The sequence below is a fragment of the Shinella sp. genome (assembly GCF_052438155.1).
Classification (GTDB): domain Bacteria; phylum Pseudomonadota; class Alphaproteobacteria; order Rhizobiales; family Rhizobiaceae; genus Shinella.
The window spans coordinates 1-81125 of the sequence record NZ_JBQVPI010000017.1; the positions used below are offsets into that span (position 1 = coordinate 1).

Below are 81125 nucleotides of genomic sequence, written 5' to 3' on the forward strand. Positions count from 1 at the left end.
TGTCCGACAATCCGGTGGCGCTGCCGACCGCATCGAATGAAGGTGCAGCGGCAACGACCGAAGGCGGCGCGACTGCTACCGAGGGTGCGGCTCCGGCTGACGGCGGCGCGGCCGCGACGACGACCGAAGGTGCAACGACCCCGGCAGAGGGTGGCGCTGCGGCCACCACGACCGAGGGCTCCACCCCGGCCGAAGGCGGCACGACGCACGGCACCACGACCGAACAGCCGGCTGCTCAGTAAAAAAGCCAACGGCAAGACAGACAAACAAAACCCGGCCTTCGCGCCGGGTTTTTTGTTGCTACCACCCTCATCCGCCTGCCGGCACCTTCTCCCCGCTGGGGAGAAGGGGAAGATCACCAGCGCCTCGTTTCCCTTCTCCCCTCGGGGAGAAGGTGGCCCGAAGGGCCGGATGAGGGGGTATCCACGATCGCCGTTCGTCAGCCGTAGAGATCTGGCTTTCGCACTATATTCATGCCTCCACAGAAAAACCGTTTCAGCCGAGCAACCAGGCCCAGAAGGATACGGTGAAGACGCCGAGCGCCGTCGTCATGGTGATCGTCGAGGAGGCGAGCGCGTGGCCGACGCCGAAATGGTTGGCGAGCAGCCAGGCATTGACGCCCGTCGGCACAGAGGATGTCAGCACCATGGCTGCCGTCCATTCCGGGCTGAGGCCGAGCAGGCGGCAGGCGACATAGACGCAGCCGGGCAGCACGACGAGCTTGAGGCTGGTCATTGCCAGCGCGATGCCGGCATTGCCGCCGACCTTGTACTTATTGAGCGCCATGCCGATGGAAACGAGCGCCGCCGGTGCCGCCATCGCCGCCAGTTGATCGACCACCACCTTCACCGGGCCTGTGAGCGGCACGCCACCCGCGTGGAACAGCGCACCGGCGGCGAGGCCGATTACCAGTGGGTTGCGCACGAGGCTCTTGCCGATGCCGAGCAGAAGTGCTGCGAAACTCTGCGGCGCGCGCGTGCCCTCCTTCCGCTCCGCCCGTTCCATAAGGATAGTCCCGGCAATCATCATGACCGGCAGATGTACGGAAAGCAGCACCGAGATCGCCACCAGGCCCTCATCGCCGACGATGCGCGCAACGAGCGGCAGCCCGATGAAGACGGTGTTGGCAAACGCCGATGAGACGCCGGCGAGAACCCCGATCCGCCGATCGCGCTTGAAGCCGAGTGTCGCCACCAGATGGGCGATCGTCCACGTTACGGCAACGGCTGCGAAATAGGCGACCCAGATGCGCAGCGGCGATTCGCCGGCAAAATCCGCTTCCGCGATGGTGCGGAACAGCAGCAGCGGAACCGCGACCCGGAAGACGAATTCACCAAGCCCTTCCCCCAGTTCCCCCCGGAGATAGCCGGTGCGTACGAGCAACCAGCCGATCAGGATCAGCGCGAAGACAGGCAAAACGTTGAGAGCGACATCCGACATGAAACCGTCCCGGAGGAGAATGGAGGGACGGCTGGCGAACCGTCTCGAGGGCGGATTTCATCGGTAGAGCAATCGCCGGGAGGGGTCCAGCACGAGATGCTTGGCGAATGCCAGAAATGAAAAAAGCGAGGGCCGAACCCCCGCTTCCTCATCCCGGCTTGGCCAGGGAAGTGTTTCGCTCAGTGCCAGTACATCCGTGGTCACTGCGTTTGCCGAAACACGACTTTCGTGTCTGACGAGGTTTCTAGCGAGCCGCTGTTACAGCGGTATGACAGGAGAACGCTCGTTGATGGAGTGAAGTCTGCGCGCATATGGTTAACAAAAAGTTAACACATGGACTCGTGAAAATTTTCCGCATTTCCGGCGATTGAACGGCGAGGCTGAAACGTCTTCACCCTGGTTCCATGCGCCACCCCCTTTCCGGTCTCCCCGACAACGGCGTCTTTCGATTGACAAGCCGATCCGGGGTCTGGACAGTGGCGGCGGCAAAGAGACGGGCAGCGTTAGGAGGACTTGATGTCTATGCGCGCAATCTTCGGTTTCTCGGCACTTCTTCTGGCGGCCGTCGCCTCTCCTCCCCTCCCCGCCCATGCAGAAGAGACGCGCACCGTCGTGACGACGGAAAACAGCGACTATTTCGGCTTCGACCTGCGCACCGTGCAGGACGTGACGCTCGACCAGTGCAAGACGGATTGCGTCGACGACCTGTCCTGCCGCGCCTTCACCTATAATCCAAAGGTGAAGTGGTGCTTCCTGAAGAGCGACTTCAACCAGCTCAACCATTTCCAGGGCGCGGTCGCCGGCAAGATCATAAAGGCTGACAACGCCGCCGACATTGGCGCGCCGCCGGCCATGCCCTTCATCAGCGAATACATGACGAGCGATGCCCGCTCCTTCCGCGACGGCCTTTCGCTTGCGGCCGAACATACCGGCCAGGGCGCCGAAAGTCTCGCCTCGCTCGGCCGCATCGAATCCGCCTCCAGCCGCTTCGATCAGGCGCTCGTCGCCTATAAGGGTGCGCTTTCGCTTGGCCCGGACGACTACTATCTGTGGATCGAGACAGCCGAATCCATGGGCCGCGCCGTCGGCAACAGCTATCTCGCCGGCCAGGGGGCGCTTGCAGCGATCAACGCCTACCAGCTGTCGCGTTCGACGGAAACGCGGGCGCGGGCACTTGCCGTGCTCGCCGATACGCTCGACAAGTCGGGTAACTACCGCGCCGGCATCAATGCCTACAAGGCAAGCCTTGAGCTGAAGGACGATGTCGCGGTCCGTTCGGCCTATCTTGGCCTTCGCGCCCGCCAGGGTTTTCGCATCGTCAATCACACGATCGACTCGGATAGCGCGACGCCGCGCGCCTGCGTCGAGTTTTCCGAGCCGCTCGTCAAGTCTGGTGCCGACTACGCTTCCTTCGTCACGCTGGATGGCGCGGCTCCCAAAGCAGTGGAAGCCAAGGACCGGCAGATCTGCGTCGAGGGCCTGAACCACGGCCAGCGCTACAAGATCGCCTTCCGCCCCGGCCTGCCGTCGGCGGTCGATGAGCCGCTGGAATCCATGGTCGATCTCGACATCTACGTGCAGGACCGCGCCGCCACGGTGCGCTTCACCGGTGACGGCTTCGTGCTGCCCGGCAGCGTGCGCCGCGGCATTCCGATCGTCTCGGTCAACACCGACAGCGCCGACCTGAAGCTCTACCGCGTCGGCGACCGCGCGATCGCCGGGCTTCTCGCCGACAGCCGGTTCCTGACCCAGCTCGACGGCTATTCCGCCGAGCGCATCGAAAGCCAGAACGGCCAGCTCGTCTGGCAGGGCAAGATCGACATTTCGCCGGAACTCAACAAGGACGTCGTCACCAGCTTCCCGGTCGACGAGGCCCTGCCGGAGCGCAAGCCCGGCGTCTATGTTCTGACCGCCGCCGCCTCAAACGGCCGCAGCAACGAATGGGACGCGAAGGCCACGCAGTGGTTCGTCGTCTCGGATGTCGGTCTCACCACCTATGCCGGCACCGACGGCCTCAACGTCTTCGCCCGCTCGCTCGATAGCGCAGCACCGCTGGAAGGCGTCGATCTCCAGCTGATCGCCACCAACAACGAAGTGCTCGGCACAGCGACGACCGATGCGGAGGGCCGCGCGACCTTCACCGCCGGCCTGATGCGCGGCACCGCAGCGATGACGCCCGCCGTCATCCTTGCGAAGAAGGGTGAATCCGACTTCGTCTTCCTCGACATGACGCGCGCCGGCTTCGACCTTTCCGACCGCGGCGTCACCGGCCGCCCGGCCCCGGGCGCAATCGACGTGCTCGCCTGGACCGAGCGCGGCATCTACCGCGCCGGAGAAACGGTGCATGCTTCGGCGCTGGCCCGCGATATCGAAGCCAATGCCGTCGAAAAACTGCCGCTCACCTTCGTCTTCAACCGGCCGGACGGCGTGGAAGACCGACGCCTCGTCTCTGATGGCGCAGCCCTCGGCGGCCATACCATCGATCTGGCCCTGCAGACCAACAGCATGCGCGGCACCTGGACGATGCAGATCTACACCGACCCGAAGGGCACGGCGATTGCCGAAAAGACCTTCCTCGTCGACGATTTCGTGCCGGATCGCATCGAATTCGACATGACGAGCACCGCGAAGGACATCGAAACCGGCGTGCCGGCCCCCGTTTCCGTTGAAGGCCGCTATCTCTACGGCGCGCCGGGCGCAGGCCTTGAGATCGAGGGCGACGTCGCACTGAAGCCGACACGCGCCGACCCGGCCTATCCCGATTACGTCTTCGGCCTCACGGACGAAGAGGCGATCGAGGAAAGCACGACGCCGCTTGAAGGCCTCGACGTGCTCGACGACGAGGGCAAGGCGACCTTTGACGTCACCGTCACCGATCTTCCCTCAACCACGCAGCGCCTCGAAGCACTGGTTACGCTGCGCATGACGGAGGCCGGCGGCCGTGCCGTCGAACGCTCGCTCACGCTGCCGGTCAAGGCGACCGGCCCGATGATCGGCGTGAAGCCGGAATTCAAGGGCGAACTTTCGGAAAACAGCGTCGCCAACTTCCACGTTGTCGCTGTCGGCCCGGATGGCGCCAAGCTGGCAATGCAGGGCATGCCCTGGAAGCTGCTCGCTGTCGAACGGAACTACCAATGGTACCGCGATGGCAGCTCCTGGCGCTATGAGCCGGTGCTCTCGACGAAACAGCTCGCCAACGGCACGCTCGACGTCGCATCCGATGGCGGCAAGATTTCCGTTCCCGTCACCTGGGGACGCTACCGCCTGGAAGTCGAAAGCCCCGAGCCGGACGGCCCGGCGACCAGCATCGAATTCGACGCCGGCTGGTATGTCGCGGCGACCTCGACGGAAACGCCCGACGCGCTGGAAATCTCGCTCGACAGGGAAAACTATGCGGTCGGCGATACGGCCAAGCTGAAGATCTCGCCGCGCCACGCCGGCCAGGTGCTGGTCACCATCGGCGCCGAAAGCCTGATCGCCACCCAGACCGCCGCCATCGGCGCCGAGGGCGGCGAGGTGGAAATCCCGATCACCAAGGAATGGGGACCGGGTTCCTACGTCACCGCGACGCTCTTCCGCCCCGGCTCCGACCAGGAAAGCCGCATGCCGATGCGCGCCATCGGCGTCACCTGGCTGAAGGTGGACCCGGCGGCACGCAAGCTTAACCTCACCCTCGACGTGCCGGAAAAGACGCTGCCGCGCCAGCCGCTCGACATTTCGCTGCAGGTCGCCGGTGCCGGTGTCAACGAGGAGGCCTATATCACGGTCGCCGCCGTCGACGTCGGCATTCTCAACCTCACCAAGTATGAAGCGCCCGATCCGGCCGGCTGGTACTTTGGTCAGCGCCGCCTCGGCATGGAAATCCGCGACCTCTACGGCCGCCTGATCGACGGCTCGCTCGGCGCCACCGGGCGGCTGCGCACCGGCGGCGACGGCGGTGAAGGCGCGCTGCAAGGCAACCCGCCGACCGAAAAGCTCGTCGCCTTCTTCTCCGGCCCCGTGAAGCTCGATGCCGAGGGCAAGGCGAAGGTCAGTTTCGACATCCCGCAGTTCAACGGCACCGCCCGCCTCATGGCCGTTGCGTGGACGAAGACCGGTGTCGGCAGTGCCTCGAAAGACGTCATCATCCGCGATCCGGTCGTGGTGACGGCGAGCCTGCCGAAGTTCCTGGCGCCCGGAGACCGCGCGGATCTCAGGCTCGACATCGCCAATACGGATGCGCCGGCCGGCGACTACACGGTCGAGATCACGCACAATGCGTCGGTCATGGTCGAACAGACCGGCGCCGGCCAGACAATCAAGCTGGAGCCCGGCGGCAAGACGGCACTCACCTTGCCGCTGATCGGCGGCGAGGCGGGCGACGGCGTCGTGACGGTCAAACTGTCGAACGGTTCTGGAATGTCGCTTGAACAGGCGCTCAATGTGCCGGTGCGCCCGGCCGCCATGCCGATCACCACGCGCCGGCCGATCGAGATTGCCGCCAATGGCAGCCTGACGATCGACGACCAATTGCTCGCCGACAGCCGGCTTGCTGGCGCTTCGGTCAGCCTCAGCGTCTCGCGCGCCGCGGCCTTCGACATTCCCGCACTCCTGATGGCGCTCGACCGCTACCCCTATGGCTGCGCCGAGCAGACGACGAGCCGCGCGCTGCCGCTGCTCTATCTCAGCGAACTCTCCAAGCAGTCCGGCCTGCCGGAAGACACGGAGACGCAGAAGCGGGTGCAGGACGCGATCTATCGCGTGCTCGCCTACCAGTCCTCCTCGGGCAGCTTCGGCCTCTGGGGTCCGGGCTACGGCGATCTCTGGCTCGATGCCTTCGTCACCGACTTCCTGACGCGGGCCCGCGAACAGAAGTTCGACGTGCCGGAGCAGGCCATGCTGCAGGCCCTCTCCAACCTGCAGAATGCGATCTCCTATGACATCAATGTCAGCACACAGGGCAACGAGATCGCCTACGCGCTCTATGTGCTCGCCCGCAACCGCAAGGCCGCGATCAGCGACCTGCGCTACTATGCGGACACGAAGCTCTCGGAGTTCTCCTCGCCGTTGTCGCGCGCGCATCTGGCGGCGGCACTCGGCCTCTATGGCGATGCCCAGCGTTCGATGACGATTTTTTCGAATGCGCTCGGCCTGTCGCGTGACAGCATCCTGAATGCCAGCCTTTCGCGCAACGACTATGGTTCGTCGTTGCGTGACGGCGCTGCCGTTCTTGCCCTTGCTGCCGAGGCCCGGCCGGTTCCGGATATCATTCCGCAGCTGACGAAGATCGTCGCCAAGCAGTGGGAAGAGAAGCGCTGGACCAGCACGCAGGAACAAACCTGGATGCTGCTCGCCGCCCGATCCGTGAAGGATGCCGACAAGGACCTGAAGCTCGAAATCAACGGTGCCGAGCGCGCCGGCGGTTATGCCGCGCAGATGACGGGCAAGTCCCTCATGGAAAACCCGCTGACCATCGTCAACCGCACCGGCGAACCGGTCTCGGCCGTGCTGACCACGGTCGCGGCCCCCGCCGATCCGCTGCCGGCCGGCGGCGACGGCTTTGCCATCGAGCGCACCTATTACACGCTCGACGGCGAGGAGGCGAACATCACGGAGGCGACGCAGAACGAGCGTTACGTCGTGGTGCTGAAGGTGACGGAACAGAACGACTGGCCGTCGCGCATCATCATTACGGACCTCCTGCCCGCCGGCTTCGAGATCGACAATCCGAGCCTCGTCGACAGCGCCAAGCTTTCGAATTTCGATTGGCTCGGCGAGACCGAGGCGGCACATACGGAGTTCCGCTACGACCGCTTCGTCGCGGCCTTCAATCGCAGCCAGGGCGACAACCGCGAAGTCAGCCTCGCCTATGTCGTGCGCGCCGTAACCCCCGGCACCTATGACCTGCCGGCCGCGCAGGTGGAGGACATGTATCGTCCGCAATACTCCGCCCGCACGGCGACCGGCCGCATGCAGGTCGCCAAGGCCGAATAGGAAAGGTCCGGTCGATGGCGCTCTGGCGCAAGTTCCTCATAGGCTCCCTCGGCGGGGCGGCAATTATCGCCGCCCTCGCCTTCGGGCTCGACTATGCGGACAAGGCCTATCCGCCGCCGATCGCGGTGGCGACAACCGTCTCCAAAGAAGTGCTCGACCGCGACGGTCGCCTGCTGCGTGCCTTCGCGACACCGGATGGCCTCTGGCGGCTGAAGACCACCGCGACCGATGTCGATCCGCAGTTCCTGCGCATGCTGGTTGCGTATGAGGATCGTCGCTTCCAAGAGCATGCCGGCATCGACCCGCTGGCGCTGTTGCGCGCCGCCGGCCAGTTCGTCACCAATGGCCGCATCGTCTCCGGCGCCTCCACGCTTTCCATGCAGGTCGCCCGCCTGATCGAGCCGCGCGAAAACCGTTCGATGCTGGCGAAGCTGCGCCAGATGGCACGCGCCATCCAGCTCGAACGCCGGCTCTCGAAAGCGGAAATCCTCGATCTCTACCTGACGCTCGCCCCCTATGGCGGCAACCTCGAGGGCGTGCGCGCCGCAAGCCTCGCCTGGTTCGGCAAGGAACCGAAGCGGCTCACCGTCGCCGAGGCCGCCCTGCTTGTCGCCCTGCCGCAGCTTCCTGAAAAACGCCGGCCGGATCGGCACCGCGCCGTTGCGGAAAAGGCCCGCGAGCGCGTGCTGAACCGCATGGCCGTCTCCGAGATCATCGGCGAGGGCGAGGCCGAACGCGCGTCCGCCGAAGCCGTGCCGGATCGCCGCCGCCAACTCCCCTCCTACGCCGCCCATCTTTCCGAGCTGGCGCTGCGCAAGGACCCAAAGGCGATCAAGCACGAGACCTCGCTCGACCGCACGGTACAGGCCGGCCTCGAAACCGTCGCGCGGGAGGCGGCCGAACGGCTCGGCCCGAAAATCTCCATCGCCATGGTGATGGCCGATGCCCGCACCGGCGAAATCCTCGGCGAGGTCGGCTCGGCGGATTATTTCGACGGCAGCCGCGCCGGCTGGATCGACATGACCCGTATCCGCCGCTCGCCCGGCTCGGCGCTGAAACCGTTCATCTACGGCCTCGCCTTCGAGGAGGGCCTGGTCGCACAGGAAACCATCGTCGAGGATCGACCTTCCGATTTTTCCGGCTATCGCCCGCGCAATTTCGATATGACCTACCAAGGCGATGTCAGCGTACGTAAGGCGCTGCAACTGTCGCTGAACGTACCCGCCGTGCGCCTGCTCGAAGCCGTCGGCCCGACCCGCCTTATGGTGCGTTTCCGCCGCGCCGAGGTACAGGCCGTGCTGCCGCCGGGCGAGACACCGGGTCTCGCTATCGGGCTTGGCGGCCTCGGCATCACGCTGCGTGATCTTACCCAGCTCTATGCGGCACTCGCCAATCGCGGCATGCCCGTCCGGCTCGGCGACGGCATTTCCCGCGCGGCCGCGCAGATCGAGGGCGAACCGCTGCTCGACCCCGTCGCCGTCTGGCAGGTCTCCGACGTGCTCTCCGCCGTCACGCCACCGACCGGCAGCCGCCGCCTCGGCATCGCCTACAAGACCGGCACCAGCTACGGCTACCGCGATGCCTGGTCCGTCGGTTATGACGGCCGACACGTGCTCGGCGTCTGGGTCGGCCGTGCCGACAATGGCGCGGTGCCCGGCCTGACCGGCTACGGCGCCGCAGCCCCCATCCTGTTCGAGGCCTTCGCCCGCTCCGGCGTCGCCATCACCGCGCTGCCCCGCGCGCCGGCCGGCGCCGTGCGTATTGCGCAATCGGAGCTGCCCGCCAGCCTGCGCCGCTTCGCGATCACCGCCAATGGCCTCGTCGTCACCGCGGCACGCGAACCGGCACCGGAAATCATCTATCCGCCGGAAGGCGCCCATGTCGAACTCGGCGCCACGACGGGCGCGGACATCTCGCCGCTCGTGCTGAAACTGCAAGGCGGCCGCGCACCCTTCCGCTGGCTCGCCAATGGCAGGGTCCTGCCCGACGCCTCGCGCCGGCGCACGACGCAATGGATGCCGGAAGGTGCGGGTTTTTCGACGCTGACGGTGATCGATGCCGCCGGAAGGGCGGCGAGTGTGCGGGTGTTCATCGAGTAGCGCAGCCTGCCGCTTTAACCATAGCGATGGGATGACCACATGCCATGTTCCCTTCTCCCCCGCGGGGAGAAGGTGGCCCGAAGGGTCAGGTGAGGGGGTGTCCGAATGGCACGCTTGGCCTTTGTGCCTTCGGCATCCCCCTCATCCCGCTGCCGCGACCTTCTCCCCGCTGGAGAGAAGGGGCTCAATGACAACAGTTTCGTTCCACAGGCAATTTTCTTCCCTCGGGGACAGAAGGTTTGTCGAGGGGTAGAATTCCAAACGATGTCCGTCGGCCGCGATTACTTGCCGGAATCGCCCGGCACCCAGACAGGCTTGCGCTTCTCCAAAAACGCCGCAATCCCTTCCGCCGCCGCAGGCGTTTCCCAGGTATCCGCCAGCCGTGTCAGCGTCATCTCGATCAGCTTGTCGTCGATCGGTAAGGCGAGTGCATGGGCGAGCGCCTTGGCCGCGGCAACGGCCTCTGGCGACGCCGTGAAATAGGGCGCAATCTCCGCCTCGATCGCCGTATCCAGCCCATCCGCCGCAACGATGCCGCTCACCAGGCCGATGTCGCGGGCCGTCGGCGCATCGAACAGGCGGGCGGAGGTGGCGAAGCGCAGGAAGGCGGCAGGACCGATGCGCGCGGCGACATAGGGGCTGATCGTTGCCGGGATGAGGCCGAGACGGGTCTCGGTCAGGCCGAAGCGGGCGCCCTCCACGGCGATCGCCGCATCGCAGACGCTAATGAGGCCGACGCCACCGCCATAGGCCTGGCCGTTGACGCGGGCGACCAGCGGCTTTTTCAGATCGCGCAGCGCCTTCAGCATCAGGGCCAGCCGGCGCGCTTCCGCGATACGCTCCTCACGGGTGGCAGTGATCTGTTCCTTCATCCAGTTGAGGTCGCCGCCTGCGCAAAAACTCTCGCCCTCGCCGGTCAGCACGACCACGCGCACCGCCTTGTCGTCACCGAGCAGGCCAGCAATGGTGGTCAGTTCGCGGATCATCAGGCCTGAGAGCGCATTGTGTTGCGCGTGGCGGCGGAGCGTGAGGGCTGCTACGCCGCGCCTGTCGACGGATATGGAAATGGTCTCGAAATGCATGACTACCTCCTCCTCTAAAACATGCCGCGCAAAAATGTGCAGCGGCTTTGCGACAACGACATGCGAAAAATCAGGGACCTAAAGCGCGTTGCGAATCGCTAGCCACTTTTCCTGGAATCGCTTTTGCCGGTGACCTGCCGCGCAAAAGCAGCCGCCATTGCCAGCTTGTCCCGGTCTAGCCCCGTCTCGTAGCCTTCCGCCGCCAGCATATCGGCGACGGCGAGCGTATCCACATTGCCGCGCGCACCGGGCGCATAGGGGCAGCCGCCGAGCCCGCCGACCGAGGCATCGAAGACGGACAGCCCATGATCCAGCGCAACGCGGATATTGTCGAGCGCCAATCCGCTCGTATCGTGGAAATGGCCGGCAAGACTTTCCGGGGCGGCGACGGCGAGCACCCCATCCAGCATGGCCGCGACCTCGTTTGGACGCGCGCGACCGATCGTGTCGCCAAGGCTTACCTCATGGCAGCCGAGGCGCAGCAATTGTTCCGTCACCGCTGCCACCGCACGGGGCTCGACCGGGCCGTCATAGGGGCATTGCACGACGCAGCTGACATAGCCGCGCAGTGGAATGCCATCCGCTTTCGCGGCCTCCGCGACCGGTCGGGCGCGCTCGATGCTTTCGGCAATCGAGCAGTTGAGATTGGCGCGCGAAAAGCCTTCGGAGGCCGAGAGGAAGACAGCGACCTCATTGACGCCGGCGACCTTCGCCGCTTCGTAGCCCTTCATGTTGGGCACCAGCGCCGCGTAGGAAATGCCGGGCCGGCGCTCGATGCCCGCCATGACCTGCGCCCCGTCGGCAAGCTGCGGCACCCATTTGGGGCTGACGAAACTCGTTGCCTCGATGCGCGCGAAACCGCAGTCCGACAGGAGGTTGATCAATGCGATCTTGTCGGCGGACGGGATGATCGCCTTCTCGTTCTGCAAGCCGTCGCGGGCCGCCATCTCGACGATTTCGATGCGCCGGTTCATGCCGCCTCCTCGGGCTCCAGCGAGAGCAGAAGCGCACCCTCCGCCACCTGATCGCCCACCGCCACCGGCACCGCGGCCACCACACCGTCACGGGGTGCCGCCAGCACCAGTTCCATCTTCATCGCCTCCATGGTGACGAGCGCATCGCCCTTCGCCACACGTGCACCCGGCCCCACCGAGACGATGCGCACCAGGCCCGGCATCGGCGCCGAGAGCCGGTCGCCACCGGTCACCGTCTCGCCATGGTGGCTGGCCTCTTCGGCACGTACGAAGGCTTGGCTGTGACCGGCGAAAAAGACGACGATGTCGGCACGGTCGCTATGCACCATTGCCGGCAGGACGCGGCCATCGAGGTCCACCTGCAAGGAACAGCCGTTCGACGATCGAAGACGGATATCCGTTGCCAGGCCGTTGCGTTCGATGCGGAAGCGATCCTGGCCGAGGGTCGTGACGCGCAGGGCATGTTCCGCTCCGCCATGATCCAGAAAGACCGTCTGTGCGGCCTCGCCCCACAAGCGGAAGCCGCGGATATCGCCCCATGGGTCCGGGTCGGCCGGGGCGGCGAGGAAACCGAGCGCCGAAAGGGCAGCCAGTGCAAAAGCCTCCTCGGGGGCATCGGGTTCGGCCAGCAGCTCTTCGCCCGCCCGGCCGATCAGGCCCGTATCGACATCACCCGCGGCAAAGGCCGGCAGCAGGCACAGGCGGGCGAGGAAGCCGGCATTGGTCGTCACGCCGCCGACGCGGCATTGTTGCAGCGCCGTTTCCAGCTTCGCCAGAGCTTCCGCGCGGCTGCGGCCATGGGTGATGACTTTGGCGATCATCGGGTCGTAGAAGGGCGTGATGAGATCACCGGCCCGCACGCCGGAATCGATGCGGGCGCCGTCGGGCAGGTCGAAAACCGAGAGGCGGCCGGTCGCGGGCAGGAAGTCGCGCGCCGGGTTTTCCGCATAGAGCCGCGCCTCGAAGGCCCAGCCATCGATGGCAAGCTCCTCCTGCCGCTTCGGCAAGGGCTCACCGGCGGCGACGCGCAACTGCCATTCGACGAGGTCGAGACCGGTAATCGCCTCCGTCACCGGATGCTCGACTTGCAGGCGCGTGTTCATTTCCATGAAATGGAAGCGGTCCTGCCGCAAGCCTTCCGAAACGTCGGCAATGAACTCGACAGTACCAGCGCCGCTATAGTCGATCGCTGCCGCCGCGCGCACCGCCGCCGCTCCCATCGCCGCGCGCATTTCTGCCGTCATGCCGGGCGCCGGAGCCTCTTCGATGACCTTCTGGTGCCGGCGCTGGAGGGAGCAGTCACGCTCGAAGAGATGCACGACATTGCCGTGATTATCGCCAAAAACCTGCACCTCGATATGGCGGGGTTTCGCCATGTATTTTTCGACGAGCACGCGGCCATCGCCGAAGGCGCTTTCAGCCTCGCGGCGAGCGCTTTCCAGCGCCGCGCCAAAATCGGCAGGCCGCTCCACCCGCCGCATGCCCTTGCCACCGCCGCCGGCGCGCGCCTTGATCAGCACAGGATAGCCGATGGCCTCGGCCTCGACGGCGAGAAAGGCGGCGTCTTGCTTGTCGCCGTGATAGCCGGGCACCACGGGCACGCCCGCCTTTTCCATCAGCGTCTTTGCGGCATCCTTCAGGCCCATGGCCCGGATGGCGCTTGCCGAGGGGCCGATGAAGACGAGACCGGCCGCTTCCACCGCCTCCACGAAACCTGGATTTTCCGACAGGAAACCGTAGCCGGGATGCACCGCCTCCGCTCCGCTCGCCTTCGCCGCGTCGAGGATTGCCGTGATGTTCAGGTAGCTCTTCGCCGCTTCCGCAGGGCCGATGCGGATGGCCTCATCGGCCATTTCGACATGCAACGCCTCGCGGTCGGCGTCGGAATAGACGGCGACCGTTGCGACGCCCAGACGCCGGGCCGTGCGGATGACGCGGCAGGCGATTTCGCCGCGGTTGGCGATGAGGATTTTCCTGAACATCCTGACTTCCTATTGCGCTGCGATGGCTTCGACTTCGAGCAGCCACTTGCCGTCGAAGATCGATGCGATGACGACGCTCATCGCCGGAGCGTTCGCGCCGAGATACTCGCTTCGGATTTCACGATTGGCGGTCGCATGGTGCCGGTCGGAGAGAAAGGTGGTAACCTTGACGAGATCGGCCTTTGACATCCCGGCAGCCTTCAGCTGGGCGTCGATGTTGCGCCAGACGAGCCGCGCCTGGTCCTCGAAGCTCTCGGGCACCTTGTCGTCGTCCGAGACGGGGATCTGGCCGCTGATGAACAGCAGCGTCTTGAAATCCTCGATCTTCACGGCCTGCGAATAGCCGCCCCGCGGGGCGGGGGCGTTCTTGGCATTGACTGTTTCGCGCTTCATGGACTTGCCTCCTCTACATTCGGAAAATGCCGAAACGGGTGGGCTCGATCGGCGCGTTAAGCGCCGCCGAGAGCGAGAGCGCCAGCACATCGCGTGTCTTGCGCGGGTCGACGATGCCGTCGTCCCACAATCGGGCCGAGGCATAGAGCGGGTGGCTCTGGCGGGCGAACATGTCGATGGTCGGCTGCTTGAAGGCGGCCTCCTGCTCGGCACTCCAGTTGCCGCCGGTGCGCTCGATGCCCTCGCGCTTGACGGTTGCCAGCACGCCGGCCGCCTGCTCGCCGCCCATCACGGCGATGCGGCTGTTTGGCCAGGTCCAGAGGAAGCGCGGCGAATAGGCCCGGCCGCACATGCCGTAATTGCCGGCACCGTAGGAGCCGCCGATCAGCATGGTGAACTTCGGCACATTTGCCGTCGCCACAGCCGTGACGAGCTTGGCGCCGTTCTTGGCAATGCCTTCAGCCTCGTATTTGCGGCCGACCATGAATCCCGTGATGTTTTGCAGGAAGACGAGCGGAATACCGCGCTGGGCGCAGAGTTCGATGAAATGCGCGCCCTTCAGGGCGGCCTCTGAGAACAATACGCCATTGTTGGCGATGATGCCGACTTGGAGCCCGTGCAGGGCGGCAAAGCCGCAGACCAGCGTGGTGCCGAAGCGCGCCTTGAACTCGTCGAAGCGGGAACCATCGACCACGCGGGCAATCACCTCGCGCACATCATAGGGCGTGCGCGTATCGGCCGGCACGATGCCGAGCAGCTCTTCCGGGTCGTAGAGCGGGGCATCGCCCTCGCCGGATTTTGTAATCTCCGGCTTACGCGTATTGAGATTGGCCGCGATCTGCCGTGCAATCGACAAGGCGTGGCGATCATCGCGCGCCAAATGGTCGGCGACGCCGGAAAGGCGCGTGTGAACGTCGCCACCACCCAGATCCTCGGCTGTCACCACCTCGCCCGTCGCGGCCTTCACCAGCGGCGGGCCGGCGAGGAAGATCGTGCCCTGGTTCTCGACGATCACCGTCTCGTCGCTCATCGCCGGAACATAGGCGCCACCCGCCGTGCAACTGCCCATCACGACGGCGACCTGCGGAATGCCGGCGGCGGACATCTGGGCCTGATTGTAGAAGATGCGGCCGAAATGATCGCGATCGGGAAAGACCTCGTCCTGGTTCGGCAGGTTCGCGCCGCCGGAATCGACGAGGTAGATGCAGGGCAACCGGTTTTCCGCGGCAATTTCCTGCGCGCGCAGATGTTTCTTCACGGTGATCGGATAGTAGGTGCCGCCTTTCACCGTGGCGTCGTTGCAGACGATCATGCATTCGCGGCCGGAGACGCGGCCGATGCCGGCGATCATGCCGCCGGAGGGCGAGGCACCGTCATAGAGGCCGTGCGCGGCGGTGAGGCCGATTTCGAGGAACGGGGAACCGGGATCCAGCAACTGCGCCACGCGGTCGCGCGGCAACAGCTTTCCGCGCGCGACATGGCGCTCCCGCGCTTTCGCCCCGCCGCCGTCCATGGCAAGGCTGGCCGCCTCCTCGACAAGCCTCAGCGCATCAAGCATGGCCTTGCGGTTCGTCTCGAACGTTTCGCTGCGGGTGTTCACGGCCGAGGGGATGACCGGCATTACAGCGTCTCCTGAAAGATTTCGCGGCCGATCAGCATGCGGCGGATCTCGGATGTGCCGGCGCCGATCTCGTAGAGCTTGGCGTCGCGCAGCAGGCGACCGGTCGGATAGTCGTTGATATAGCCGTTGCCACCCAGCGCCTGGATGGCCTCCAGCGCGAGCTTCGTCGCCATTTCGGCGGAATAGAGGATGCAACCGGCGGCATCCTTGCGGGTCGTCTCGCCGCGGTCACAGGCGGCCGCGACGGCATAGACATAGGCGCGGCAGGCGTTGAGCGCGACATACATGTCGGCCACCTTGCCCTGCATCAGCTGGAACTCGCCGATCGACTGGCCGAACTGCTTCCGCTCGTGGATGTAGGGCACGACCACGTCGAGACAGGCAGCCATGATGCCGAGCGGACCGCCGGACAGCACGACGCGCTCATAGTCGAGACCGGACATCAGCACGTTGACGCCGCGCCCGACCGTGCCCATCACGTTCTCCTCCGGCACCTCGCAATCAACAAAGACCAGTTCACAGGTGTTGGAGCCGCGCATGCCGAGCTTGTCGAGTTTCTGGGCGGTCGAGAAGCCGGCAAAACCCTTTTCGATCAGGAAGGCGGTGATGCCGCGCGAACCCGCCTCGGGATCGGTCTTGGCATAGACCACCAGCACGTCGGCATCTGGCCCGTTGGTGATCCACATCTTGTTGCCGTTCAGCACGTAGCGCTGCCCACGCTTTTCGGCACGCAGCTTCATCGAGACGACATCGGAGCCGGCGCCCGGCTCGGACATGGCGAGCGCGCCGACATGTTCGCCGGAGATCAGTTTGGGAAGGTATTTCTGGCGCTGCTCGGGCGTGGCGTTGCGGATGATCTGGTTGACGCAGAGGTTGGAATGGGCGCCGTAGCTCAAGCCCACCGAGGCGGAGGCCCGGCTGATTTCCTCCATCGCAATGCAATGGGCGAGATACCCCATGCCGGAACCGCCATAGGATTCCGGCGCGGTAATGCCGAGCAAGCCGAGGTCGCCCATTTCCCGCCAGAGCGGCATGGGAAAATTGTTCGTGCGGTCGATCTCGGCCGCCTGCGGCGCGATACGATCCGTCGCGAAACGCCGCACGCTTTCGCGCAACGCCTCGATATCCTCCCCAAGCCCAAAACTCATGCCGGCGTCATACATGTCCGTCCTCCCCTTGCAGTCCTATGCGACTGCCTTTTCCCGTCCTGCCATATCAAAGGCCACACGCATTTCCGCTTCGCGCGCCTTCACCCGCTTCGCCGCGTCCTCCTTCACCGGCCCGTAGCCGCGAATCTCGCCGTAAAGCGCGGCAAGCGCAACGGCCGCGTCGAGGTTTTCACGACAGAGGTTTTTCAGCACATGCTCGACCAGCGCCGCGTAGTCGGTGATGAGCTGGCGCTCCATGCGGCGCTCGATGGTGCGGCCGAACGGGTCGAAGGCCGTGCCGCGCAGGCCCTTGAGGCTTGCGAGCACGCCGAAGGCCGGCACCATCCAGCGGCCGAAACGGCGTTTGCGCGGCCGGCCGTTCGCGTCCTCGCCCTGGAGGAACGGCGGCGCGAGGTTGAAGACGATGCGGTAGTTACCCTCGAACTGCTCCGAAAGCCCCGCCTTGAAGGCCGGATCGCTGAAGAGCCGCGCCACCTCGTACTCGTCCTTGTAGGCGAGAAGCTGGGCGTAGACATGCGCAACCCCGCGCGTCAGCCGGTCGTCCGGGCCAATCGCCTTTTCGGCATCCCGTACGCGATCCACAAGCGCCTTGTAGCGGTTGGCGAGGGCGGAATTCTGGTAGGCCGTCAGGTGTATCATGCGATGGGTGATGAGGTCTGCCGTCGCCATGGTCTCCAGTGTCGCGGTCCGCTTGTCCGGCTCCAGCAGGCGCTCGGCGCGGGCGGGATCGGCGGCAATCAGCCGGCCCCAGCCGAAGGCGGAGAGCGTGGCGTCGACCGCCACCCCGTTCAGCACGATGGCCTGTTCGATCGCCTGGCGGGTGAGCGGGATCAGTCCCTTCTGCCAGGCAAAACCGGTCATCAGGATATTCGTCGCCATCGCGTTGCCGGCAACCTTTTCGGCGACCGTGGTGAAATCGAGCAGGTGAGAAGGCTCCCGCAATGCGGCACGTACCGTGCCCTCGACGTCTCGTCGGCGGAAGTCGAAGTCCCGCTTGCGCACGAAATCGGCGACCGGCGTCAGCCTGGTGTTGACCACGCCCGTCGTGCGGTGATGATCGCAGAGCGTCACGGCATCCTTGGAGGAGGCCACCACGTCGTCGGCGGCGATCAGGAGGTCCGCGCCGCCCGTGATGATGCGGGGCGACGACACGTCCTGGTCGGAAAGGCCGATGCGCAGGTGGCTCATCACCGCGCCACCCTTCTGGGCAAGGCCTGCCATGTCGAGGATCATCGGCGACTTGCCGTCGAGATGAGCGGCCATGCCGAGGATGGCGCTGATCGTGAGGATGCCCGTGCCGCCGATGCCGGCGATGGCGATGTTGTAGGAGCGGTCGCCGATCTGGGCGATCTCCGGTTCGTGGATGCCTGTGAGGTCCGGGTTCGAGCGTGCCGTCTTGCGCAGCCGCCCGCCCTCCACCGTCACGAAGGAGGGGCAAAAACCCTTGAGGCAGGAATAGTCCTTGTTGCAGGTCGACTGGTTGATCTTGCGCTTGCGGCCGAGTTCCGTATCGAGCGGCTCGACGGAGACGCAGTTCGACTGGGTCGAACAGTCGCCGCAGCCTTCGCAAACGGCGGGGTTGATCATCAGGCGGACCGGCGGATCCTCCATCAGGCCACGCGAGCGGCGGCGACGCTTTTCGGCAGCGCAGGTCTGCACATAGACGATGGCCGAGCAGCCAGTCACGTCCCGGATGTCACGCATCACCCGGTCCATCTCGTCACGGTGGCGAATGATGACACCCGGCGCGAGCATGGAGGGCGAATAGGCTTCAGGATGGTCGGAGACGAGATAGATCGGTGCGACGCCCTCGTCATGCAATTGGCGCGTCACCGCCTCGGGGCTAAGTGGCCCATCGACAGCCTGCCCACCGGTCATTGCGACCGCGTCGTTATAGAGCAGCTTGTACGTAATATTGACACGAGCGGCGACCGACTGGCGCAAGGCAAGAATGCCGGAATGGTAATAGGTGCCGTCGCCGAGATTGACGAACATGTGTTTTTCGTCGGTGAAGGGCGCGATGCCGGACCACGGCACGCCCTCGGCACCCATATGCGTGAAGGTTGTCGTCTCACGGTCCATCCACTGCACCATGTAGTGGCAGCCGATGCCCGCCGCCGCACGGCTTCCCTCCGGCACTTTGGTGGAGGTGTTGTGCGGACAGCCGGAGCAGAAATAGGGCACGCGCTCGATGGGCGCGGCATGCGCCTTGCGGATCTTTTCGCGCTCCAGCAGGTAAGCGAGCTCGTCGGCGATCACCGTCTTCAGGCCGGCATCGAACTCCAGGTGCAGCAGGCGGGCGGCGATGGCGCGGGCGACCACGCCGACCGTCAGCGCCTGCGACAGGGGCAGAAAGGGATGGTCCTCATGGTCAAACTTGCCGATGATGCGGGGCCGTTCGCCGTGATGCCAGTTGAAGAGCTGCTGCTTGATCTGGTTTTCGATGATCTCGCGGCGCTCCTCCACCACGAGTACCTCTTCCAGCCCTTGCGAAAACTCGCGGACGCCTTCCGGCTCCAGTGGCCAGGGCATGCGGACCTTGTAGATGCGCATGCCGATCTCGGCCATTTCCGCCGGGCCGAGGGAAAGCTCCTTCAGCGCCTGAAGCACGTCCTCATAGGCTTTCCCCGAGGCGATGATGCCGAAGCGCGCCTTCGGTACATCGTGCGTCACCTCGTCGACCCGGTTGGCGCGAGCAAACGCGATGGCCGCATAACCCTTGTAGGTTTGTAGCCGCTCGTCCTGCGGCAGCGGCGGATCCGGCCAGCGCAGGCTGAGGCCACCCGGCGGCAACTCGAAATTCTCGGGCAGGACGAACTGCCGGCGCTCGCCGGCAAGATCGATGGAGGCGGTCGTCTCGACCGTATCGGAGATGAACTTCATGCCGACCCAGCAACCGGAATAGCGCGACATGGCAGTGCCAAGCAGACCGTATTCGACGAATTCGTGGATCGATGACGGATAAAGCACCGGCATCAGCGCCGACATGAAGGCATGGTCGGACTGGTGCGGGATGGACGACGACTTTGCCGAGTGATCGTCGCCCGCAAAACAGAGCACGCCGCCCTGTTTCGAGGTACCGGCGGCATTGGCGTGTTTGAAGACGTCGCCACAGCGATCGACACCCGGCCCCTTGCCGTACCAATAGCCGGCGACGCCGTCTTTGCGGGCACCGGGTGACAGATGAAGCTGCTGCGTGCCCCAGACGGCGGCGGCCGCCAGATCCTCGTTCACCCCCGGCCGGAACACGATGTCGTGCGCCGCCAGATGTTTGCCGGCTTTCGCCAGTTGCTGGTCGTAATTGCCGAGCGGCGACCCACGATAACCCGAGATGAATGCAGCAGTGTTCAGCCCCGCGGCACGGTCGCGCCGCATCTGAACGATGGGCAGGCGCACGAGTGCCTGGATGCCGGAAAGGAAGACCCTTCCCTCCTCCGCCGTATACTTGTCCTCGAGAGAAAAGCTCTGCTTCAGCATGACTTCCTCCTCGATGGCCATCCTCCACGAAAGCCATCCTCCATATCTAGGAGCCTACGCCGGGATTGGGAGGAGTGGGTCCTTATTTTCCCCTTGCAGCATCACGATTTAGGGATGGCGTCCGCAAAGCGGGCCTGTGGACGCAAAGCCATCCTACTGAGCCTTAGATCGGCACGCGGTGGGTGTTCTTCAGCTCATCGAGCGCGAAGCTCGAATTGACGAAACCGACGCCCGGCAAGCGCAGCAGGGCCTTCTTCAAAATCTCTTCGTACTGGCGCACGCTGCTGGTCAGCACGCGCAGCACATAGTCGTGCTCGCCGGTCATCGAGTAGCACTGCACGACTTCCGGCATGTTCTTCACCGCCTTCTCGAATTCGAGCAGCGTCACTTCGTCATGCTGCTTTAGCCGCACGAAGCAGAAGACCGAGACCTCGAAGCCGACGAGCTTCGGGTCGACCGCGACGATGCGGCCACGGATGATGCCGAGCCGCTCCATCTCCTTGATGCGCCGCCAGCACGGCGTATGGCTGAGGCCCACGCGCTCGCCGATCTGGGCGACCGTCAGCTCCGGTTCGCTCTGCAAAAGCCGCAGGATCTTGCGGCTCGTCTCGTCCATACCGCTCTCGCCCATCGCCTAGAAAAGCCCGCGGGAAGAAAGATTGCGCATCAGCGCGGCGATACCGAAGGTCCAGGGCGGGCATTCGGTAGAGAGACGTACCGTGTTGACCAGCGCCCCCAGCTCGGTATTCGAGATGGTGACCCGGTCGCCGGTCTTGTGGGTAAAGCCCTGTCCCGGCGCATCGCGGTCCTCGACTGGTGCAAAGAGCGTGCCCATGAACAGCATGAAGCCGTCGGGATACTGATGATGTTTGCCGATCGTCTGGGAGACGAGATCGAGCGGGTCGCGGCTGATTTCACGCATCGTGCTGCGGCCCTTCAGCAGGAAGCCGTCCTCCCCTTCGATCGAGAGGTCGAGATCGGCCTTGCGCACGTCATCGATCGAATAGGTCTCGTCGAACAGGCGAATGAACGGACCGATGGCGGAGGAGGCATTGTTGTCCTTCGCCTTGCCGAGCAGGAGCGCCGAGCGGCCCTCGACATCGCGCAGGTTAACGTCATTGCCGAGTGTCGCGCCCTTGACGCGGCCCTTGCTGTCGACGGCCAGCACGATTTCCGGCTCCGGGTTGTTCCACTTCGAAATCGGATGCAGGCCGACCGACGCACCCCATCCGACCGAGGCGAGCACCGGCGCCTTGGTAAACACCTCGGCATCCGGCCCGATGCCGACTTCCAGATATTGGGACCAGACGCCTTCCTCGATCAGCGCCGCCTTGACCTTGGCCGCCGCTTCCGAGCCCGCCTTGAGGTCGCGCAGGCTGTCGCCGATGATAGCCGTGACACGGCCACGCACCTTCTCCGCCACAGCCGGATTGCCCGCCGCCTTCTCCTCGATCACCCGCTCGATCATCGACCGCGCAAAGGTGACGCCACAAGCCTTCACAGCCTGGAGATCGCAGGGGGCCAGAAGATGAAGCCGCGAAAAGTCGCCCGCGCCTTCGACGGAAGCTTCGAGCGCGGCATCCAAAGTATCCAGGGGTTCGCAAGACGCAGAGCGCGCGACCGCCGCGGGATCATCGTTCTCCAGAAGATCGCGGATGGTGGGTATGGTCTTTGAGGTGATGTCGCAGAGCTTGCCGTCGCGCAAAACCACGACCGCCGGCCCCTGTACATCCGGCCGCCAGACGCGCCCGACAAACGTTCCTTGCGAAAAATTGCCTGCCGTCACCGCGCGTCCTCCTTGCCGGCTTTCGTCCTATCTACATGTCTTCGTGGTCGTCTAGGCACACTCTGCCGGACAGCAGGGCGTCTTCACCCACCCACAAACAGGTTTCGTACCTTTCTCAGGAAAAACCGGACACGCCTCTTTATGTTGTAGCCGCTCCAGTATTTTTCGGCAAAGCACGCATTCAAGATCGGCCTGCGCTTATAGGCAGCGGCGTTGACGAAAATTTCGAACAGATCGTCAAGTGCGGCTTCGGGCTTGTTGATGTTCGCGTCCAGCCACTCCGGATCCGGGCCGGTCGGCAGGACATCGTTGCGTATGCCGTCAAATGTCGCCTCCAATCCGCTGCCCTGAAACAGGAGGTTGCCAAACGAGGCCTTCCAACCGAAATCAGCGATGATCGCCGTCGGGATCTTTCGGCTGACGGCGTTTATCAAAAGCGTGCTCGCAAAGCCCAGGCACAGATCGCATCTGCCCAAAGCCTCCTGCGGCGCGTCGTATTTCACCACCAAGTTCCTGGGCAGCACTCCGCCGGGGCTTGAGGACAGAAGAAGTTTCGGCAGTTGGTATTTCGGGGGATGCGCAGAATTATGCCCGCTGTGGTCCCGGCACTGCACGATGAGCTCCCTGTCAGGCCAGGCGAGTGCATAGTCAACCAAAAATCGGGACAGGGCCGTCCTGTCCCCCTTGCTGTAAGGCACAACGTTCTGGTCGATGAAGAGAATCGTGCGCAGCGAAGGGCTTACCTCTGCACGCGGCTGAACGCCCATCAGAGACGGAAACCCGAGAAGGAAAGCGTTTTCGTCGCTCGCCCCGTGCTTTTTGCAAAACTTCTTGTAGTCCCTCACGTTGTTCTTCGAATTGAACAAGACAATGTCGCTTGCAACCCGATGGGAAAACCCGACATCCTGCCGGTAGAGCGTAACGCCGGCAAAACAGCTGACGAAGAGCGGCCTATCGCCACCTGACTGTTCGAATTCCCGCGTCACATTCCAGATTCGGCGTCCGGAACAGCAAAAAAACACCACATCACAAGCGGCGGCCCTTACGGATGCCGCAAGATTGCCGTCAGACGCATAGGAGAACCCTCCGGTCTTGCGCAGCGCTTTTGTGAGAGTGCCATTGACGACAATGTCTCGCCCCGAATCCCTTTCCAGGAACAGATACTGGACGCTGGCCCCCTTTGATAAAAATACGGGAGCGAGCCTGGCGGCGATATCCGCATAGGCGTCATAAGAGATAACGAATAGGATTTTCGGTTTTCTGGACATTTTCAAAGGTAGACGTTTGCGCCGTCGGACGGCGGATTCTGGTGACTGATCGCATTTCGCCCTCCGAAGTCAATCCCCCAGCACAAGCATACAACTGCCGCGAGCCGGTCTTGCAGCAAACGACTGCAAACAAGGACATCGAGCGGCTCGAGCCGCCTTTATCAATCTGCGCTTGCCTTGATCGAACGGCTTGCCTAAAAGAGAAGCCGACAAATGGCGATAAAAAGGCGCTAATCCATTGAAGAAAATGGGATTTCTTATTCCATCCGCGGTTAAGAAGTACGTTCGGCGCTGGCGCAAGACGAGTGGAAAGGGAGCGGACACTCCTCCTGATATCGTTGCGTTGCGTCAGCAACTGCTCAACTTCCCTCTCCAGTTCCCCGTAAACCAAATCCTCTATCGTGGGGAAAAAATCTGGCCGGTTTTCCGATTCGAGCTCTGGCGCACCCTGCGGGCAGTCTATGAGGAGCGGGACAGCAAGATCAATCCGCAGAAGCCCATGCTGCCGCCGGGATGGGAAAAGGAATACCGCGAGCGGTGCGGCGCCATCTCCATCGAGGAACTGGCGATCGATAGCCCACTCGACTTCCTGTTTTTCGTCAACCAGCGAGGCGTTGAGCAATTTTCGGGACCGGAAGGCATTTACAACCGTATCACGGACCCCGTTTTCGAAGCGGCGTGCACGGTTGGAACGGCACAGAAGATCGAGCTGCTCAAGAGCCGTGGCCCGTTGGAAACCAATCGTGTCCACCCCCCGATCTACCTGCTGCCGCCCCAACTGCGCAGCATCGGGCACATGCAATTGCTCGATGCGCCGTCAAACTTCGTCGGAATGCTGCAAGCCACGTTTCCGGCAATCCGGTTTCGCGACAACGATGTGCGCGAGATCGTGGAATGGTATTTCCATCAATACGACATCTACCACCAGATTCTCACGCGGATGCGCCCAAAATGCGTTTTCTTCATGGGGTTTGAGTTCCACCTTGCCCTGAGCCATGCGGCTGCCGATCTCGGAATCAAGAGCGTCGACCTGCAGCACGGCACGCAGACGGGCTGGGGCCCGCTCTACAAGTGGTGGGATGAAATGCCTCCGGAAGGGTACAAAATGCTCCCGGACTATTTCTGCGTCTGGGGAAAACGCGACTTCGACCATCTGTCGAAAACGATACCCGGTGCGAAACATCAGCCGATCATCGGCGGCTTTCCCTGGATGGACAGGCAAAAGGATCTCGGCACGCCCGTCAGCGACGCACTCAAGGCCAAGTTCGCAGACTACAAGAAAGTGATTCTGGTGACACTCCAGCACCAGAATGCCGTGCCGGAAATTCTGTCGGCCACAATCGCCCAAAGCCCTTCAGACTATCTCTGGCTGCTGCGCAAACACCCGAAGGGCCGTTCGCCCAAGGCAAGCGGGGCGCTTGCGGGCAACAATGTGGTCATCTCGCCGGAAGTCGACAATGTCGTGCTCAGCCACCTGCTTCCGCTCGTAGACGTCCATATGACGGCCGGGTCGACCGTCGTGCTGGAGGCGGACTATTTCGGTGTCCCCAGTATCGTGTGGGATGTTACCGGTGTGGAAAACTATGAAGAGATGATCGAAGAAGGTCTCGTGCACAGCGCTTACACAAGCGTAGAATGCGCCGCGATCCTGGCGACGCTCGAACGCCGTCCCTCCGCGGGCAGCGAAGCAATTTGCGTAACGGATACAGCAGCGGTGCTGCGCTCATTGGTGAAACTATGACAGAAAAAACTGCAGTCGACTTGCTGGTATACGGCCCGTGCTCCAATGCCGGCGACGTTCTCATTCATCAGACCTTCAATGCCCTGTTCAAGGATAGCCTGGACACGAAGTACCGCCACATCCGCGCGGACAAGCTGGGTTGCCCGACCGGCAACGTCGTGATCGGCCCCGGCGGCCTTCTCTCCGGCGCCTACCGGTCCGAGACAGCACCGGACGAATTGGTTATCCGGCACTTGAATGCAAAGACCCTGAATGCTTGGCAGAAAGCTGGCAAGAAGATCTTCTGCTTCGGCACGGGCACCAACACGCCCTTCGACGCGCACAAGAATGCAAAGCCGTTCTCAAGCGTCAGCGAACAGAACATCGCAAAGCTGGCCCACCTTGCCAAGCGCCTCTACCTGCGCGGCTCGCGCGATATTCTGCGCCTTTCGTCGCTTTGCGCCAGCGAGGACAGCGACAAGTTCGTCTTCCAGCCCTGTCCGTCGGTCTTCCTCGACCGTCTCTTCGACATCAAGCCGGAAACCAGCGATCGCATCGCCATAAACTTTCCGCTAAACACGGCGCTGACGAAAGAGACCGTCGCCAATCATCCGCTCAAGCGCTTCAAGGAATATGCGAACGCCCAAGGCCTCAAGGTCCACTTCCTCGACAACCACCCGATGGACATCAATCCCTATGTCCTGGAACTGTGCGACGGCACCACGCATGACGAAAGCGTCCTGAAGATCGTTGCCGCTGAAGGTTTTGGCGCATCGTCCGAACACAACAAGAAGTTCCAGGACGTGTGGATGGACTATGAAAGCCTGCCGGCGCGCTTCAACGGCTATCGCTTTGCGTTCGGAACGCGCCTGCACTCCTTCCTACCCTTCATGGCCTTCAATACCCCCACCGTTTTTCTGTCGCCGAACGAAATCCGCCGGCCGATGGGGATCGAGTACTTCCAGCATGCGGCCTTCAGCGCGGCGGTGCCGTGGTCGAACGCGCAGGGACAGGAAACCGTTGCCAGCATGATCGATCGGCTGAATTATTTCATGGCCCACGAAGACCGGTTGCGCGCCCATATTCAGGAACAAAGAGAACGCTTGTGGGCCATTACGCAGGCGAACAAGGCGGACATGCTCGAGCGTCTGAGCTGATTCATGCAGGCTAAGCCGGATGTTCTGCACTTCGAGGCCAACCCCGAAAGTGATCGCCTTCTGATCTATTTTGGCGACGCGGGCACACCGAAAGCAGATGCCGGCTTGTTCGCGCACAGCACGATGAACAAGCTGGTCCTGAGAGATCCCAAGCGTTCCTGGTACAACGGCCCGATCGCCGGGTTATCGGGAAATGCCGATCAGCTGGCAGACGTCCTGCGACGCTATGCAAGCCCCTTCGCGCCGGAAAATATCGTGATGGCCGGTGGCTTCATGGGGGCCTATGCTGCCCTGCTGTTCGGCTGCCGGCTGAGCGTGGGGAAAATCCTGGCCTTCGCGCCGCAGTTCCGCTTGCACCCAAAGCTGCCCTACGCCCCGAAAATGCCGGTAAAGTATGCGGATCTCTATGAAACCGTCGCCACGCGGCATGCTCGGACCGAGGTGGAAATCTGGTACGGAGCCGAGGAGATCGTGGATCTCTACCAGGCGCTTCCTGCGCTGGATATCGAGGGCGTTTCCCATCGGCCCCTGAAGGGCTGCATGCACGATGTGCTTGCCCCTATGAAGAATGAGGGGCGCCTCGATCGTTTCTACGAACACATTTCGGGCGCATCCTCCTTTCAATGGGAGCCCTATGACTTGTCCTTTCTGGACAAATCCATCATCAACTCCGCAGTTGAAAACTACTACATCCACAAGAAAGACGACGCCGTCATCGCCGCGCTGGCTCCCGTGGCGGGCACCTACAAGCTGTCGGCCGTTCATCATGCCCTCGGCCTGGCCTACTACCGAATGGGCAGGAAGGCCGAAGCGGAAACATGCTTCGACGACGCCGTTCTTGCCTGCGAAAACAATCACGCCGCCCACTATTACCGGGGCCTCAGCCTGCTCGACCGCAAAGCCTATGCGCAGGCGGAGGATTGTTTTGCCTCTGCCGCCGCTCACTCTCCTTCGCCCAACGCCCTTCGCTACGAGAAATTGGGCACGGCTCAGCGTCTGCAAGGCAAGCTCGACGTGGCCATGTCTACGCACCTGCACGCGCTTTCGTTAGACGACCGCCATGCAGCTTCGCATTTCCAATTGGGTATCATCTATCGGGACCAGAGCCTTTGGCAGGAGGCCTTGGCGCGCTTTGAAGAACATAAGCGCCTGCGACCGGATTCGGATGCATCCCAAAAGCAAATCGACCAGCTGCGCAAACAAATGGCCAAAAGCACGCGCAAGCCTGTCGAGCCGACGAAATTCGAGTCCCCGCCGGAAATCCTCTTCAACCGGATCAATGACGCGCCCGAAGTGACCCTCCTCCTGGGGTTTGCCAAATATATGTTTCGCGGCTTCCAGCGAAACAACATACAAATGAAGGGGGATTGGTATCTCGATCACGTCAAGGAAAATACGGAATATCTGAACCGGCATATCCGAAAGCACGACCTCACTGTCGTAAACATGATCGGAACGAGCAAATCCTGCACCGGCGCGTTTATATTCTCAGATGAACTCGCCAAGCGCTTTCCGAAGGTAAAATTCAACGTCTTTGCATTCTCTGCCTATACCACTCTGGATAAGGCGTTTTACGATGAGCACCAACTCAACAGGTTTCTTCCCGGTTCTCTTCTGAATATTTGGGAAAACCCCGGTAGGTACGCCTCTGCGCTTGCGCGCTATGGCGATAGTTCCCGGTTGGCGCAATCCGACAATGTTTCTCTGACATTGCTCTATCCAGAGTACAGCAGAGGGGGCGAAGCGGCTTTGGCGCAGCGTATGAAAGGCCGTGTCAACGCCCGTCTCCTGCCCCTGCCAGTGCGGACGCATTCCATTATCGCGCCGTTCTGGCATAAGCTCCTGGAAGGCCAGGAAATTGAGGTGTTCGAAGGGGTTGTGCGTCCGTTACCGCCACGGGACTACGCCTATTTTTCAGGTTTGCAGAACCATCCCGACTATACGTTCGACCTGTATCACATGCTGGACGATACGGATCGCTTTCTTGCGAAACTTGAAGATGCGAGCAAAGAATACGTTCTCACGCTCGGCAAGGCACCTTACTAAAGCAATTCCGGTGAAATCTGGTTCACCGGAATTGCTTTAGATTCTTGTTTTTCCCGCATTATCCGACGCCGAAGCGATGCCGCTTCGGCTGGAAATGCTCTAGACGAGCCGACACATATAACCCTTCTTCTCAAAGAGGGTGCTGGCGTTACCCGGTTGATTTCTTGGATGCCTCTAGCATCTCCTCACAACGGTGCAGATCCTCGATGGTATCGACGTCCACGGACGCGGCAGCACTCATCACATATGGAACACAGCCAGCGACATAAAAGCTCTTCTCGCGCAAAAGCGTCTCGGTGCGGATGATATAGATCGCACCGTTCTGGCGATAGATTTTCGGCAGTTCCTGGCGCGGCTTCGAGAGGGAGGCGGCGTCGAAGAGCGGTTCGAGCCTGCCGCTGCCGTCCACGCGAAAATTCTTGTAAGGATGGTGCTCTTCCTCGCACACGCTGATCAGCGCCGGCGCGTCTGCCGCCTCGTAGGCGGCGATGGCTTCTGCCAGATGGCGGGCGTCGCGCAAGGGCGATGTTGGCTGCAGCAGCACGATATGCGCCGGCTTTTGTCCTTGTTCGGCCAAGACGGCAATTGCGTGTTCGATCGCCACGAAGGTCGAGGCGCTGTCGGTCGCCAGAGCGGCGGGGCGGGCGATATGCTGCGCGCCGTGCTGGACCGAGACGGAGGCGATTTCAGCGTCATCGGTGGTCACGTAGACGCCGCCTACCGCCGCGCAACCGAGTGCTGCCTCAATGCTGTAGGCAATCAACGGCTTTCCGGCCAGATCGATGATGTTCTTGCGCGGCAGGCCTTTGCTGCCACCACGCGCCGGAATGAGTGCCGCATAGTTCATCGATCGTTCCTAAATCGCCGGCGCTCACCCGGCCGCGCCAGATATCAGAAGTTCGGGCTCATCCCAGGCTGGCTGTGCCGTGCTCGAACATGTTGCAATCGTACCGCGGCAGCCGATATTTTTCGTTGAGATCGGCCGCGTCAATGGATCGGGGCTCGACGCTGAACGCACATGACACACCAAGATCTCTCAGAATGTCCACCGTGTCACGGTTGAAGGCCTGGTCCCCGCCATAGGGATAGCAGAAGCTGTTTTCCGTCGCCTCGCCGCAGAGCGAGCGAAGAAAGCCGAAAGATTCGGTGATCTCTTCCCGCTGGGCGGCGGCATCGAGATGGCTGAGCAGGGTGTGGCTCTGCCCATGGCTTCCGATACCCATCCCGCCATCTGCCATCTCGCGGATGTGCTCGCGTGTGAGGTAGAATCGGGCGGCGAGATCGGGTTCGCTGCCGAAGACGCTCTCCATAAGATCCGCCAGAAGCGCCTCTTTGAAGGACGGCCTCACGTAATAATTGATGAGCTGCTTGGCGTGGGTCGTCGCCTGGTCGTTCTGCTGGCTCAAATAGGTCGTCGAGCCGAATTTTTCGCTTCCCTCGATGAGCATGCCGGGTTCGATCCGCTCGTGCAGCTTTTCGAGAAGAGCATCCCCGCCGAGATGACCGAGCAGCATGTGCACACGGTGTACGTCAAGCAGTGCGCCGCGGCGGTAGGGTCCGGAAGGCACATAGAACAGCCCCCAAAGGCCGCGTTCCTTCAGGATGGGATAGACATAGTTGTAGTGATCCAGCAGCCCATCATCGAAGGTCAGGATAACGCCCTTGGCCGGCTCGCCCGTCCGAACCGCGCGGTGGAAGGCTTCACGGTCGACGAAGCCGTAGCGCTCCTGGAAAAAGTCGAGCTGCCGGGCGAAATCGTCCGCATGAAGATAGCGGAAGGACGGAAGGTCGGGTTCGCTCTTGCGAACGTAGTGATACATGACGCCTAGCATGCTTGTATCCTGTTCGGGCGTTCCTGGTCGGCATCTCCACGAAGGAGGAGGAACGGTGCATCGCTCTTGAGAGCATAGCCGACATCAACATTGCGGGCTTCGAACGGCTCGAAGTAGCCGGGTATGATCGTTTCCCCGTCGCGCTTTTGCCAGCCAGCGGCAAGCAGATCCGCCTGGTCCCCGCCGGCGACGGTGAGATCGATATATTCGCACCCCTCCCGAACGACCAGGTCCTGCAAGGCGCCGGTGATCTCGGGCAGGAGCGAGACATCTCCCACCAGATCGACGATGCGCATCACCCGCGTGCCGTTGGCTTCCACCATCCGCATCACGACGCAGAGATCGTCGCCGGCCATAAACAGGCGGTACGTGTAGAACGGGTGTTCGCCGAAACGGCGGCGCAGATAGGCGCCCGACTTCACAGCAAGAGGACGTGGCGGCATCCAGTCGTCCGCAGGGCTCTTCTCCGTCAGCAGACGCTGCACGGGCAGGCGCGCTGCGACCTGTGGCTTAACGGCGATGGCGAAGTGCGAAAGGTCCGGATTGCACAGATAATAGTGGCTGAGCGTGCCGGTCCGCCAGCCGAGCATGCGATAGATCTTCTCGGCGACCTCGGTCACACCGAGCGTTCCGACAGCCTGCCAGTTCCCCTGTGCTTCAAGCGCCCGCAACAGAAGAAGGCCGACGATCGGGCTTTGCGCATCGTCGACCACCTTCCAGAGGGAAAGCCAGGCCACAGCGTTCGACGCAAGCGCGCCGTCATAGCGGGTCGTCGGAATGAAACCGAGCACGCCTTCGATCCGGCCCGAACTGTTGCGGGCCAGAAGGAAATTGTAGTCGTCGGTTTCCGGGCAGTAGTGCTGCCAGTCGAGAAGCGACTTGTGGGTCGCGAGGACGTGACCCTTACGCCAATGCGTATCGATGAACGCCATCAGGGCAGCGGCGTCTTCCGCTTTGGCGCGCGCGATGTTCAAAACGGTCCGCTCCTACGCATCCATGGAAATGGTGAGGAAATCCGGCTGCGGGTAGGCGCTCTCCAGGTTCCACCGGTAGAGGTTTTCCTCGTCTTCGGAAAGACCGCTTCGCTTGAGGAATTCCAGCATGGGCTGGTTGCGTTTGGTGGGCTGGAAGCGGGCAAAGCCGAGCTTGGCGCCCCGCTCAGTGGCCTTGGCGAAGGCGACGCCGAGCATCGCCTCCTCGACCTTCCGGCCCATGACGCGGCAGCTCATGATGAAATCCACCACTTCCGCTTCTTCGCCGCGCACGTCCAGCGTGACGATGCCCGTCAGGCCCGTATCGCCGAAGCGGTCGCTGACGCGGAAGCCCCAGAGGTAACGATCACCGTCGGCCACCCAGGCCGCAAGCTCGTTTTCGTTGGCACGGCGCGTTGCCAGGTTGAACTGGTTCGTCTTGTTGAAAAGCTGGACGATGCGCGCCTGATTGGCGCTGTTCAACGGCGCGATCTGCACCTTCATGTCGATGGAGCGGAGCCAGTCCTCTTCCGACCCGGCGTTCTGCTGGAGTTCCTGCCGGGCGCGCTCTTCCACGAACATGACCGCGCGCTTCTTGTCTTCCTCGCTCAGCGCAGGAAGATCGAAGCAGGTCAGGGCATGCAGCGCCCTGGTATAGTCGGTCGGATCCTCGGGCCATTCGGGCACCAAGACATCCGGCAGCGCTTCGCGCACACGCGCGCGCTCAGCCGGGTTGTCGTCGAGGAAGACCACCGAAGCGAGGCCGAGGTTCACGGCCTTGGTGATCTCGATGATGTTTTGCGCCTTGTCCTGCCAGTTGATGCGCCAGCAGGCGAAATCATCCTTGCGCAGCACCATTTCGGGATGCTTCTCGATGGCTTCGAGTGCATTGCTTTCGTAATTCTTGCTGGCGAGGGCGAGAATGATGCCCCTGCGGGTCAGCGCCTTGAGGGCGCGCTGAAAATCGACATGGGCCTCGCCGACATGGTCGTGTCCGCCGAGCTTGAGGCCTTCCCAGCCGACATCGCCGAGAATGCCGCCCCATAGCGTATTGTCGAGGTCGACCACGATCAGGCGCCGCGAGGTTCCGCTGAGGCCATGGATGGCGGCGGCGATCTCGCGGGCGCAGACTTCAAAGAACGGCAGGGTGAAGGGCACCTTCCCGGCATACCAGAAGCGCGCATTCGTCTTCGGCGCATCGAAGTTGATCAATACACGTTCAATATCGAGCAGGAAAACATTGTTTACATCCGCCAGCTGATCCGCAAGGCGGTTGTTGGCGCGGTTCACCGCGTAGCGCAGTCCCTGGCCCGGACGATAGTCGGCCATACCGTGCCCACGCATGCCGAGCGGGATGCTCCAGGAAAAGACCAGGACCGTTTCCTGGTGGCGGGCGGCCTCGCGCAGTTCGGATGCGAAGTAATCGACATCCCGATCAAGCGCCGCCTTATCGACGGGATCGAACTGCGAAAGCGCCTGGAACGACGGCAGCGTGTTTTCGATGCGGCTGAAAACCACCAGCGTTTCTGTTGCCGCCGGATGCTCTTTCAGGCCCTGGAAGACCTGGCCGTAGGGGGCGACGGTCACTTCGGAACCGGGAAGATGCTTCAGAAGGAGCGGCTTGAGGAGGTCAGCCGTGAAATCCGCCAGAATGCGATATTTGCGAGCCATGGATGTCACCTGGGGGCTTCGTCAGACGCGCGCTGCGATATAGGCAGCAACACCACTGAATTTCTGGAACTGCTCTTTGTTTTTCTCATCGGCGAGGGCCGACAAGAGATCGATGCGGCCGCCCGCATCCTTGACGAACTGTTCGAGATTGATCGTCAGGGTCAGCACGTTCACGGAGTCGAGCGGGCTTTCCTCAGCGATGAACCATTCGTCGAGAGAGCGCTGCAGCAGCTCTTCGCCATGCATGGCGTTGATCGAATCGATGGCTTGGAGAATAGCGTTCTCAATTGCGGGAGCTGTCGTCATGGATTGTAAAGATCACACGTTTCCTAGAGAGGAGGCACCTGTTAGCACCCTTTTTCGGCGATGTCGACGCGCCGGCCGGCAAACAACAGGCGACTGGCGAACAGACCGGAATTGCCAGTTTTGCGGGGACTGACGGCCGAAAGCGTTTTCGCTCTTTAGATTTGCGAGAACGCTTTCTGCCGCAATTTTTCAGCCCGCCGTCGAAGATAGGGCAGCGCCGGCTTTTCCGGCAATTGCCTTAGTCGTTGAAGTTCTTCTGCATGGGGGCTGCCCAGAACTCCCGGGTATCCAGGATGTCAGCAAACAAGAGTGCCGCATTTCCGCTGCCGAAGGCGTTGTCCCGCTCATAGCGACGACCCCACTCTTCCTGCAGGAACTTTTCGATCCCGGCGACATCCAATGCAGACGTATGGGTGATCGACCCGGCCACCGACCTGTTACTCTGGCGCGTTCCCAAATCCAGGCTGGGAACACCGAGGAACGGCGCCTCGCGCACACCCGCGCTGCTGTTGCCCACGATGGCCTTTGAATTCCTCATGAGCTCGGAGAAATACGCGAAGCGCATGTTGGGAAGACGCCGAAATCGAGCATCGTCCAACCGTTCAATCTCGGCAAAAATCGCTTCGCTGCCGGGATCGTTGTTGGGCGAGATAACAACGAAGTTCCTGCCACTGGCGTCGAGTGCGTCAAACAGGGCCTTGGCCTGCGCACCCATCGTATCACGCTCGGACGTCACGGGATGGAAGGTGACGATTCCATATTCCTCGAAGGGAATTTCGTAGTGACGATGCACGTCCTCGAGCGTCACGCCGGACGGTCGACGATGAAAATCCAGCTCAGGCGAGCCGATATTGTAGATACAGTCCGGATTCTCGCCGAGCGCCATGACGCGCACCTTCGCTGCTTCCGAGCTGACGAAATGGTAGGTGCAGAGCTTGGAGTTGCAGTGCCGGTAAATCTCGTCGATCGTACCGGAAACCTCACCGCCCTCGATATGGGCGGAGCGGATGTAGTTCGTCGCGCAGACCAAGGAAACCGCCAGCGCCTCGATCCGATCGCCGTGAACGATGACGAGATCCGGCCTGTGCTCGTAAACCCAGTCGGAAAAGCCCAGCACCGTCTTGGAGAGGATCAGATCCTGCGGATCACCGAGCCGCTGGTTGATGAACTCATGAACCTGAATGCCCGGAAGCCGCTTTACCTCTTTCTTGGTCGCACCGTATTTTTCCAGCATATGCATGCCGGTGACGAAAAAAGAGACGTTGTGGCCTACCGCCTGCGCTGCCAGCGCAAGCGGCTCGAGCTTGCCGAAATCGGCCCGCGTCCCCGTCACGAAGAGAAGGCTCTTCGCCATTTTCGCGTCGGATGTCATTGACCGAAATCGCTCCAGCGAAGCTGCTCGTTCCGGCTCCGGTCGACCTTGATCGTCTTGCCGATCAGTTCATCCAGTTTGTAGCCCGGAATGTCACCGTTGCCGGGGCGGCGTGCCCATATGTCGTCTTCGGTAATCACGTGGCCGGCCTTCAGGGCGCGCTCCGCGACGACCGAACTTCTTGCGAAGCGGTAGACGGACTCTTCCGGGCCGGAGCGACGCTTCTCGTTGTGCAGGGCGATGTGAATTTCGCGCGAGCGATCGATGAGGAAACGCAGTTCCGCGGGGTCCATCGAGCAGGAGATGTCCGGACCCACACGATAACGCGTATCTGTGAAATGACGTTCCAGAATGCAGGCGCCAAGGGCGACAGAGGCCAGCGCCATTTCCGGCCCGATGCTGTGGTCGGAAAAGCCGACGATCGCATTAGGGAAGGCTTCCTGCAGGTCGCGTACGCCGCGCAGCGACACGATTTCCGGCGGGGACGGATAGAGATTGGTGCACTCGAGGAGGGCATATTCGATGCCAGCACGGTCGAGCACCTCGACGGAGGCGCGGATCGTCTCGATCGTCTGCATGCCGGTGCTCATGATGACCGGCTTGCCGAACGAAGCGATGTGCCGCAGCAGAGGGATGTTGTCACACTCGCCGCTGCCGATCTTGAAGGCGGGCACGTCGATGCTGTTGAGGAAATTCGCGGCCTGGCGGGAGAATGGCGTCGATATGTAGATCAGGCCCAGGTTCTCGGCATACGTCTTCAGCTCGGCCTCGTCCTCCAGGGACAGGGCGCAGGACTGCATCACATCCCAGATCGAAATATCCGCGTTCGGCGGGAAGATGTTTTTGGCTTCCTCAGTCATTTCGTCTTCGACGATATGCGTCTGGTGCTTGACCATTTCGCAGCCGCTGTGCGCCGCGGCAAGCACCATCGACTTCGCAACCTCAAGGCTGCCGCCGTGGTTGATGCCAATCTCCGCAATTACGAGCGGCGGAAAAGACGGACCGATTTCGCGCGTCCCGATTTTCATACTTCTATCCCTTCGATCACTGTTCTTTCGCACTGACGGAATTTGCCGGGGGAGTCAATATTGGGTGACTCAGGGCTTATGAACGTTTCAGTGCGCGTGTTTCATGCTTGCATCGCCAGTGCCATCCGTTGCGACAACGGAAGGTCGAAGGCGGGCGCTGCCACGGCCAGAAAAGGGAGACCAAATAATAGGGCAGAAGAATGGTGCTGCTAGAGAGATTTGAACTCTCGGCCTCTCCCTTACCAAGGGAGTGCTCTACCCCTGAGCTATAGCAGCGTCCGGCGAAACAAGGTTGCTCCGCGTAAGCGAGGGCCTATTGCCATAGCTCACCCGGCAGTGCAAGCGGCGATTTCGCGATTGGTGCAACAAATGTGATGCGTACCCACTTTTATACGGGGTCGGATTCATTCAGAGAGTATGCATGACCGACAAGGAAGAGACAAAAACCAGGAAGATCAGGACCGAGGCGGAGATCCGTGCGGAGCGGCTGGCAAAGACGCTGCGCGACAATCTCCAGCGCCGAAAGCAGCAGGCACGCGCCCGGCGCTCCGGCGCGGCGGATGAAACGACAGGACTGCCTGCCGCAAAAAAAGACGAATCGGACGGTTAGTCAGGCTTGTCTTCGCCATGAAGGCCAAGGGGGTGGTTTGCGAACCGGGCGCGCGAAAAAAACGGGCGGCGGGCACGCTCTTCATTTTTCGCTCGCGATGTTCTAAAGAGCCGCCATCTCCGAAAGCCGATATTCTTTGAGAAAGGCGGGCCCGGCCCGTAATCGCACATGGATCGTATCCGAATTGTAGGCGGCAACGAACTGAGGGGCACGATCCCGATTTCCGGCGCCAAGAACGCCGCGCTGCCGCTGATGATCGCGTCGCTTCTGACGGACGACACGCTGACGCTGGAAAACGTACCGCATCTCGCCGATGTCGAGCAGCTCATCCGCATCCTCGGCAACCACGGCGCCGACATTTCCGTAAACGGTCGTCGTGAGCGCCAGGGCGAAGGTTATTCTCGCACTGTCAATTTCACCTCGCGCAACATTGTCGACACCACGGCGCCCTACGAGTTGGTCTCGAAGATGCGCGCCTCGTTCTGGGTCATCGGCCCGCTGCTCGCCCGTGAAGGCAAGGCTCGTGTCTCGCTGCCGGGCGGCTGCGCCATCGGCACGCGACCGGTCGACCTGTTCATCGAGGCGCTTGCAGCCCTTGGCGCGAACATCGAGATCGACGGCGGCTATATCGAGGCGACGGCGCCGAAGGGCGGCCTGATCGGCGCGCGTTACACATTCCCGAAGGTTTCCGTCGGCGCCACGCATGTTCTCATGATGGCGGCAACGCTTGCCCGCGGCACGACGGTGATCGGCAACGCCGCGCGCGAGCCGGAAGTGCAGGACCTTGCCAAGTGCCTGAACGCCATGGGCGCCAAGATCACTGGCGCCGGCACCGCGACGATCACCATCGAAGGCGTCGACCAGCTTTCCGGCGCGCGCCACCGCGTCCTGCCCGACCGCATCGAGACCGGCACCTATGCCATGGCGGTCGCCATGACCGGTGGCGACGTCGTGCTGGAGGGCACCGACGCCTCCCTGCTCGACACCGCGCTTGAGGCGATCCGTCGCTCCGGTGCCGAGGTCACCTCCACGGAGAGCGGCCTGCGCGTTGTGCGCAATGGCGGCGGCATCAAGCCGGTCGACGTGGTGACGGATCCCTTCCCCGGCTTCCCGACAGATCTCCAGGCGCAGTTCATGGGCCTGATGACCAAGTCGAGCGGCATTTCGCACATTACCGAGACGATCTTCGAAAACCGCTTCATGCACGTGCAGGAGCTGGCCCGCCTTGGCGCGAAAATCTCGTTGTCCGGCCAGACGGCCAAGATCGAGGGGGTCGAGCGACTGCGCGGCGCCCCGGTCATGGCGACGGATCTGCGCGCCTCGGTCTCCCTCGTCATCGCCGGCCTTGCCGCCGAAGGCGAGACGATGGTGTCGCGCGTCTACCATCTCGACCGTGGCTTCGAGCGGCTGGAAGAAAAACTCACGCGCTGCGGCGCCATCGTCGAGCGCGTCAGCGATTGATCTTCGAACGCGGCGGAGTTGCAGTCCGCCGCACTCCGTCCTATCTCGTGGAATAGATCGGGATGCCGCAGATCCGCGGCGTCCCCGGGAAGGACTACCCTATGGACAGCCTGAAATTGCTTGCTCTCGACGCGGAAGACCTTTCCGTCGTCTCCGCCCACCTGCAGGATGCGGTCTTCAAGACCGACGGCCTCTCCTATGACGCCCGCCACCACGTCTTTTCGGTCGTCGTCAACCGCTTCGTCTGGGAAACGGCCGCCGGCCGCCGCAAGGCCTTCGAACGGCGCCGCGCCGTTGTCGCCTTCAAACGCGTCAATGCGGTGCGCTCGCTCGGCATCGACCGCAAGGATGCCGGCGCCGTGCTCTCCCTGCTCGCCGTGAACTTCGCCCAGAAGGACGATGGGCCGGACGGCACACTGGAACTCGTCCTGTCGGGCAACGCCTCCATCATGCTCGATGTGGAATGCGTCGAAGTTCAGCTTGCAGATACCGGCGGAGCGTGGGAAACCAGTCTGAAACCCCGCCATCCGGCGGTTTGAGGCATGGATCCGGCGCTTTTCGCCGGGAGACGACAGGACGGACGACTTGGCGATCAGACTTGACTACCAGAGCAGCGATTTCGAAAACCGGTTCGCTGCCTTCCTGACGACCAAGCGCGAGGTCTCCGAAGACGTCAATGCGATCGTCCGCACGATCATCGACGATGTTCGCGCCCGTGGTGACAGGGCACTCGCCGAGTACTCCAAAAAATTCGACGGCCTGGACTTTGCCGTCACCTCCATGCGCGTGTCGCTCGAGGAGATCGACGCCGCCTTCGATGCCGTCGATGCCAAGATCATCGCAGCGCTCGAACTTGCCGCCCAGCGCATCGAAAAGCATCACGCCCGCCAGAAGCCGAAGGATGACATCTACGAGGACGATATCGGCGTCGGCCTCGGCTCGCGCTGGACGGCAATCGATGCCGTCGGCCTCTATGTGCCGGGCGGCACGGCAAGCTATCCGAGCTCCGTGCTGATGAACGCCGTGCCGGCCAGGGTCGCCGGCGTGCCGCGTATCGTCATGGTCGTGCCGGCGAAGGAAGGCGCGATCAATCCCGCCGTGCTCGCTGCCGCCCGTATTGCCGGCATCGACGAAATCTACCGCATCGGCGGCGCGCAGGCCGTCGCGGCCCTCGCCTACGGCACCGAAACGATCGCACCCGTCGCCAAGATCACCGGCCCCGGCAATGCCTTCGTCGCAGCTGCCAAGCGTCATGTCTTCGGCACGGTCGGCATCGACATGATCGCCGGCCCCTCCGAAGTGCTCATCATTGCCGATGCCGACAACGATCCGGACTGGCTCGCCGCCGACCTGCTCGCCCAGGCTGAACACGATGTCGGCGCCCAGTCGATCCTCGTCACCGACAGCGTAGACCTTGCCAATGCCGTCGAGGCCGCCGTCGAACGGCAGCTGAAGACGCTGGAGCGCTCGGAGACGGCCGCCGCCAGCTGGCGGGATTTCGGCGCCGTCATCCTCGTGCCGGACCTCAAAAAATCGGTACCGCTGGCAAACCGCATCGCCGCCGAGCACCTGGAGATCGCCACAGCCGATCCGGATGTGCTGCTGCCGCAGATCCGCAATGCCGGCGCCATCTTTGTCGGTCGCCACACGCCGGAAGTCATCGGCGATTATGTCGGTGGGTCGAACCATGTGCTGCCGACCGCACGCTCGGCCCGTTTCTCTTCCGGCCTTTCCGTGCTCGACTACATGAAGCGCACGTCCATCCTGCGCCTCGGCCCCGATCAGTTGCGGGCGCTTGGTCCCGCCGCCATCACGCTGGCCGAAGCCGAAGGGCTCGGCGCCCATGCCCGCTCCGTCGCCATCCGGCTCAACCTGGAGACATGAGGCCATGGGCACGACGGGCAGCTTCCGCCTCTGCGACGTGGTGCTGGACGACACGATCGGCCGCGCCACGCCGGATGTGGAGCACGAGCGTGCCGTTGCCATCTTCGATCTCATCGAGGAAAACACCTTCGAGCCGATCGGCCATGCCGGCGGCCCTTATCGCCTGAACATTTCGCTTCTCGATTCCAAGCTGGTCTTCACCGTCCGCACCGAAGCCGGCGAGAATGTCGCCACCCACATCCTTTCGCTGACACCGTTCCGGCGCATCGTGAAGGACTATTTCCTGATCTGCGAGAGCTATTACCAGGCGATCCGCTCGGCGACACCCAGCCAGATCGAGGCGATCGATATGGGTCGGCGCGGTATCCACAACGAGGGCTCGCAGACGCTGGTGGACCGGCTCTCGGGCAAGATCAAATTCGACTTCGACACCGCCCGCCGCCTCTTTACGCTCGTCTGCGTTCTCTATTGGCGCGGGTGAGCGGATGGAGGGCGTTTCCCCGGCACTGCAGGAAACCCGGTCGCGAACACCCCGCTCGCTTCTCTTCATGTGCCGTATGAATGCCGTGCGCTCCCCGATGGCCGAGACGATCGCCCGCAGCCTGCTGCCCGGCACCTATGTCGCCTCTGCCGGCGTGCGCCCCGGCGAGCGTGATCCCTTCGTCGATGCGGTGCTCGACGAGGTCGGCCTCTCGCTCGGCCGCCATGCGCCACGGTCGCTCGATGAACTGGAAGACGACTATTTCGACCTCATCGTCACGCTGGCGCCCGAAGCCCACCATGCAGCCCTCGAACTCACCCGCTCGATGGCGGTCGACGTCATGTACTGGCCGACGCCTGACCCGACGGTTGCGACCGGCACGCGCGAGCAGATTCTGAGTTCGTACCGCGAGGTTCGCGAATTCCTGAAAACTCTGATAGAGAAGCGCCTGAAAGACCCGGGCTGAGCCTCCAGGGGCCCGATTTTCGGCAAATGCAGAAACCCGGCGCTTCGGTGTTCACAAAGCACCGGGGATTGTGTAGTTTCCGGCAAATTTTTCGAGGCGGGCATACGGCTCGCCCTCATCCACCCTACAGGAATATCATCACAAGATGGCAAAAGAAGAAGTCCTCGAATTCCCCGGCACCGTGACGGAACTGCTCCCGAACGCAACGTTCCGCGTCAAGCTCGAAAACGAGCACGAGATCATCGCGCATACCGCAGGCCGCATGCGCAAGAACCGAATCCGCGTTCTCGCCGGCGACAAGGTTCTGGTCGAGATGACCCCGTACGACCTCACCAAGGGTCGCATCACCTACCGTTTCAAGTAAGCCAAAAGGGGCCGCGCCCTCTCCCGGTCTTTTGGCCGGCGTGCAAGAAGCGGCGCCCCCCGGAGCTTTCCCGGAGACCCCATGGCGCAGACCGATACGCTCATTCTTGCCTCCGGCTCGCCTCGCCGCGTCGAACTGCTCGCGCAGGCCGGCATCGAGCCCACGCGCCTGATGCCGATGGACATCGACGAGACGCCGAAACGCGCCGAGCATCCCCGCTCGCTGGCGCGGCGTCTCTCGACCGGCAAGGCTCAGGCGGCGCTCGCTGCCATCAAGGGCGATCCCGCCTTTGCCGGCAGCTACATCCTTGCCGCCGACACGGTCGTCTCGGTCGGCCGCCGCATCCTGCCGAAGACCGAGATGATCGACGAGGCGTCGAGCGCACTCCATCTTCTCTCCGGCCGCAGCCACCGCGTCTTCACCGGCGTGTGCCTGATCACGCCGGACCGCACCGTGCGCCAGAAGGTCATCGACACCAAGGTGCGCTTCAAGCGCCTCTCGACCACGGACATCGAACGCTACCTCGCCTCCGGCCAGTGGCGCGGCAAGGCGGGTGGCTACGCCATCCAGGGCATTGCCGGCAGCTTCGTCGTCAAATTGGCGGGTTCCTACAGCAACGTCGTCGGCCTCCCCCTCTACGAAACGCTCGCCTTGCTTTCCGGCGAAGGTTTTGACGTGCACGCCGGCTGGGCGGACGCCTGACATGACGGACGAAAGCAAAAATCCGGCCGCGACGGTCGCCCCCCTGCGCAAGGCCATCCCCTGCCCGATCTGCAAGCGGCCATCGGCCCGCGAGCACTATCCCTTCTGCTCGCCGCGCTGCCGCGATGTCGATCTCAACCGCTGGCTCTCCGGTTCCTACGCCATTCCCGTTGCCGATGACGAAACGAAGGCCGACGAGGATGACATGTGACGCCTTTGTCACACGGCAAAAACACAATCTTTTCCACAACTTGCAAGATCCGTCATTTTTCCCGCAAAAAACAGCCCACAGGGCTGGACACATTTTTGCAAGATGCTATAACCCCGCTCGCTCCCGGGGCGAAACCAAGCGCCCCACGGATTTCCAAGCGAAATCCACATAGATGCCCGGATAGCTCAGTTGGTAGAGCAGCGGATTGAAAATCCGCGTGTCGGTGGTTCAAATCCGCCTCCGGGCACCATTTCTCCCTTTTATAGCTGGAAGCTGGACTGACTCGGTGAGTTTGGGTTTTCCACTCTGACGCGCCCTCCCATCACAGAATTCGATAGACCTGTCAGCGAAACTCGCGTGAACGGGCTCGCGAAACCGGATAGACCTTGGCCGTCTCGCCTCTCCTGGCGACGGCCGGAATCCAGTTGCGGAGTTTTCATGAGCATCGTCGAAAGCCTTAGCCCCCGTTCGCTGCGGGCGCCGGAGAGCGGGATCGTCGAAGTCGTCAATTATGCGCGCGGGCGTGAGGGGCTGATCCCGCTTTGGGTCGGCGAAGGGGATCTGCCGACGCCGCAGTTCATTGCGCGCGCGGCGTCCGAGGCGCTGCTTGGGGGTGAGACATTCTATACGTGGCAGCGCGGCATTCCCGAGCACCGGGCGGCGCTATCGCGTTATTACGCCAGGCGCTTCGGCAAGGTACTGCCGGCCGAGCATTTTTATGTCGTCGGCTCCGGCATGCAGGCGATCAAGCTTGCTATCGAGGCGCTCGTCTCACCCGGCGACGACATGGTGTATCTGACGCCGGCCTGGCCGAATTTCGCGGCGGCAGCGGAGCTTTCCGGGGCCAATCCGATTGCCGTGCAACTCGATTTTACCGGCGGGCGCTGGCAAGTCGATCTCGATCGCGTCGAGGCGGCAATCACGCCAAAGACCCGCGTGCTCTTCGTCAACACGCCGTCCAACCCGACCGGCTGGACGGCGACGCGCGAGGACCTGGAAAACCTTCTCGCCATCGCACGGCGCCATGACCTGTGGATCATGGCCGACGAGATCTATGCGCTCTATCACTATGCCGGTGGACGCGCTCCCTCCTTCCTCGATGTGATGGAGGATGGCGACCGGGTCATCTTCGTCAACTCCTTCTCGAAGAACTGGTCCATGACGGGCTGGCGCGTCGGCTGGATCGTCGCGCCGCCGGAAATGGGCCAGGTGCTGGAAAACCTCGTGCAGTATTCCACCTCCGGCGTGCCGCAATTCCTGCAGCAGGGTGCGATTGCCGCGCTGGACGAGGGCGATGCCTTCGTGCAGGCGAATATCGACAAGGCGGCCAGGAATCGTGATGTCTTCTGCGATGCGCTGATCGCCACAAACCGGGTGGAGACGCTGAAGCCGGACGGCGCGCTCTATGCCTTCCTCAAGATCGACGGCGTGACGGATTCGCGCCTGACGGCGCTCGATATCGTCGACCGCACCAATGTCGGCCTTGCGCCCGGCACGGCCTTCGGCCCTGGCGGCGAACTTTTCATGCGCGCCTGTTTCCTGCGGGACCCCAAACAGGTCGAGGAAGCGGCCGACAGGCTGGCGCGCTACATCGCGGCGCGCTGAGATGGGTCACAGATGGTCGAGCACGAAGTCGGCGCGCTCGACCACCGACACCTTGGGCAAGATGACCGTCTCGTATCCGAGGGTGGGATAGAGCTTTTCGAGCCGGTCATATTCTTCCAGGGCGGCATCGAGGCCATGGCGGCGCTCCGCGTCGCCGGCATAGATGTCCGGCCAGGGCGGAGTGAGGAAAACACCCCTGTTGTAGCGATGCCCGGCCGCCGGCCCGGCCAGGACCGGCTCCCCGCCTGACGCCTCAAGCGCCGATGCGGCATCGACCAGGCCACGATCGAAAAAGACGAGCCCCGGGTGATCGCGCATCGCTTCGCGGTCAGCGAGCGCCATGGCAATGGCGCGACGGGCGAAGGCAGTGAGATCAAGCCACGGCAGGGCCTCGCCACCACTTGCCAGTTCCTCCTGCACGATGCGGCGTCCCGGTTCCTCGACGACGGCATGGCCGCGCCGGCGAAGTTCTTCCAGCAGGGTCGACTTTCCACCGCCCGAGCAACCGGAAAGCACGATGAAGCGGTCGGACATGATGTTGCCTTTCTGGAACGGGAAAACGGCGGGGCGTGATTGCGGTTGCGTCCTGCCGGTCGGCAAGGTGATATGCCTGAAATTCGGGCGATTCGGAGGGTTATATGGCGGTTCTTGTCACGGGCGGCGCGGGTTATATCGGCAGCCACATGGTCTGGGCGCTCATCGACGCCGGCGAAGAGGTGGTGGTGCTGGACCGGCTTTCCACCGGCTTCCGCTGGGCCGTGGCGCCGGAAGCGCGGTTCTACGAGGGCGACATCGCCGATGCCGCGCTGCTGGCACAAATCTTCGCCGAAAACGCCATCGATGCGATCATTCATTTTGCCGGTTCGATCATCGTGCCGGAATCGGTCGCCGACCCCCTCTCCTATTACGAGAACAATACGGTCAAGTCACGGGCGCTGATCGCCGCCGCCGTCGCGGCGAAGGTGCCGTATTTCGTGTTCTCCTCCACCGCCGCCGTCTATGGCACGCCTGATGGCACCGAACCGGTGCTGGAAACGGCCGCGCTGCGACCGGAATCGCCCTACGGCTCCTCCAAGCTGATGACCGAGATCATGCTGCGCGATACCGCCGCGGCGCATGACTTCACCTATACGGCGCTGCGTTATTTCAACGTTGCCGGCGCCGATCCGCGCGGCCGTACCGGCCAATCAAGCGCCGGCGCCACCCATCTCATCAAGGTCGCCAGCCAGGCAGCCCTTGGCAAACGCGATGGCATGGATGTTTATGGCACCGATTACCCGACGCCGGACGGCACCTGTATCCGCGACTATATTCACGTCAGCGACCTTGCCAATGCGCATCTCAAAGCGCTGCAGCGCATGCGTGCAGGCGGTGGCTCGATCGTCGCCAATTGCGGCTACGGACGGGGCTTCTCGGTTTTGGAGGTTCTGGAGCAGGTGAAGGCGGTATCCGGCACGGATTTCCCGGTGCGGGTCGCCGGCCGCCGGCCAGGCGATGCAGTTCTGATCGTCGCCAATCCCTCGGTCGCGATGAAGGAACTCGACTGGAAGCCGGAGCACGACGACCTCACCTTCATCGTGCGCACCGCGCTCGACTGGGAAGATCACCTCGGCAAGCGCAACCAGCGCTGACCCTCAGGCCTCGCCGAGCTGCGCCTTCTCGTAAGCGATGGCGTGCTCTATGAGCTGCGCCCAGATCTCTTCGTAGAAACCGCCGTCGAGAGCGTGGGTCTCGGCGTTGTGGCGGGCGTTGTCGCGCACTTCACGAACGCGCTCGGGAACGTCGGCGGGAATGCCGAGGCCGGCCTTGATCTCGGCAGCGCGGCGAATGAAACTCCAGCGTTCGGCAAAGAGCGCCATCAGCGCATGGTCAACCCGGTCGATGTTTTCCCGGATTTCCGCCATCGTCGTGCAGTCTGCCGCAATCTTCGCCATTCCGGTCTCCTTCATGGGCATCCGGATAGCAGAGGAATGTTTGGGGGGAAAGGCATCTCTCCGTCGCGAGACAGAAGGTCACGGGCGGGGCCACATGCAGGCCCGGGGGTAAAGCGAAAGGAGGGTGCGGTCCTGTCTTTCGCTTGCGGGCCTGCATGCTGGCCGAGGCGGAACCTAGGCATGTAAGCTGGCGCGAAGCTGGATGATATCACGTTACGTGAAGTCACGTTCCGATCACCAGTTTGATGGCGAAACCGACGACGGTGACCACCAGCACGCCGCCCGCCCACAGGCCCACGAACCACAGCAATTTCCGCCCTGTCGAGTTCTCCACCATCAATGATAGCCCTCCTCCGGATCGACCTTGCCGCGGAAAACCCAATAGGCATACGCCGTGTAGCCGAGGATCATCGGTACGAGCACCAAGGCGCCAACCAGCAGGAAGGAAAGGCTTTCCTCGGGTGCGGCCGCCTCCCAGATCGTCAGCGAGGCCGGCACGATATAGGGATAGAAGCTGATGCCGATGCCGGCAAAGCCGAGCACGAAGAGGCCGAGCGCGGCGATGAACGGCCGCGAATCATGTTCGGTGCGCAGCCCGTGGATCAGCAGGGCAAAGCAGCCAAGCACAAGCAGCGGCACCAAGACGCTGAAGGCAACGGTCGGCCAGCCGAACCAGCGGTCGAAGTAGAGCGGCTCCATGAACGGCGTCCACAGGCTGAAGATGCCCATGGCGGCGAGCGTGCCGATGCCGGCCTTGAGCGCGTAGCCGCGGGCACGGGCAGCGAGATCGCCGCTCGTCTTCATCACCAGCCAGGTCGCACCAAGCAGGGCATAGCCGATGAGGAGGGCAAAACCCGTTGCGATGGAGAACGGTGTCAGCCAATCCCACCAGCCGCCGACATAGGCCCGGTTTTCCACCGGAATGCCCTGCACAAGCGCACCGAGCGCCACGCCCTGGGTGAAGGCCGCGACCATCGAGCCGCCGGCAAAGGCGATGTCCCAGAGAAACTCGCCGCGCCGCGTGCGCCAGCGATATTCAAAGGCGACACCACGGAAGATCAGGCCGAGCAGCATCAGGATGAGCGGCATGTAAAGCGCCGGAAGGATCGTCGCATAGGCGAGCGGGAAGACGGCCATCAACCCGCCACCGCCCAGCACCAGCCAGGTCTCGTTGCCGTCCCAGACGGGCGCGACGGAGTTCATCATCACGTCGCGGTCGTGTTTTTCCTTAAAGAAGGGAAAGAGGATGCCGACGCCGAGATCGAAGCCATCGAGGATGACATAGGCAAGCACCGCAAAGGCGATGATCGCAGCCCAGATGAAGGGAAGGTCAAACGCCATGGTGGTGGCTCCCGGATTTGCTGGCAAGGGCGGCGGCCGGCGTGATGCCGGCTGTGCGGAGGGGGCCGTCCTGAAGATCCGGCATCGGATCGCGCGGCAGACGACCCATCAGGCGCAGGATGTAGAAGGTGCCAGCGCCGAAGACGAGGAAGTAGACGACGATGAAGGCGATCAGCGAGGTCGCGACGGCCGGCGCGTCGATGGGGGCGACGGAATTGGCCGTCAGCAGGTGACCGTAGACCGTATAGGGCTGGCGGCCCACCTCCGTCGTCACCCAGCCGGCCAGTACGGCGACGAAACCGGCGGGACCCATCAGGACAGCGGCGCGGTGCAGCCAGCGGTTCTCACTGAGCGTGCCCCGCCACCGACACCACAGCGACCAGAGCCCGATGGAGAGCATGGCAAAGCCGATGGCGACCATGATGCGGAAGGACCAGAAGACGATGCCGACCGGCGGGTGCAATTCCTTCGGCACGGAATCCAGCCCGGCAAGCGGGGCGTTGAGGTCATGCTTCAGGATAAGGCTCGAAAGCTTCGGGATCTCGATGGCATAATCGACACGCTGCTCGGCGGAGTTAGGAATGCCGAACAGAATGAGCGGCGCCCCGTCCGGATGGCTCTGATAGTGCCCTTCCATCGCCATGACCTTGACGGGCTGATGCTCCAGCGTGTTCAGCCCGTGCATGTCGCCGGCGAAGATCTGGATGGGTGCGACGATCGCCGCCATCCACATCGCCATGGAGAACATCTTTCTGGCACGCTTCGGCGCATCGCCGCGCAGCAGGTGGTAGGCGCCGACACCGCCGACGACGAAGGCGGTCGTGAGATAGGCGGCGAGCACCATGTGCACGAGCCTGTAGGGGAAGGAGGGATTGAAGATCACCGCCCACCAGTCGACCGGCACGAACTGGCCGACATCGTTGATGGCAAAACCGGCCGGCGTCTGCATCCAGGAATTGGCGGCAAGGATCCAGGTGGCCGAAATCAGCGTGCCGACGGCGACCATGAGGGTCGCGAAGAAATGCAGCTTCGGGCCGACGCGGTTGAGGCCGAACAGCATGACGCCGAGGAAACCCGCCTCAAGGAAGAAGGCCGTCAGCACCTCGTAGCCCATCAGCGGCCCGATGACCGGCCCGGCCTTGTCGGAAAAGACACTCCAGTTCGTGCCGAACTGATAGGACATGACGATGCCGGAAACCACGCCCATGCCGAAGGCGAGCGCAAAGATCGTCTTCCAGAAATTGAAGAGCGAAAAATAGACCTCGTCCTTCGTCCAGAGCCACAGGCCTTCCAGCACCGCGAGATAGCTCGCCAGCCCGATCGAGAAGGCCGGGAAGACGATATGGAAGGAGACGGTGAAGGCGAACTGGAAGCGGGCAAGCAGTGTTGCGTCCAGCGATTCGAACATTGGCCACGACCTTTCTGAAGCCGCCGCAATCCCAATCAGGCTGCGGTCGCCTCAAAGAATGTGGCCCAAAACAGGCAAAGGTCAATTCCGTCCGTACACCCACGTTGCCGCAGCGCGACAATCGCCCGCGTGCGGCATTTCCGCCCCGGCCTTGGCAGGGCCTAAACGAGCGAAGCTCCCGGCGGGGGCACCGGGAGCTTCGGGAAGGCGTCGAACGTGGCACTATGCCTTAGCGGGCATTGGGGTTCGCGCCCTGATAATAGTCACCGTTGGCCGGGCCGACCTTCACGCTCTGTCGGTAGCCACCATCGGCGGCATAACCACTGCCGATGCTGTTGGTGCGGACGCGATCGATTCTCTGGCTATCGATTTTCTGGTTCTGCTCCGATTCCGGATAGGCACCCTTGTAGTAGTCCCCGCCGGCGAGAGCGGCCGAGCCACCGAAAACGGAAGCGGCAAAAAGAGCGGTTGCGAGAGCTGCGTTAATGGTCTTGGTCATTGTCTTGGTCCTTTTCATATGTGCTTTGCATCAAAGCTTGAAGGGAGTTTCAGCCAGGCTTTTCGGCATCGGTTACGACATCGCCATTCCCTTCGCTTATCTCCGGAAGCAGGTATTGCCGCTTTCGTCCAATAAAGATGGTCCCTCATTTTGTGGGCCGCAAGGGTCTCAAATTGGAAACAGTCGTCAACGTTTTTCGAACAATGAAAATGGTCACTCTTGCGCACAACCGAAGGCGCTAAAAACCAGGAAACCGTCCATCAGGACGGTTTCTGTCAAAAGGAAAATGATATCTCAAGATATTGATTTTGCAGGAGTTTTAAATATGCGGATCCACGCAAGCACGACGAGGATGCAGCGAACGGCAGGAGCGTTAAGGATTGAGGCAGTAAACGGCTCGGCACCGATTTCAAGAGTTTCACGAATGTGTGACACTCAAAAAATCAGAGCCGAAAGCCGCCAAAACACGGAATGAATCGTGGCAAAATTGTGGTGAAACCGCCCTGTGGACCGGGTCCCGCTCGCGTAGGCGAAACCGCTGCGCGGGCGTCACGCCGCCCGCAGGTAATGCTCCGTCAGCTCCGTCCAGAAGGCCGCGCCGACGGGCAGCAGGTCGTCGTTGAAATTGTAGGCGGGGTGGTGGAGCGAGTGGTCGTTTTCACCGCTCTTGCCGCCGAGGAAGAAATAGGTGCCCGGCCGCTCCTTCAGCATATAGGCGAAATCCTCGCTGCCCATGAAGGGGCGTTCGAGGTCGACCACCTTGTCGGCACCGGCAAAGCGCGTGGCGAGCTCACGCACCAGATCGGTCTCGGCCTTATGGTTGATCGTCGCGTCATAGAAGCGCTGGTAGTTCACCGTCGCACTCATGCCGTAGCTTTCCGCCTGGCGCTCGGCAATGAGGCGGACGCGACGCTCCAGCTCGTCGCGCACCTTCGGATCGAATGAGCGGATGCCGACAACGATTTCCGCTCGGCTCGGGATGATATTACTCGCCGAGCCCGAATGGAACGAACCGACCGTCACCACCGTCGGATCGATCGGGTGGATGTTGCGCGAGACGATGGTCTGGAGCGCCATGACGATCGAGGCGCCGCATACGATCGGATCCAGCGTTTCCTGGGGTTCCGCACCGTGGCCGCCGACACCGTTCACGGTGATGCGCGCCTCGTCGACAGCCGCCATGATCGGGCCCTCACGGAGCGCAAACTGGCCGAAGGGCAGACCGGGCTCGTTGTGGAGGGCGAAGACGGCGTCACAGGGGAATTTATCGAACAGCCCCTCCTCCACCATGATTTTTGCGCCGCCGAAATTCTCTTCCGCCGGCTGGAAGATCAGGTGCACTGTACCGTCGAAATTGCGGCGTTCGGCGATCGCCTTGGCAGCCCCCAGCAGCATGGTCGTGTGCCCGTCATGGCCGCAGGCATGCATCTTGCCGGGCGTCTTGCTGGCATAGGGAAGGCCGGTTTCCTCGAAGATCGGCAGGGCATCGATATCGGCGCGGATACCGATCGATTTGCGGCTGGTGCCGTTCGTCAGCGTCGCGACGAGGCCGGTCTTGGCGAGGCCGCGCGTGACCTTGTAGCCATAACTTTCCAGATGGCGCGCGATGACATCAGAGGTGCGCACCTCTTCCAGACCCAGTTCCGGGTGCTCGTGCAGGTCGCGGCGGATCGCCACCATTTCAGGCATGGAGTTCTTGAGAGTCGTATGGATTGTCATGTCATTGTCCGTTTTCAGGCACCGCGTGTGGGAATTCTGCTTTCGAAATAGCGAAAGGCGACCACCAGGATGGCGGTCAGGCAGAGGTAGATGAGGGCAAGCAACAACAGCGGCTCATAGGTGATGTACGTTTCCTGCCGCACCTTGGAGATGACGGCATAGAGGTCGATGACGGTAATCGTCGCCACCAGCGGCGTCGCCTTCAACTGCAGCACGGTTTCGCCGTTCAGCGTCGGCAGAGCACGGTGCACGGCACGCGGCAGCCAGATGCGGCGAAAGACGGTGAAAGGGCTCATGCCATAGGCGCGGGCGGCTTCCAGCTCGCCGGGCGGCACACCGGCGAAGGCGCCGCGCATCACCTCGCCCTCATAGGCGGCGAAGGAGAGGGTCAGAGCAGCCACGCCATAGGGCCAGGCCTCGCGCAGATAGGGCCAGAGGAAGGAACTGCGGATTCCCGGAAACTGCGGAAAGAGCGAGCCAAGGCCGTAATAGAGCAGCCAAAGCTGGAGCAGCAGCGGCGTGCCGCGGATGATCGTGCAGAAGATACGTGCCAGCGCCTTCAGCGGCCAAGGGCCGGTCACCTGCACCAGCCCGATCGGCACGGCGAGGAAGAAGCCGAGGATCGAGGTGCTGAAAAGCATCAGCAAGGTCACACCGACGCCATGGGCAAGGCGGCCGGAATATTTCGGCACCCAATCCCAGCGCATGAACCAGATCATGCAGAAGACGAGAAGTGCCGCGATCGCCATCAGCACGATGCGATGCGGTTTGAACATGCTCGCTTTCGTCGGCAGTTCGGTCAGCGCGAGGGCGGAAATGGTCGGATCGCTCATCAGACGGCCCTCGCCATGCCACGCCGGTAGTGGCGCTCGATAAGGCCGATCAGCACGTTGGAGACCAGGGTGATCGTGAGGTAGAGCACGCCGGCCGCGCAGAAGAACAGCAGATAGGCCTTCGTGCTGCCCGCCGCCTGACGCGTCACCAGCGTCAGTTCGCTGAAGCCGACGACGGCAAGAAGCGCCGTATCCTTGGTGGCGATCAGCCAGAGGTTGGAGAGGCCCGGAATGGCGTGCGGCAGCATGGCCGGCAGCGTGATACGGCGCATGATCTGCACCGGCGACATGCCATAGGCGCGCGCCGCCTCCATCTGCCCCGCCGGCACCGCCTTGATCGCGCCGCGCAGAACCTCCGTCGAATAGGCGCCCTGCACGACGCCGATGACGAAGATGCCGGCCGCAAGGCCGCTGATATCGACCGGGCCGAAGCCGACAAGTGCGGAAAGCTGGTTCAGCACATCCGTGCCGGCATAATAGAGAATGAGGATCAGCACGAGTTCCGGCACCGCGCGCACCAGGGTCGTGTAGACCTCGAGCAAATCCTTGGTGACCGGGCCGCCATAGAGCTTGCCCATGGCGCCGCCGGTGCCGAGGATCAGGCCGAGCGTATAACCGCCGACAGCAATCTGGAGCGATTGCCAGAGCCCCGCCAGCATCACCCCGCCCCAGCCGGGCGGGTTAAAGGCAAGAAGGCTCCAGTTGATCAGCGATCCGGCATCGGCCATTGGGTCTCGTGTCCGTTCGAGGAGATTAGCCGGCGACGTGCGCCGCCGGCATCAGGCACAAGGCAGGCGATCAGCCGCCGTAGACGTCGAAGTCGAAATACTTCTTCGAGAAGGTGTCATAGGTGCCGTTGGCGCGGATCGCCTTGATCGCGGCGTTGATCTTGTCCTTCAGCTCCGTCTCGCCCTTGCGCAGGCCGACGCCGACGCCGAGACCGAGGATTTCCGGATCGTCCTTCACGGTGCCCTTGAGGTCGCAGCAGGCGCCCTGCTCCGTCTTGGTGAAGTCGGTGAGCGCGATGGAATCTGCCTGCACGGCATCGATACGGCCGGCGGCGAGGTCGTTGTTGGCCTCGTCCTGCGTCTGGTATTCCTTCACCGTCACGCCGGCGGGCGCGAAATACTTGTTGGCATAGACCTGGTGGATGGTCGCCACCTGCACGCCGAGCGTCTTGCCGGCAAGGCCCTCCGGCGTCGCGTCGAACTTCGTGTCCTTGGCGCCGATGATGCCAGGAGGCGAGTTGTAGTATTTGTCGGAGAAGTCAATCGTCTGGAGGCGTTCCGCCGTGATCGACATGGAGCCGATGATCATGTCGATCTTGTTGGTGGTGAGCGCCGGGATGATGCCGTCCCAGGCGACCGGTGTCACGACGCAATCGAGCTTCGCTTCGGCGCAGATCGCCTTCATGAAGTCCACTTCCCAGCCTTGCCAGTTGCCCGAGGCGTCCGGCGAGGTGAAGGGAGGATAGGGCTCGGCGGCAAAACCGACGCGAACCTGCTGGGCCGCCGCACCGGAGACGGCGGCAAGGCCGATCGCGGCGGCAAGGGCGATTGTCTTCAAGGCACTCTTCATGATTTTCCCTCTGTTGGTTTTTTTGGGTCTCAGTGAATGGAGCTGATGAATTTCTTCAGCCGCTCCGATTTCGGTGCTCCGAACAGTTCGTCCGGCGGCCCCTGTTCCTCGATGACGCCCCCCGCGAGAAAGACGACGTGGCTCGCGACATTGCGAGCGAACTTCATCTCGTGGGTGACGAGGATCATCGTGCGCTTTTCCTTGGCGAGGTCGCCGATGACGGAGAGCACCTCGCCGACCAGTTCCGGGTCGAGCGCGGAGGTCGGTTCGTCGAAAAGCATGACATGGGGCTGGATGGCGAGTGCGCGGGCGATCGCCGCGCGTTGCTGCTGGCCGCCGGAGAGGAAAGCGGGATAGGCATCGCGCTTCTCATGGAGCCCGACGCGGCGCAGCAGCGTCTCGGCGCGGGCGATTGCCTCGTCCTTCTTGATGCCGAGCACATGCACCGGCGCCTCGATGACGTTTTCGAGGATGGTCATGTGCTGCCAGAGATTGAAGCTTTGGAACACCATGCCGAGGCGCGAGCGCAGGCGCTGCACCTGCTTGCGGTCCGATGGCATCATGCCGCCATGGCCGTCCGCCTTCATGGCGATCGTCTCGCCATGGATGGTCACCGAGCCGGCGCTCGGCAGTTCCAGCATGTTGATACAGCGCAGGAAGGTGGACTTGCCGGAACCCGAACCGCCGATAATGGCGATGACGTCGCCTTCATGCGCGGTGAGCGAAACCCCCTTGAGAACTTCAAGCGGCCCGAAGCGCTTGTGCAGGTCCCGGACCGCGATTGCCTCGGCGCGTTCCGTCATCGTGGAGAGGTCTCCAGCGCACGGAAAATCGATGCATGCATCATGCCAAACTTCCCCTGTTTTTCAGCGTTCCCGCAGGCATCTTCGGCCCGTCGTATCGTCTTGTTGAAAGCATCGTGGCACTTGTTAAGAAATTATTCAAGCGTATAATAGGCCAATCGCTGACTTTTCCGGCAGCGCCCACCCATGACCCATTGTCCAGCAGGAGCATTGAATGACCGCCTACGGTTCGCAGGAAATGTCGGCCCCTCTGATGCGCGTTCTCATGCGCCGTCCCGGCAACAGCCTGAAGGCTGCCGATCCCGCCAAGTGGCACTACGGCCCGACCTTCGATGGGGCGCGCGCCGTGCACCAGTACAAGGCCTTCGCCGAGCTGGTCGAAAAGTCCGGCACCGAGATTATCTGGCTGGAAGACGAGGGCGATGGCCTTGCCGACGCCATGTTCACCCATGATCCGTCGCTGATGTCGGACTATGGCGCGATCCTCTTGCGCATGGGCAAGCCGTTGCGCATGGCGGAGACCGCCCTGCACGAAAAGGCCTATGCCGAGCGCCAGATCCCGATCCTCGGCCGCATCGAGGGTGAAGGCACTGTGGAAGGCGGCGATTGCATCTGGCTCGATGCCAAGACACTGGTCATCGGCCGCGGCGTGCGCACCAACCAGGAGGGCATCGACCAGATCTCGAAGATCCTCGCGCCGCATGGCGTCTCCGTGCTCGCCTATGACCTGCCGCTCTGGCACGGCGAAGAAGCATGCTTGCATCTGATGAGCGTGATGAGCCCGCTTGCCGACGATCTTGCGCTGGTCTTCGCGCCGCTTCTACCGGCGGCCTTCTACCAACTGCTCAAGAAGCGTGGCATCCGCCTCATCGAGGCGCCGGCCGACGAGTTTCATGCCAGCAACGGCCTGTCGCTGAACGTGTTGCCGACCCGGCCTTACGAGGTCATCATGGTGGAAGGTTTCCCGGCCACCAAGGCGGCGATGGAAGCAGCCGGCTGCACGGTCCAGACGTTTGAAGCCGACGCGCTCTGCATCGCCTGCGAGGGTGGCCCGACCTGCCTGACGCGGCCGGTGCTGCGCCGCGCCGCCTGAACGAGGAAAACATGGCCCGCCGGACCTTCCATCGCGCCCCAGAAGCCGAACGCCGCCACGATCTGATCGAGGCGACGCTCGACTGCATCGCCGAATACGGCTTGCAGGGCGCGACGGTCCGGCAGATCGCCATCAAGGCGGGTGTCACGGCGGGGCTCATCCGGCACTATTTCCAGTCCAAGGAGCATATCCTCCAGGAGGCCTATCGCCTCGTCATCGCGCGGCTGACCGAAAAGGCCGAGCGGATGACGGGCGATCCGGAAACGCGGCTGCGCGACTTCATCGTCATCAACCTGACGGAGCCGGTCGCCAACAGCCGCAGCCTCTCGCTCTGGGCCTCGTTCATCAGCCGGGTCAGCGTCGATCCCGAACTCGCCGCGATCCACCGCGAAGGTTATCTGAGCTTTCGCGAAACGCTGGAAAGCCTGCTTGCCGATTTCCTCGCCGCCCGTGGTGAAGACGCCTCGCCGGAGCGCTGCCGAACGCTCGCCATCGCGGTTAACGGGCTGCTCGATGGCCTCTGGCTGGAAGGCTGTCTCGCCGGCGAACTTTTCGGCGAGAGCGAACTTGTCGAAATCGCCCTGACATCCATCGAGGCGATTGTCGGAATACGCCTCAAGCCGGTCGACGCCGCGGGCGCCGATCGCTAAACCACACCCAAAATGAAATGCAGAGGACGGCCATGCGCTACGCATCCATCACAGACCGGCTTGCCAATCTCGGCTCAGAAAAATGGGCCATCCATGCCGAAGCACGGCGGATGAAAAAGCAAGGCAAGGCTATCATCGAGCTCACCATCGGCGAGCCGGACGTGGCCCCGGACCCGATGCTGCTCAGCGAGGCCGTGCGCGCCATGCATGCCGGCCGCCACCGTTATTCCAACGGCCGGGGAGAGCCCTCCGTCGTGGACGCCCTCGTGCGGAAATACCGGAAGCGCCGCAGCGACGTGACGGCCGAAAACGTGCTGTGCTTCCCGGGCACGCAGACCGCCCTCTTCGCCGTCATGCTCGGCCTGGTCGAGGCAGGCGATGCCGTGCTCGTCGGCGATCCGCTCTATGCGACCTACGAAGGCGTCATCCGCTCCACCGGTGCCGAGCGCATTGCCGTGCCGCTGCGCCCGGAAAACGGTTTTCACATGAAGGCCGCCGACCTTGAAGCCGCGATCACGCCGGAATGCCGCGTGCTGCTGCTCAACACGCCGCACAACCCGACCGGCGCTGTGCTGACCGCGCAAGAAATTGCCGAGATCGGTGTCGTCTGCCGCAAGCATGATCTCTGGATCGTCTGCGACGAGGTCTATGAACAACTCGTCTTCAACGCCAGCTTCGCCTCACCCTTCGACAATCCGGATCTCGCCGAGCGCACCATCGTCGTCTCCTCGATCTCGAAGTCCCATGCCGCCCCCGGCTTCCGCAGCGGCTGGGCGATAGGGCCTTCGGAATTCTGCACGCGGCTGCTCTCGGTGTCCGAAACCATGCTGTTCGGCGGCCAGCCCTTCATCGCCGACATGACGGCCTATGCGCTCGACAATCCGATCGAGACCGCCGCCACGATGCGCCGCACCTATCAGGCGCGCGCCACCCGTTTCGCCACGGCGCTTGCGGCGGCTCCAGGTCTTTTGCCGCTGCCTCCGGAAGCCGGCATGTTCATCGTGGTCGATGTCGCCGGAACCGGCTTGAGTGGCGAGGAATTCGCCTGGGCGCTGCTGCGCGAAGAACTGGTCGCCGTCATGCCAGGGTCGTCCTTCGGCGATGAGGCGGAAAATTATATCCGCCTGAGCCTAACCGTACCCGACGATCATATCGACGAGGCCTGCCGGCGCATCGCAGCGCTCGCCGCCCGATCCGCAAGCCCCAAGGAGCGCCGCGCATGACCACAAAAACCGTAGGCGAAGTTCTCGTCGACCTGCTCGAAGCCAATGGCGTCGAGGTGGTGTTTGGCATTCCGGGCGTGCACACGGTCGAGCTCTATCGCGGGCTCGCCGCCTCGAAAATCCGCCACATCACGCCGCGCCACGAACAGGGCGCCGGCTTCATGGCGGATGGCTATGCCCGCGTCTCCGGCAAGCCAGGCGTCGCGCTGGTCATCACCGGCCCCGGCCTTACCAACACCATCACCGCCATGGCGCAGGCGCGGCAGGATTCCGTGCCTATGCTGGTGATCTCCGGCGTCAACCGGCGCGATTCGCTCGGCCACGGCCGCGGCCTGCTGCATGAGCTGCCGGACCAGCAGGGCATGATGAAGACGCTGGCGCTCTATTCGCACACGCTTCTCAATCCGGCCGACCTGCCGCTCGTCGTGGAACGCGCCTTCGCGGTGCTGCTTTCCGGTCGCCCAGGCCCCGTGCATATCGAAATCCCGACCGACGTGATGGCAAAACCCATCGAGACCGGCAGCTTCCCGGCTACCGTCGCGACCCGCCCGCGCGCCGATGCGGAAACCCTGCAACGCGCCGCGATCCTTTGCGCCAATGCGTCCCGCCCCGTCATTCTTGCGGGCGGCGGCGCGATCACGGCGGAGGAAGAAATCCGCGAACTCGCCGAACGGATCGGCGCACCGGTGGTCACCACGGTCAATGGCCGCGGCCTGCTCGGCGGCCATCCGCTGCGCATTCCGGCAAGCCCCAGCCTGAAGGCCGTGCGGCGGCTGCTCGCCGATGCCGATCTCGTCGTCGCCTTCGGCACCGAATTTGGCCCAACGGACTACGACATCAATGTCGATGGCGGATTCCCTCGCCTCAAGACGCTGATTCGCATCGACATCGACGCGGCACAGCTCGCCCGCACGCCGCAATCCGGCCTGTCGATCTTCTCCAGCGCCAAGACGGCAGCAGCCGGCATGCTGGGCTTCCTGGAAGGCCACAAGCCGATCAGCAACGGTGCGGCGCGTGCCGAGACGGTGCGTAAAAATGCCTGGAACGAGCTGACGCCGAAGATGCAGGCCGAAGTCCGCATTATCGATGCGATCTGGAAAACGCTGCCGAAGGCGATCATCGTCGGCGATTCCACGCAGGCCGTTTATGCCGGCAACTACTATTGCGACGCGCCGCGCGTACGCAGCTGGTTCAATGCCGCGACCGGTTACGGCGCGCTCGGCTATGCGCCGCCGGCGGCCGTCGGTGCGGCGCTCGCCGAACCCGATGCGCCGATCATCTGCCTCGTCGGCGATGGCGGCCTGCAATTCTCCCTGTCGGAAATCGGCTCGGCGGCGGATGCGAATGCCCGCGTCGTTTTCCTTGTCTGGAACAATGACGGCTACCAGGAGATCGAGAACTTCATGATCGATGCCGGCATCACGCCGGAGGGGGTAAAACCCTCGGCACCCGATTTCGTCGCCATCGGCAGCGCCTACGGCCTACCCTCCGAACGCCTCGCCGATGTGCGCGATCTCCCGGCGTCACTGGAGCGGGCCGCAGCCCGGACGGGTCCAAGCCTCGTCGAAATCCACCAGACGAAAACAATCGGAGCGACGGCGTAATCTGCCCCCTCCATGGACGGCAGCAGTGGGCAGCCGCCGTCCATGCGAGAGGACATGAACTCCTCAGGAGTGATCCGTGAAGGCGGTAAACCCTGTTGGCGACTTCACCTGCGCCTTTGCAAACAGTGTTTTATTTGTCATGGATGCGGCACTGTCTGCCGCCCAACCGCGCGCGCGGTGATCGAAAGCAAGTCGGATACAGGGTTGGCCAACCAGTACACGTTTCCAGGACCCGTCTACCAACGGCTGCCGCCCGACATGCGGCCGCCAGCGCCGTCGCTTGCCCGGCGTTTTCTCGACTGGATCCCGGTGCAAGATTTTCTGGCGGCCCAGTTCGGTTTTACCAGCCGGTTCAATCGCACCGTCGCGCACTTTGCCACGGAGGGCGGATCGGGACTGTCTGCCGCGCAGAGCCACTTCCATTTCGGCGATGCCCTGTTCCTGACGATCGATCCGAAAATCGTGCGTACACGGCTGCGCGACAACATTCTGGACGGCAAGCGTCCACGATGGATCGGCCGGCATTTTCTCGATGGTGGCGACTGGAGACCGATCCTACAGCCGATCGACAGATCCTTCTCCCATGGCGAGATCGTGGAAATCTGCCGGCTGCGGCGGAATTTTCGCGAAGGCCTCTGCTACCGCCGCTATGCCGACAGCATCAACAGCGGTGTGGCGGTGCAGCGAAATCGCGTGGCTATCGACACGATAGACAAGCTGGACAGCTACTTCGAGTATTATCTCGCCCTTATCGAGAACATCGAGGAGAACGGGATCGTGCCACGTGGCGATCTCGGCCTGAAGGGCCAGACCGGGCAATGGCACCGCTGGACACGTTCGCTGTGGCAGGACCTGGCCGAACGCGATATCGGCGTTGCGATCAATGCCAGCGGGCGTCTTGTGCGCCACACGAGCGGCAAGCACCGCATGGCGGCAGCACTTGCCCTCGGCATCGACAGTGTTCCCGTCGAAATCCGCCTCGTTCATGCCGGTTGGTTGCTGCGGCGCTCCGAGCGCCTGGGGCTTTCTCCGAAAGAAGCCCTGCTTGCAACCATCGAGCGCGCCCGCCTGAAGGGTTGGGCCATAAAATAAAAGGCCCGGCAAGCCGGGCCTTTCGTTCAAAAACAGGAGAGCAGCGCCTCAGATGGCTGGGCGGCTCTTCAGCAAATCGCGAATTTCGGTGAGAAGCAGAACGTCTTCCGACGGCGGCGCGGGTTCGGCGGCACCGGCAGCTTTTTCCTTCTCCAGCGACGCGCGCATGCGGTTCACACCCTTGATCATCAGGAAGATGATCCAGGCGAGGATCAGGAAGTTGATCAGGACAGTGATGAAGCTGCCATAGGCAAAGACCGCACCCTGTTCGCGGGCCGCCGCAAGCGACGTCGCCGTCACATTGCCCGACAGCGCAATGAAGTAGTTGGAAAAGTCGAAACCGCCGCCCGTCAGGGCACCGACAATCGGCATGACGAGGTCGTTGACGATGGATTCGACGATCTTGCTGAAGGCTGCACCAATGATGACACCCACGGCGAGGTCCATGACATTGCCGCGGGCGATGAACGCCTTGAACTCATTGAACATGAGGGTCTCCTTTTGCTGCGCTGCAGAGGCAACCTAGTTTAGTTTTTCCTGAGAGGGAACTGCGATCTGTCAATGTCGAGGAGGTTACGCACGACACATTTCCACCCCAGACCTTAGACGCAATTTCCTTCCCGCCCGCTTTGGCCTATTCTGCCGAAAAGGCCGAAGGACTGCGGGAGGAAGCATGCCGGGCTCGCTGATATTCGCCTTGGCGCTTGCCTATCTGCTCCTGCTCTTCGCGGTAGCAAGTTACGGTGACCGGAAGGCCAAACGCTCCGGGCACACCTCGAAGGGCCGGCCGCTCGTCTATGCCTTGAGCCTCGCGATCTACTGCACCTCCTGGACCTATTTCGGCGGGGTCGGTCTCGCCACCACCCATGGCCTCGAATTCCTGGGCATCTATATCGGCCCGATCGTGATGTTCACGCTCGGCATGCCGCTTCTTCGCCGCATCGTGACGCTCGCCAAATCCGAACGCCTCACCTCGATTGCCGACTTCGTCGCCGCACGCTACGGCAAGAATCCGGGCGTCGCCGCCGTCGTCGCCCTCATTTCGCTGATCGGCTACATTCCCTATATCGCGCTGCAATTGAAGGCCGTTTCCAACTCCGTGGCGGCCATGGTCGATACGACGGGCTTCGGTATCGCCGCCTCCGGCGGGCTCGTCGACCTGCCGCTCGTCGTGACGCTGTTCCTCGCCTGCTTCGCCATCGTCTTCGGCACGCGCCACACCGATGCGACCGAACACCAGGACGGCCTCATCCTCGCCATCTCGATGGAATCGCTGGTCAAGCTCATCGCCATCGCCTCGGTCGGCCTCTACGTCATCTATGTGATGTTCGACGGGCCGGGCGACCTGTGGCAGCGTGCGTCGGAAAACGAGCGCATGATGCAGGCGCTGACCTATGAGACGCCGATCGCGCGGTGGATCCTGTTAATCACGCTCTCCGCCTTCGCCATCATCATGCTGCCGCGCCAGTTCCATGTCACGGTGGTGGAAAACCGCACGGCCGGCGAACTGCGCACAGCGGGCATTCTCTTCCCGCTCTATCTCATCGCCATCAATCTCTTCGTGCTGCCCGTCGCCATCGGCGGCGTGCTGACCTTCAACGGCACGGGCGATCCCGATCTCTACGTGCTGACCCTGCCCTTCGCGCTCGACCAGCCCGTGCTGACGCTGGTCGCCTTCATTGGCGGCTTTTCCGCCGCCACCGCCATGGTCATCGTCGCGTCGGTGGCGCTTTCCATCATGGTGTCGAACGACATCGTCATTCCGGTGGTGCTGCGCCGCAACCTCATCGGCGGGGTCGCGCAGCAGGACGATCTTTCGCGCATGCTGCTGCGCATCCGGCGCCTTGCCATCTTCTTCGTGCTGTTGCTCGGCTATGCCTATTATCGTGCGGCGACGGCGAATGCCGGCCTCGCCTCGATGGGCCTGCTGGCCTTTGCCGCCGTGGCGCAGGTGGCACCGGCACTGCTGGGCGGCCTGTTCTGGCGCAATGCCAATGCGCGCGGCGCCATGGCCGGCATGATCTGCGGCCTCGTCGTCTGGGCGTATCTGCTCTTCCTGCCGAGCATCGGCGTCGCAGACAATGCCTATGTCGCTGAAACCGTGCTCGGCTTCCTGTTCCCTGGTTCCACCATCTTTACCGGTGAGGCAGCCGATCCGCTGGTCAACGCGACGCTGCTTTCCATGATGGTCAATATCGGCGCCTATGTGATCGGTTCGCTGACGCGCAACCCGACCTCGCTGGAGCGCCTCCAGGCCGGCACCTTCATTCGCTCGAAACCGCGCCTCGAACGCGCCTTCCGTGGTCGCCGCACGAAAGTGACCGTGCGCGACCTCAAGAGCACCATCGCCAAATACCTCGGGGAGGAGCGTATGCAGCGCTCCTTCCACACCTATGAGCGACAGGTCGGCCGCTGGCTGGAGGACAATGCGCCGGCCGACGCCGCCATCGTGCATTTCTCCGAACAGCTGCTCGGCAGCGCCATCGGCTCCTCCTCCGCCCGCCTCGTGCTCTCGCTCGTGCTCCAGCGCATCGACGACACGCCGACGGATACGGACTGGCTGCTCGACCAGGCCAGCGAAGCCCTGCAATACAACCAGGACATGCTGCAGACCGCACTTGGCCAGATGGACCAGGGCATCGCCGTCTTCGACAGCGCCGGCAACCTCACCGTCTGGAACCGCCGCTTTCGCCATCTGCTCGATTTGCCGGAATATGTCGGCCAGGTCGGCTTTCCGCTCTCCGATATCGTCGAAATCCTCGTCGAACGCGGCGACATTGCGGAGACCGATCGCGAGGCGGCGATCACCCGCACCATGACCTTTGACGAGCCTTTTGCGCTGGTGCTTGGTGGCGGCGAGCGCATCGTCGAAATCCGCACCAATGCCATGCCGGAAAAGGGTTTTGTTTCCACCTATACCGATATCACCGATCGGGTGGCTGCCGACCGGGCGCTCAAGCAGGTCAACGAAACGCTGGAGCAGCGCGTCGCGCAGCGCACCGTCGAACTCACCCGCGTCAACACCGAGCTTGCCGAAGCACGCGCGGCGGCAGAAGAGGCGAATATCGGCAAGACGCGTTTCTTCGCCGCTGCCGGCCACGATATTCTCCAGCCGCTCAATGCGGCACGCCTCTATTCGTCCACTCTCGTGGAGCGGCTCGGCGAGACGGAGAACCGTGAGATGATCCACAACATCGATTCTTCGCTCGAATCGGTGGAAGCCATCCTCGGCGCGGTGCTCGATATTTCCCGTCTCGACACCGGGGCGATGAAGCCGCGTGTGCAGACGGTGCCGCTCAAGGATCTCCTGAAACGCATCGAGACCGACTTCGCGCCGATGGCGCGCGCAAAGAACCTCAAGTTCACCGTGCTGTCCTCGTCGCTTGCCATCCGCACGGACCCGAACCTGCTGCGCCGTGTCGTGCAGAACCTGGTCTCCAACGCCATCAAGTACACCAATTCCGGCAAGGTGCTGGTCGGCGTGCGGCGCAAGGGCGGCCATGCCATCATCCAGGTGCTCGATTCCGGCATCGGCATCCCCGCCTCGAAATTCCGCACCGTCTTCAAGGAGTTCGCCCGTCTCGACGAGGGCGCGCGCACCGCCCCCGGACTCGGGCTCGGCCTTTCGATCGTCGACCGCATCTCGCGCGTGCTCTCCCACCCGGTCGAACTGCAATCGACGCCCGGCCGCGGCACCAGTTTCAAGGTGCGTGCGCCGATCGACGCCGCCGCCAGCCGGCACGTCGCCGACAAACCCGCGGAGGTGCCGGCGAGTGACGAGCCGCTGAAGGGCCTGCGCGTGCTGTGCATCGACAACGAACCAAAAATCCTCGACGGCATGCGGCTGTTGCTCTCCGGCTGGGGCTGCACGGTCACGCTCGCCGAATCGATGGCGGCGGTCGAGGCGATGGTTGCGGGGGGCGCACCCCCAGTCGATGCCGTCATTGCCGATTACCATCTCGGCGACGGCACCGGCATTGCGGCGATCGGGAAATTGCGCGCGGCGCGCGGCCGCGAGGTGCCGGCCCTGCTCGTCACCGCCGACCGCACGCCGGATGTGCGCGCCGAGGCGGAGCGCGACAATATCATCGTGCAGAACAAGCCTGTCCGTCCCGCCTCCATGCGGGCCTGGCTGACACAGCTTTCAACGATGCAGCGCGAGGCCGCGGAATAGTAGGATCAGGCGGCCGCCTGTGCGGCGCCGATCTTGCCGAGCTGGATGACCGCCTGGGTGCGGCTGTCGACATTGAGTTTCAGGAGAATTGCCGAGACATGCGCCTTGATGGTCGCCTCGGAGACGCCGAGTTCATAGGCGATCTGCTTGTTGAGCAGGCCTTCGGCGAGCATGGCAAGCACGCGGGACTGCTGCGGGGTGAGCGTGCGCAGCCGCGCGATGAGGTCTGCCACCTCGCTGTCCTGCTCGGGTCCGCGCACATAGCCGCCGGGCGTATAGATATTGCCCTCCAGCACCCGGCTGATACCCTCGCGGATGTCCTCGATGGAGGCCGATTTGGAGATGAAGCCGGAGGCGCCGAGATCGAGCGCGCGGCGGATGGTGGCCGGATCGTCGCTTGCCGAAACGATGACGACCGGCAGGCTCTGGAATTCGGCTCTCAGCGAGATGAGGCCGGAGAGGCCGCTGACGCCCGGCATGGCGAGGTCAAGCAGCAGCAGATCGGCATTGGCATTGGCCTCGGCCGCCTTGCGCGCCGCCTCGAAATCCCCCGCCTCGACGATATCGGGATTGCCGTCCATTCCGGTCAGCGCCTGTTTCAACGCGCCGCGGAACAGCGGATGGTCATCCGCGATGATGATCGTGAGTGCCGATGCCATGCGCTCCCTCCCAAGAGTATATGGACCTCGTGACGGAGGCAGCACGGTCTCAGCCGGCGCGGAATACTCCGTCAGGTCTTCTGCGGGATCGTGTCTTTCCCGGGGACGGTTTCCTCCTCGCCGTCCTCCAGGTTTTTCACGATGCCCATGAACCTTTGCATCATCTTTTCCATGATGCTCATCGTCCGGTCAATCTCTTCATCCGTCGGTAGTGCGGGTTTTGCATCGGTCAGTGCGGTTGCACCGCCTTTTTCCAAAGCTTCGACACGCTTGGTGAGCAGATCGAGTTCCTTCTCGAAGGCGGCACGCTCGTCTGCGGCCATCCGGCAGACGATCTGGCCATCCCGCTCGCGACACAGCGAAACCTCGCCCGTCGCGGTGTCGAGACGGACAAAGCCGCCCTCGGTCTTGTCCATGCGGTAGCGCCCCTCGCCCTCGGCCTGGGCAGAGCCCGCCAGGAAGGTAGCAATGACGATCAGGGGCAGAGCGTGAATTCGCATGCAAAATCCTCCAAGAGCCGGTTTCCGGGCCTGTCGCCGGTGGACATTCGCCGTTCTTTGCGGCAAGCGCTACCGTTGAATGCGGTAGCCATGGGAGAAACGGGCGAGATGGCCAAAACAATCTACAAGATCGTTCCGGCAAGTCTGTGGCAAAAAGCCAGGGAGGCCGGGTTTTTCGAGGGCGCCGCAATCGACCTGACCGATGGTTTCATCCATTTCTCCACCGCCCCCCAGGCGAAGGAAACCGCCGCCCGCCATTTCGCCGGCCAGAACGATCTCCTCCTCGTCGCCGTCGACGGAGAATCCCTCGGCGAAAAACTCGTCTACGAGACGTCGCGGGGCGGTGATCTCTTCCCCCATCTTTATGGCGCCCTGCCGCTGTCCGCCGTACTCTGGGAAAAGCCCCTGCCGCTTGGCTCCGACGGCACCCACCAGTTTCCGGAGATGTCCCTCTGATGTCGCTGCTTTCGACGCTTGGCCGCAAGGGCCTTTTCCTGTTCGACCCGGAAACCGCGCACGGCATGTCGATCGCCGCGCTGAAGACCGGCATCGTACCGGCCTGCCCGGCAAAGCCCGATCCGCGCCTTGCACAGACCATTGCCGGCCTCACCTTTCCCAACCCGCTCGGCCTGGCCGCGGGATACGACAAAAATGCCGAGGTGCCGGAAGCCCTGCTGCGTCTCGGCTTCGGCTTCACGGAAATCGGCACGGTGACGCCGCGCGCCCAGGAGGGCAATCCGAAGCCGCGCATCTTCCGCCTGGTGGAGGACGATGCCGTCATCAACCGCCTCGGCTTCAACAATGCCGGCCATGCGGCAGCGCTCGAGCGGCTGAAGGCCTGCCGGCGCGATGCGCTGATCGGCGTCAATATCGGCGCCAACAAGGACAGCACCGACCGCATCGCGGACTATGTTGCGGGCATCCGCACCTTCTACGACGTCGCCCGCTATTTCACCGCCAACATCTCCTCGCCCAACACACCGGGCCTGCGCGACCTTCAGGCAAAAGACAGTCTCCACGCGCTGCTGTCCTCGGTACTGGCTGCCCGTGCTGAAGAAGCGGCCCGCAGCGGGCGCCAGGTGCCGATCTTCCTGAAGATCGCACCGGATTTGACGGAAGAAGGCCTCGACGACATCGCCGAGGTGGCGCTTGCCCATCCGCTCGACGGCCTCATCGTCTCCAACACGACGCTGTCGCATGCCGGCCTTCGCAATACGAGCCATGCCGGCGAGGCGGGCGGCCTTTCCGGCAAGCCGCTGTTTGAAAAATCGACGATCGTGCTTGCGAAGATGCGCAAGCGCGTCGGCGAAAGCCTGCCGATCATCGGTGTCGGCGGCGTTTCCTCAGCCGAGACGGCAGCGGAAAAGATCCGCGCCGGTGCGAACCTCGTGCAGCTCTATTCCTGCATGATCTATGCAGGTCCGACCCTGCCGGGCGAGATCGTGAACGGCTTATCGCGCCTTTGTGATCGCGAGCAGATCGCCTCGATTTCCGCGCTTCGCAGCACGCGCACCGCCCATTGGGCGGACCGTCCCCTCTGATCACAAGGGAACCAAAGCTCTCCATCCGGGTTATTTTTCTGCGGGTGGAGTGTCCGGCAAAAGCCGATTCGCATCGACGGTAGCCTGCACCGATCCCGCCGAAACGGCCGAAAAGGCCGGGAAGGGACGATACGATGGATGATCACGACGAACGGATCCGGCAAAAAGCCCATGACATCTGGGAGGAAGAAGGCCGTCCGGAGGGCCGGGAATATTCGCATTGGCTGCGCGCCCGTGCGGAAATTCAAGAAGAAGACGGCAAGGTCAGCGGTCTTGTCCAGCGCCGGGACCAATCTTCGGGCGAGGCCATCGAGCGGACCAGCAAAGCCGATATCGCCCTCAACGCGCTTCCACCGGGCACCGTGCCGGAAAATCCGACGGCGGAAAATCCCGACCGCATCGTCCGGCTGAAGCCGAAACAGGTGAAAAAGCCGTTGGATGCTCGCGACATCGACGCCCAGCTTGACGAGCCGTTCTGAATGGCATGGGTCGGAGCCTAGCTCCGGCCCACCCCGGAGAACTGCCGCGCCGTCAGCACCGGCAGGCGCAGGGCAAGAAAAATCCCCCGAAACGCCAGAAACAGATTGAGCGCCAGCCAGAGCCCATGATTGCCGAACAGCGGCACGAAGACTGCAAGCGCGATCAGATAGCCGGCGAAGGCTGCGAGCATCATGTTGCGCATCGCCGACGACCAGGTCGCGCCGATGAACACGCCGTCCATCTGGAAGGCAAGTGCCCCAGTGATCGCCGTCAGCGCCGCCCAGGGCAGGTATTTTGCGGCCTCCGCCCTGACACTTTCCGTCGTCGTCAACAAGCCGATCACATCCGTACCGAAGGCGAGGAAGAGCGCCGTCGTGATCGCGCCGAGCCCGAACGACCAGAGCATGGTGAGCTTCACCGCGCGGTCGAAAGCCGGGCGGAAATTCGCGCCGAAGGCCCGGCCGACCAGTTGTTCGGCCGCGTTGGCGATGCCATCAAGATAATAGCCGGCGACGAGAAAAATGTTCATCAGCACCGCATTGGCGGCAAGCACCAGCGGCCCCATCGACGAGCCAATGCGCGTCATGATGGCGAAGGCGCCGATCAGCACGAAGGTGCGGATCATGATATCCCGGTTGAGCGAGAACAGCGCCCGCAGCCGTTCGCGCGCGAAAATTTCGGCCCGCGCGGGACGATGAGCCCGGTCGAAGCGCGACACGACGATGAGGAGACCCGCCAGCATGCCGATCGTCTCGCCGGCAAAGGTGCCCCAGGCGATGCCGGCAATGCCCCAGCCGAGCCCGAGGCCAAGCGTAATCGACAGCACGATATTGATGCCGTTGATGATCGCCTGCAGCAGCAGCCCCGTCATGCCCTGTCCGCGGCCCAGCACGAAACCGAGCAGCGCATAGTTGGCAAGTGCCATGGGGGCGGCCAGCACGCGGATCGTGAAATAGGTGGATGTAACCTCCGCGACACCCGGCGACGGCGCCATCAGGAAGAGCCCGGCAGACAGCAGCAACGGCGAGAGTAATGCGATTCCAAGCCCGCAACAGAGCGCGATGATCAGCGAGCGCCAGTAGACCGCCTGTTCTTCGCGCCGGTCGCCGCGGCCGAAGGCCTGCGCCACGAGGCCTGTGGTGGAGGCGCGCAGAAAATTGAAACTGCCGAGCAGAAGATCGAAGATCACCGCGCCGATGGCCATGCCGGCGAGCGCATCCGCCGAGCCTAGTCGGCCGGCAACCGCCGTGTCAGTCAGCCCGATCAGCGGCGTCGTCAGGAAACCGAGCGTCATGGGAATGGCGATCGCCAGCACCAGCCGATGCGTCACCTCGAAGGGACCGGCGCCCTCGTTTTCGCTTGCTGCCGTCGCGCTCATGCCCTGCCCTCTACTTGGCACTCATCAGGATCGGCGTCACCGGCACGAGGCGGAGCGCGCGAACCATGGAGGCCGTGAGCATCTTGTACTTCTGAAAATGCGGCGTGGCGAGGTGGACCTGATACGCGCTTTCATCGGCATAGACTTCCAGCAGCCGGATCTTCTCCGGCGCTTCGACAAGGGAAACCGCATGCAGCATCAGGACGCCCGGTTCGAGCCGAACGGATGCTTCGATTTCTTCCGCAAGCAAGGCTTTGTACGCGTCCAGCTGCGCGGGGTCGATTTCGAGCTCGGCAATCCGGACGATCTGCTGATCTCGATTTCGGTCCACGCGCCGCTCCAATGGCTACGAATATGGAAACTCAGCCAGACAGCACCATCGCCCAGTAAGGCCGGTTGCCGGACGAGGGATTGGACACCACCGCGACGCCGAGGCCCTGAAAGCTCTTCCCCAACATGTTTTCCAGATGTTTTGGCGAACGATACCAGGCATCGAAGGCTTCTGTCGCACTATCCTGCCCCGTGGCGATGTTCTCCGCCGCCGGCAGCGCCACCTCCATGCCCTTCATGCGCTTGGCGAAATTGGCACCGAAGCCGATATTGTGCTCCATCTTGCCGGCAGAGGCCATGCGGCTTGCCTGGTCCATCGCCGCACGCTGCGCCGCCTTGTCGATGGAAAGCGCCGGCAGGCCGCGGTCGGCCCTGAGCTTGTTGACGAGGGCAAGCGAGGCCGGCGTCTGGTCGCTGCCGGTGCCGGCCGACGGGCTCAAAACACTGGTGGTGGAGCAGCCCGCGGCAAGCGCTGCGACGGCCGCCGCGGAGGCGGTGAGAAGAGAACGGCGGGACAGCATGATCAGCGGCGATAGCTCACGAGGCGGATGAGGATGAAGACCGGTATGACGATGACGGCACCGAGCAGCAGGTAATCGCCTAGGCGCCCGAGCGTCTTGAAGCCGGTATTCCACAGGTCGAGGAAGAAATCGCGCACCGCAAACAGAATATCGTCCGGGTAAAGTCCGAAGATCGACATCAGGAAGCCCACCGCCACCGACAGGATCAGGAGCTTGATGAGCACGCGCAGGGGGCTGTCGCCAAGAAACCCGTTCACGCCATTCGACATCCGCTGATTCTCCAAAAATTCGTGTCCTTCAGATAAGCGCTCAACCCTTGCGCCGCAAGCAACGGTCGCCGGTCCGAGAATTCGCTTGCCTTTTGCCGCGGCCCTGCCATGTAGCGTCGCAGTTCCCCGTTTCCGAGCCCACATGACGAGCCCGCATTTCTCCTCCGGCGACCTCATCGCCGACCGTCGTGCCGACTATGCCCGCATGTTTGCGGAATCGGGCGAGTTCGCGGAGGCATACGAGGTCATGGAACAGGCGCTCGAACAGGTACCGACCTGGGCCGCCGGCTGGTTCCGGCTTGCCGAATATGCCGAGAAATCGGGCCGCAAGGAGGCGGCGACCGCCGCACTCGAAAAAGTCGTGGCCCTCGACCCGACCGATATTTTCGGCGCCGGCCTGAAACTTGCCGTGCTGGGCGCCGCAGAAGCCCCCGCTACGCCCCCGAGCTCCTATGTCGAACGCCTCTTCGACGACTATGCCAACCGTTTCGACACGGCTCTCGTCGAGCGGCTGGACTACACCGTACCGCAGACGCTCGCTCGCCTCGTGCTCCAGCATGTCGGCGACGATGCACGGTTCGGCCTCGTTTCGGATATCGGCTGCGGCACCGGCCTGTTCGGCGTGGAAATCCGTGCCCATGCCGGCCGCCTCGAAGGTTTCGACCTGTCCGCAGGCATGCTGGCGAAAGCAGGGGAAAAGGCGGTCTACGATCATCTGGCGCGGGCCGACCTGTCGCTGCCGGCGCAAACAAGCGGCCTCTTTGCCGCGGCAGGGGAAGCCCGCGCCGACCTCGTCAGCGCCGCCGACGTGCTGATGTATCTCGGCGATCTGGCAGAGGTTTTCCCGAGCGCTGCCCGGCTTGTCAAACCCGGCGGCCTCTTCGCCTTTTCGGTCGAGGATGGCGGCGAGGGCGATGCGCCCCTGCTGCGCCCGTCGCTGCGCTATGCCCATCCGGAAGCCTTCATCCGCCGACGGATGGTGGAAAACGGCTTCGACCTCGTCGCGCTGGAAAAGAGCGTGATCCGGCGGGATGCCGGCCAGCCGGTGCATGGCCTGCTCTTCTTCGCGCGGCGGCAGGGATAAGCTTGCACGGGCGGCGGCGCCCTATACAACACAAAGATCATCGGAGATCAGGCATGGACGTTGACAAGCGGCGTTACGGCTTCTGGAACCCCACCCCGACCCGCCATACCCCGCTGGAAGATGCGCAGGGCCTGTTTGCGAGCAGCATGATCGCCGCACTCGGCCTCGCCTTGATGAGCAGCGCCGGGCTGGTGGCAAGCGGCACGGCCGGCGTCGCCTTCATCCTGCACTATCTCACCGGCTACAGCTTCGGCCTCTTCTACACCGTCGTGAACATCCCCTTCTACGTGCTGGCGCTAAAACGCCTCGGCTGGGCCTTCACGATCAAGACGATCATCGCCGTCTCGCTCACCTCCGTCATCACCGAGTTGCAGCCGCATTTCGTGCGCATCGAGAGCATCGATCCGATGTGGACGGCGGTGCTGGCCGGCATCCTGCTCGGCTTCGGCCTGCTCGGCCTCTACCGCCACCGTGCCAGCCTCGGCGGCGTCGGAGTGCTCGCGGTCTACCTGCAGGAGCGTTTCGATATCCGCGCCGGTCTCGTCCAGCTTGCCTTCGATCTTTTCGTGCTGGCCGCCGCCTTTCTGGTCGCCCCGCCCTTCATCGTGCTCTGCTCGGTCGTCGGCGCCGTGGTGCTGAACCTCTTCCTCACCGTAAACCACCGCGCCGACCGCTATATCGCCATGTGAAATCTTTGAGGACCGTTGCTTCTGACGCCGTTGTCAAAGACCCATTGCGCTCATCCACTCGTGAACGGCTTCCTTCTGGACATCGCAACTTCCGCCTGCTCTGCCTCCATACTTGCGAAACAGGTCGCCGCAGCAGCTTGTCGGCTTGACGCAGACATGTGGGATGACATTGGCTTTCGGGATTTCATACTCCTGCATGAGCCAGCGTATCAGTTTTGCTGATACCTTTTCCTGCTCGGGTGTGATCTCGTCTCCCGGCGCTGCAACATGCTCGATCCCGATAGACCGGGCATTCATGGCAGATGATCCTGCATGCCATGCGCGTTCGCTGTCATTGACCATTTGCACGAGGGCTCCGTCACGGCCGACGATGTAATGTGCCGACGTGCGCGGATTACCGTGCTTGAACCATTGGATCGATCCCTCAATGTTGCGGGATGTCGTATAGTGAACCACGATATGGTCGATATCGGTGTTGTTTCTGCTCGACTGATGCGATGTTGGCTCCCAGCGATTGACGGGAGGCTTTTGATCCTCCGCCCCATCGCCCGAGCCACAGGCCTCACAGGCAAAATTGCCGGAGGAATGCATTTCCCCATGCTGCGTCGCGCCGGACTGCCCAAGCTGGGTCTCGGCCTCCTCCAGCAGGTTGATGACTTTCTCGGCATAGCTCGAATTTTCAGCCCATATCGGGCCGATAAACGCAATGAAGAGCTCCGGGTCGCTGACCCGACTGCGCCAGCCTTCATACGGTGCGCGGTCGAGAAAGGCCCAGAAGCCGCGAATGAAGTTCTCCTGGTTGGCAAACTTGCAATATTTCGCCGTTCCGTCATGTGCTTCATAATCCACGGGCGTGGCGAACGGCTCCATTTGAGCCCGCCATTTCATCCCGGCGTAATTTTTGTGTTTTTTCGCAAGCTCGGACGTTCCCCGGCCAGATTCCAGTATCCACATTGCAAGGGTCACTGGTTTAAGCTTTGGGAATTCGATGGCCTGGTTTGCGTACAAGGTGACAAGCTTGGAGAATTCGACATTCAACGGCATCTGCCTCTCCCTCAGTGGTCCCTAATGAATCCTAGGGTTTACTAATATTGCATAAAATTACCCAAGGTGGAAATCATGTTTTGTTTGCGACACGCCAGCTTCCGCCTGCCCCAGTGGACATGAGATGAGGGCAAGCCCGGCAGTGGATGCGCATCTCCTTCCCGCCCCCTTCACCGCCTGGTTTTCGGCCAAGGGTTGGCAGCCGCGTGCGCATCAACTGGAGCTGCTCGCGCGCGCCACGGCCGGCGAAAGCCTGCTCCTGATCGCCCCCACGGGCGCCGGCAAGACACTGGCAGGCTTCCTCCCTGCCCTGACCGACCTCACGCGCCGCGGAAAAACCCCGCCAGGCAGCCCTTTCACCGGCATCCACACGCTCTACATCTCGCCCCTGAAGGCTCTTGCCGTCGATATCGAGCGCAACCTGATGAAGCCTGTTTCCGAGATGGGCCTACCAATCTCGGTCGAGACCCGCACCGGCGACACGCCGCAGGCCAAACGCCAGCGCCAGCGGCTCAGCCCGCCGGACATCCTGCTGACGACACCGGAACAGGTGGCGCTGCTGATCGCCAACGGCGAGGCGGAGCGGTTCTTCAAGGACCTGAAATATGTGATCTTCGACGAGCTGCATTCGCTCGTCACCTCCAAGCGCGGCCATCTGCTCTCGCTTGGCCTCGCCCGGCTGCGCCGTCTTGCACCGGGCCTGCGCACCATCGGGCTTTCCGCGACGGTCGCCGAGCCGATGGATTTGCGCCGCTGGCTGGTCGCGCAGCAGCCGGGCGGGGAAACCCATGCCGGCCTCGTCATCGCCCCCTCTGGCGCGAAGCCGATCATCACCATCCTCAAGAGCGAGGATCGCGTACCGTGGTCCGGCCATTCGGCGAAGTACGCCATGCCGGAGGTCTACGAGGCGATCAAGGCGTACAGGACGTCGCTGCTCTTCGTCAACACGCGCAGCCAGGCGGAAATTCTCTTCCAGGCGCTCTGGAGCATCAACGAGGACACACTGCCGATCGCGCTGCACCACGGCTCGCTGGATGTCGGTCAGCGCCGCAGGGTGGAGGCGGCCATGGCGGAAAATAAGCTGCGCGCCGTCGTCGCCACCTCGACGCTCGACCTCGGCATCGACTGGGGCGACGTCGATCTTGTCATCCATGTCGGCGCGCCAAAGGGCGCTTCGCGGCTGGCGCAGCGCATCGGCCGCGCCAACCACCGCATGGACGAGCCGAGCCGCGCGATCCTGGTTCCCGCCAATCGTTTCGAGGTGATGGAATGCCAGGCCGCCCTCGACGCCAACTATCTCGGCGCGCAGGACACACCGCCGGTCGGCCAGGGCACGCTCGACGTGCTCGCCCAGCACGTGCTCGGCATGGCCTGCGCCGCGCCCTTCGACGAAGACGTGCTGTTTGCCGAAATCACCTCCGCCTCGCCCTATAGCGATCTGCCCCGCGAAAAATTCGGCCGGATCGTGCAGTTCGTCGCGACCGGCGGCTACGCGCTAAAAACCTACGAGCGCTATGCCCGCATCCGCAAGACGGTGGACGGGCTCTGGCGTGTTTCCAATCCGGGCGTTGCCCAGCAATACCGCCTGAACCTCGGCACGATCGTTGAAATGCCGATGTTGAACGTGCGCATGGTCAAACGCGGTGCACGCGGTGCCATCGGCCGCGGCGGCGCCTCGCTCGGCAAGGTGGAAGAGTATTTTCTCGAAATGCTGGCGCCCGGCGACACCTTCCTGTTTTCCGGCAAGGTGCTGCGCTTCGAAGGCATCCGCGAGAACGAATGTCTCGTTTCCCAGGCCTTCTCGCTCGACCCGAAGGTTCCGGCCTATGCCGGCGGCAAATTCCCGCTCTCCACCTACCTCGCCGATCAGGTGCGCAGCATGCTGGACGACCCGCAGCGCTGGGGCGCACTGCCCGAGCAGGTGCGCGACTGGCTCGCCCTGCAACGGGATGTTTCAGCCCTGCCGAAGCGCGACGAACTGCTCATCGAAACCTTCCCGCGCGGCAGCCGCCACTACATGGTCGCCTATCCTTTCGAAGGACGGCTGGCACACCAGACGCTGGGCATGCTCTTGACCCGCCGGCTGGAGCGCGCCGGCCGGCGGCCGCTCGGCTTCGTCGCGACCGACTATTCGCTCGCCATCTGGGCGCTCGACGATCTCGGCTACACATTCGCCGTCGAACGCCCGTCGCTCGAAAACCTCTTCGATGAGGACATGCTGGGCGATGACCTGGAGGCCTGGCTCGACGAGAGTTTCATGCTCAAGCGCACCTTCCGCAATTGCGCCGTCATTGCCGGCTTGATCGAGCAACGCCATCCGGGCAAGGAAAAGACCGGGCGGCAGGTCACCGTTTCCGCCGACCTGATCTACGACGTGTTGCGCAGTCATGAGCCGGACCACATCCTGCTTGAAGCTACGCGCAGCGATGCAGCGGCGGGGCTTTTGGATATTCAGCGATTGGGCGATATGCTGATGCGAATCAAGGGCCACATCACGCACCGTCGGCTCGACCGTATTTCGCCGCTCGCCGTGCCGATCATGCTGGAAATCGGCAAGGAACCGGTGGCAGGCGAGGCGCAGGATTCACTGCTGGCAGAAGCAGCCGAAGACCTGATCGCCGAGGCGATGGGCGAGACACAGATTTAGGAATAGGACGCGCATGCAGAGGTTGGCTCTGGCATCGATGGACATGCAGGATTTCGGCGCCGTCTCGGCGCGCACCGTCGTTGCCGGCGTCGAGGCCGTGTGCGATCCGCTCGGCGCGCTCTATCTGCCGGAAACCCGGCTGCTGGTCGTCTCCGACCTGCACCTGGAAAAGGGTGCCGCCTTCGCGCGCCGCGGCATGATGCTGCCGCCCTACGATACGCTCGCCACGCTGACGGTTCTCGAAGCCGTCATCGCCCGGCACGATCCGGCAATCGTCGTCAGCCTCGGTGATAATTTCCATGACCGTGTCGGCTCCGCCCATCTTCCGGAGATTTTCCGCAGCAAGATCACCGACCTTGCGCGCGGGCGCGACTGGATCTGGATCAACGGCAACCATGATCCGGACGGCACTGTGGACCTGCCCGGCCAATCCGCCGACGAACTGCACTATGCCGGCCTCGCCTTCCGCCACGAGCCGTCGCTGATTTCCCCCGCCGGCGAGATCGCCGGGCACCTGCATCCGGCCGCCACCGTCGTCCGCCGCGAGAAGGCGGTGCGCCGCCCCTGCTTTGCAACCGATGGGAAGCGGATGCTGATGCCCGCCTTCGGTCTGATGACCGGCGGCCTCGATCTGCGCCACAAGGCGATGATCGGCCTCTTCGACCGGCCAAACCTCATCGCCCACATGCTCGGTCGCGACCGCATCTATTCGGTGCGCTTCGCGAACCTGCGCGGTTGATTGCTTCCCGGCGCTAACTTGCCTTCACCAGCCTGAGGATCGTCGATTCCCCGCCGCCTCGCCCTTCCGTCACCGCAAAGACGGTGCCGTCCGGCGCGACCTTCACGTCGCGGATGCGGGCGTCGAGCGGCACGCGTTCCTCGCGGGCCACCTTGTCGCCCTCCATGTGCAAGACGACGAGGCCCTGGCTGACGAGGCCGCCGATCAGGAAGGCGCCCTTCCATTCCGGAATGGCGTCGCCGTTATAAAAGGCCATGCCGGAGGGGCCGATTACCGGGTCCCAGTAATAAACCGGCTGTTCCGTGCCCTGCAGCGTGGTGATGCCCTCGCCGACCGGGCTGCCGCTATATTCGATGCCATAGGTCACCTTCGGCCAGCCGTAGTTCTTGCCCGCCTCCGGGCGGTTCAGCTCGTCGCCACCCTTCGGCCCATGCTCGACGGTCCACAGGCGGCCCTGGCCATCCAGCGTGGCGGCCTGCAGGTTACGGTGGCCATAGCTCCAGATTTCCGGCAACGCGCCGTCCTGCTTGGCAAAGGGATTGTCGGAAAGCGCCTTGCCCTCCGCGTCGATACGGAAAACCTTGCCGAAGCCGCTGCCGAGATCCTGTGCTCCGACACGCGTCTCGCGGTCCGAGCGCTCGCCGACGGTCACGTAGAGCTGCCCTTCCGGGCCGAAAACCAGCCGTGAGCCAAAGTGCTTGTCGCCGTCATAGGTCGGCATCTGCTGGAAGATCACCTTCACGTCCTGGAGTGCCAGCTTGCCATCCTCTTCTGTCAGCCGCGCTGAGGCGACCGACGTGCCGTTGCCGCCCTCGCGCGGTTCGGAGAAGGAGACGTAGATGCGGTTGGAGCTTTCGAAATCGGGGGCCAGCGCCACGTCGAGCAGGCCGCCCTGCCCTTCGGACATGACCGCTGGAACGCCCTCGATCGGCGGACTTGCCTCGCCGTTTTCCTGCGAGACGACATGCATGGCGCCTTCCTTCGTCGTCACGAGGATGCGGCCGTCGGGCAGGAATTCCATGGCCCAAAGATGCGGCAGGCCTTCCGCCACGACATCGACGCTGATCTCAGGCACCGCATCGGGAAGAGCCGCGCGGGTCTGGTTTTCGAAGGCCGGCTTCTGGTCAGGCGCGTTGGCATTTTCGGTTTCGGCCGTCTTTGCCGTCTGGGCGAAAGCCGGAGCAGCCAGAAGTGTGGCGGCGAGCATGGTTCCTGCGAGACGTATGTTCGTGCGCATGGTGGTTTCCCTTGTTCGATCGCAAACGAGACGACGGGCCGCGTCCGCAACCCGCCTTAGCGCCGCAAGGGGTCAACACCGTGGTTTGTTTCAACACATCTCTTCAAGAAATGTTTATCAGGCCGCAGCCGGCGCATAGCGTGCGAGAATTGCACCATTCGAAAGCGGCTTGGCCTCGACCAGATCGAAATCCCGCCGCGCGCCCTCCTTGAAGAAGGGCGTGCCCTTGCCGAGCTGCACCGGCACGATCGCCAGCATCACCTCGTCGACGAGCCCGGCCTTCAGGAGCGAATCCGTCAGGTCGGCGCTGCCAAAGACGTAGATCGTCTTGTCGAGCGCCTGCTTGCGCCTCGTGATCTCGCCGACAATGTCGGCCGTCATTTCGGTGTTGTTCCAATCGGACGACACGATCGTGCGCGAGGCAACAAGTTTCGGCAGGGCATTCATGTAGGCCTTCACCTCACCCTCGTCCTCCGCCGTCGTCCAGTAGGCCTTCATGCCCTCATAGGTGACACGGCCGAAGACGAGCAGGCTGGCGGAAGCGCCGAAGTCGCTGCTGAGCTTTTCCAGCTCCGGTCCCCAGGCCCGGTTATGAAAGTCGAGGTCCCATTTCTTCTCGCCCTCGAAGAAGCCGTCGAGCGTCACGAGGTTCCAGACGATTACCTTTGCCATCTCCATTTCCTCCGTGGTGGTGCCGCTTTTCTAACCAGTTGCGATTTGCAACTGGTTGATAGATAGCAAAACCGATTGTACTCTGCAAGCAGTTTTGGAGATCCTGATGAAAGACGCCCACCGTTCCGGCTGCCCGATCAACCTGACACTTGAAATCCTCGGCGACCGCTGGAGCCTGATCATTCTGCGCGACATGATGTTCGGCAACCGCCGCCATTTTCGCGAACTGCTGACGAAATCGGAAGAAGGTATTGCTTCGAACATTCTCGCGGACCGGCTGCGCCGTCTTGTCGACGAAGGCCTGATCAGCAAGGCAGACGATCCGAGCCACAAGCAGAAGGCGCTCTACAGCCTCACCGAAATGGGCATCGCGCTGGTGCCGGTCTTCGCCATGATGGGCGCCTGGGGCCGGCGCTTCCTGCCGGTGACGGAGGACCTGTCGATCCGCGCGGAACTGCTGGAGGATGGCGGCCCGGAGATGTGGGACGCCTTCATGGAGGAGCTGCGTGCCATCCATATGGGCAGCCCGCCGCCGGCCCGCTCGGTCTTCGGAGAATTGCAGGCCGCCTACGCGGCGACCGTCGCGCGCGGCGTCAAATCGACGGCGCCGGCTTGACGGATGCCCGCCTGTTGATTTCCATCAAGGCCACAGCCGGTTCGCACCCTAGATTGGGCAAAAAGGAGATCGTGTCATGTACAAGCATATTCTCGTTCCGACGGACGGTTCGGAACTGTCCTCGGCCGCCGTCGAGCAGGCGCTTCAGCTTGCCAAAGCGCTTGGTGCGAAAGTGTCGGTCATGACGGTGGCCGAGCCGCTGCACATCCTGCCGATCACGCCGGACAAGGTGATCAACGTGCGGGCGGAATACGAGGAACAGGTGCGCCAGGAGGGCCTGCGCATTCTTGGCTCGGCGGAAGACAGGGCCGTCACGGCGGGCGTTTCGGCGGCGACGGTGCAGGTGACGGCGGGTGATGCCTGGCAGGCGATCATCGATACGGCCACGGAGCGCGGCTGCGACCTCATCGCCATGGCCTCGCACGGCCGGCGGGGCATCGGCGCCTTCCTGATGGGCAGCGTCACCACCAAGGTGCTCAGCCACTCGACCATCCCGGTGCTCGTCTACCGTTCCTGACCTCAATCCTTGCGGTAGACGACGCTGGCGAGCCAGCCTGTAAGAAGGGCGAGAAAGACGGAAAAGGCGCCATAGGCGAGCGAATTGTTGTAGGCGGCATTGGAGATCATCTGCTCGATGCCGGTCTTCATCACGCGCAGGGGCAGCGCCTTCTCGGCGATGAACACGCCATCACGGAAGAGATGCGCACGCACGACATGCGTGCCGTTCGGCACGCTCGCCGGCAGCCGCACCGTCGCCTTGAACAGGCTGGCGCTGATGAACTGCACGCCGCCCGGATCCTTCTGGTAGAACCCGCCGCTCTCCTTCAGCCGCCGGAACGCGTCGCGGAATTCGGTGAGGTTGCTGCCGTCGCCGAGATAGCCGACCGGCGACAGGCGGATATGCTGGATGCCGACCCCGACGCCGTTCAGCATGGCGGGCTCGGCGATCGTCTCGACATCGCGCGTGCTCGACAGCGAATAGGATTCCGGCACCAGCTCGAAGGTCATCGAGCGGCGGTTGACCCAGATGCCGAAGACACGCTCCTTCACGCGAACCGTATTATTGTCCTTCGGCCCTTCGAGCGCCACGACGATGTCGTACTTGCCCTGAGCCAGCAGGGCGGGATCATAGTTTTCGATCGCCCCGAAGATCGTCAGGTCGGCACCGCGGAAATCCGAGGAAATGGCGATCTCGTCCGTCGAAATGCCGATTTCGAGCTTTTCGGGAAACTCCACCGGCCTGTCTTCCAGCACCTGCGCGGCGGCGGGAAAGGCAAGACCAAGCGCCAGCAGGAGGGCGGCTATCGTTCTCATCGATAGACCCCCTCGCTGACGACGGAGTAGAGATCCCGCGGCGTGACGACAAGATCGACCGCAAGACGGGCGCCGACGGCCAGAACCAACAGCGCCAACAGCGCTCGCAGCTGTTCGCCGCGCAACCTCTGGCCGACCCGCACGCCATATTGCGCGCCGATCACGCCCGCCACCATCAGGATGAAGGCCAGAACGATGTCGACCGAATAGTTCGTCGTCGCCTGCACGATCGTCGTGTAGGCGGTGACGAAGATGATCTGGAACAGCGAGGTGCCGACGACGACATTGGTCGGGATGCGCAGCAGGTAGATCATCGCCGGCACCATGATGAAGCCGCCGCCGACACCCATGATGGAGGTGAGGATGCCGATGCCGAAGCCGAGGCCGATCACCGGAATGACGCTGAGATAGATCTTCGACTTCTTGAAGCGCATCTTCAGCGGCAGGCGGTGCACCCAGCTGTGTTGGCCGGGGCGGCGCAGCGACACCGGCTGGTTGGTGGCCGCGCGGCGCAGCGCCCGGATGCTTTCAAGCAGCATCAGCGTCCCGACGGTGCCGAGCAGCACGACATAGAGCAGCGAGATGACGAGGTCGAGCTGGCCGACGCGGCGCAGCAGGGCGAAGATCCATATGCCGACGGTGGCGCCCGCAAGGCCGCCCGCAAGCAGCACGGTGCCGAGCTTGATGTCGAGCGTGCCGCGCCGGAAATGCGAGAGCGCGCCGGATACCGACGAGGCGACGACCTGGTTGGCGCCGGTCGCAACGGCGACGATCGGAGGGATGTTGTAGAAGATCAGCAGCGGCGTGATCAGGAAGCCGCCGCCGACGCCGAACATGCCGGACAGGAAACCGACGGCCGCGCCCATGCCGAGAATAATGAAGATATTCACCGAGAGCTCTGCGATGGGCAGATAAACAGTCACAACGATACCCCGATCGGCAATTTTCCCCGCATAAGCGGGCTTATTCTCGCAGTCGCATTCACCTTCGTTACCTCCCGACGAGACACTCCATCGGCAAGCTGCGGATGCACGGAAGCGCCGCGCCGCGGGAAGGGAGGCCCCCTCCATCGGCCGGTCGCGCCTTGCATCGCGCAAGGATCGGTCAATCGGCGCAGCCAATGTGGCGCGCCGTTGCCGCCCTCTAGGATAAGACGTCTGACGGACGCGTATCATCTTGGAGCGACACATAATTTTTCTACTGCATAATTCCCGAAATCAGGGCCGATTTAAGGATAAGGCGTGCAGCGCATACAAAATGCCACAGCGACCTTTGCGCATCATTAACGACGCGCGGTGCTGTGGTGAGCGTGATGCCCGTGCGGGTGTGCTCAAGTCAACCAGAGAACCCGCTTACGCGGGTTCCCGGCATGTGACCGATCAGCTCGGCTGCTTGTTGCGCTTCAACAACTCCGTCACCAGCGCGTCGTCGATCTCGCCGGTTTCCGTCTGGCCGACCGACTTCTGGAAGGACTTGATCGCGGCGACCGTCTTCTTGCCCATCGCGCCGTCCGGCGTGCCGGCATTGAAGCCATTGTTGTTGAGGATCGCCTGGATGTTGCGGATCGCCTTCTTCATGTCGACGCTGGCGGTCTTCGTCGGTTTGCCGACCCATTCGTCGGGCAGGTCGGCGGAATTGGTCTTCTCGTCGAGCGGCTGCGGCTTCCAGAGTTCCATCTCCGCCTTAGCGCTCATCAGCTGTTCCGGACGCATGGCGTTCGCCACCTCGTCGCGCTTCTCGGCCGCATCCTTGTCGCCGTCGCGGGCGGCGATAGCGAACCACTTGTAGGATTCCTCGAGGTCCTGCTTCACGCCGTTGCCGCGTGCATAGAGGATGGCAAGGTTGAACTGGCTGTCGCGCACGCCGAATTCTGACGCTTTCTGGAACCACTTCGCGGCGCCGTCGAAATCCGGCTGCGCCGTGCCGACACCCGTTGCGAGCAGGACAGCGAGATTATGCATGGCGCTCGCATTGCCCTTGTTGGCAGCGATTTCGTACAGTTGACGGGCGCGGGCGAGGTCCCGCTCGACGCCCTGGCCCTTTTCATAGAGGTTGGCGAGGCGATATTCCGCCGGTGCAAAGCCACGCGCGGCGGAAAGCTCGTACCAGCGGGCGGCTTCCGCAAGATCCGTCGCAACACCGCGACCGTCCGTATAGCGCGCACCGATCTCGAACAGCGCCAGCGGATCACCCTCCGTCGCCGCCTTGGAGAGCGAGGCCGGATTGATGGCTTCGGGGACGACGATCGCTGCCGTCTGGGTCTGGTCAATCGACTGGGCCTCGGCCGGCGCGTTGTCCGTCGT

Annotated in this window: 73 protein-coding genes and 2 tRNA genes; 33 read left to right on the forward strand and 42 right to left on the reverse strand. The window is 63.0% G+C overall.

What is annotated here, in order from left to right; translation table 11 throughout:
* On the forward strand, positions 1 to 242 hold a 242-nt coding region (locus ACT6VE_RS24275; RefSeq protein WP_444800924.1), incomplete at its 5' end, for a hypothetical protein.
* A gap of 253 nt (positions 243 to 495) precedes the next feature.
* Here ACT6VE_RS24275 and ACT6VE_RS24280 read toward each other — a convergent pair.
* Entirely contained in the window at positions 496 to 1440 is a 945-nt protein-coding gene (locus tag ACT6VE_RS24280; RefSeq protein WP_444800925.1) for an AEC family transporter, read from the reverse strand.
* A 522-nt stretch (positions 1441 to 1962) separates the two neighbouring features.
* Between ACT6VE_RS24280 and ACT6VE_RS24285 the strand changes: the two genes are divergently transcribed.
* Together ACT6VE_RS24285 and pbpC are read left to right on the forward strand one after the other, a co-directional pair.
* Positions 1963 to 7413, forward strand: coding sequence for an alpha-2-macroglobulin family protein (locus ACT6VE_RS24285; protein ID WP_444801012.1), 5451 nt, complete (start codon positions 1963 to 1965; stop codon positions 7411 to 7413).
* Between the two features lie 14 nt (positions 7414 to 7427).
* The gene (gene pbpC, locus ACT6VE_RS24290; protein WP_444800926.1) at positions 7428 to 9512 is read left to right on the forward strand and encodes a penicillin-binding protein 1C; all 2085 of its coding nucleotides are present in this window, start codon (positions 7428 to 7430) and stop codon (positions 9510 to 9512) included.
* 281 nt (positions 9513 to 9793) lie between these two features.
* On the opposite strand, the gene ACT6VE_RS24295 is transcribed toward pbpC, so the two are convergent.
* The 10 genes from ACT6VE_RS24295 to ACT6VE_RS24340 form a co-directional block, all read right to left on the reverse strand.
* On the reverse strand, positions 9794 to 10594 hold the full coding sequence (locus ACT6VE_RS24295) for a crotonase/enoyl-CoA hydratase family protein (RefSeq protein WP_444800927.1): 801 nt from the start codon (positions 10592 to 10594) through the stop codon (positions 9794 to 9796).
* A 98-nt stretch (positions 10595 to 10692) separates the two neighbouring features.
* Entirely contained in the window at positions 10693 to 11568 is an 876-nt protein-coding gene (locus tag ACT6VE_RS24300; RefSeq protein ID WP_444800928.1) for a hydroxymethylglutaryl-CoA lyase, read from the reverse strand.
* Positions 11565 to 13550 (reverse strand): acetyl/propionyl/methylcrotonyl-CoA carboxylase subunit alpha, encoded by a 1986-nt coding sequence (locus ACT6VE_RS24305; protein WP_444800929.1) that lies wholly within the window; start codon positions 13548 to 13550, stop codon positions 11565 to 11567. The genes ACT6VE_RS24300 and ACT6VE_RS24305 overlap by 4 nt, the downstream gene beginning before the upstream one ends.
* 9 nt (positions 13551 to 13559) lie before the next feature.
* On the reverse strand, positions 13560 to 13943 hold the full coding sequence (locus ACT6VE_RS24310) for a RidA family protein (RefSeq protein WP_444800930.1): 384 nt from the start codon (positions 13941 to 13943) through the stop codon (positions 13560 to 13562).
* Between the two features lie 13 nt (positions 13944 to 13956).
* Complete coding sequence (locus ACT6VE_RS24315; protein ID WP_444800931.1) at positions 13957 to 15564, reverse strand: carboxyl transferase domain-containing protein; 1608 nt, start codon at positions 15562 to 15564, stop codon at positions 13957 to 13959.
* The gene (locus tag ACT6VE_RS24320; protein WP_444801013.1) at positions 15564 to 16712 is read right to left on the reverse strand and encodes an isovaleryl-CoA dehydrogenase; all 1149 of its coding nucleotides are present in this window, start codon (positions 16710 to 16712) and stop codon (positions 15564 to 15566) included. The genes ACT6VE_RS24315 and ACT6VE_RS24320 overlap by 1 nt, the downstream gene beginning before the upstream one ends.
* A gap of 36 nt (positions 16713 to 16748) precedes the next feature.
* The gene (locus ACT6VE_RS24325) at positions 16749 to 20210 is read right to left on the reverse strand and encodes an indolepyruvate ferredoxin oxidoreductase family protein (RefSeq protein ID WP_444800932.1); all 3462 of its coding nucleotides are present in this window, start codon (positions 20208 to 20210) and stop codon (positions 16749 to 16751) included.
* 163 nt (positions 20211 to 20373) lie between these two features.
* Complete coding sequence (locus ACT6VE_RS24330) at positions 20374 to 20826, reverse strand: Lrp/AsnC family transcriptional regulator (protein WP_444800933.1); 453 nt, start codon at positions 20824 to 20826, stop codon at positions 20374 to 20376.
* Between the two features lie 18 nt (positions 20827 to 20844).
* Entirely contained in the window at positions 20845 to 21996 is a 1152-nt protein-coding gene (locus ACT6VE_RS24335; protein WP_444800934.1) for a fumarylacetoacetate hydrolase family protein, read from the reverse strand.
* A gap of 83 nt (positions 21997 to 22079) precedes the next feature.
* A complete protein-coding gene (locus tag ACT6VE_RS24340) occupies positions 22080 to 23264 on the reverse strand; it encodes a DUF6716 putative glycosyltransferase (RefSeq protein ID WP_444800935.1) in 1185 nt (394 codons plus the stop codon).
* Positions 23265 to 23502: 238 nt separating this feature from the next.
* Here ACT6VE_RS24340 and ACT6VE_RS24345 point away from each other — a divergent pair, with 238 nt between their 5' ends.
* From ACT6VE_RS24345 to ACT6VE_RS24355, 3 genes are read left to right on the forward strand one after another with little or no spacing between them, the layout of a single operon-like run.
* Entirely contained in the window at positions 23503 to 25005 is a 1503-nt protein-coding gene (locus ACT6VE_RS24345) for a hypothetical protein (RefSeq protein ID WP_444800936.1), read from the forward strand.
* Positions 25002 to 26141 carry a polysaccharide pyruvyl transferase family protein gene (locus tag ACT6VE_RS24350; protein WP_444800937.1) on the forward strand — a complete coding sequence of 380 codons (1140 nt, stop codon included), beginning with the start codon at positions 25002 to 25004 and terminating at the stop codon, positions 26139 to 26141. Before ACT6VE_RS24345 ends, ACT6VE_RS24350 begins: the two co-directional genes overlap by 4 nt.
* Positions 26142 to 26144: 3 nt before the next feature.
* Positions 26145 to 28187 carry a tetratricopeptide repeat protein gene (locus tag ACT6VE_RS24355; protein WP_444800938.1) on the forward strand — a complete coding sequence of 681 codons (2043 nt, stop codon included), beginning with the start codon at positions 26145 to 26147 and terminating at the stop codon, positions 28185 to 28187.
* 148 nt (positions 28188 to 28335) lie between these two features.
* Here ACT6VE_RS24355 and ACT6VE_RS24360 read toward each other — a convergent pair whose 3' ends face one another.
* The 8 genes from ACT6VE_RS24360 to ACT6VE_RS24395 all read right to left on the reverse strand — a co-directional run bounded on the left by ACT6VE_RS24360 (position 28336) and on the right by ACT6VE_RS24395 (position 35643).
* Positions 28336 to 29034: an acylneuraminate cytidylyltransferase family protein gene (locus ACT6VE_RS24360; protein WP_444800939.1), complete on the reverse strand. Its 699-nt coding sequence runs from the start codon at positions 29032 to 29034 to the stop codon at positions 28336 to 28338.
* A 58-nt stretch (positions 29035 to 29092) separates the two neighbouring features.
* Positions 29093 to 30019, reverse strand: a complete 927-nt coding sequence (locus ACT6VE_RS24365; protein ID WP_444800940.1) for a polysaccharide deacetylase family protein — start codon at positions 30017 to 30019, stop codon at positions 29093 to 29095.
* Positions 30013 to 30993 (reverse strand): hypothetical protein, encoded by a 981-nt coding sequence (locus ACT6VE_RS24370; RefSeq protein ID WP_444800941.1) that lies wholly within the window; start codon positions 30991 to 30993, stop codon positions 30013 to 30015. The genes ACT6VE_RS24365 and ACT6VE_RS24370 overlap by 7 nt, the downstream gene beginning before the upstream one ends.
* 12 nt (positions 30994 to 31005) lie before the next feature.
* On the reverse strand, positions 31006 to 32661 hold the full coding sequence (locus ACT6VE_RS24375; protein WP_444800942.1) for an HAD-IIIC family phosphatase: 1656 nt from the start codon (positions 32659 to 32661) through the stop codon (positions 31006 to 31008).
* 21 nt (positions 32662 to 32682) lie between these two features.
* A complete protein-coding gene (locus ACT6VE_RS24380; protein ID WP_444800943.1) occupies positions 32683 to 32967 on the reverse strand; it encodes a hypothetical protein in 285 nt (94 codons plus the stop codon).
* A 238-nt stretch (positions 32968 to 33205) separates the two neighbouring features.
* Positions 33206 to 34339, reverse strand: coding sequence for a UDP-N-acetylglucosamine 2-epimerase (gene neuC, locus ACT6VE_RS24385; protein ID WP_444800944.1), 1134 nt, complete (start codon positions 34337 to 34339; stop codon positions 33206 to 33208).
* Positions 34336 to 35367 (reverse strand): N-acetylneuraminate synthase family protein, encoded by a 1032-nt coding sequence (locus ACT6VE_RS24390; protein ID WP_444800945.1) that lies wholly within the window; start codon positions 35365 to 35367, stop codon positions 34336 to 34338. Before ACT6VE_RS24390 ends, neuC begins: the two co-directional genes overlap by 4 nt.
* A gap of 201 nt (positions 35368 to 35568) precedes the next feature.
* Positions 35569 to 35643 (reverse strand) — tRNA-Thr (locus ACT6VE_RS24395).
* Between the two features lie 145 nt (positions 35644 to 35788).
* Here ACT6VE_RS24395 and ACT6VE_RS24400 point away from each other — a divergent pair.
* From ACT6VE_RS24400 to ACT6VE_RS24450, 11 genes are all read left to right on the forward strand, one after another.
* The gene (locus ACT6VE_RS24400) at positions 35789 to 35977 is read left to right on the forward strand and encodes a hypothetical protein (protein WP_069060062.1); all 189 of its coding nucleotides are present in this window, start codon (positions 35789 to 35791) and stop codon (positions 35975 to 35977) included.
* 168 nt (positions 35978 to 36145) lie between these two features.
* Positions 36146 to 37438, forward strand: coding sequence for a UDP-N-acetylglucosamine 1-carboxyvinyltransferase (murA, locus tag ACT6VE_RS24405; protein WP_069060063.1), 1293 nt, complete (start codon positions 36146 to 36148; stop codon positions 37436 to 37438).
* A 101-nt stretch (positions 37439 to 37539) separates the two neighbouring features.
* On the forward strand, positions 37540 to 37977 hold the full coding sequence (locus tag ACT6VE_RS24410) for a DUF2948 family protein (RefSeq protein WP_444800946.1): 438 nt from the start codon (positions 37540 to 37542) through the stop codon (positions 37975 to 37977).
* 46 nt (positions 37978 to 38023) lie between these two features.
* Entirely contained in the window at positions 38024 to 39322 is a 1299-nt protein-coding gene (gene hisD, locus ACT6VE_RS24415; RefSeq protein ID WP_444800947.1) for a histidinol dehydrogenase, read from the forward strand.
* A 4-nt stretch (positions 39323 to 39326) separates the two neighbouring features.
* A complete protein-coding gene (locus ACT6VE_RS24420) occupies positions 39327 to 39803 on the forward strand; it encodes a UPF0262 family protein (protein ID WP_444800948.1) in 477 nt (158 codons plus the stop codon).
* Positions 39804 to 39807: 4 nt separating this feature from the next.
* Complete coding sequence (locus ACT6VE_RS24425; protein ID WP_444800949.1) at positions 39808 to 40269, forward strand: arsenate-mycothiol transferase ArsC; 462 nt, start codon at positions 39808 to 39810, stop codon at positions 40267 to 40269.
* 145 nt (positions 40270 to 40414) lie between these two features.
* Positions 40415 to 40633: a translation initiation factor IF-1 gene (infA, locus tag ACT6VE_RS24430; protein WP_069060068.1), complete on the forward strand. Its 219-nt coding sequence runs from the start codon at positions 40415 to 40417 to the stop codon at positions 40631 to 40633.
* Between the two features lie 81 nt (positions 40634 to 40714).
* Positions 40715 to 41335, forward strand: a complete 621-nt coding sequence (locus tag ACT6VE_RS24435; protein WP_444800950.1) for a Maf-like protein — start codon at positions 40715 to 40717, stop codon at positions 41333 to 41335.
* 1 nt (position 41336) lies between these two features.
* A complete protein-coding gene (gene yacG, locus ACT6VE_RS24440; RefSeq protein WP_444800951.1) occupies positions 41337 to 41546 on the forward strand; it encodes a DNA gyrase inhibitor YacG in 210 nt (69 codons plus the stop codon).
* A 174-nt stretch (positions 41547 to 41720) separates the two neighbouring features.
* Positions 41721 to 41796 (forward strand) — tRNA-Phe (locus ACT6VE_RS24445).
* A 188-nt stretch (positions 41797 to 41984) separates the two neighbouring features.
* Positions 41985 to 43151: a pyridoxal phosphate-dependent aminotransferase gene (locus tag ACT6VE_RS24450; protein ID WP_444800952.1), complete on the forward strand. Its 1167-nt coding sequence runs from the start codon at positions 41985 to 41987 to the stop codon at positions 43149 to 43151.
* Between the two features lie 6 nt (positions 43152 to 43157).
* Here ACT6VE_RS24450 and ACT6VE_RS24455 read toward each other — a convergent pair whose 3' ends face one another.
* Positions 43158 to 43685 carry an AAA family ATPase gene (locus tag ACT6VE_RS24455; protein ID WP_444800953.1) on the reverse strand — a complete coding sequence of 176 codons (528 nt, stop codon included), beginning with the start codon at positions 43683 to 43685 and terminating at the stop codon, positions 43158 to 43160.
* Positions 43686 to 43789: 104 nt separating this feature from the next.
* Between ACT6VE_RS24455 and galE the strand changes: the two genes are divergently transcribed.
* Positions 43790 to 44782: a UDP-glucose 4-epimerase GalE gene (gene galE / locus ACT6VE_RS24460; RefSeq protein ID WP_069060073.1), complete on the forward strand. Its 993-nt coding sequence runs from the start codon at positions 43790 to 43792 to the stop codon at positions 44780 to 44782.
* A 3-nt stretch (positions 44783 to 44785) separates the two neighbouring features.
* Here the strand turns inward: galE and ACT6VE_RS24465 are convergent, their stop codons facing one another.
* From ACT6VE_RS24465 to ACT6VE_RS24505, 9 genes are all read right to left on the reverse strand, one after another.
* Positions 44786 to 45085: a chorismate mutase family protein gene (locus ACT6VE_RS24465; protein ID WP_444800954.1), complete on the reverse strand. Its 300-nt coding sequence runs from the start codon at positions 45083 to 45085 to the stop codon at positions 44786 to 44788.
* Positions 45086 to 45421: 336 nt separating this feature from the next.
* Positions 45422 to 46426: a cytochrome d ubiquinol oxidase subunit II gene (gene cydB / locus ACT6VE_RS24470; RefSeq protein WP_444800955.1), complete on the reverse strand. Its 1005-nt coding sequence runs from the start codon at positions 46424 to 46426 to the stop codon at positions 45422 to 45424.
* Entirely contained in the window at positions 46416 to 47834 is a 1419-nt protein-coding gene (locus ACT6VE_RS24475; protein ID WP_444800956.1) for a cytochrome ubiquinol oxidase subunit I, read from the reverse strand. The genes cydB and ACT6VE_RS24475 overlap by 11 nt, the downstream gene beginning before the upstream one ends.
* A gap of 229 nt (positions 47835 to 48063) precedes the next feature.
* Positions 48064 to 48333: a hypothetical protein gene (locus ACT6VE_RS24480; RefSeq protein ID WP_444800957.1), complete on the reverse strand. Its 270-nt coding sequence runs from the start codon at positions 48331 to 48333 to the stop codon at positions 48064 to 48066.
* A gap of 549 nt (positions 48334 to 48882) precedes the next feature.
* On the reverse strand, positions 48883 to 50052 hold the full coding sequence (locus tag ACT6VE_RS24485; protein ID WP_444800958.1) for a M20 aminoacylase family protein: 1170 nt from the start codon (positions 50050 to 50052) through the stop codon (positions 48883 to 48885).
* 14 nt (positions 50053 to 50066) lie between these two features.
* Positions 50067 to 50885 carry an ABC transporter permease gene (locus ACT6VE_RS24490; protein WP_444800959.1) on the reverse strand — a complete coding sequence of 273 codons (819 nt, stop codon included), beginning with the start codon at positions 50883 to 50885 and terminating at the stop codon, positions 50067 to 50069.
* Positions 50885 to 51613, reverse strand: coding sequence for an ABC transporter permease (locus ACT6VE_RS24495; RefSeq protein ID WP_444800960.1), 729 nt, complete (start codon positions 51611 to 51613; stop codon positions 50885 to 50887). Before ACT6VE_RS24495 ends, ACT6VE_RS24490 begins: the two co-directional genes overlap by 1 nt.
* A 70-nt stretch (positions 51614 to 51683) precedes the next feature.
* Complete coding sequence (locus tag ACT6VE_RS24500) at positions 51684 to 52463, reverse strand: transporter substrate-binding domain-containing protein (RefSeq protein WP_444800961.1); 780 nt, start codon at positions 52461 to 52463, stop codon at positions 51684 to 51686.
* A 29-nt stretch (positions 52464 to 52492) separates the two neighbouring features.
* The gene (locus ACT6VE_RS24505) at positions 52493 to 53266 is read right to left on the reverse strand and encodes an ABC transporter ATP-binding protein (RefSeq protein ID WP_444800962.1); all 774 of its coding nucleotides are present in this window, start codon (positions 53264 to 53266) and stop codon (positions 52493 to 52495) included.
* Between the two features lie 214 nt (positions 53267 to 53480).
* On the opposite strand from ACT6VE_RS24505, the gene ACT6VE_RS24510 reads away from it, so the two are divergent.
* From ACT6VE_RS24510 to ACT6VE_RS24530, 5 genes are read left to right on the forward strand one after another with little or no spacing between them, the layout of a single operon-like run.
* Positions 53481 to 54359, forward strand: a complete 879-nt coding sequence (locus ACT6VE_RS24510) for a dimethylarginine dimethylaminohydrolase family protein (protein ID WP_444800963.1) — start codon at positions 53481 to 53483, stop codon at positions 54357 to 54359.
* An 11-nt stretch (positions 54360 to 54370) separates the two neighbouring features.
* The gene (locus ACT6VE_RS24515; RefSeq protein ID WP_444800964.1) at positions 54371 to 55009 is read left to right on the forward strand and encodes a TetR family transcriptional regulator C-terminal domain-containing protein; all 639 of its coding nucleotides are present in this window, start codon (positions 54371 to 54373) and stop codon (positions 55007 to 55009) included.
* Between the two features lie 32 nt (positions 55010 to 55041).
* Positions 55042 to 56232 (forward strand): pyridoxal phosphate-dependent aminotransferase, encoded by a 1191-nt coding sequence (locus ACT6VE_RS24520; protein WP_444800965.1) that lies wholly within the window; start codon positions 55042 to 55044, stop codon positions 56230 to 56232.
* The gene (locus tag ACT6VE_RS24525) at positions 56229 to 57836 is read left to right on the forward strand and encodes a 5-guanidino-2-oxopentanoate decarboxylase (protein WP_444800966.1); all 1608 of its coding nucleotides are present in this window, start codon (positions 56229 to 56231) and stop codon (positions 57834 to 57836) included. The genes ACT6VE_RS24520 and ACT6VE_RS24525 overlap by 4 nt, the downstream gene beginning before the upstream one ends.
* A 12-nt stretch (positions 57837 to 57848) precedes the next feature.
* Positions 57849 to 58928, forward strand: a complete 1080-nt coding sequence (locus tag ACT6VE_RS24530; RefSeq protein ID WP_444800967.1) for a hypothetical protein — start codon at positions 57849 to 57851, stop codon at positions 58926 to 58928.
* A 48-nt stretch (positions 58929 to 58976) separates the two neighbouring features.
* On the opposite strand, the gene mscL is transcribed toward ACT6VE_RS24530, so the two are convergent.
* On the reverse strand, positions 58977 to 59417 hold the full coding sequence (mscL, locus tag ACT6VE_RS24535) for a large conductance mechanosensitive channel protein MscL (RefSeq protein WP_444800968.1): 441 nt from the start codon (positions 59415 to 59417) through the stop codon (positions 58977 to 58979).
* Between the two features lie 184 nt (positions 59418 to 59601).
* Between mscL and ACT6VE_RS24540 the strand changes: the two genes are divergently transcribed.
* Positions 59602 to 63102 carry a hybrid sensor histidine kinase/response regulator gene (locus ACT6VE_RS24540; RefSeq protein WP_444800969.1) on the forward strand — a complete coding sequence of 1167 codons (3501 nt, stop codon included), beginning with the start codon at positions 59602 to 59604 and terminating at the stop codon, positions 63100 to 63102.
* A gap of 5 nt (positions 63103 to 63107) precedes the next feature.
* On the opposite strand, the gene ACT6VE_RS24545 is transcribed toward ACT6VE_RS24540, so the two are convergent.
* Together ACT6VE_RS24545 and ACT6VE_RS24550 are read right to left on the reverse strand one after the other, a co-directional pair.
* Positions 63108 to 63761, reverse strand: coding sequence for a response regulator (locus ACT6VE_RS24545; protein ID WP_444800970.1), 654 nt, complete (start codon positions 63759 to 63761; stop codon positions 63108 to 63110).
* Between the two features lie 71 nt (positions 63762 to 63832).
* Positions 63833 to 64261: a hypothetical protein gene (locus ACT6VE_RS24550; RefSeq protein WP_444800971.1), complete on the reverse strand. Its 429-nt coding sequence runs from the start codon at positions 64259 to 64261 to the stop codon at positions 63833 to 63835.
* Between the two features lie 90 nt (positions 64262 to 64351).
* Between ACT6VE_RS24550 and ACT6VE_RS24555 the strand changes: the two genes are divergently transcribed.
* The 3 genes from ACT6VE_RS24555 (at position 64352) to ACT6VE_RS24565 (ending at position 66281) form a co-directional block, all read left to right on the forward strand.
* Positions 64352 to 64717, forward strand: a complete 366-nt coding sequence (locus tag ACT6VE_RS24555) for a DUF952 domain-containing protein (RefSeq protein WP_444801014.1) — start codon at positions 64352 to 64354, stop codon at positions 64715 to 64717.
* Positions 64717 to 65802 (forward strand): quinone-dependent dihydroorotate dehydrogenase, encoded by a 1086-nt coding sequence (locus tag ACT6VE_RS24560; RefSeq protein ID WP_444800972.1) that lies wholly within the window; start codon positions 64717 to 64719, stop codon positions 65800 to 65802. The genes ACT6VE_RS24555 and ACT6VE_RS24560 overlap by 1 nt, the downstream gene beginning before the upstream one ends.
* A 134-nt stretch (positions 65803 to 65936) precedes the next feature.
* Positions 65937 to 66281, forward strand: coding sequence for a DUF2934 domain-containing protein (locus ACT6VE_RS24565; RefSeq protein ID WP_444800973.1), 345 nt, complete (start codon positions 65937 to 65939; stop codon positions 66279 to 66281).
* A gap of 17 nt (positions 66282 to 66298) precedes the next feature.
* On the opposite strand, the gene ACT6VE_RS24570 is transcribed toward ACT6VE_RS24565, so the two are convergent.
* From ACT6VE_RS24570 to ACT6VE_RS24585, 4 genes are read right to left on the reverse strand one after another with little or no spacing between them, the layout of a single operon-like run.
* On the reverse strand, positions 66299 to 67660 hold the full coding sequence (locus ACT6VE_RS24570; RefSeq protein WP_444800974.1) for an MATE family efflux transporter: 1362 nt from the start codon (positions 67658 to 67660) through the stop codon (positions 66299 to 66301).
* Between the two features lie 10 nt (positions 67661 to 67670).
* Positions 67671 to 67991 (reverse strand): putative quinol monooxygenase, encoded by a 321-nt coding sequence (locus ACT6VE_RS24575; RefSeq protein WP_444800975.1) that lies wholly within the window; start codon positions 67989 to 67991, stop codon positions 67671 to 67673.
* A 31-nt stretch (positions 67992 to 68022) separates the two neighbouring features.
* On the reverse strand, positions 68023 to 68511 hold the full coding sequence (locus ACT6VE_RS24580; protein WP_444800976.1) for a CAP domain-containing protein: 489 nt from the start codon (positions 68509 to 68511) through the stop codon (positions 68023 to 68025).
* 2 nt (positions 68512 to 68513) lie between these two features.
* Positions 68514 to 68780, reverse strand: a complete 267-nt coding sequence (locus ACT6VE_RS24585) for a DUF6460 domain-containing protein (protein ID WP_069060097.1) — start codon at positions 68778 to 68780, stop codon at positions 68514 to 68516.
* Between the two features lie 142 nt (positions 68781 to 68922).
* Here ACT6VE_RS24585 and ACT6VE_RS24590 point away from each other — a divergent pair, with 142 nt between their 5' ends.
* Together ACT6VE_RS24590 and ACT6VE_RS24595 are read left to right on the forward strand one after the other, a co-directional pair.
* Positions 68923 to 69864, forward strand: coding sequence for a methyltransferase (locus tag ACT6VE_RS24590; RefSeq protein ID WP_444800977.1), 942 nt, complete (start codon positions 68923 to 68925; stop codon positions 69862 to 69864).
* Between the two features lie 53 nt (positions 69865 to 69917).
* Positions 69918 to 70553 (forward strand): YitT family protein, encoded by a 636-nt coding sequence (locus ACT6VE_RS24595; protein ID WP_444800978.1) that lies wholly within the window; start codon positions 69918 to 69920, stop codon positions 70551 to 70553.
* A gap of 33 nt (positions 70554 to 70586) precedes the next feature.
* Here ACT6VE_RS24595 and ACT6VE_RS24600 read toward each other — a convergent pair whose 3' ends face one another.
* Entirely contained in the window at positions 70587 to 71597 is a 1011-nt protein-coding gene (locus ACT6VE_RS24600) for an N-acetylmuramoyl-L-alanine amidase (protein WP_444800979.1), read from the reverse strand.
* 124 nt (positions 71598 to 71721) lie between these two features.
* Between ACT6VE_RS24600 and ACT6VE_RS24605 the strand changes: the two genes are divergently transcribed.
* Together ACT6VE_RS24605 and pdeM are read left to right on the forward strand one after the other, a co-directional pair.
* Positions 71722 to 74244, forward strand: a complete 2523-nt coding sequence (locus ACT6VE_RS24605) for a ligase-associated DNA damage response DEXH box helicase (RefSeq protein WP_444800980.1) — start codon at positions 71722 to 71724, stop codon at positions 74242 to 74244.
* Positions 74245 to 74257: 13 nt separating this feature from the next.
* A complete protein-coding gene (pdeM, locus tag ACT6VE_RS24610) occupies positions 74258 to 74983 on the forward strand; it encodes a ligase-associated DNA damage response endonuclease PdeM (RefSeq protein ID WP_444800981.1) in 726 nt (241 codons plus the stop codon).
* A 13-nt stretch (positions 74984 to 74996) separates the two neighbouring features.
* On the opposite strand, the gene ACT6VE_RS24615 is transcribed toward pdeM, so the two are convergent.
* Both ACT6VE_RS24615 and ACT6VE_RS24620 read right to left on the reverse strand, forming a co-directional pair.
* Positions 74997 to 76220, reverse strand: a complete 1224-nt coding sequence (locus tag ACT6VE_RS24615; protein WP_444800982.1) for a PQQ-dependent sugar dehydrogenase — start codon at positions 76218 to 76220, stop codon at positions 74997 to 74999.
* A gap of 117 nt (positions 76221 to 76337) precedes the next feature.
* On the reverse strand, positions 76338 to 76892 hold the full coding sequence (locus ACT6VE_RS24620; RefSeq protein ID WP_444800983.1) for a dihydrofolate reductase family protein: 555 nt from the start codon (positions 76890 to 76892) through the stop codon (positions 76338 to 76340).
* Positions 76893 to 76998: 106 nt separating this feature from the next.
* Between ACT6VE_RS24620 and ACT6VE_RS24625 the strand changes: the two genes are divergently transcribed.
* Together ACT6VE_RS24625 and ACT6VE_RS24630 are read left to right on the forward strand one after the other, a co-directional pair.
* Entirely contained in the window at positions 76999 to 77508 is a 510-nt protein-coding gene (locus ACT6VE_RS24625; RefSeq protein ID WP_444800984.1) for a winged helix-turn-helix transcriptional regulator, read from the forward strand.
* A 76-nt stretch (positions 77509 to 77584) separates the two neighbouring features.
* Positions 77585 to 78025 carry a universal stress protein gene (locus tag ACT6VE_RS24630; protein ID WP_444800985.1) on the forward strand — a complete coding sequence of 147 codons (441 nt, stop codon included), beginning with the start codon at positions 77585 to 77587 and terminating at the stop codon, positions 78023 to 78025.
* Between the two features lie 2 nt (positions 78026 to 78027).
* Here the strand turns inward: ACT6VE_RS24630 and ACT6VE_RS24635 are convergent, their stop codons facing one another.
* The 3 genes from ACT6VE_RS24635 to ACT6VE_RS24645 all read right to left on the reverse strand — a co-directional run.
* Positions 78028 to 78822 (reverse strand): TIGR02186 family protein, encoded by a 795-nt coding sequence (locus ACT6VE_RS24635; RefSeq protein ID WP_444800986.1) that lies wholly within the window; start codon positions 78820 to 78822, stop codon positions 78028 to 78030.
* Complete coding sequence (locus ACT6VE_RS24640; protein ID WP_444800987.1) at positions 78819 to 79745, reverse strand: sulfite exporter TauE/SafE family protein; 927 nt, start codon at positions 79743 to 79745, stop codon at positions 78819 to 78821. The genes ACT6VE_RS24635 and ACT6VE_RS24640 overlap by 4 nt, the downstream gene beginning before the upstream one ends.
* 456 nt (positions 79746 to 80201) lie before the next feature.
* On the reverse strand, positions 80202 to 81125 hold a 924-nt coding region (locus ACT6VE_RS24645), incomplete at its 5' end, for a peptidoglycan-binding protein (RefSeq protein WP_444800988.1).

What these genes read in the sequence shown, in the direction of transcription:
- ACT6VE_RS24280 (WP_444800925.1), bottom strand. Translation starts at nt 1,440, where the DNA reads ATGTCGGATGTCGCTCTCAACGTTTTGCCTGTCTTCGCGCTGATCCTG.
- ACT6VE_RS24285 (WP_444801012.1), top strand. Translation starts at nt 1,963, where the DNA reads ATGCGCGCAATCTTCGGTTTCTCGGCACTTCTTCTGGCGGCCGTCGCC.
- pbpC (WP_444800926.1), top strand. Translation starts at nt 7,428, where the DNA reads ATGGCGCTCTGGCGCAAGTTCCTCATAGGCTCCCTCGGCGGGGCGGCA.
- ACT6VE_RS24295 (WP_444800927.1), bottom strand. Translation starts at nt 10,594, where the DNA reads ATGCATTTCGAGACCATTTCCATATCCGTCGACAGGCGCGGCGTAGCA.
- ACT6VE_RS24300 (WP_444800928.1), bottom strand. Translation starts at nt 11,568, where the DNA reads ATGAACCGGCGCATCGAAATCGTCGAGATGGCGGCCCGCGACGGCTTG.
- ACT6VE_RS24305 (WP_444800929.1), bottom strand. Translation starts at nt 13,550, where the DNA reads ATGTTCAGGAAAATCCTCATCGCCAACCGCGGCGAAATCGCCTGCCGC.
- ACT6VE_RS24310 (WP_444800930.1), bottom strand. Translation starts at nt 13,943, where the DNA reads ATGAAGCGCGAAACAGTCAATGCCAAGAACGCCCCCGCCCCGCGGGGC.
- ACT6VE_RS24315 (WP_444800931.1), bottom strand. Translation starts at nt 15,564, where the DNA reads ATGCCGGTCATCCCCTCGGCCGTGAACACCCGCAGCGAAACGTTCGAG.
- ACT6VE_RS24320 (WP_444801013.1), bottom strand. Translation starts at nt 16,712, where the DNA reads ATGAGTTTTGGGCTTGGGGAGGATATCGAGGCGTTGCGCGAAAGCGTG.
- ACT6VE_RS24325 (WP_444800932.1), bottom strand. Translation starts at nt 20,210, where the DNA reads ATGCTGAAGCAGAGCTTTTCTCTCGAGGACAAGTATACGGCGGAGGAG.
- ACT6VE_RS24330 (WP_444800933.1), bottom strand. Translation starts at nt 20,826, where the DNA reads ATGGACGAGACGAGCCGCAAGATCCTGCGGCTTTTGCAGAGCGAACCG.
- ACT6VE_RS24340 (WP_444800935.1), bottom strand. Translation starts at nt 23,264, where the DNA reads ATGTCCAGAAAACCGAAAATCCTATTCGTTATCTCTTATGACGCCTAT.
- ACT6VE_RS24350 (WP_444800937.1), top strand. Translation starts at nt 25,002, where the DNA reads ATGACAGAAAAAACTGCAGTCGACTTGCTGGTATACGGCCCGTGCTCC.
- ACT6VE_RS24355 (WP_444800938.1), top strand. Translation starts at nt 26,145, where the DNA reads ATGCAGGCTAAGCCGGATGTTCTGCACTTCGAGGCCAACCCCGAAAGT.
- ACT6VE_RS24360 (WP_444800939.1), bottom strand. Translation starts at nt 29,034, where the DNA reads ATGAACTATGCGGCACTCATTCCGGCGCGTGGTGGCAGCAAAGGCCTG.
- ACT6VE_RS24365 (WP_444800940.1), bottom strand. Translation starts at nt 30,019, where the DNA reads ATGCTAGGCGTCATGTATCACTACGTTCGCAAGAGCGAACCCGACCTT.
- ACT6VE_RS24375 (WP_444800942.1), bottom strand. Translation starts at nt 32,661, where the DNA reads ATGGCTCGCAAATATCGCATTCTGGCGGATTTCACGGCTGACCTCCTC.
- ACT6VE_RS24380 (WP_444800943.1), bottom strand. Translation starts at nt 32,967, where the DNA reads ATGACGACAGCTCCCGCAATTGAGAACGCTATTCTCCAAGCCATCGAT.
- neuC (WP_444800944.1), bottom strand. Translation starts at nt 34,339, where the DNA reads ATGACATCCGACGCGAAAATGGCGAAGAGCCTTCTCTTCGTGACGGGG.
- ACT6VE_RS24390 (WP_444800945.1), bottom strand. Translation starts at nt 35,367, where the DNA reads ATGAAAATCGGGACGCGCGAAATCGGTCCGTCTTTTCCGCCGCTCGTA.
- ACT6VE_RS24400 (WP_069060062.1), top strand. Translation starts at nt 35,789, where the DNA reads ATGACCGACAAGGAAGAGACAAAAACCAGGAAGATCAGGACCGAGGCG.
- murA (WP_069060063.1), top strand. Translation starts at nt 36,146, where the DNA reads ATGGATCGTATCCGAATTGTAGGCGGCAACGAACTGAGGGGCACGATC.
- ACT6VE_RS24410 (WP_444800946.1), top strand. Translation starts at nt 37,540, where the DNA reads ATGGACAGCCTGAAATTGCTTGCTCTCGACGCGGAAGACCTTTCCGTC.
- ACT6VE_RS24420 (WP_444800948.1), top strand. Translation starts at nt 39,327, where the DNA reads ATGGGCACGACGGGCAGCTTCCGCCTCTGCGACGTGGTGCTGGACGAC.
- ACT6VE_RS24425 (WP_444800949.1), top strand. Translation starts at nt 39,808, where the DNA reads ATGGAGGGCGTTTCCCCGGCACTGCAGGAAACCCGGTCGCGAACACCC.
- infA (WP_069060068.1), top strand. Translation starts at nt 40,415, where the DNA reads ATGGCAAAAGAAGAAGTCCTCGAATTCCCCGGCACCGTGACGGAACTG.
- ACT6VE_RS24435 (WP_444800950.1), top strand. Translation starts at nt 40,715, where the DNA reads ATGGCGCAGACCGATACGCTCATTCTTGCCTCCGGCTCGCCTCGCCGC.
- yacG (WP_444800951.1), top strand. Translation starts at nt 41,337, where the DNA reads ATGACGGACGAAAGCAAAAATCCGGCCGCGACGGTCGCCCCCCTGCGC.
- ACT6VE_RS24450 (WP_444800952.1), top strand. Translation starts at nt 41,985, where the DNA reads ATGAGCATCGTCGAAAGCCTTAGCCCCCGTTCGCTGCGGGCGCCGGAG.
- ACT6VE_RS24455 (WP_444800953.1), bottom strand. Translation starts at nt 43,685, where the DNA reads ATGTCCGACCGCTTCATCGTGCTTTCCGGTTGCTCGGGCGGTGGAAAG.
- galE (WP_069060073.1), top strand. Translation starts at nt 43,790, where the DNA reads ATGGCGGTTCTTGTCACGGGCGGCGCGGGTTATATCGGCAGCCACATG.
- ACT6VE_RS24465 (WP_444800954.1), bottom strand. Translation starts at nt 45,085, where the DNA reads ATGGCGAAGATTGCGGCAGACTGCACGACGATGGCGGAAATCCGGGAA.
- cydB (WP_444800955.1), bottom strand. Translation starts at nt 46,426, where the DNA reads ATGGCGTTTGACCTTCCCTTCATCTGGGCTGCGATCATCGCCTTTGCG.
- ACT6VE_RS24475 (WP_444800956.1), bottom strand. Translation starts at nt 47,834, where the DNA reads ATGTTCGAATCGCTGGACGCAACACTGCTTGCCCGCTTCCAGTTCGCC.
- ACT6VE_RS24480 (WP_444800957.1), bottom strand. Translation starts at nt 48,333, where the DNA reads ATGACCAAGACCATTAACGCAGCTCTCGCAACCGCTCTTTTTGCCGCT.
- ACT6VE_RS24485 (WP_444800958.1), bottom strand. Translation starts at nt 50,052, where the DNA reads ATGACAATCCATACGACTCTCAAGAACTCCATGCCTGAAATGGTGGCG.
- ACT6VE_RS24490 (WP_444800959.1), bottom strand. Translation starts at nt 50,885, where the DNA reads ATGAGCGATCCGACCATTTCCGCCCTCGCGCTGACCGAACTGCCGACG.
- ACT6VE_RS24495 (WP_444800960.1), bottom strand. Translation starts at nt 51,613, where the DNA reads ATGGCCGATGCCGGATCGCTGATCAACTGGAGCCTTCTTGCCTTTAAC.
- ACT6VE_RS24500 (WP_444800961.1), bottom strand. Translation starts at nt 52,463, where the DNA reads ATGAAGAGTGCCTTGAAGACAATCGCCCTTGCCGCCGCGATCGGCCTT.
- ACT6VE_RS24505 (WP_444800962.1), bottom strand. Translation starts at nt 53,266, where the DNA reads ATGACGGAACGCGCCGAGGCAATCGCGGTCCGGGACCTGCACAAGCGC.
- ACT6VE_RS24510 (WP_444800963.1), top strand. Translation starts at nt 53,481, where the DNA reads ATGACCGCCTACGGTTCGCAGGAAATGTCGGCCCCTCTGATGCGCGTT.
- ACT6VE_RS24515 (WP_444800964.1), top strand. Translation starts at nt 54,371, where the DNA reads ATGGCCCGCCGGACCTTCCATCGCGCCCCAGAAGCCGAACGCCGCCAC.
- ACT6VE_RS24520 (WP_444800965.1), top strand. Translation starts at nt 55,042, where the DNA reads ATGCGCTACGCATCCATCACAGACCGGCTTGCCAATCTCGGCTCAGAA.
- ACT6VE_RS24525 (WP_444800966.1), top strand. Translation starts at nt 56,229, where the DNA reads ATGACCACAAAAACCGTAGGCGAAGTTCTCGTCGACCTGCTCGAAGCC.
- ACT6VE_RS24530 (WP_444800967.1), top strand. Translation starts at nt 57,849, where the DNA reads ATGGACGGCAGCAGTGGGCAGCCGCCGTCCATGCGAGAGGACATGAAC.
- mscL (WP_444800968.1), bottom strand. Translation starts at nt 59,417, where the DNA reads ATGTTCAATGAGTTCAAGGCGTTCATCGCCCGCGGCAATGTCATGGAC.
- ACT6VE_RS24540 (WP_444800969.1), top strand. Translation starts at nt 59,602, where the DNA reads ATGCCGGGCTCGCTGATATTCGCCTTGGCGCTTGCCTATCTGCTCCTG.
- ACT6VE_RS24545 (WP_444800970.1), bottom strand. Translation starts at nt 63,761, where the DNA reads ATGGCATCGGCACTCACGATCATCATCGCGGATGACCATCCGCTGTTC.
- ACT6VE_RS24550 (WP_444800971.1), bottom strand. Translation starts at nt 64,261, where the DNA reads ATGCGAATTCACGCTCTGCCCCTGATCGTCATTGCTACCTTCCTGGCG.
- ACT6VE_RS24555 (WP_444801014.1), top strand. Translation starts at nt 64,352, where the DNA reads ATGGGAGAAACGGGCGAGATGGCCAAAACAATCTACAAGATCGTTCCG.
- ACT6VE_RS24560 (WP_444800972.1), top strand. Translation starts at nt 64,717, where the DNA reads ATGTCGCTGCTTTCGACGCTTGGCCGCAAGGGCCTTTTCCTGTTCGAC.
- ACT6VE_RS24565 (WP_444800973.1), top strand. Translation starts at nt 65,937, where the DNA reads ATGGATGATCACGACGAACGGATCCGGCAAAAAGCCCATGACATCTGG.
- ACT6VE_RS24570 (WP_444800974.1), bottom strand. Translation starts at nt 67,660, where the DNA reads ATGAGCGCGACGGCAGCAAGCGAAAACGAGGGCGCCGGTCCCTTCGAG.
- ACT6VE_RS24580 (WP_444800976.1), bottom strand. Translation starts at nt 68,511, where the DNA reads ATGCTGTCCCGCCGTTCTCTTCTCACCGCCTCCGCGGCGGCCGTCGCA.
- ACT6VE_RS24585 (WP_069060097.1), bottom strand. Translation starts at nt 68,780, where the DNA reads ATGTCGAATGGCGTGAACGGGTTTCTTGGCGACAGCCCCCTGCGCGTG.
- ACT6VE_RS24590 (WP_444800977.1), top strand. Translation starts at nt 68,923, where the DNA reads ATGACGAGCCCGCATTTCTCCTCCGGCGACCTCATCGCCGACCGTCGT.
- ACT6VE_RS24595 (WP_444800978.1), top strand. Translation starts at nt 69,918, where the DNA reads ATGGACGTTGACAAGCGGCGTTACGGCTTCTGGAACCCCACCCCGACC.
- ACT6VE_RS24600 (WP_444800979.1), bottom strand. Translation starts at nt 71,597, where the DNA reads ATGCCGTTGAATGTCGAATTCTCCAAGCTTGTCACCTTGTACGCAAAC.
- ACT6VE_RS24605 (WP_444800980.1), top strand. Translation starts at nt 71,722, where the DNA reads ATGAGGGCAAGCCCGGCAGTGGATGCGCATCTCCTTCCCGCCCCCTTC.
- pdeM (WP_444800981.1), top strand. Translation starts at nt 74,258, where the DNA reads ATGCAGAGGTTGGCTCTGGCATCGATGGACATGCAGGATTTCGGCGCC.
- ACT6VE_RS24615 (WP_444800982.1), bottom strand. Translation starts at nt 76,220, where the DNA reads ATGCGCACGAACATACGTCTCGCAGGAACCATGCTCGCCGCCACACTT.
- ACT6VE_RS24620 (WP_444800983.1), bottom strand. Translation starts at nt 76,892, where the DNA reads ATGGCAAAGGTAATCGTCTGGAACCTCGTGACGCTCGACGGCTTCTTC.
- ACT6VE_RS24625 (WP_444800984.1), top strand. Translation starts at nt 76,999, where the DNA reads ATGAAAGACGCCCACCGTTCCGGCTGCCCGATCAACCTGACACTTGAA.
- ACT6VE_RS24630 (WP_444800985.1), top strand. Translation starts at nt 77,585, where the DNA reads ATGTACAAGCATATTCTCGTTCCGACGGACGGTTCGGAACTGTCCTCG.
- ACT6VE_RS24635 (WP_444800986.1), bottom strand. Translation starts at nt 78,822, where the DNA reads ATGAGAACGATAGCCGCCCTCCTGCTGGCGCTTGGTCTTGCCTTTCCC.